The sequence below is a fragment of the Pseudomonas sp. TE24901 genome (assembly GCF_054058375.1).
In genome coordinates this window covers 1-112811 of record NZ_JBSSAF010000005.1, presented here as the reverse complement: position 1 = coordinate 112811, position 112811 = coordinate 1, and the positions used below count along the sequence as shown (strand labels likewise).

The following is a 112811-nucleotide window of genomic DNA, read 5'->3' as shown; positions in this document are numbered from 1 at the left end:
ACCGGAAGGTCACCGCAGACCCGAATCCGGAAAGCAATGCCGTTTGATCAATCGATGTCTCGCTCTCCTCAAGCAGCTCACGCGCTCGATCAATACGAGCGGTGAGAAGCCACTGTAAAGGTGTCGTACCGGTCTGTTCTTGAAATCGCCGAGCAAAGGTACGCGAGCTCATGTTGGCGCGAGCGGCAAGGCTATCGACCGTATGCGGACGGTTCAAATTGTCCCGTATCCATTCGATCAAGGACATTAAGCTGGTTGGAGAACCTGGAAGCTCCTGACGAATAAATTGGGCCTGACCGCCATCACGATACAGTGGCGCGACCACCAGACGGGCAGTGTTTGCCGCAACAGCCTGACCAAAGTCGCGTCGCACGATATGCAAACCCATATCTAATCCCGCTGACGCGCCGGCCGACGTCACGATGCTGCCTTCATCCACAAATAGGACATTAGGTTCTACTTTTATCTCTGGATAAAGCCTGGCCAAGTCCTCGGCGAAACGCCAGTGCGTCGTGACGCGTTTGCCACCAAGAAGACCGCTCGCGGCCAGGATAAAAGCCCCCGTGCAGATGGACGCTAACCGTGCACCCCGCGTATGTGCCTCGCGAAGAGCAATGCTTACCGCTTCTGGAACGACTCCAAACGGGTCTTCACACCCTGGAATGACAACAGTGTGGGCTAGTTCAAGACGGTCGAGGCCATACCGCACCTGCATATCAAAGCCAGCGGCCCGAATTGTCCGCTCGGGTGCGCACACCTCCACCTCGTAAGCGTTGCTCCCATCGACCTGAAAAGCCAACGCAAAAACCTGATAGGCGATACCCAAGTCCAAGGGCACCACATCATTCATTACCAGCACCGCAATCTTGTGCACGCCGTGGACCTCTGCTCTCAAAATCAAAATGGCTGGCAGAAAACGATCGCTTGATGTCGTTTAAGCCACTCACGTACAGCGTCCAGCAGGAATACGCTTTAGTCAATTACGACGAGAGGAGACGGTAATGTCTGATGAGCTGAGCGATAAGCGTGAAGAGCGCCAACTGCAGATTGGCATGGTGATTTTTCCTGGTTTCACTCTGCAGGATTTGGCAGGTCCACAGACGGCGTTCGGCCTTCATGCCAAAACTCACATAATCTGGAAGACCCTGGAGCCCGTTCCTACGGATATGGGTGTCACCCTGAACCCTACGATCACGTTTGATGACGTTCCAGATAACCTGGACGTGCTGTTTGTCGCTGGGGGTGGAGGAACGCCTGAAATCATGAAGGACCAGGAGCTGCTCGATTTCATTGCTCGCGCAGGCAAGACGGCCACCTATGTAACCGCTGTATGCACAGGCTCTGTACTTCTTGCCATGGCGGGATTATTGGAGGGCTACCGCGCAGCGACTTATTGGCCTTTCTACGAACCCCTTATCGCACTGGGTATCGAACCGAGCTACGAACGAGTATGCGTCGACAGGAACCGAATCACAGGTGGCGGTGTAACGGCAGGTATCGATTTTGCGCTGCTGGTCATCGCGCAACTCAAAGGTCGGGACGCGGCTGAATTTACGCAACTCGTGCTTGAGTACGACCCGCAGCCGACAATGACCTCGGGGAATCCACGAACCGCGCGCCCCGAAATCGTTGCGCAGATAAAGGGGCTGTGGGGGCGAACCGACGAAGCGGTAAGCGTCGCGAATGAACATATGGCGCGCCGAGCACGGTTATCAACACGGGCTCCCACCTAATTGTAGTTCCGTAGCGTTGTGCTCTCGGCGGTCGATTCCTGAGTAACGTCATCGGCAAACAAATAAAGCCCCGTATTCCTACATGCGAGGGCTTTGCTGTCCATCACTCACCGTCGAGCGATCTCCCCTCTGCGCTCAGCCGGTTCTCGCGGCGGACATGTTGCGGTGAATATCCATGCAGCCGAACAAACGCCCTGCGCATCCGTTCGGGGTCAGTAAAGCCCACCGCCTGGGCAACTTGCTCGATCGGCTCACTGCCTTCTTGCAAACGTAAACACGCCGCTTCGACGCGTAAGCGCTCTACTGCTTTAGCTGGCGTTTCTCCCGTCTCTCGACGGAATGCTCGTCCAAATTGCCTCAAGCTCAATCTCGCCGCATCGGCGAGTCGCTCAATGGGTAATGCCTCAGACAAGTGCTCTCTGGCGAATTTCAGCGCAATACGGATGCGATCTGACTCTGGTTCCATTTGCGACATCGCGGAAATTTGCGACTGGCGACCAGGTCGGCGGTAGGGAACGACCAGCAACCTGGAGACATCGCGCGCTACATTCGCCCCCCTGTCTTTCTCAATCATAGCGAGCGCCAGATCGATCCCGGAAGCAATGCCCGCTGAGGTCCAGACGTGTCCGTCCTCTATAAAAATAATGTCCCCTTCAACGTTGATGCGGGGGTAACGCGATTGCAGTTGTGCAGTGTGGTGCCAGTGCGTCGTAGCCCGCCGATCGTTCAACAGGCCGGTCTCTGCCAGCAAGAACGCACCCGTGCACACGCTTGCGACTCGCGATGCGTTAACGATTAGTTGCCTTGCTGCAGCGACATTTTCTGATGTCAGCATGGGTTCGACTTCACCCCCCACAAAAATCACGGTGTCAAACATATCCTTACCGACCGGAGTGGTATCGACCGGAAGGCCGGAATTGCCAATAACCAGCCCTCCGAAACGCGATACGACGCGAAGCTCATACGGCTTATAACCTTCAGCCGTCGCCACTTGGTTGAATGCAGATAATGGCCCTGCAAGATCGAGGGCATCGTGGCCAGTGCAGACAAAAAATCCAATTCGGTACATCGCAATTCATCTCCAGCGTTCAGCCCCCGGTTGCCGGGAACCCTAGTGTAACGCCACGAAGCCTGGCGTTCTTGATGGTGCTTGGGAGTTAGATTTCTTGGCCTAAAGTGAGGGAAAAACGTCGTTTTCGTTTACCAGACTCCTACGTAAAGTTGCTGGCACGAACACCATCGGCGACGGTTGTAATGCTCGCCGTGACACGTTCGCCGTCGGCAAAGTAGAACACTACGAATCACCCATGGTTTGGTCCAATCACCCAGGGGCGAGCACTCGCTATAACAACCATTGTGGTGATCGCCGTCTGTGGCTCTGCGAGGCCAATAAATTTGCACATTTCGCTAAGTAGCTTTCGAGGGTTACACATGACTTCGTATATAAAACCAGTCGCCACCACCGAGTACGATGATGTGATTCAGGCAGCACAAGCTTATATAGACGGCTATCGCTCCGGTGATATCGCTGGAATTGAGAAGGCCTTCCACAACGATGCGATCATGTGGGGCTACAGCGGCGATGAGTTGCTTCAAGGTCCCGCTGTTCCGGTATTCGCAAGCTTCTTCAATTCACTGGGTGCCTCACCCAACGCTCGCAGTCGTCTGGATATTTTGGCTATCGCCCCCACAGCCGCAGTCGTGCGCGTGGATATGGAGAATGACGTTTTGGGTGCGAGCTTCCACGACTTTCTTTCACTGCTCAAAATAGAGGGTCAGTGGAAAATCATCTCGAAAATTTTCCAACGGTACGCCTAAGTCAGCGGCAGATTGCATCAGCTAAAATTTACGCCAGAAGCGGACGTCACTCGCGTCAGGCGTGAGCTGCCCGAGTGACTGTCAGCCTGGCTGGGTTACAGCTTGAATGCTGAGCAGCGCTATCAGGTTGCGTGCTTCTATCCTTGTTCAGCCTCTTCCTGTGTTACCAGATACTCAACAAAATCCAGGTAAGACGCCCAGCTATCGGGCTCTCTCAGCAATGGTTCCTTGCCAAGACGACACACGTCAGTTGCATCACACCAGAGCACGCGTCCCGATGTGGAGTCACAGTCCATCACAATCAGGCTCTCAGTGGGCTCCCCGAGCACAAGGTAACTGGATGCAAGCTCGCCATATTTTCTCAGACGCTGGGTTTCACTGAGGACATTCGTTGGCGACTGATACCCGATTTGATGCAACGGCAGGACGTAAATACCACTGCCATCAAAAAAATTTGCGACAGATTTAAAGGTGTGGGGAAGCGTCAAGCCCAGTTCATGTTCAAGATTGTCGATGAAACTCCGTTCGACTGCGCGAACGCCAATCAACAACTCGAATTTGCGCCTGACCATTTCTAGATTGGGCATAAGGCCCTCCCTATCGGGCGCCATCGTTGCGTTTCATTGATACCCTTCAACGCCCGCGTCCCCCCCCAGGCTACGTCTTGCCAAAAAACCACATCACAAATGCAACCGCGCTGACCCATCCCAGTGTCAGCAAAAACGAAAGACCTGCAAGCCGCTTATCCATAGTGCCCCGTCGCCGGTTTTATTGATCGAGATACGATCGCCTGGGTGCAGCGTAGTTCAGGTGCTTCAGTCTTTCTCTACAAAACGCTTGGATTCCTCGCCGATCAGGGCCAGGTGAATCACGCCCGGTTGGCTGGGAAAGTTGGGGGAATCCCCCGAAGCGTTTTCCATCACGGGGATGTCGATGAGCGCTCGCTTGTGCGCCGGGTCCTTCACCCACTTGGCGTCCAGTGTTTCGACGGCGCGCCAGCCATCGCCGCCGATGTGCATCACGTCCACCAGCGTGTAGTGCTCCTGGTCGTCTTCCGTTACGGCGGGTGTAAAGGCGGCAAGGTATTGACGGTAGGTGTTGCCCTTGTCGAAGCCTTCGACGGTGAAGACGGCCAGGGTGAGTTGGTCGGCCGTGCCCACGTTCAAGTCCTGCACCTGGGTGGCCTCGGGGTAACCGCTGGCAAAACCGTCCTTGAGCAATTCGACCAAGCGCCCAACCTGCTCTGCCACCGGTTGTGGAACCGGGTTCTCGGCAGCGTGGGTGAGCGTGCAGGCGAACAGCAGGCAGGCTGGCAACAGGCGCAATGTCATGGGGCTGAATCCGCAAGAGAAGAGAGAGTTACCCGCTAGAGCGTCCACCGCGGGGGTGCATTTGCTCAAATGGGCTTACGGCCGTCAAGCCGACCTGTTCCCACCTTTCAGTTTTGCTTCATCCACGTATTAATAGATTTCAACAACACTTTTATCAATAGATGTTTCTAATCATGTATGTTGAATCTCACCTCGGGTGGTCCTCCATCACCCGACACATGGGTTGAGGTCATACGATGAAATTCACCAATGTCTTGAGCGGTAACGGTAAGGCCTTGCCTGCGTTGATCGATGCCGACGGCCAGCGCTATTGGCCACTGAATGAGCTGGCCGTGCCGTTTTCCGGCAGCCTGGAGCAATTGATCGGTCAGTGGGATCACCTGAAGGCAGGGCTCACCCCGCACGGCGACGGCCTGCCGCTGGAAGGCGCGACCCTCCTCGCACCGCTCTCCCCCACGCGAAATATCTTTTGCGTCGGCAAGAACTATCACGAGCACGCGGCGGAGTTCAGCCAATCGGGTTTCGACCACAGCGTCAAGGACGGGGAAATCGCCCCGCAGTTTCCGGTGATTTTCACCAAGACCCCAGAGTCGGTGATCGGCCATCACGCCACGATCCCCTTGCACGCCTCGGTCACGCGCCAGCTGGACTATGAAGCAGAGTTGGCCGTGATCATCGGCAAAGGCGGCAAAGGCATTTCCCGGGAAGACGCCTACGCTCACGTATGGGGTTACACCATCATCAACGACATGACCGCACGCGACCTGCAGAAGAACCACCGCCAGTGGTTCCTCGGCAAATCCCTCGACGGCTTGTGCCCCATGGGCCCTTGGGTCGTCACCGCCGACGCATTCAGCCCTCAGGACGCCACGATTGAATGCTGGGTCAACGGCACGCTTCGCCAGCAGGCCAATGTGCGGGACCTGATCTTCGATATCCCCGCGCTGATCGAATGCCTCTCTGCCGGCATCGAGCTCAAGCCGGGCGATGTAATCAGCACCGGTACGCCTGCGGGCGTCGGCATTGGTTTCACCCCGCCGCGTTTTCTGCAGGCCGGCGACACCGTGCGCATTGCCATTGAGGGCATCGGCACACTCGAAAACCGCATTGCGCAGCACTAGTCCACCCACTTCACCACACGAGAAACGGCAATGAGCTTGAAAGACAAGATTATCGGCACCCTGGGTTTTGGCACCGCGCCCCTGGGCAACATGTTTCGCTCAATCGACGAAGAGGAAGCCGCGGCAACCGTCGCCGCGGCCTGGGACCAGGGCATTCGCTTCTTTGATACGGCACCGCTCTACGGCGCCGGGTTGTCCGAGACCCGCTTGGGCCGGGCGTTGGCGCAACATCCACGCGATTCCTACACCCTGGCCACCAAAGTCGGCCGCCTGGTTTCTGACGAAGTGAACCCCAACCCGGGCTCCGGCCCGTTCAGCCAGGGCAACCCCAACAAGATGCTCAGCGACTACAGCGCCGACGCCACCCTGCGCTCCATCGAAAGCAGCCTGCAGCGCCTGGGCACCGACCGCCTCGACATCGTGTTCGTGCACGACGTGGCCCAGGACACCCATGGCGATGAATGGATCGAGCACTTCAACATCGCCCGCAAAGGCGCCTTCAAAGCCCTGACCCGGCTCAAAGAGGAAGGCGTTATCAAGGCTTGGGGGCTGGGTGTGAACCGCGTTGAGCCCTGCGAGTTGTTGCTGGACCTGGAGGACGTGCGTCCGGACGGTTTCCTGCTCGCGGGCCGTTACACGCTGCTCGACCATGAACAACCCCTGCAACGGCTCTTCGCCAAGGCCCAGGCCAAGGGCGCCGAATTTGTCGCGGGTGGGCCTTACAGTTCCGGCGTGCTGGTCGGCGGCAAACACTTCGAATACCAGCCGGCGTCCGCCGCGATGCTCGACAAAGTGGCGAAAATCCACGCCCTCGCCCAGCAGTACCACGTGGATATCAAGGCCGCCGCCTTGCAATTCCCACTGGCCAACCCGCTCGTGGCCGCCGTCATTCCGGGCGCCAGCCGCCCTTCGCGGATTATCGAAGACACCCAAGCGATCCATGCCGTGATCCCGCCTGCGTTCTGGCAGGCCATGAAAGAACAGGGTTTTATCCACCCCAACGCCCCCATCCCGGGCAGCCACTGACAGGAGCCTTCCCATGCACCCGCATAACACTGCGATTGTCTTGATCGAGTACCAGAACGACTTCACCAGTCCGGGCGGGGTCTTCCATGACGCTGTCAAAGGCGTGATGCAGTCCTCCAACATGCTCGCCAATACCGCGACTACCATCGAGCAGGCGCGCAAGCTTGGTGTGACGATCATCCACATGCCGATCCACTTTGCCAAAGGCTACCCGGAACTCACCACGCGCTCCTACGGGATCCTCAAAGGCGTGTCGGACGGCCATGCGTTTCTCGCCGGCACCTGGGGCGCCGAAATCACCGACGCCCTGCCCCGCGATCCCGTCGACATCGTGATCGAGGGCAAGCGTGGGCTGGACGCCTTTGCCACTACCGGCCTGGACCTGGTACTGCGCAACAACGGCATCCAGAACCTGGTGGTCGCAGGCTTCCTGACCAACTGCTGCGTCGAAGGCACCGTGCGTTCAGGTTATGAAAAGGGCTACGACGTCGTGACCCTGACCGACTGCACCGCCACCTTCAGTGACGAACAGCAGCACGCCGCCGAGCAGTTCACCTTGCCGATGTTTTCCCAGACCCTGCAGCACAGCGCGTTTCTGCAAGCGCTGAACGCCGGATAAAAAAAGGGGCGACGCCCACAGGCGTCGCCCCTTTTTACTGTGTTCAGATCACTCGGTGGGCGCGTATTGCATCTCGCCGTTGCCGAAGGACCAGTCTTCGCGCTTCACGTCCACCAGGCTGATCCACACGTCTTCCTTGCGCAGCCCGGTCTTGGCGTGGATGCCTTCGGCGATGAACTTGTAGAAGGCCTTTTTCACTTCGATGGTGCGCCCGGCGTTCCAGGTGACCTGGATAAACACGATTTTGGGCGTGTACGAGATACCCAGGTAGCCGGCCGCCGGGTACACCAGCTCATCCTTGGCATGGCGGTTGATGATCTGGAACTTATCGTGCTCCGGCACGTTGGCAACGCTCGTCATTGCGGCATACACCACATCACCGATGGCGGCTGCGGTTTCGGCGCTGGTGTCGGCAGCGAGGTCGATTCGAACTAAAGGCATGGGGAAATCCTTAACGGGTCAATGGCCAATCCACGTCGGTGGCCGGTGATACAACGCTAGTCTCGACGCCATGATTCATCAAGCGCATAATTTTCGAAAAGATAATGAGTAGTACGCATGCTATTCCAGGACCTGAAAGCCTTCGTCACGGTGATTGAAAGCGCTTCACTGACCAAAGCGGCGCAGAGCTTGTGCTTGACCCAGTCCGCCGTGTCCCGCCGCATCCAGCACCTGGAAGAGACCTTGGGCGAAGCGCTGCTTGATCGCACCACGCGCCCGCCCTTGCCCACGGCCATGGGGCACCGCGTCTACGGATTGGCCGTAGGCCTGTTGCGCGACGCCGAGCATTTGCTCAGCCTGCCGCAGGAAAGCGCGATGCCGAGTGGACGGTTTCGCGTGGGGTTGACGCAGATCGTCGCGGACGCCGTGGTGTTTGACGTGGTGACCCGCATGCGCGAGCAACTGCCGAGCCTTGAACTGCAGATCGTCACCGACTGGAGTTCCGAACTGGAGCAGCAGATGCTGGCCGGCGAACTGGACGCCGCCACCCTGATGTTGCCAGCGACCAGCCGCCCACCCGCGGCACTGGAAGGTCAACGGGTGACCACGCTCGATATCCTGGTGGTGCAGAGCCAATCAAAACCCTTGGTGAATGCCGCCACCCAGATCAAACACCTGGCCGCTCAAGAGTGGGTGCTGAACCCCAAGGGCTGCGGCTATCGAGCGGCCCTGGAGGCGGCCATGGGCGGGCGCGGGCACACCCTCAAGCTCGCGGTGGACACCCACGGCGCCGCCATGCAAATGCGCATGGTCGCGGCCGGCCTGGGCCTGGGGCTGATCCCGGCGACGCTGCTGCCCGGCAACGCGTACGCACACGCGTTGTCGGTGGTGAGCATCGAGGACTTCCAGCTCAAGATGGGCATTTGGGTCACGCACTCGCCACGCCCGGGCAACTTGCGGCTGGCCAATCAGTTGCTGATCCAGGCCATCACCGACGGCCTGGGTTAGGCACCCTCACGGCGCAACCGGCGTTCCAGGGCATACCCCTCGCTCAGTTCGCCCACCAGTTCGCCCCGACGCAGTGGCTCACCGCAATGCTCACACAATGGGCCCAAGCCTGCAGGCTGGCCGCAGGGCACGTGGATGTAATTCACCGCCCTGTCCTCGCCCGGGGACTTGCACCAGGTTTCGCCCCAGGCGCGCAACGCCAGTACCACCGAGTAGAACCCCTCGCCTTTTGGCGTGAGGAAATATTCGTAGCGCAAAGGCCGCTCGCTGTAAGGCCGGCGCTCCACCATCCCATCGGCTTCCAGGCCTTTGAGGCGCGCAGCGATCATTTGCGGCGTGCCGCCGCTTTGTACCTGGATTTCGTCGAACCGATGGTTGCCCATGAACAATTCGCGCAGCACCAGCACCGTCCAACTGCTGCCCACAATCTCCTCCGCGCGGGAGACCGGGCACAGGGTTTCAGGCGCAATTTTCTTCTTCAACGACATACGGACGTTGCCTCTGAAAAGTAACTATGATTATCATAGCATAATGCAGACGGGCACCCCGAACTGCTTATGCGCCTCTGAATGCCTTGGAGAACGGATCATGACGACCCCCGCCTACCCCCTCGATCGTACCGCTTACCTGCTGGTCGACCCCTACAATGACTTTCTCTCCGAAGGCGGCAAGGTCTACCCCTTGATCAAGCCCACTGCCGACCAGGTCAACCTGCTCGACAACCTGCGCACCCTCGACAAAACCGTACGCAGCCTGGGCGTGCAGGTGGCGATTGTACCGCACCGTCGCTGGGAGAAAGGCGACTACGACAGCTGGAATCACCCAAGCCCCACCCAATCCAAAATCCAACACATGCACCACTTTGCCCGAGGCGAATGGGGCGGTGACTGGCACCCGGATTTCGCCCCGCAGCCGGGCGACATCGTGGCTCGAGAGCATTGGGGGTCCAGCGGTTTTGCCAACACCGACCTCGACTTTCGCCTCAAGCAGCAAGGCATCACCCACGTGATCATCGTCGGTTTGCTGGCCAATACATGTATTGAAGCGACTGCGCGCTACGCCGTGGAACTGGGCTACCACGTCACCCTGGTGCGCGACGCTACGGCGGCCTTCGGCCCCGAATTCATGCACGCCGCCCATGAGCTCAACGGGCCGACCTTTGCTCATTCGATTGTGACCACGGCCGAACTGGCTTCGCGCCTGCTGCACAACGCCTCGCAAAGCCACTGAGGCTTCAGTTTTTCAACAGTCTCACGTTCATACTATCCGTTAGTGCGGTGAAAGCGCCGTTGCTAGGCTCGGCGCTCGCATTCACCCAAAGGCTGGAGAAAAACATGATGCTTGGCAAAACCCTGATTCGCGCCCTGACGTGCCTGGTGCCGCTGGCACTGACGCTGCCCGCCTACGCCGCCGTTCCCCTGCAAGGCACCTGGACCCTCACCGCTTCGGACAACATCAATCCCGACGGCACCCGCATTCACCTGTACGGCGATGACCCGCAAGGCACGCTGAATTTCGACGCCACCGGTCATTACTCGCTGCAGATCATGAGCAAAGTGCGCCCCAGGTTCGCCGCCAATGACAAGAGCAAAGGCACCCCCGAAGAGTACCGCGCGACAGTCGTGGGCACCCAATGCCACTTCGGCACCTACACCGTCAACGAGAAGGACCACACCATTACCCTGCACGTGGAGCACGCCACCTACGCCAACTGGGAAGGCGCCAACCTGACTTGGCCCTACACCGTCGATGCCGAGCACGCCACGTTCACCGTCCCGCACCCTACGATTGGTGGCCCAGGCGTGTACGGCGAAATCGCCTACGTGCGCACCCACTGAACCAATGCCAAACGCCGCCAGGGATTCGGCGGTTCCACCCACCCACTCACAGGCAGGAACCCCATGCCCATCGATCTGGACCTGGACGTGCTACGCACCTTGATCGCCGCCCAGCAACTGGGGGCCATGAACCGTGCGGCCGATAAGGTCGGGCGCTCCCAGTCGGCCGTCAGCCAGCAGATTCAGAAGCTGGAGCACCGCATCGGCCAACCGCTGTTTCGCAAGCAAGGTCGCGGACGTGTACTCACTGAAGCCGGGGAAATTTTGCTGGCCTACGCCCGACGCATGATTGACCTGAATGACGAAGCCGTCACCGTGATCAGCGGCATCAAAGTCAAAGGCGTGGTGCGTTTCGGTTTTTCCGGAGACTTGGTCCACACCTGGCTGCCCCTCGCGTTGCAGCAATTCAAATGCTGCTACCCGAACATCCGCATCGAAGCCACGGTAGACCGCAACGCCGCGCTGACCGAGCGCCTGGAAAAGGGCCAGCTCGATCTGAGCGTGTTGCTCAGTGGCAAGGTCAGCGTGGAAGCCCAGGTGTTGTCCACCGTGCCGATGGCGTGGATCGGCCGCCCCGGCGACCAGTTGAGGGCCGGCGAGCCGGTGCAACTGGCGGTGCTGGAAGCGCCGTGTTTCTTCCGCACGGCGGCGATCAATGCGCTGGATGAAGCGGGTATTCCTTGGGAAATCGCCTTTACCACCGCCAACGTGTCCGGCTTATGGGCGGCGGTCAATGCCGGCCTGGGCATCACCCTGCGCACGCAGATGAGTGCACCCCAGGGCCTGGAGGCCATCCGTGCCAGCCAAGCCCTGCCAGCGCTGCCTCCCGTGCATGTGTTCCTCAGCTCAGCCGGGCGCGCCTTGACCCCAGCCGCGACGTGCCTGAAAGACGTGCTGATGCAGACGCTTCACTCACTCTCCAGCACAAACTCGTAATACGCGCGCTTGAACGGTAACGGCATCCCGACCTGGGCGGACAGTGCATCCTGCTCCTCACGGTCTTCATAGACCACTTGCAACGACGGCTTGACCCCAAACACCGCATCCGAGCCCAGGTACGGGTCACCCTCGGTGAACAGGTGCGTCACCAGACGCGTGTAACCCGGGCGTTCCAGCACGAAATGCACATGCCCCGGCCGCCAGGCCAGGCGCTGGGCGGCGTCGAGCATACGCCCCACCGGCCCGTCGGTCGGCACCGGGTAGCACACGGGCAAAATGGTACGAATCGCGAAATCGCCGTTGGCGTCGGTACGGTAGCGGCCGCGCAGGTTGCCAGTGGGTTGGTCGACATCCTGCCCGGAATACATGCCATTGCTGGCGGTCTGCCAAACATCCAGCACCACATCGGCCACGGGTTGGCCGTGAGTATCCAGCACACGCCCGTGGATCAACGTGGCGTCGCCCGGCGTGAGCGCCATGTTTTCACCAAAGGCCCGGTCCGGCATGCCGTCGATATAGAACGGCCCGAACACCGTGGTTTCGGTGCCGTTGGCGACTTGGCGGTGGTTGATCTCATCCACCAGCATCGACAGCCCCAGGGTGTCCGACAGCAGGATGAATTCCTGGCGGACAAACCCGTCGCACATATGGCCGGTATCGGTCAGGAAGCGAATGCCCTCCCACCATTCCTCCTCGGTCAGTTCCACCTCGTCGGCAAACGCGTGCAGGTGGCGCACCAGGCTTTGCATGACCTGTTTGAAACGCGGGTCGGGCGCGTTTTCGAAGCTCTTGAGGGCTTGTTGGGTGATCGATGACATGGTGTGCACGCTCCGAGGCGATGACGGTTACTGATGGAACGCCTCGGTGCGCGCCTTTATTCCATGAAACCTGCTACAGCATCGGCGTACTGCTCACCACCCGCAGCGCCAGGCCCTCATAGGCATCCAGGGTGATGGTGAAATCCCCTTCGGCAGTCAGGTCGCCCTCGACCCGTTCATTGATGATGTCCACCACCGGCCCAGGCGCAATGTCGGGCAGGTGCAAGGTTTCGGTGATGGGTGTCGCGCCAAAGTTGAGCGCGGTGATTTGCGTGCCCTTCCCGGCCGGCAGTTCGTGGACCATCACCAGCAAGCCGGGGTGCTCCACATCAGGTACCAGGATCTGGCGGCTGGCGGCGATGTCATAGGCCCGGCGCACCGCCAGGATTTTCTGCAGCTGCGACGCGAAGGATTCAGGGTCCTGCAACTGGCTGTTCAAGCTGCCATACAAGGTTTTCGAACGCGGCATTTGCCCTGCGGAGAGCACCGCCTCGGGGTTCAGGTCCACCAGGTCATAGGCACCGCGATGAATCCAGCGCGTATCGCCATCGGTCATCAGGTGCGCCACCTCATCCGCCGCCAACGGCAATGCGCCCACCAGGTCCCAACCGGACAAGGCAAACACCCCGGGCTGCATCGCGTTGTACATCACCAACAGCAAATGGATCTGGCGGATTTGCACGATATCGGTGGGCGTGATGGCTTCCAGGTCGCGAATGCCCAGCGCGGCGGTGATGATACTGGCGGTGGTGCAGGACACGCCGTTGGTCACGAACTTGAGGTTGTAAGGGGCGTGTTCACCGGCCAGACGCTCGTACATCTGCTCGCGGATATGCTCGCGAAGGCTGTTTCCGGGGAACGTCTGGCCTTGGTAGGGGTAACTGTCGTGGGCGTGCAAAGTCCAGAAGTGCACCAGTTCCAGGGTTAATTCGTCGTGGTTTTGCAGCGCATGGATCAGCGAGCCGGGGTCGATACCCTGGCTGTGCATCTCGCGCAGCATCAGGCGCAGGAACTCGGTGTCGCCCATCAACAGCGCATGTTGGTAGGCCGGGCGAGTGATGAAGTCATAGGACAAATCGGCGCCGCCGTGAGACATGGCGGCGATATCGTCGACCGTGAGGTTCAGCTCCTGAAAACTGAAGCCCCCGGCCTTGCGGATCGCACCGCCGAGCAACTGGTTGCCGGTGATCGACAACGGGTGGCTTTCCGACCACGCGGTGCCGTCCAGCTTGCGCTCCACGCCGAGAAAGCCATTGGCATCCAGGCGCAGGATCTTCGCGCCCATCACATCAATGGCGTGCAGGGCATCGCCAATGATCATCTGCTGCGCTGCAAACGAAGGGTCCAGCCAGTTCAGCGACGGCTGGCCCTCCTTGAAATAGTGCAGGTACACCCAGCGACGTGGCTTGCCGTCCACGCCCACCACCACGGGCGTGGCGCTCCAATCGGTTTCCTTCACCCCGGGTTCGAAGAAGATCACGCGCTGGAGCTGGCCGACGATGTAATGCTTGTCGCGCAGCGCATCGACCTGCTGCGGGCTGAGGTTCTGCGCATCGCGCCCCGCCGTGACGTCAGGCAGGAGCGCCCAGTCTTCTTCGCGAATCTCCACCATGTGGTACAGGCCGGGATAGTCTTCATAGGCCATTTCGGCGAGACGGAAGTCGGCGCCCTTGCCGGTGTGGGACGGAATCACGTCGTCGATGATCACCGCGTTGTGCGCAGCGGCCATGCGCGTCAGGGCCTGCAACTGCGCCTCGGTGCCCAATTGCGGGTCGATCTCGAAGCTGATGCGGTCGAAATTGCCGTCGATGGTCGGCGTGTGTTCGGTGCCCGACAGGCCACCGGACTTTTTCAACGGCCCGTTATGAATGCCCTGGATACCAATCTTCGACAACGCCTGCCACAGCGCCTCATCGCCCAGCGCTTCAAGCACCGTGCCGTTCTCGCGAGTGACGATGGACGCCGGGTACGCGGTGAACCACACCGACGACAACGCTGACGCATCCCGTGGCCGCGTCTGCGCATAGGGTTGCTGCCACAACCGGCCCTGCCCCGAATACAGCCGGGCCCGCTGTCGCGCCGCGTGCAGCATCGATTGCTCCACCAGCCAGTTCACATGGTCCTTGTCCGCCGCCGTCATAAGCCTGATACCTGCCGTCGTGAAGGGTTGCTCGTAAGCATAGGAGCGGCAACGGGCGGCATTCGTTGCATTGGATATCCCGGGCAGTCAGGCCAGTTGCCGATACTGCCTTGGCGTAAACCCGGTCAACGCCTTGAACTGGCGGGTGAACGCGCTGTGATCGGTGTAGCCACATTGCAGCGCCACCTCGGTGATCGGCAGCTCGGTATGCAACAGCCGGTGCGCGTGTTCCAGGCGGACTTTCTGGATCATCTGGCGCGGTGTCAGGTGGAACACGCGCTTGCAGTAGCGCTCCAGCTGCGCCACGGAAATCCCGGCGATGCGGGTCAGTTCACCCAGGGTGACGCGGCGGTTGAAGTGCTGGCGGATGTGTTCATCCACCGCCGCCAGACGCTGGTAGGCCGGGTGGGTTTCGCTGGCCGATTGCAGGTCCACCGAAATACCGGCTAAGCCGATGATCTGACCGGCGTGGTTGTACAGCGGCCACTTGTGGGTCAAACACCAGCCAGGTTCGCGGCTGCCGTACAGGTGCAGTTCCAACTGATCTTCGAGCACCAATCCTTCTTCAAGTACACGTCGGTCCTGCTCAGTGTAGCCCGGGCCCAGTTGTGCGGGGAACACGTCGGCGCTGGTCTTGCCCAGCAACGGTTGCAACTGCCGCAGGCCGCAGCGTTGCACCAGGGTACGGTTGGCGAGCACGTAGCGCGCGTCGACATCCTTGATAAAGATCGCCGCGTTGGGGATCACATCCAGCATCGGCAACAGCTGCGCCACCCCGGCCAACAGCTGCTCGATGCTCTGGGGACGATTGGCTCCATCCCCCTGGCAAAGGCTTGCAAACGCGCTCTGCAGCATGACTTTCACTTCCCGATTCTGGCACCGACGCCGAGCAGATTGCCCCATGCCCAGGGCGCTGTCGAGCGCCGGCAATTGTGCCGAATTCGTCATTCCCGCTTGCGTAAAACATCAATCGCCGCCGAGCTGATCGGTTCACGATGTCGCCACTGCATGCCTATCCAATAACTCACAAGAAGGCGCCAACATGTCAGGTCAAGGCAAGTTCAAGAAACAACTTTCACTGATGGACCTCACCTTTATCGGGCTGGGTGCCATCTTCGGTTCGGGCTGGTTATTCGCGGCCAGCCACGTGTCGGCCATCGCAGGCCCGGCAGGGATTTTTTCCTGGTTACTCGGCGGTTTTGCCGTGCTGTTGCTCGGCATTGTCTACTGCGAACTGGGTGCCGCATTGCCCCGAGCCGGTGGTGTGGTGCGCTACCCGGTCTACTCCCACGGCCCGTTGCTGGGCTACCTGATGGGCTTTATCACACTGATCGCGTTTTCAAGCCTGGTGGCGATTGAAGTGGTCGCCTCGCGCCAATACGCAGCGGCGTGGTTCCCCGAGCTGACCAAGGCCGGTTCCAGTGACCCGACCACCCTCGGCTGGCTGGTGCAGTTCGCTCTGCTCTGCCTGTTCTTCGTCCTCAACTACCGTAGCGTGAAGACCTTCGCCATCGCCAACAACCTGGTGAGCGTGTTCAAGTTCATCGTGCCGCTGCTGGTGATTGGCGTGCTGTTCACCTTCTTCAAGCCGGCGAACTTCCAGGTCCACGGTTTTGCGCCGTTCGGTCTGTCGGGGATTGAAATGGCGGTCTCGGCCGGGGGCGTAATCTTCGCCTACCTGGGGCTGACGCCGATCATCTCGGTGGCCAGCGAAGTGAAGAACCCGCAGCGCACCATTCCCATCGCCCTGATCCTGTCGGTACTGCTGTCCACCGCCATCTACGTGCTGCTGCAAACCGCGTTCCTCGGCGGCGTGCCCACCGAAATGCTCGCCAACGGCTGGGCCGGGATCAGCAAGGAACTGGCCCTGCCTTACCGCGACATTGCCCTGGCCCTGGGCGTGGGTTGGTTGGCCTACCTGGTGGTGGCGGATGCGGTGATCTCTCCCAGCGGCTGCGGCAACATCTACATGAACGCCACGCCGCGTGTGGTGTATGGCTGGGCGCAGACCGGCACGTTCTTCAAGATCTTCACGCGTATCGATGAGAAGTCCGGCATCCCGCGCCCGGCGCTGTGGCTGACCTTTGGCCTGTCGGTGTTCTGGACCCTGCCGTTCCCGTCCTGGGAAGCGCTGATCAACGTGGTGTCAGCCGCGCTGATCCTGAGCTACGCCGTGGCCCCGGTCACCGTCGCCGCTCTGCGCCGCAACGCCCCGGGCATGGCGCGGCCGTTCCGGGTCAAGGGCCTGGGTGTGCTCGGGCCGCTGTCGTTCATCATCGCGGCGCTGATCGTGTACTGGTCGGGCTGGAGCACCGTGTCCTGGCTGCTCGGCCTGCAGATCCTGATGTTCGTGGTGTACCTGCTGTGCGCGCGCTGGGTGCCCACTGCCCACCTGAACCTCAAGCAACAAGTGCGCTCGTCGGCCTGGCTGATCGGCTTCTACGCGGTGACCATCCTGCTGTCCAAGCTCGGCAGCTTTGGCGGCATCGGCGTGATCAGCCACCCGTTTGACACGGTGGTCGTCGCGGTCTGCGCCCTGGGCATCTATTACTGGGGCGCCGCCACCGGCGTGCCAGCGCACCTGGTCCTTCTGGAAACCGAAGACGACGAAAGCGAGGCCGTCAGCGAAGCCCCCTACCGCGCACCGCTGTCCCCGGCCACCCATTGATGGAGCGTTTTATGAAACGGTTGCACGTTATCGACTCCCACACCGGCGGCGAACCCACGCGCCTGGTGATGAACGGGTTCCCCGAACTCACCGGCGCGACGATCGCCGACCAACTAGACAACCTGCGCACCCAGCACGATCAATGGCGCCGTGCCTGCCTGCTGGAACCGCGCGGCAATGATGTACTGGTGGGGGCGCTGTACTGCGAACCCGTCACGCCCGGCGCAACCTGCGGGGTGATCTTTTTCAACAACGCCGGTTACCTGGGCATGTGCGGCCACGGCACCCTTGGCCTGGTTGCCTCGTTGCACCACTTGGGGCGCATCACGCCGGGGGATCACACGATTGACACGCCAGTGGGCCCGGTGACTGCCACCCTGCACGCCGACGGCGCCGTGACCCTGCGCAACGTGCCAGCCTACCGCTTTCGCCAGCAGGTGGCGGTCCAGGTTCCGGGCTACGGCGAAGTACTCGGGGATATTGCCTGGGGCGGCAACTGGTTTTTCCTGGTGTCGGAGCACGGCCAGGATTTGGAAATGGGCAACGTCGATGTCCTCACCGACTACACCTGGGCGATGCTCAAGGCCCTGGAAGACCAGGGCATCCACGGGGCGGACGGCGCACTGATCGACCACATCGAACTGTTCGCCGACGACGCCCACGCCAACAGCCGCAACTTCGTGATGTGCCCCGGCAAAGCCTATGACCGCTCACCCTGCGGCACCGGTACCAGCGCCAAACTCGCGTGCCTGGCCGCCGACGGAAAACTGCAGCCGGGTGAGGTGTGGGTACAAGCCAGCATCACCGGCAGCCAATTCGAAGGCCGTTATGAATGGGACGGCGAACACGTGCGCCCCTTCATCACCGGCCGCGCCTACATGACCGCCGACAGCACCCTGCTGATCGACGAGCAAGACCCTTTCGCCTGGGGCATTTGAGCCCCGCCGTCTTTATCTGAACACTGTAAGGAGCAAGAACAATGAGCGACAACATCTTCACCGGCTGCATCCCCGCGCTGATGACCCCGTGCACCGCCGACCGCCAGCCAGACTTCGACGCGTTGGTCGCCAAGGGCCGTGAACTGATCGACATCGGCATGAGCGCCGTGGTGTATTGCGGCTCCATGGGTGACTGGCCATTGCTCACCGAAGCCCAGCGCCAGGAAGGCGTGGCGCGCCTGGTCGCGGCCGGCGTACCGACCATTGTCGGCACCGGTGCGGTCAACAGCCGTGAAGCGGTGGCCCACGCCGCCCATGCCGCCAAGGTCGGTGCCCACGGCTTGATGGTGATTCCTCGCGTGCTGTCCCGAGGTGCTTCGGCGACCGCGCAAAAGGCCCACTTTGCCGCGATCCTCAATGCGGCGCCAAACCTGCCGGCGGTGATCTACAACAGCCCGTACTACGGCTTCGCCACCCGCGCCGACCTGTTCTTCGAACTGCGCCGCGAACACCCCAACCTGATTGGCTTCAAGGAGTTCGGCGGCGGTGCCGACCTGCGTTACGCCGCAGAGAACATCACCTCCCAGGACGATGACGTGACCCTGATGGTCGGTGTCGATACCCAAGTGGTCCACGGTTTCGTCAACTGCAACGCCACCGGTGCCATCACCGGCATCGGCAACGCCCTGCCACGGGAAGTGCTGCACCTGGTGGCGCTGAGCAAAAAAGCCGCCAAGGGCGACGCCAAGGCCCGTCGCCTGGCCCGTGAACTGGAAGCGGCGCTGGCGGTGCTGTCGTCGTTCGACGAAGGCTGCGACCTGGTGCTGTATTACAAGCACTTGATGGTGCTCAACGGCGACCAGGGCTACGCCCTGCATTTCAACGAGACCGACGTACTCAGCGATGCCCAGCGCCGCTATGCCGAGCAGCAATACGCGCTGTTCCGCCAGTGGTACGCCAACTGGTCGGCCGAACAGAACCTAGCCTGACCCTGCGCGCCGCTGTGGTTCTCACAGCGGCCCACCCCTTTTCTTCCAGGACGACCCCATGACTCTGACGGGCAAGATGCTGATCGGTCAGCACTCACTCTCTGGCCATCGCGAAGCGATCCGGGCCATCAACCCCGCCACCGACACACCGCTGGAACCGGCCTACGCCGGTGGCAACGGCGAGCATGTCGCTCAAGCCTGCGCCTTGGCCTGGGCCGCTTTTGACACTTACCGCGAAACCTCCCTGGCGGCACGCGCCACGTTTCTTGAAACCATCGCCGACCGCATCGAGGCCCTGGGCGACGAGTTGATCGAACGCGCCGTGGCCGAAACCGGCCTGCCGCGCCCGCGCATCCTCGGTGAGCGCGGCCGTACCTGCGGCCAACTGCGCACCTTTGCCCGTACCGTGCGCGCCGGTGAATGGCTGGACGTGCGCGTCGACACCGCACAACCCGAGCGCCAGCCCCTGCCCCGTGCAGACCTGCGCCAACGCCATGTACCGCTGGGCCCGGTGGCGGTGTTTGGCGCCAGCAACTTCCCGCTGGCCTTTTCCGTGGCCGGCGGCGATACAGCGTCGGCACTCGCCGCGGGTTGCCCGGTGATCGTCAAGGCCCATGGTGCACACCCGGGTACCAGTGAACTGGTGGGGCGCGCGGTTGCCCAGGCGGTCAATCAGTGCGGGCTGCCAGAGGGTGTGTTTTCGCTGCTGTACGGCTCAGGCCGTGAGGTCGGGATAGCGCTGGTGACTGACCCGCGTATCAAGGCGGTCGGGTTTACCGGTTCGCGCAGCGGCGGCGTTGCCTTGACCCAGGCGGCACAGGCACGGCCGGAGCCGATTCCGGTGTATGCCGAAATGAGTTCGATCAACCCGGTGTACCTGTTTGCTGCGGCACTTGAAGCGCGAGCTGAAAGTTTGGCCCAGGGGTTTGTCGCATCGTTGACCCAAGGCGCCGGGCAGTTTTGCACCAACCCCGGTCTGGTGATTGCCATCGCTGGAAGCGGACTGGATCGCTTCATCGGCGCGGCCGGCGAACAACTCGCACAGTGCACCGCCCAGACCATGCTCACGCCCGGTATCTTCAGCGCTTACCAAGCGGGCGTCGGCAGCTTGGCAGCCCATGCCAACGTTGTCGCCAAGGGCCTTCAAGCCCAGGGGCCGAACCAGGGCCAGGCGCATTTGTTCGTGACCCAGGCCAAGGCGTTTTTGACCAACACACACCTGCAAGCTGAAGTATTCGGCGCGGCTTCGCTGGTGGTGATCTGTGCCGATGAACGTGAAGTGCGCGAGGTTTCCGAGCATTTAGAGGGGCAACTCACGGCCACCTTGCACCTGGATGAGGGTGACCTGCCTTACGCCAAGGCATTGCTCCCGGTGTTGGAGCACAAAGCCGGGCGCTTGCTGGTCAACGGTTGGCCGACGGGGGTGGAAGTGTGTGACGCCATGGTCCACGGCGGACCGTTCCCGGCCACCTCCGACTCGCGCAGTACCTCGGTCGGTACGGCGGCGATCCTGCGGTTCCTGCGCCCGGTGTGCTACCAGGACTTCCCCGACACCCTGCTGCCCGACGCCCTGCAACACGGCAACCCGTTGCTGTTGCGGCGGTTGCTCAACGGCCAGAGAGAGGCCTAGGCCATGCCCGATTCCAACCGCCCAGACATCGCCGTCGTCGGCGCCGGTATCATCGGCGTCGCCTCTGCCCTGCAATTGGCGCGTCAGGGCCTGCGGGTCGTGGTGATAGACCCGCAGGAACCGGGCATGGGCGCGTCCTACGGCAACGCCGGGCACCTGGCGACCGAGCAGGTGTTTCCCATCGCCGACGCGTCGATCCTCAAGCGCCTGCCCGCCATGCTGCTGGACCCCATGGGCCCACTGCGCCTGGACTGGAAGTACCTGCCCCGCGCCCTGCCCTGGTTTGTGCGCCTGCTGCTCAACCTGCGCCCGGCCAGCTACCGGCGTACCGTGGCGGGTATCCGCGCGCTGAACGAAGGCAGCCTGGGTGCCTGGCAACGTGTGCTGGGGTCTATCGGGCGCCCGCAGTTGTTGCGCGAAGACGGCTCGCTGCTGGTGTATGAACGCGCCGACTCCCGTGCCGCCCTTGATGCGGTGCAGGTGCGCATGCAGCAGCAAAACGTGCCGGTGGCCTACTGGTCTGGCGATGCTATCCGTGAAATCGCGCCGCCATTGAGCGAGGGTATTCAAGGCGGGCTGTTCTTCCCCGCCACCGGGCATTTTCTCGACCCGTACCAGGTGGTGTGCGAGCTGGTCAGCGCCGCCAAGGCCGAGGGCGTGCAGTTTCTCAAGCAACGCGTGATGGATGGCCGAGTACACGCCGATGGCGTTTCGTTGGTCTGTGATCAAGGCACCTTCGCGGCCCGCCAGGTGCTGATCGCCTGCGGAGCGCATTCGGCCAAACTCACCGCTGCGTTGACGGGCAAGCACGTACCGCTGGACACCGAACGCGGTTACCACCTGATGCTGCCCCATGAGCATCAACGCCTACCCTTCGCCGTTACGTCGCTTGAGCGCAAGTTCATCATGACGCCCATGGCCGGCGGCTTGCGCCTGGCTGGCACGGTGGAATTCGCCGGGCTGGAACGCCCGGCCAACCTGCAACGCGCCTGGCAACTGCACCGCTTGAGCCAGGGCTTGTTCCGCGACGACCTGAGTACCCACGACGCCACCCCCTGGATGGGCTTTCGGCCCTCCCTGCCGGACTCGCTGCCAATCATCGATCGGGTGTGCGACGGCAAGGTGCTGCTTGCGTTCGGTCATCAGCACCTGGGGTTGACCCAGGCGGCGGTAACGGCGGAAATGATTGGGCAACTCGCTTCAACGGCCCCGACATTCTCAGGCTTGCCTGCACTTGCGCCCTATCAACTGGACAGGTTTTGAGAAGCCCTCAATAGCGCGTCGGCCATCTCCTGGATCTCATCGCGCATGTGCAAGGTATCCAGCCAATGCGTCGGGATACCCGCTACGCCGTAAAAAGCGCCAGCCAGTTGCCCCACAATGGCGGCCGTGGTGTCGGCATCGTTGCCCAGGTTGGCCGCCGCCAACACGGCGTCAGCAAAGCTGTGGGTGTGATGAAAACACCAGAACGCTGCTTCGAGTGCCGCCACCGAATACCCCGAGCCGATGATGTCCTCACGGGGTTTGTCGCGGTACTCACCGCGCGCGATGGCCTCGACTTTTGGCGCGCTCAGTAGGGTTTGAGAGAGGTTTAAAACCTGTTCCTTGGGTAGACCGTCCAAGGCATTTGATAGCGCCTCGGCCAGCAGCCAACAACATTCTATGGCCTCTTGGGCGGCGTGGGTCGTTCGAGAACTTTCCCCACTGTAGAAGCGCACCTTCTCTCGGTCCGGGAAATAGAGCAGCACCACCGGTGCCAAGCGCATCAGCGAACCATTGCCCGCAGAAAACGGGTCGGTAGAGCCCGCAAACGGGTCACCGTCCTCCTGATATTTTGCCAACGCGGTACGCACCGTCAGGCCGATATCAAAACACTCGCCCGTCGAGCTCAAATAGCCCCATGTCCACCAGTTCAGGTAACGCCCCATCTGGTCCGCAGCATCGAAGCCGCCCTTGCGTATCAGGCTCTCGGCGAGGCACAGCGCCATCGACGTATCGTCGGTCCATTGGCCACACTTCAGGTTGAACGGGCCACCGCCCACCATATCCACCAGGGGTTCAAACGAACCCCGGGGCATGAATTCAACGGTGGTGCCCACCGCATCACCGCACGCCAAACCCAGCAAACTCCCGCGATAGCGGTCTACACACGTAACAGACATCAGCATTCCTTGATAAAAAGCCCATCCCGACAAACAGGGGCCATGCTACTTGACCAACCGTTTCTCCTTGGAGGGGCGATATCCGAAATACGCGCTGTAACACTTGCTGAAATGACTCGGCGACACAAACCCGCACGCCACCAGCACGTCCACCTGTGACAGCTCGGTGTGCTGCAACAGCCGCCGCGCCTCGGTCACCCGCAATTCCATGTAATAGCGTTGCGGGGTGGTGCCCAGTTGCTCCTTGAACAGCCGCTCCAACTGACGGCGCGAGCGACCGGCGTAGACCGCCAACTGGTCCAGCTCCAACGGTTCTTCAAGGTTGGAATCCATCAGCTTGACCACTTCACGCAGGGGCGCGCTGACGCAGACGTTTTCGGTGGGTTTGATGCGCCGGTAGCGTGACTCTTCGAAGGACAGAATGTCTTCTATGCCTTCGACCAATGCCTTGCCGTGCAGGCTTTTGATCCAGTCGAGCGCCATATGGAAGGCACCCGAGGGGCTGGAGGCCGTGAGGCGGTCGCGGTCGATCACATAGGGTTCGCTGGTGACCTGGGCCGCCTTGGCTACTTCCGCCAAGGCCGGCCGGTGTTCGGGGTGGATGGCGCAGCGGTAGCCTTGCAGTAACCCGGCGCGGCCAAGGAACCACGAGCCATTCCACAACCCGGCGAGGTTCACGCCGTGTTCGGCGGCGCTGCCCAGCAACTGGTTGAACTCATCACTGGCCTTGAGCTCGGTGCGGAAACCGCCGCAGATCACCAGCAGGTCAAGGTCTTGCAGCACCGCCGGCACAAGGCGCGCATCCGGGCGGATCACCAGGCCCAGGTCGCTGATGACTTCGCCATCGTCCCAGCCGAAGGTGCGTGTGGCGAACAGTTGCGGGCGCAACAGGTTGGCGGTCACCAGGGTGTCGAGGGTCTGGGTGAAGGCCGGCAGGGAGAAATGTTCGAGCAACAAGAAGCCGACGCGGGTGGCCGGCGTCGGCTGTTGCGGGTTTTCGTTCAGGTAGCGCAGGTTCTTGCCTTTCATGCCACCGCTGAATTGGCGTCTTTCCATCGAGGGTTGGCCCACTCTTATTGTTGATGCAGTGGGCGCTATCTTAGAGGATTGGCGAGCCAAAGCGGCTAAATCGTGGCATCCAGTTATCGAGGATCTTCGCGGAGGCCAGGATATGGTGCGCATGCCCGATCAGCAGGCGGCGCGGCACAAAGCCGATGTAGCGTGAATCGGCGCTGTTGTCGCGGTTATCGCCGAGCATGAAGTAGCTGTCGGCCGGCACCACCACCGGGCCGAAGTCCCGTGCAGCACGCACCGCCGGCATGAACTGCACCGTACGCCGGCTACTGCTGGCCAGTTCAGTGAGCTTGATGCCCGGGATGGTTTGCCCCGGCCCCATGGGCTCGCTGATCGCCTGTTCATCCTGATAGGTGGCTGGCACACCGTTGACCCACAGCACCTCGTCCTTCATTTGCAGGGTGTCGCCGGGGATGCCGACGATGCGTTTGATCAGGCGCTCGCCGTCCTTGGGCGAGGAAAACGTCACCACATCGCCGCGTTGCGGGTTGCCCAACTCGGCCAGGGAGATGTCCGTGAGTGGCAGCTTGAGGTCATAGGCCACGCGGTTGACCAACACCACATCGCCTTCCACCAGGGTCGGGCGCATGGAGCCGGAGGGGATCGGGTTCCAGTCGGCCAACGAGGTACGGAAGATGCCGAAGCACAGCCAAAAAATGATCGCGTAACGGTACTTGCTCAGCCAACGTCGCATACATCCTCGCTCTGCATCAATCGGCGTAGAGCAGTGTCTACGCCAGCCACGGTCACTTTTGGCAACAATCATTGCCCGACATGAAGATTACATTAAGGCACAAGGCCTGGCGTGCAATGCACGGTATAAACGGCTGATCTTCATAAAGCCGGTGCTCTGCAAAGCCCTGTGCTGAGCACTCACAGCTCCATCTGATACGGTTTTTTCTTTTGCATCTGCGTCTGTATCGAAATCTGCCCCGGGCGGACAATGGCGTCACTCCCGACACCCGTGTCGAGCGCGGCAGGAATCTCCCCGCCGTCCCCTTCCCTTCGGAGGCCTTATGACCAAGATGGCACTTTTCCTGTTCGGCTTTCTGGTGCTGACCATCGGCATCGGCCTGCTGGCGACCATCTCGCCGGTTTAAGCAGTACTCAGCGGAACGTCACCATTTCGAAATCCGCCGAGGTGCCCGCGGCCTGCGCCGCCAGGTCGCTGATCGCAATTGTGCGCACCTGGACGCCCTCATTCCACGGGTTGGTGTAACTGAGCTGGCCACTCGCCGGGTCGATATGGATGATCGCGAAGGCATGCCCGTCACCTTTGGACCAATCGCCATTCCGCGCCGGTTTGCCGCCGAACACGATAGCCGCCCGGCTGCCGACCCCACTCGCATGGCTCAACAGAAACTGGGTGATGTCCTGGGGCGAACTGTGGGCGTCGGCCAGGCGCTGGTGATCACCGTACTGACCCGCCAGCAGCTCCATGACCTTGTTGGTCGGCAGCGAGCCCTTGGCCGGGTCGAGGTGGAAGTACTGGAACATCGCCCCCACCACCGCCGCCGCGGGCGCGTCGCCCTTGCCATATTGGTCGAGGTCGGCAGCTTGCAGGTGGAACACCGTTGAAGGCGCGCCCGGCAGGCTCACATTGAAGCTGCCGTCCGCATTGAGCGTGACACCGCGTTGCAGGATCTGCGCGCCCATCTGGGTGTTGGAGAACGCCTTGACCACCGAAATGCCCACACAGTCGCCTTCGCTGGTCTGGTTCAGGTGGGTGCCGATCGGCTGGGTGATGGGGTTGCCGGCCAGGGCGGGCTTCCAGGGGCCGGCGTCGATCACGCTGCCCTTGGCATCGCGCTGCAAGGCGCGAATGCTGCCGTCGGCGCTGTAGCTGCCGTCGCTCAGGGAGGCGACGATGTTTTTCACGTCGGTGTTGAGGTTGTCACGCGCTCCGCCATCACGCTGCATCGTCGCCTGGAACGCCTGGGCTGCTGTCGTGATGCGCTGGCGGGTGTCGGCATCAGGCCGGCCGCCGCGGCTGCGGTCAAGCTCGGTGATCAATTGGTGGTACGTGGTTTCAATGGCGCGGATGCCGACGAGGTTATCGGCATGGGCGGCGACGGACGCCGCCATGAGCACAGCAAGGACGAGGGGACGCTTCACGCTCGGGTTTCTCATAGAAGGATTCTGAAGCGATACTTCGAACCCGACGCCCGTTCAATCGCTTCGTGCCGCAACATCCCGTAGCAGGCCTGACATGCAGCGCCGAGCATGCAGTAGCCCGTCAAACCCCGTCAATGGCGGCACGCGGCTATATCAGCTGGCAACCAGCATCGGGTACAACGACACCACCAACAGCGCGGCCATCGACCAGTTGAACAGTCGCAGCCAGCGGGGTTCGCGCAACACGTTGCGCAGCCCGCTGCCACACACCACCCACACACAGACACTGGGCAAGTTGACCACGGCAAACACCAGGGCAATCACCAGCACATTGGTCACGTAGCCCTCAGCCGGCGTGTAGGTGGTGATCGCCCCCAGCGCCATGATCCAGGCCTTGGGGTTGACCCACTGAAAGGCTGCGGCGCCCAGGAACGTCATCGGCGTGCCCTGTGCATCACTGCCCTCGGACATGCCCCCGGCGTTGGCGATTTTCCACGCCAGGTACAGCAAGTAGGCGGCGCCGGCATAGCGCAATACGGTATAGGCCCACGGGAACACCTTGAACACCTCGCCCAGCCCCAGCCCGACTGAAATCACCAGCAGCATGAACCCCACGCTGATCCCCAGCGCATGGGGCATGGAACGGCGAAAACCGAAGTTCACCCCCGACGCCAGCAACATCGTGTTGTTGGGCCCCGGCGTGATCGACGACACAAAGGCGAACAGCACAAAGGCCGACAACAGGCTGGTAGACATGAACATGGTGCGGCATCCAGGCGATGAGGTATGCCTGCGACAGTAGTGCTTTCTGGATCCAACCGCCCCGTACAGCTAGGGGCGGATCGAGGAATACACTTTGGCGCGCTCGAGAAACCGGCGACAGTGCGCTGCGGTTTGCTCGGTGCACTCGATCATCGGCAGGTGGCCGATGCCGTCGAGGATCTCCAGGTGCGCATGGGGAATGCCCGCCAGCCAGGTGTGCGCGCTGGCCACTGGCACCATGCGGTCTTCGCGGCCCCACAGGATCAGGCTGGGCACCCGCACCTGGGGCAGCCAGGGTTCCAGGCGCGGGCTGTCGGAGAAGTTAGCGAAGATCTCAGTCAAGGCCTCGCGCCGACGGATGTAGGTGTGTGCTTCGGCGGCCAGCAGCACTTCAGGAATGTAGGGTGGCGCGGCCATGGTCATGGCGAAAAAGCGGTCGAACTGTGCCCGTGAATGAATCAGGAACGGGTTGTCGCCGCGGTTGACCAGTTCTTCCACTTCGTTCGGTTGCGGCAAGTGCACACCCGCCGCACCGATCAGTCCCAGGGAAATCACGCGCTGCGGGTAATGGGTCGCCAACCAGGTGGCCACATAGGCGCCCATGGAACTGCCGATCACATGCACCTTGTCGATGTGACACGCGTCCAGCATCGCCACCATGCGCCGCGCCTGGGCCGCGATGCTGTAGTCGCCGCCTGCCACAAAGGCATTTTTACCGTGGCCGGCGAGGTCCGGGATCAGCAGCCGATAGTCGTCGACAAAGTGCCGGGCAAACCCCAGCCACACGCCTTTGTCGGCACTGAACCCATGCAGCAGCAACAGGGCTGGCGCGTGGCGCTCCCCACCCTGGTAAGTGGCCAGGGTCATGCCCGTGATCGGCACGGTGATCGCCTTGAGCCGCGAGCGCCGCGATTCGACACGGGCGATGACCTCGAACAGCACGTCCCCAACCCGTGGGTACGTCCACCACACGCACGCGGCAACGATGGCAAGCACAGCAACCACGACAAGCATCAAGGCATCTCCGACAGCGAGGTGAATAAACGGATGGCAGGCAATCGCGGGCGCACTGCAATTGGATTGCCTTCACTGATCGGTATACTTGCGCACTTCGCTTGAATCGGCGCTGAACACATCACGAAAGGAAGAAAGATGGGTAAACGGTTCCCGACCAACCTCCCGGGAACCGTTTATCAGGCCTGACAGCGCCCGTCACTCAGTTCTGCGGCCGTTGCTTGGTCGAATCCAGCTCGGCTTTCTTGGCGGTGCTGATTTCGGTGATCTGCGCCGACTTGGCGATCGCCAGGTCAAACGTGTCCTGCATCTTGGCGATGGCATCGGTCGAGGTGCCGTTCAGGCCGCCGTTGGCCGCCCAATCGAAGTTCCACACGCCGGACAGGTTATCGGCACCGGCCACGTCGTGGGTTTCGATGGCGGTGAATACGTCCGGATGACGCTCCATGTACTTGGCCGCGTCGGACACATTGGCGGGCACCTTGCCAGAGGCATTGTTAGCTAGCTGTGTCAGCTCTTGCTTGGTAATGGCCGACTTGCCGCTCTGGCGCATGTAGTCGGCGATCACCTTGCTGGACTTGGCGATGTTCAACTTGTCATCGAACGAGGACGGTGAAGACTTTGGCGTGCTCGGCCCGCCGGTCGCGGGCGTTACGGTAGTAGACATCGGCGCTGCTCCCTCAATGAAACGAATGAAATCGTCGTGCTGACGATACCCCGTCGCGGACGGTAGCATGGGCAATGGGCCATTAATCACCCGCTTCACAACAATTCACAAGAACCGGAATATTTCGCGGGCAGCGACCAACTGTTGGCCGCTGCCCTGCCCGCCTTTCTCAGGCAACCGCCGAGGTCGCCACAAAGTGACCGGGGCTGACTTCCCGATAACTCATGGCTTGCGCACGGTGATTCACATCGTAGATGCGGCTCGGCACCGCCTCCTCCATCAAGCTGAAGGGCGTCCTGGCCGCGTTGAGGTCTGCCGACGGCACGGCGCTCAGCAATTTTTGCGTGTAGGCGTGCTGCGGGTTTTCGAACACCGCACGGCGCGGGCCGATTTCAACAATGCGTCCGTGGTACATCACCCCCACCCGGTGGCTGACGCGCTCCACCACCGCCAGGTCGTGGGAGATAAACAGAAACGCAATACCCATGTCCCGTTGCAGGTCCTGCAGCAGGTTGATCACCTGGGCCTGGATCGACACGTCCAGCGCCGACACGGCCTCATCGGCGATGATCAGCTTGGGCGACAGGGTCAGCGCCCGTGCAATGCAAATCCGCTGGCGCTGCCCACCCGAGAACTCGTGGGGGTAACGCTGGGCATGCTCGGCCGACAGCCCGACCCGCTCCAGCAAATCGCGCACGATCTTGCGCGCCGCCTCGCCTTGGGCAATCCGGTGCACCTGCAGCGGTTCCAGCAGGCTGTCCTCGATGGTCAGACGCGGGTTCAACGACGCATAGGGGTCCTGGAACACCATCTGGATATCCCGGCGCAGGCGTTGCATGCCGCCCTTGCTCAGGCTGGCGAGGTTCTGGCCGCCGAACCGGATGTCCCCGCCCTGGATCGGCATCAGCCCGGCCACCGCGCGGGCGCTGGTGGACTTGCCACACCCGGACTCGCCCACCAGGGCCAGGGTTTCTCCCGGGTAGATATCGAAGTCGATCCCTTCGACCGCATGCACCCGGCGCTGGACCTTGCCCAGCAGCCCGCCCTTGAGGTCGTAGCGGATGGACAGCGCCTTCACGCTCAGGATCGGCGCACCGGCGTAGTCAGGCGCCAGCGGCGGCAATGCTTGGGTTGGCTCGGTGTTGTCCTCGATCAGTGCAAACTTGGCCGGCAGCGACGTGCCGCGCATCGAGCCGATCTTCGGCACCGCCGCCAGCAACGCCTGGGTATAACGCTGCGTGGGCGCCAGCAACACCTCGCGGGCCGCGCCGTGTTCGACGGTCTCGCCCTTCTTCATTACCATCACCTGGTCGGCCACTTCGGCCACCACGCCCATGTCATGGGTGATAAAGATCACGCCCATGGCCAGGTCCTCTTGCAGCTCCTTGATGATCCGCAGGATCTGCGCCTGCACCGTGACATCCAGCGCCGTGGTCGGTTCGTCGGCGATCAGCAGCGTCGGTTCACACACCAGCGACATGGCGATCATGATGCGCTGACGCATGCCGCCCGACAGCTCGTGGGGATAGCGGCCCATGACCTGCCGGGCATCGGGGATGCGCACCAGGTCGAGCATGCGCAAGGCCTGCGCCTCGGCTGCCGCGCGGTTGCAGCGTTTGTGCAGCACGATGGCCTCGGTGAGCTGGGCGCTGATCTTGAACACCGGGTTGAGCGAAGTCATCGGCTCCTGGAAGATCATCGACATGGCCGCCCCCCGCAGGCGGCGCAACACCGACTCAGGGGCGTTGACCAGATCGATGGTCTCGTTGTTGCGGGTGTGCAACTCCATCGAGCCGGACAACACGCGGCCACCGGCGCGTTTGACCAGCCCCATCATGGCCATCGATGTGACGGACTTGCCCGAGCCGGACTCGCCGACAATGGCCAGGGTCTGGCCACGCATGACCTCGAAGGACACATCGCGCACCACGGCGGACTCACTGCCCCGCGGCCCGAACCCGACACTCAGGTTGCGCACACGGGCTACCAGATTCTGTTCCATGCTCGCTCCTTTAATCGACGATGCGCGATACGGCGGCATCCAGGTCGGCACGCGAACGGGCGACGTGTTGCCGGTGCTGGGCGACCCATTCACGGTCCTGCTGCAGCTCGCTGCTGGCAACTGCCAGCAGGCGGCTGACTTCACCAGGGCCAACGCCACCGGTGGAGGTACGCGTTTCGACAAAACGCCGAGGGTTCAGGGCATCACGGACCTGCTCATCGGAATAACCCAGGGTGGAGCCGATGGTTTCCAGCGCCGCCTCATCCAGCGCCGCCCCCGTGACAGCGCCCGGCGCCACGCCTGCCACCAGGCAGTTGCGCACCAGCCGCGCCACCACGTGATGCACTTGGCGGAACGAGACACCCCGCTCACGCACAATCACGTCGGCCAGGTTGCTGGCCGTGCACCAACTGCCGGACAACAGCTCGGCCATGCGGTCTTCGTGCACCACCAGGGTTTCAATGATGCCGGTGAACAGGTCCAGCATGCCTTCGGTGGTGGCGAGGGCGTCGTGGATCAGCGGCAGGTCGCGCATGGCCTGGTCGCCGGTGCCTTCGGAGCGAAAGGTGGCCAGCGCGGTGCTGAGCCAGGTCACCGAACCGCCAGCGGCTTTTTTGATGGTCTCCAGGCCGCTGGGGTTTTTCTTCTGCGGGAAAATACTGCTGGTGCCGCAGTAACCGTCGTGGCTTTCCACCGTCGCAAACTCGACGCTGGACCAGATGTGCAGGTCGGTCGCCAGGTCATTCAGGTCGGCCATGACAAAGGACAGCGCGCCGATGGTTTCCGCCGCATACCAGGCTTCGCGGCCCAGCTTGGAGTTTTCCACCAGGCTGTCGAAACCCAGCAAGTGCGTGGTGCGCTCACGGTCCAGCGGCCAGGATGTACCCGCCAGGCCTACCGCGCCCAACGGGTTGCGGTTGACTCGGGTATAAGCGTGCATCAACCGGCTGAAGCTGTCGTGCAGGCGCGAGGTAAAGCTCAGCAGGTAGTGGCCGAACACCCAGGGCTGGGCGTGCTGCATGTGGGTGTAGCCGGGCATGATGGTGCCGGCGTGCTGCGCGGCTTTCTCGATCAAGGCCACCTGGAACTCATTGATACGCTCCAGCACTGCCAGGATGCGCGTGCGGTCATACAGCCGGCGCACCGTCGCGCCCTGGTCGATACGGCTGCGGCCGGTGTGCATCTGGCCGGCGGAGTCTTCACCGATCCTGGCGAACAGGTAGGACTCGACTTGCAGCAGGAAGCTGCCTTTCTTCACATCGAAGGGGAAATCCGTCGGGGACATGCCCCGTATGCGCCGCAACTCGGCGAGGATGGCCTGCCCGACCGGCCGCGACAGGATGCCCTGTTCGACCAGCATCACCGTGTGGGCCAGGTCGACTTCGATGAACTCGTGGAACTGGCGTTTCTCGGTCTCCAGGGCCGGGATGTCGTGGTACTTGACCATGCGCTCGGCGGGAGGCGCGCTCAAACGGGCGTCGGTCAACAAGGTTTCGCTGGCATGTGCATTAGACATTTTCAATCACCGCTCACTGAATTCTACATTCTTGAAATCGAGGGTCCCTTCGTAATCCACGTCGAGACCGTTCAAACCTTTGCGCAAACCCATCACTTGTTCCTGATCGAACAGCGGCAGGTTGTCAGGGTCCTGCTCCCACAAGATCTGCTGGATCTGGCCGTAATAAGCCATGCGTTTCTGCTGATCCAGCTCGCGTGCGGCCAGCTGGAGCAGCGTGTCCACCTCGGGGTTGCTGTAGCCGGTGAGGTTTTGCGGGTCACCGCTGGACAGCTTGCGGCGCAGGCGGATATCGGCGTCCGACAGCCCGGTGCCGAGCAACCACATGTTTGCGTCGTTGGAGCCTTTGCCGGTGCCTTTGCCGGGTTCCGGGCGGTACAGGTTCTTCTGGTAGGTGGCCCACTCCCACACCTTGAACTCGGTTTTCAGCCCCACGGCATTCAGGTAGCCCTGCACCACCTCGGCGACCTGGCGATCCTTGGTGTAGCGTCCGGCCGGGGTCCACAGCACCACCGTGCCGGGGTAACCGCCCGGGTACACCTCATTGATGATCTGCCTGGCTTTCTGCGGGTCGTACTGCACCGGGGCAAACGCACGGCGCGCCTGGGTGCCTTCGGGAAAGGGCCCGGTGGGCACTTTGCCGTAGCCGAGCAGCACCTTGTTGACCAGGGCCTGGCGGTCGATGGCCAGGCTGACCGCACGGCGAATGCGCGGGTCGTCAAAGGGCGGCTTGGTCAGGTTCATTTCAAAGAACACCTGGAAAGTGCTGGGCACGCGCAGCAATGTGGACGTGTTCAGCGCCTTCAGTTCCATTGCGGCTTCAGGTGACAGGTTGGCGGCGATGTCGGCGTTTTGGGTACGCAGTTCGATCACCCGCGAAGCGTCTTCCTTGACCGGGCGGAACACGATTCTCGACGGCTTGCCCGGCTCGCCGAAAAAGCCGTTGTTACGCTCGATCACCGCCTGGTCATTGGGAATCCAGCTGTCGAAGACGTAAGGCCCGGTGCCGACCGGGTGATGCCCGTAGGCCCTGCCGTATTTGGCCACCGCCGCCGGGCTGCTGATGGACGAAGATTGCTTGGCGAGCAACTCCAGCATGGTCGGTGACGGATGCTGCGTGGTGATCCGCAATTCGTAGGGCGCTACCGCGTCGACCGCCACGATGTCGGCATAGTAGGAACGGTGGGGCGAACCGAGCTTGGGGTCGCGAATCCGGTCGAGGTTGAACTTCACGGCCTGGGCGTTGAAGTCGGTGCCGTCATGAAACTTGACGCCCTGGCGCAGCACGAACGTCCATTGCTTGCCGTCGTCGGTCCTCGACCAGGACTGCGCCAGGTCAGGCATGAAACGTTCATGGTCGTGCCCTTCCCACGCGACCAGGCGGTTGAAGACATGATCGATCACGTTGTAGGACGGCACGCTGCGCGAGATGGCCGGGTCCAGGGTGTCGATGTCCGAGCCCTGCACGAAGGTGATCTGGCCTTGCTCTTTTGCCTGGGCAAAAGCGGCGTTGCCTGTCGACAGCGCCAGTACATTGAATGCAAGCAGGCTGCCGATCAGCGCTGCCAGGAGTTTTAAACGCCCCATCAGAGTTCTCGCTGAAAAATGGGTGAGTGTTCGGGTGCAAGCACCGCGCCGATCGCGGTCACGCATTGCGTGACTTGGGATCGATGTAATCGCGCAGTGCGTCGCCCACAATGTTGAAGCTCAAGATGGTCAGGACCAGGGCGCACCCCGGCGCCAACAGGATGTAGGGGTGGGTGGTCAGCAAGGGCCGCGACTCGGCAATCATCGAGCCCCACTCCGGTGTCGGTGGTGGTGGGCCCAGGCCGAGGAAGCTGAGCCCGGAGCCGATCAGGATGGCTTCGGCCAACGACACGGTGGCCTGGATGATCACCAGCGAGCCGATGTTGGGCAGGATGTGCACCCACAGCAGGCGCAGGTCGCTGACGCCAATCGACTTGGAGGCCAGCACGAACTCGCGGTTTCTCAAGGCTGCCACCGGCCCGGCAAAGAAGCGGACGTAGATGGGAATGCTGGAGATGGCAATGGCCAGCGTCAGGCTGAGGATGCTGTTGCCCGCCACTGTAATCACCAGAATGGCCACCAGCGTGCGGGGGAAGGCGATCATGGCGTCCATGACACGCATGACCAGGCTGGCCAGCGCACCGTTGTAGTAACCGCATGCCGCGCCCACCGCGACCCCAATCAACATGGCGATGGCCACGCTGGACAGCGCCACAGTCAAGGTAATGCGCGCGCCCCACAGCACACGGCCGAGCAAGTCACGGCCCATCTGGTCGGTGCCGAACAGGAAGTCGCTGCCGGGGCTGACCAGGGAGCGGGACAAGTTGATCTTGGTCACCGCATCCCAATCAAAGAACAACGGTGCGCACACCGCAGCGGCGGCCATGATCACAATCACGACCAATGCACTGAAGGCGAACCAGCGCTGATGGGAGACAAGGAAACGAACAAACCCTGGCCGACGCTTTTTTGAAGTAAGCATGCTGGCCTCAGTTGTAGGTGATGCGAGGGTCGAGGATGCCATAGACCAAGTCCACCATTAAGTTGATGATGACGACCAAGGCGGCAAATACCAGTACCGTGCCTTGAACCACATAAATATCCCGCGCCATGATTGCATCAATTAAAAACCGCCCCATGCCTGGCCAGGCAAATACGGTTTCGACAATAACCGCCCCGCCCAACAGCCGACCAAAGTCCATGCCAAATACCGTTACCAACGGAATAGCCGCATTGGAAAGTGCATGTTTTATAACTACCTTATAACTGGGCACACCTTTGGCGTAGGCCGTGCGTATATAGTCTTCCTGCAATACATCCATCATCGTGGAGCGGGATAACCTGGAGAATGTCGCCACATACGGCAGGCCCAATGTCAGCGCGGGCAGTATCAAGTGCTGCCATCCGCCGCGTCCCGTGGGCGGCAACCAGCCCAGGCTGGCGGAGAAGATCGACATCAGGATCAGCCCGAGGAAGAAACCGGGTACCGAAATGCCCAACACGGCGAAGGTGGTCAATGAGCTGTCCAGCAACCCTCGAGGCCTCAACGCGGCAATGATGCCCAGGGGCACGCCGATGACCACGGCCAGCAACATGCCTGCTGCCGTCAGTTCAAGGGTGGCCGGGAGCGTTCTTGCAATGCCTTCCAGTACCGGAGTAAACGTCTGGAAAGATTCGCCGAAATCGCCACTGACGACATTCTTTATATAGATGAAGTATTGATTGACGAGTGGTTTATCCAACCCGTAGTTGATGCGTATCTGCGCTATATCCTCTTCCGTCGCATCCGGGCCTGCCGCTAGTTGTGCGGGATCGCCCGGAATGAAATGCATGACCAGGAATATCACAACGGACACACCTAATAGCATGGGGAAAAGGAGTAATAACCGACGCAAGGTGTAGTTCAGCACGTGGCATCCTCTTTTTTTATTTTACGATCACGTCGCCCACGATTTAAGCTGGGTTGCGATCGATTAAAACGACGCAACTAAATGATCGCCCCGTTACATCCCGATAGCAAACCGGCACGCTGTTGGACGCACATAACAAAATGTTATACGCTCGAAAAAGTGCCTCTTTCCTATTTAGCGCCGAGCCGAACAATGAAACTCAACCCCCGCCAATTGGAAGCCTTCAGGACGGTGATGCTGACCGGCAGCATGACCATCGCCGCAGAAGCCCTGCAAGTCAGCCAGCCCGCCGTCAGCCGGTTGATACGTGACCTCGAGACGGCGTTGTCGATCCGGCTGTTCCGACGTGAAGGCAACCGGCTGATCCCAGGGGCCGAGGCCCAGGTGCTGTATGCCGAGGTCGACAAGTTCTATCAGGGCATCGAGCGCATCGAGCGTGTAGCGCAAGACCTGGTCACGTTGCGTACGGGCACCTTGCGCATCGGCGCCATGAGCACATTGGGCTTGAGTGTGGTGGCCGAGGGCGTTTGCCGCTTCGCCCGCCGGCATCCGGAAGTCAGAACCTCGCTGGATGTACGCAACTCCCTGGGCATTCTGGAATTGACCTCGGCCAACCAGCTGGACATCGGTTTTGTGCAGATCCCCTCGGGCGAGTACCCCGGTATTTTTGCCATTCCCTTGCCGCCGATCAGTGCGGTGTGCGTGATGCCGAAAGAGGATGTGCTGGCCAGCAAAAGCGTGGTGACCCTGGACGACCTGCACGGGCGGCGGCTGGTGACGATGAACGCGAACAACCCGTTGCAGCGCCGCATCCGCTCCGCGATGGAGGCACGCGGTGTGGTTGGGCATTCATCGGTGGAAACCACGGCGGCCCATTCGGCATGCGGGATGGTCGCGGGTGGGCTGGGCATTACGATCTGCGATCCCTTTACGGCGTCCTACACGAAATACCCGGGGATCACGTTCCGCAAACTCGACCAGGACATCCCGTTCGAAGTGTCCATCGTGTTTCCCGGCCACCAGCAGCGCTCACAGTTGGCGTCGGATTTCATGCGCGTGATGGAGACTATCTTCAAGTCGGAATTCGTTTCCTTGATTCCACGCGAAGCCTATTGACCCAATTCTTCTGGGAGCTGAACCATGTGGAATATTCGCTGCATCGCGCTGATTGCTTTACTGGGCGTCCCGACCTTGTCCTTCGCCGCTCCCGACATCCAGGTCGGCTTTTCACCGGAGGGCACCGCCCGCCAACTGGTGCTCGACACCCTCGGCAGCGCCCAACACAGCATACAAATGCTCGCCTACTCCTTTCAGGCCACAGACATCACCCAGGCACTGGTGGAGGCCAAACAGCGCGGCGTGAACGTGCGTGTGGTCATCGACAAAAAACGCAACCTGGGCAAGGCCAGCAAGAAAGCCATGGATTTTGTGAGCCGCAACGGTGTGGAACTGCGCACCAGCGATCATTTCCACCTGCAGCACGATAAAACCCTCATCGTCGACGGCACCACGGTAGAGACCGGCTCGTTCAACTACGCCGCCTCGGCCGAAACGCTGAACTCGGAGAACGTGGTGGTCATCCGTAATCAGCCGGAAGTGGCGCGCCAGTATGTGGAGCACTGGCAGTCGCGGTGGGCGCTGGGTGTGCCGTATTCGGCACGGTGATCGGCTGGCCCTCCAGACAAACAGGGTGTGCATCAAGCATCGTTGAGGCCTCGCTGCCTCACCAACCCTTCCAGCGTAAAGCGTGCCTGCATCAGCACCACGTCACGCACCTGCACCATTTCTGCCTGACTGATTTCGGTCCACTTCAAGGCCGCGAGCAACTTGGGCTTCTGCACTCGAAACGCCAGGCCCTGGGTAAACAGCGCCATGGAATGAATCACCGTACGATCGTCCTCGACCGCAAAACCGGCCAGGCGCGCGATGAGTTGGCGGATCACCCGGCCGATGCGCGCCTTGAAGCGTTCTTCAAACGCCATCGTTGCGCTTTCCGGGCACAGGCCGGCCTGGTGGCGATCAAGGAAAGCGCGCCATGCGCTGGTCTGGGGGCTGTCCTGGATCGTCGACACCACCGTGCCCAGGATGCCCAGTGACGCATCGATGAGGACCGCATCGTCGGTTCCGTCATCGGCCAACGCGTGCTCGGCAGCTTCCACGGAGGGCGCCATCTTGCGCCACAACAGCGCGATCAAGTGTTCGACACACTCCAGGTACACGCCTTCCTTGCCATCGAAGTAGTACTGGATCGCAGGCGCGTTGACCCCGGCCGCGCTGGCGATGTCGCGGGTGGACGCGCCTTCGTAGCCACGCTCGCCAAATACCGCGACCGCCGCCTCGACAATCCGCGCGCGGGTTTCTTCACCGCGCTGGTAACCACCTTCGGCGGCAGGTTTATGTCGTGCCATGTGCAGCTCCCTGTCAAGATCGGATCAAAATATACCAGTTGACAAAATTTCGCGAAAAAAGGAATTTATTCCACCTGTTATAAATCTGGAGTGACCTCGATGTCCGCTGCACCGCCCTCCCCTCAGGTCATTCCTGAAGACACCGTAAACGGCCAACGCGGCAAGGCCCGGCGCATCCTGTTGACACTGGCCACCGTGGCCCTGCTGATCGGCCTGGGCTGGGGCGCCTGGTGGTGGCTCACCGGGCGCTTCATCGAAACCACCGACGACGCCTACCTGCAGGCAGACAGCATCAGCATCGCGCCGAAGATCAATGGCTACGTCGCCGACGTGCTGGTGGCCGATAACCAGAACGTGAAGCGCGGCGACGTGCTGGTGCGCCTGGATGCACGCAAATACCAGGCGGTGAGCGACGAAGCCACGGCCACCATCGCCGCACGCAACGCCGACTACGCCAAGGCCCAGGCCGACCTGGTGCAGCAGGACTCGACCATCGCCGAAGCCCGCGCTCAGTTGCAAGGCGCCGAGGCCGATGCACGGCATGCCCAGACCGAAGTCGCCCGCTACGCCCCGCTTGCCCGCTCCGGCGCCGAACCGGAAGAGCGCCTGGCGCAGCTCAACAACCAATTGGCCCAGGCGCGCAGCACCGTCGCGGCCAAACAAGCGGCGTTGCGCTCCAGCCAAACCCGCTATGGCACGCTGGAGGCCCAACTCAAGCAGGCCCAGGCGCAACTTGGCGTGGCCAAGGCCAGCGAAGCCCAGAGCCAACTGGACGTGGATGACGCCGTCATTCGCAGCCCGCTGGACGGACGCGTGGCTGATCGCGGCGTGCGTGTGGGCCAGTACGTGCAACCTGGCACTCGCTTGTTGACTGTGGTGCCGATCAGCGCGATCTACCTGACCGCCAACTACAAGGAAACCCAGATCGGCGACATGCGCCCCGGGCAAAGCGTCACCGTGCACGTGGATGCGCTGCCGGGCCGCGATTTGCAAGGGCATATCGACAGCCTTTCACCGGGCACCGGCGCGCAGTTCGCGTTGTTGCCACCGTCCAACGCCACCGGCAACTTCACCAAGATCGTCCAGCGCGTACCGGTGCGCATCGCCCTGGATGTACCGGATGACGTGCGCGTCGCCCTGATGCCGGGCTTGTCGGCCACGGTGGAAGTGGACACCCGCACCCAAGGCGCGGACGCCCATCATGGCTGAAGCCGTGATGGCCACGGTGGCCGCCGAGAAACCGCGCAACGCCTCGCTGACCGACTGGATCGCCGTCGCCGCCGGCGCGCTCGGCGCGTTGCTGGCGACCCTGGACGTGTCGATCACCAACTCGGCACTGCCGCAGATCCAGGGGCAAATCGGCGCCACGGGCACCGAAGGCACCTGGATCGCCACCGGCTACCTGATGTCGGAAATCGTCATGATCCCCCTCGCCGCCTGGCTCACCCGGGTGTTCGGCCTGCGCCGCTTCCTGATCGGCACGGCGCTGATGTTCACCGCGTTCTCGATGTTCTGCGGCTTGTCTTCCAGCCTCGGCGCGATGATTGCCGGGCGGATCGGCCAGGGCTTTGCCGGGGGCGCGATGATCCCCACCGCACAAACCATCGTGCGCACGCGCCTGCCGCCGCACCAACTGGCGATTGGCACCACGATGTTCGGCATGACCGTCATCCTCGGCCCGTTGCTGGGCCCGGTGATCGGTGGCTGGCTGACCGAAAACATCAACTGGCGCTGGTGTTTCTTTCTCAACCTGCCCATCAGCATTGCCCTGATCACCCTGCTGATCACCGGCCTGCCGACCGAGCGCATGAACCTGCAACGCTTTATCAGCGCCGACTGGCTGGGCATTCTCGGCCTGGCCATGGGTTTGAGTTCGCTGACTGTGGTGCTGGAAGAAGGCCAGCGTGAACACTGGTTCGACTCAACACTGATCACCTGGCTGACCCTCACCACCGTCACCGGGCTGTTCCTGATCGCCGTCGGGCAATTCCGTTCGAGTACGCCGATCCTGCGCCTGCAACTGCTGCTCAACAGAAGCTTTGGCAGCGTGCTGCTGATCGGCACCACCGTCGGCGCCGGGCTGTATGGCACGGCCTATCTGGTGCCGCAGTTCCTCGGGATCCTGTCGGGCTACAACGCGCAACAGTCCGGTTCGATCATGTTGCTGTCGGGCATTCCGGCGTTCCTGCTGATGCCGATTTTGCCGCGAATGCTCGGCCGTTATGACCTGCGCTGGATGGTCGGCACTGGCCTGCTGTTGTACTGGGCCAGTTGCTTCGTCGACACCCAGCTCACTACCGACAGCGTCGGCCATGATTTTGTCTGGTCGCAATTGCTGCGCGGCTTCGGGCAGATCCTGGTGATGATGCCCCTCAGCCAACTGTCGATGCGCTCGGTCGAGACCAAGGACGCCGGCGACGCGGCCGGGCTCTACAATATGTCACGCAACCTCGGCGGCACCATCGGCCTGGCGTTGCTCGGCGTGCTGATGGACCGTCGCAGCCACTTCCACGACGACCGCCTGCGCGAAAGCATCCTGGCCAACAGCCAACTGGCCCAGGACCACATGGCGAGCAACACCGCCAGCTACCTGACCCAGAGTGGCGATGCCGCCGCCTCACAGTTGCAGGCATTCGCCCAACTGGCCAATGACATTGCGCGACAGGCCTCGGTGATGGCCTACAACGACTCGTTCTACCTACTGGGACTCGCAATGCTGGCGTGCCTGCCCCTGATCTTCATTCTGAAAAAGCGCACGGTATAACCATGATTGCTCGTTCCTTTCCCCTGCTGCTGACCGTTGGTTTGTTGTCGGCCTGTACCGTAGGCCCGGATTACCAGGGCGCGCCTGCCGTCGCGCCAAAAACCCTGGCGGCCGGGCGCTTGCCCCATGCCGATAACGCCGCGCCGAATGCGCCGGCAGTCGCCCAGTGGTGGCGAACCCTGGGTGATACGCAACTCGATGAGCTGGTGGAGCAGGCGTTGCATAACAGCCCTGACATCGCCACCGCGCAAGCACGTTTGCGCCAGTCCCGCGCGAGCCTCAGCGGCGCCCGCGCCAACGCGATGCCCAAGGTCACCGGCGACGCGGCGCTGCTCAAGCTGCGCTCCCCCGACACCTCCGCCCTGGGCGGCAACAGCGGTGGCGGACGCGGCCCGTTGAGCCTGTACCTCGCCGGTTTCGATGCCAGTTGGGAAGCCGATCTCTTCGGTGGTACCCGTCGCGCCGTCGAAGCCGCCGGTGCCGAAGCCGACGCCTCGCAGGCCCAACTCGCAGACGCCCAGGTGCAACTCGCCGCCGACGTCGTGCAGGCCTATACCGACCTGCGCGACCAGCAAGCGCGACTGGCCCTGGTAGACGCCAGCGTCGACATCGAAAACCAGGCCCTGGACCTCACCCAGCAACGGCGCGAGCGCGGCGTGGCCTCGCAACTGCAACTGGAACAAGTGCTCACCCAAGCCGAAAACACCCGGGCCCAGCGCCTGCCCCTGCAAGCCTCCATCGTCGCATCCCTCGACCAGTTGGGCCTGCTCTGCGGCCTGGAACCCGGTGAACTGGACAGCCGCCTCGCCACCGCCCGCGCCCTGCCCGCCATCCCCAACCAAGTGCCCGTGGCCGACCCCGCCGCCCTCCTCAAAGCCCGCCCCGACATCCGCGTGGCCGAGCGCAAGCTGGCCTCCAGCAACGCACAGATCGGCGAAAAAACCGCCGACTGGTTTCCCAAGCTCAGCCTGATGGGCGACCTGTCCTTCTCCGCCGGCGACCCGGGCCACCTCGCCCGCAAAGACAACGGCACCTGGCTGATCCTGCCGCGCCTCACCTGGAACGCCCTCGACTTCGGCCGCGTCGCCGCCAGCGTCAAAGGCGCCGAAGCCGGGCGTGACGAGGCACTCGCGAACTATAAGAGCGTGGTGCTCGGTGCCTTGCGCGATGCAGATGTGGCGTTGGCACGGTACGGGAACCAGCGGCAGAACGTGGTGCTGTTGCGCAATGTGGAATCCTCAGCGGTACGTGCGGCGGACCTGACGCGGCAACGCTACCGCGCGGGCACGGCGAGCACGCTGGATTGGCTGGATGCGGAGCGCACGCGGTATCAGGCGCAGGAGAGCCGGATTTCGGGGGATGCGGAGTTGTTGAAGGATTTCGCGTCGCTGCATAAGGCGTTGGGGTTGGGGTGGGTGTTATGACTATCGGCGGCGGTCCGCAATTGAACTAACATGAGCCTTCACTCATGCAGCTCGCCGAGTTACCGCCAATGAGAGATCTCCCCCCCACTGCCGCGTTGCGTGCTTTCGAAGTGGCCACACGGCATGCAACGTTTACGTCGGCCTCTGAAGAATTGCACGTCACCCAAAGCGCCGTCAGCCATCAGTTGAAGCACCTGGAAGACATCTGGGGCCTGCAGCTGTTCCAGCGTGGAAAATCTTTGCGGCTGACGCCCGAAGGCGCTGCACTTGCGCACATCGTGCGCGAGTTTTTCATGAAACTCGAGGCCACACTGTCGGACCTTCGGGAACAAAAAGGCAGGGTGCGCCTCAAGGTGAGTACCACCTACTCGTTCGCACTCAAGTGGCTGCTACCCCGATTGCCGAGCCTGTCGCAGCAGCATCCGGACATTCTGATCACACTGGAAACCAGTGACAAAGCCATCCACTTTTCAAGCGACGAATCGGACGTCGCGATCCGCCTGGGCAACGGCAATTACCCTGGCTTGCATTCAGAGTTCCTGCTCAGGGAACAGATCTTCCCCGTGGCCAGCCCTGCGCTGCTCGACCGGTTTGGCACCCCGCACGACCCCGCCGAATTATTGCGCTACCCACTGCTGACGCGCGACGGCGCCGACCTTGTGCCGAAATGGGAAGCATGGTTTCAACACGTGGGCGTGGGTATTTCTGCACTCAATGAAAGCGTTCGGTTTGCAGACACCAATATGACGATCGAAGCGGCGCTGTTGGGCCAGGGTGTTGCACTGGCCCGCAGCGGCCACGTCGAAGCGCAGATCAGTGATGGCCGCCTGGTGCGGCTGTTCAACGAACCGTTTGCCTCCCCGGTCGCCTACTACTTTGTCTGCCCGAAAGGCATTGAAGCCCAACCCCACGTCGTCAGCTTTCGCGAATGGCTCCTGGCTGAGTCCAGCCAAGCCCAGCAGCGCTACCTGTAAAGCATGAGGATTTACTCATAGCGCAATGAAAGGACTTCGCTTTAGTCGTGTGCACCGGTTGCCTAGGATGGCGCATGCCTTATCACATCGTATTACTCATCCTCTTTGCCGCACTGCTGCACGCTAGCTGGAACGCGCTGTTGCGCGGCGGCGCCGACCGGCTGTGGTCGATGACCATCATGTGCGTGGCGGTTGCCATCGCCAGCGCTGTCATCGCAGTATTTTTGGCGGCACCCGCCCCGGCCAGTGGGTTCTACGCCGTGCTGTCCGCCGTCCTGCATGTTGGCTACAACCTGTTCCTGGTGCGCAGCTATAAAGTGGGTGATCTCGGGCAAACCTACCCGATCTCCCGTGGCTCCTCGCCCATCCTGATTACCCTCGCCGCGTCGGTGTTTGCCGGGGAGACCGTGACGGCGAGCGCGCTGCTGGGCATTGCGCTGGTGTCAGGCGGGATCATTTCCCTGGCGCTTCATAAGCGCCGCTTTGCGGCTCCCAGCCTGCCCTACGCGCTGGGGACCGGCGTTTTCATTGCAGCCTACAGCGTCACCGACGGCATCGGCGCGCGACTGTCCGGCGCCCCGCTGGCCTACACGGTCTGGATGTGCGCCCTGTGGGGCGTGCTGATGCCATTGGTTTATATAGGCCTGCGTGGCGCGCGGGACTTGTTCAGCCTGCGACCGGGTTTCTCGACAGCGTTCTTGGGCGGGCTGGTCTCGTTGCTGGCATACGCAATCATTATTTACGCCATGTCCTATGCGCCCATGGGCGCGGTGTCTGCGTTGCGCGAAACCAGCGTCTTGTTTGCAGCATTGATCGGCTATTTTTTTCTCGGCGAGGCCCTCACCCCGCGCAAGTTTCTAGCGTGTGCGGTGATTGCGACGGGCACCTTCCTGATCGGTTGAGGCCACCTGTTTCTGTCATACCTAGAGGTTCGCGTCATGAATACACTCACTCAACCCCCCATCATCCTTATCACCGGTGGCAGTCGCGGTGTAGGCGCGGCCACTGCACGACTTGCGGCCTCACGCGGATACGATGTGGCGATCAGTTACGTCCGCGACGAATCCGCCGCACGCTCGGTGGTCACTGATGTGCAAGCGCTCGGACGCCGAGCACTGGCGATACGCGCCGACAATGCAGACCCGCAACAGATTGCTGATTTATTCGCCGCCATCGACCGCGAATTCGGGCGCCTCGATGTACTGGTCAATAACGCCGCCATGCTGGCGCCGCAGTCGCGCCTGGAAGACCTCGACTTCACGCGGATGCAGCGCCTGTTTACCGTCAACGCTATCGGGCCAATCCTGTGTGCGCAGCAGGCAATCAAGCGCATGGCCTATCGACACAACGGGCCTGGCGGCGTGGTGATCAACATTTCTTCAGCATCGGCCCGGCTGGGCAGCCCGAACGAATATGTGGACTACGCGGCGACTAAAGGCGCTATTGAAACCTTTACCATCGGCTTCGCCAAAGAGGTGGCGCGCGACGGTATCCGCGTCAACTGCATCCGCCCCGGCCACATCTACACCGACATGCACGCCAGCGGTGGCGAGCCTGGGCGTGTAGACCGGGTTAAAGACTCGATCCCCATGGGCCGCGGCGGCCAGCCTGAGGAAGTGGCGCGGGCTGTCTTGTGGCTGGCGAGTGCCGAGGCTTCATTTATTACTGGGACGTTTCTTGATGTGACTGGGGGGAAGTAAAAGGACGATTTAATCCGGGGCCTAGTAGGTGTGGAACATCTCCTGAATCTTCGCTGGATCGCTACTTACGGTCAGAGCGAGCATCAGAAGGATTCTGGCTTTTTGAGGATTCAAGCTATCACCGAGCAGGCCCGGATAGGCTTCATCTTCTGGAATGAAACCTGCGCCAGTGCGCGTGGAGCGAACAATCAAGACATTTTGTTCCATTGCCTTCTTGATAGCTGGCAAGATGAAGCGCGATTCGCTCCCGGCCCCTACGCCGGCAATGATAATACCCTTCGCGTGGTTCGCGACTGCAGCATCGAACATGTAGCCGTTATCGTTCTGGTAACCGTAAATAATGTCGACCTTCGGTAATGTGGTCAGCTTGGAGACATCGAATGGCGTCTCGACGGTATGCTTTTTGACTACGCGCGTTTCAAAAATAGGTTGCTGATTGACGAGGGTTCCGAGATAACCGCCACCCACGGGTTTGAATGTATCGACAGAGTTGGCATCCGTCTTGGTCGTATAACGTGCGGAGCCAATACGATCATTCATCACGATCATCACGCCTCGCCCGCGGGCCTCTGGTGCAGCTGCAACAGCCACCGCCTGAAGAATGTTGCTAGGGCCGTCGGCGCCAATTGCACTGGCCGGGCGCATCGAGCCGGTGACTACAACGGGCTTGTCGCTTTTGACGACCAAATTCAGGAAATAAGCGGTCTCTTCAAGCGTATCAGTGCCGTGCGTAACCACGACACCCGATACATCTGAGCTTTCGAGTACCTCGTTCACCCGCTTGGCGAGCTTCAGTAAGACTTCATTGTCGACATTGTCGCTACCTATGTTAACAATCTGCTCGCCGCTCACTTTGGCTATTTTGTCCAACGACGGGACAGATTTGAGCAGCGCCGCAGCAGTAAGCACACCAGGCTTGTAGCCCGTGGTCTGGGTCTCCTGATCCGCCGTGCCAGCAATGGTGCCGCCAGTCGCCAGCACGGCGACATGGGGAAGGTCTTTCGGTGGTTGGGGTTGAGCGTTGACAGTCGAAATCGACAACACCGTTAAGATTCCTGCGAACACGCTACTTTTCAAAACTTTCATTGTTTCACCCTCGAAAAAGTAATGACACACTCGTTAATTAGAGTGCATTCGTTAACGTTCATATATTTTTCTTTTAACGGAGCAACAGCGTACCCGCGCCAATCACTAACAACCTGATGGCGTGCGTAATTATCAACAGCGGCTTTTCAATAAACATTCAAAAAGGCGAAAACCCATGCTATTACCCACGGATATACACCTCGTGCAAAAGTGTGTGACAGCCTCATCAACTTGAACACAACAAACAATTGCAGGTGAGTTCAAGCGGCCACTTTAATGCGGCCGATTGATTACTTGAGTCAGTTTGCAAAGACCGGATATGACGCCTTATCGATGGCCGCCATCGCCTCTGCCCGAGACAGGATCCCGGACTCTTCCAGAATCGTCAGCAGTGAACGGCCTTGCGCCACCGACTGACGGGCGAGCTTACTGACTTGCGCATAACCGAGCGTCGGCACCAAGGCTGTGGCAACTGCCATCGACTCAGTCAGGTGCTGCTCGTTGCGTGCTACGTCGGCGGTGATCCCTGCGACGCATTTCTCACGGAAGCGCTGGATGCCATTGGTCAGCAGCGTAATGCTGTCAAATACCCGGGAGGCAACCACTGGCTCGAAATGGTTGATTTCCAGTTCGCCGTATTGCACGGCCTGGGCTACGGCCACATCGTTGCCGATCACCGCAAAACTCAATTGGATCATCGACATTGGCAACACCGGGTTGACCTTACCCGGCATGATCGACGAGCCCGCCTGGGCTTCTGGCAGCGTCAACTCGCCAATGCCGCCCACTGGACCCGATGACAATACCGTCAGGTCGGAGGCGACTTTCGCCAACGAAGCCGAGCATGTGCGCAGTTCTGCGGAAACCCGAGAGAACACGTCCATATTCTGCATTGCATCGAAGGGGTTTGACGGAGCCTGATACTCGATGCCGGTAATAGCCTCCAAGTGTGCGAAAGCAAATGCTCTGTAGGCCGGCGGTGCACCAAATCCGGTGCCGATGGCCGTGCCACCGAGCGGGAGAGTACGTAGCTTATCGCGTACGTTGAGCAGCTCTGCAGCGAGGCGATGGGTGAGTGAAGCGTAACCGGAGAACAACTGCCCCAAGCGCATAGGTTGGGCGTCTTGCAGGCAGGTACGGCCCAGGTGCAGGACATCCGCAAACTGCTCAGCCTTCTGGTCGAACTGTTTGGCGAGCTTCATGACCTCGGCGATCAGAGGTCCGAACATTGCGTAGGTCGCAATCTTCATCGCTGACGGATAAACATCGTTAGTCGACTGCGAGATATTGACGTGGTCGTTCGGGTGAATGATTTGGTAGGAGCCAGCCGGATGCCCCATGACCTGCTGGGCACGGTTGGCAATCACTTCATTGAAGTTCATGTTCGTGGAGGTACCACCTGAACCTTCCAACAGATCGACAATCAGGGAGTCATCGCATTGGCCATCAATCACATCCTTGCATGCCTGCACGATGGCACTGCATTGCTCACTCGCCAGTACACCGCTATCCAGGTTCGCGAGCGCTGCCGCCCACTTACACTGGGCGAACGCATTACGAAACGCGGCATAGTGAGCGACAGTCAGCGAAGAAACGGTGAGGTTATCGAAGCCACGCACCGAGTTCACGCCATAGAGTTTGTCAGCAGCGATCTGGACTTCACCTACGTAGTCGCGCTCCAGTCGGTATTCTTTGGATTCAAAAGTATTCAAGAGTACTGCCCTCGTTAGAATTTATTAACGTCTCAACCCCGCAGCCCATGGACTGCAGCCGTGGCAAAAATGAGTTGAGAACTACCTCACGCGCTGTTTCGCAGGCATCTGCAAAAAAAGCGCTGTATTCATCTCTTCGTGCGACCAAATAGAGCGACCTTTCCAGCCCCAGCTCAGGGGTCAGGTGTACCGTCACCTTGTCAACCCAGGCCGATGCTTGGAGAAAGCACATCGGGCTCGTTACCGCCCAGCCGATACCTTCTGCAACCATTGAGGTCAGGGCGTCAGCGTTGTCCAGTTCCAGTCGATTAGGCACTCGGACATTCAAGCTGCGAAGATGGCGCTCGATCTGCAGCCCAACCTGGGAACCACGGTTGAAGCGGACCACGGGCATGACGTTCGCCATCACCCGGATGTCTTCAATGGTCGCGATGTTCTTGTTCAAATCCTTGGGGGTAATGACAAAGTATTTTTCCGAAAATAATCGGTAGCGGATCAGGTCATTGGCATCCATGAGTGGATCGCTGGTGACGATCAAATCCAGGTCACGACGCAACAGTGCCTCCCCTTGCTGCGGACTCAAGCCGGTACGAATCGATAACTGTGCGACCTTCCCCAACAGTTTCTTGGTGAAAGCCGAGCCGCAGGTCGCGGCGAAGGAATCGACAAGACCAATTCGCAGGTCGGGCTTCACTCCGCGCCCGGCATCCAAAACTTGAGCCTTTAGATGGAAAAGTTCCTCACTCAACACTGAACCGCGATTGCGCAACGCTATCCCAAAAGTGGTCAAGACCAGAGGGCGAGAGGATCGATCCACCAGGATCACACCCAGCTCTTCCTCAAGCTGGCGGACCATCTGCGAAACACCCGACTGCGAAATCCCCATGCGTGCAGCTGCACCCGACATGCTGCCCTCCTCGGCCACTGCGATGAACACTTGAACCGCATACATGTCGATGAATTTGTTCGCTGCCATTAGGTCTGTTCTCGCTCTATCAGGTCAGGAGGACTTTAGTGCGACCATCGCTTACTCGCCCGTCACTTCCCTTCGGGGACTGCGGCCGGCGTGACGAAGGCTGTCGCTTGATCGCGTCCGTCAGGAGTTACGCCAGAGAGATCTTCCTTGCTGGTTTCCGGCGCAAACAGGTGGCAGAACACTCCACCGAATATCAACACGCCGACGCAAATGCCCAATGCCGTCTGAATGCCGAGGTTTTGCACGGCAATCGGTAGCAGGAACGTTGCAAACGCAGAGCCGAAACGACTGGACGCAACCGCAAGGCCGATACCGGACGCACGCAGATGGGTCGGGAAAAGCTCGGGGGGATATACGAATTCAAGGTTTACCGCGGCAGCTAGAATGCAGGCAAAAAGGCCAAAGGCCAGAATCGTACCGAAGGCGCCGAAACCGGCATACGCGAGCACGGTAAGGCTCAACGCGCTCAGGTAGAAGGTGCCGACGAGAAATGCGCGACGCGAGATCCGGTCGATACACAACAAGCCAAGGATTGCCCCCAGCATCAGCAGCACGTTGTAAACCAGGCCACCGACAAATTTGTCTCCGACGTTCAGTGCTTCCAAGACTCTTGGAGAAAAGGTGCCCAGGGCGAAGAACGGAATAACCTGGCAGGTGTAGAAGACGCACCCGACCACGGTGTTTTTGCGCCAGCGTTTGCTGAACAACTCAGCCCAGTTGCCACCTTTCTTCTTCGGTGTACTTACAGGCTCCGGCAGGCTGACATTGGGCCCAAACTTACTGCGCACAATATCCATGGCTTCCTCGGTACGCCCACGAGCCATCAACCAGATCGGCGACTCAGGCACGCCCATGCGCAACGGCAGGATGAGCAGTGCGGGAACGCCGCTCAATGCCAGCATGATGCGCCAAGCATCGGGGCCAATATCGCGAACGGCGAAGCCCACCAGATAAGCAGCGACATAGCCGCCTGCCCACGCCACGGCGAGTATGCTGAGCAGCCGCCCTCGGTATCTGCGCGGGGCGAATTCCGTGACTAACGACTTGCTGACGACATAATCGAAGCCCAGCACAAGGCCCAGCAGTAGACGCAACACCAGTAGTTGTTCGGGTGAGGAGACGAAAAACTGGGAGGCGGAAATGGTGGCGAACAACAGCATGTCCCAGGCAAAAATAGTCCTACGCCCGTACTTGTCGGCAAGTGGGCCTGCGATCAGGCTGCCCAAGAAAAGGCCGGCGAGCGACGCAGCACCCAGCAGCCCCATCCACAACGCGGTGAGTTGCAGCGGACCCGCCGCCATGCTCACAGCGATGCCGATAATTCCCAGCACAAAGCCATCACTGAATTGACCACCGGTACCACTGAACACCGTCCTGATATGGAAGCGGGTCAGCGGCAGGTCTTCGAACGATACTTGCTTACTCATTCGTGTCTCCGCTTACTTTTTATAGTTGTTGGATCCGGCGCGAGGTCCGGGTACGAAATGAGTCTATGAGTTCATCATCAGGATTTCAGCATGTGCATTCTCGGTATCATAATAGCTAATACTAAGGTGCGCTTTTCCTTATTCTCTTACCTATTAACTTCGTCACAGTGTGCGAATCCGACGGCGGCTGAATAAAAACCTTAACTTCTCTGACTCCGAAGTCCGCAAGCGCCAACGCGGGTAAGTGCGCAGATGAGCTTGAACGTCCTCGCCTACAACGTTAAGCGAGTCATAAGAATTCTCTGTACCGGCGGTTTATTGAAGGTGCTGTCGGCCTGAAGAGGTCGGAGGATGACCGTAGGCGGCTATGGATCATTCAGCTTCTACAATCCGGGTCAGTCACGGCACTGACCAGAGGCGTCATGCGAAGGACGACGCTCACACAAACCGCAGTGAAACGCTGCTTCCTAACTACCAATTCTTTTTTTGGGGACACCACGCAAGCAGCTTTACGCCTGCGCAGCGATACTGGCTTTGCTTTTGAACATGGCGGTGTCGGCCTTGAAAATCAGATCGTCCAGACCTTCGCCATCTTCCGGATACCACGCTACCCCTAGGCTGGCGCTGACCTTGAGCTGGCTGTTTTTCCATGGGATGGGCAGGTTGATGGCATCGCAGATTTCATGGGTGGTGCGCTGGATATCGCCTCTGTGATGCGCGCCGTCGAGCAGCACTACGAATTCGTCACCGCCCATGCGCGCGGCTATTTCGAACTCGCGAATATTGGATTTGATGGCCGTGGCTACATGGATCAGGATGGCATCGCCTGCCTGGTGGCCAAAACGATCATTGATCTGCTTGAAGTGATTTAAGTCGATATAGCACAGGGCCAGATGTTCTCCATGGCTCTTTGCATCCAATAGCTTCTGACTAGCAGAGGGAATAAAACTATTGCGATTGGGTAAGCCAGTCAGGCTGTCATAGAAGGCCAGCTTGTGTACTTCCTCTTCGGCCAGTTTGCGCAACTTGATCTCGTTGCGCAGATGACGCTGGGCATTCAACAGAACCAGAGCGAACATCAGGACAAGCACACCGCCGATACTGATCAGCACAATGGTCTTGCGCAGCCGCTCGACGAGTTGTGGCGGGTTTGGATCGTAAATGAAGTTTTCCAGACCGGCGATATTGTCGACCATTCCCAGTTCGAGAAAGGTTTCAGCCATTCGTTGCCAACGCCCTGGGTTCATATGACCGATCTCTATCAAGTCAGATACCACCAGCGGGCGCATGGCCTCAGCTTCGAATTGCAAGTGCGCGCGACTTTTCTTCACCGAATACTGATTGAGCAGCAGGTCTATGATTTGCTCGGGGTTATCCATCGCGTAACGCCAGCCGCGCAAGGTAGCGCGGCGGAAGGCCTCGACCCGCTGTGGATTTTCGTCAATCTCTGCCTGGCTGGTGAACAGGATGTCGCTGTAGAAGTCGATCCCATAGGTGACAGGCGAGATGATGTTGTAATCCACGCCCCGCTCTTGCAGGTAGAAGGGCTCGTTGGTCAGGTACGAGTTGAACGCCGCCACCTTACCGCTGGCTAGATCCCCAATTTGAAAGCTGCTGGGTAGAAGTTGCAGTTTTTCGAGGGGTATACCCTCGCTACGGAACATCGCCAGAAAATCAGCATCGGTCTGTGCATCCATCAACATCAACGGCTTGCTGATCAGGTCGTGCACAGTGCGAATACCTTGGTCTGTGCGAGCCACGAGCACGGAAGGCGAATGCTGAAAAATCACCGCCAGCGCGACCAAGGGCTTTCCATGCAGGCGTGCGTAGAGCAATTCACTATTGGCTTCGCCGTATTGGGCACGCCCAGAGAGCACTTCTTCAACTGGTGTGACATGGGGGCCACCCTCGTGCAAGCGCACGTCCAGTCCTTCTTCGCGGTAATAGCCCTTGGCGATTGCGGCATAGTAGCCCGCGAACTGGAACTGATGTTTCCAACGCAGCTGTACATCTATCACCTGTTTGGCGCCATTCTGGCGAGGGCCAGGATCAGCCCACGCAGATTGATCCCAAAGCAGCACTAAACACAGCAGCCGGCGCAGCTGAACCAGGAGAAGTCTCTTCGGTGGGCCTAGCGTGTTAGAACAGCAACAGAGGCTGGGCATGATGATAGTCCGGGAATCGCGCTAATCGTTGAGTGTACAAGGCGTGGCGCATCATTCTGACATCAGTCATGCAGGGCAGCAATCGCGCGCCACTTTACCCAAAGCGGCCGTTATCAGCGCTAGAGGCGTGGTTGGTGTTTGCTTCAGAGGTCAGTGATTCACGTGGTGCCCATTTGCGTGAAACGGGGACAGATTCATTAACCCCGTTTGTAACGCCCGCTTCTCGCCGTTAATTGCAAAAGCGATGACAAAACCGCAGACAATAAAAAACCCCGTAGACGTTAATCTACGGGGTTTCTAAGAGTGGAGGCCGAGGTCGGAATCGAACCGGCGTAGGCGGATTTGCAATCCGCTGCATAACCATTTTGCTACTCGGCCTCAAACGATCAATGCCCTGGTTGCTGGCACTCACCGCATAAAAACTTGAGTGGGCTGTAACAGCCTGCCTCTACTCTAACTCATTGAATACATTGAAGTTTTTAATGCTTCGTTGCGTTCGATGGGCGCCATTATGTACGTATTTGCCAATGCGTGCAACCCCTTGATTTCAAAAATATTTCGTAGGGACATCAAGGGGTTGCGCGGCCGCCCTACTCCTTGATGACCTGCTCCTGGTACTGCGGATCAGCCTTGATCTGAGCGTCAGTAAATGGCAGTGGGCGCAGCTTTTTCTCGGAAAAGGCCTGGGTTTGATCCTTCGCGTATTTCGATGCGGGATCGCTGGACAGTGAGAACGCCAGTAAGCCGAGGGCGTTCGGGCCCTTGTCGTCGAAGGTGACGATTTGCAGGTAGCTGCTACCGCTCACGACTTCACGTTTGCCGTCGGCGCGGGGCACGCTTTGCATGGCGTTGTAGATGCCAAGCTCTTGCGGGCCGCCATGGATCGGCGTTTGGCCGCTGACCTGCACGTCGCCCCAACGGCTGTTGGCGGTCAGGCCGTTTTTGGCCACCTCGGCGGTCGAGGCCAGCATGGCTTCACGCAAGGCGTTGGCCACAACTGGGCGGTCGATGGCAAGACCGCGTGGCGTGGTCAGCGGTTGGGCCGGGTCGAAGGCTACGCGCCAGGCATCGGGGATTTGCTGCAGATGCTGCACCAGGTTGATGAAGTGCACCAGGCCCAGGCCGCTGTCGAGGTTGGCGCGCTGGTCCCAGTCCTTGAGGCTGGTGCACAGCGGTTGCAGGGCCACAGCGTCGCTGCCCAAGTGTTTGGCGCAGAACGCGAGCAGGTCAGGCATGACCTGGCTGGCGAGGTACACCTCGTTGTCCATCACCATGTGCTGCAGCGCGGCCACGGTAATGGGCTGCGATTCCAGGGATTGCAGGCGTTGCACAGCGAAGCGTGCACGCGGGCCGAGGCCGATGTGGTCCTGGCTGATCACCGGCGAGAACCCGGTGAGCGGTGCCTTGGGGTTGGCCAGCCATGCCGAGTCGTTGGAGTGCTGCACGTAGTCGGTGCGCTCCAATTGCGGCAGTTGGTCAGCCGGGAAGATACCGGGCTGGGCTGCACGTGGGTCGATATCCCAAGCGCAGGCGCTGTGGGCGCCGTCGAGCAGGATCAGTTGCAGGCCAGCACGTGGATCACTGCATTGCGCCAACTTGGCGGCGCTGACGTTGGGTACCACCGACAGGTTCATGTACAGGCTCTGGCCCTGATCATCCGCCGCCAGGGTGTTGACCCAAGGAATGCCTTGCAGGGTGTGCACCGAGGTTTGCAATTCCTTGAGGCTGGTAGCGCGGTTCATCGCGTACCACTGCTGCAGCACGCGATCATTGCCGAGGTTGGCATCGCGCAGGCTGAACGCGTAGTGGCTGTCCCAATCCAGCTTGCCCGGCCATTGCACCACCGGGCCGAACTGCGAACTGTAGACCGTATGGGCTTGCGCCTTGAGGCTGCCGTCGGGCTGTTTGACCTGCACAGTGACCGGGGTTTTATCCAGCGGGATGGATTTGCCATCCAGCATATAGCGGGTGGAATCCTTGGGATCGAGGGTCAAGCGGTACAGGGTAAAATGCTTGGAGGTGTCGACCGTGTGGGTCCATGCCACGTGCTGATTGAAGCCGATATTGATCACCGGCAAGCCTGGCAATGCAGCGCCCATCACATCCAGCTGGCCCGGGATGGTCAGGTGCATTTCATAAAAACGCATGCCGCCCACCCAAGGGAAATGCGGGTTGGCCAGCAGCATGCCACGGCCATTGAAGGAACGGTCCCGGCCCACCGCCACTGCGTTGCTGCCACGGTCGAGGGTAAAACGCTGCTGGTTGGCAGCGGCCAGTGCAAAGGCTTTGCTGTCGACCAGCACGCCGGCAGTCGCCTGGGGTGGCGTCGCGCCCACCAGGGCCTCGGCGAATTGCCCGACACCGCCTTCCACCAGCAGCCGACGGGTCAGCTTCACCAAGTCTTCAACCGCCAGTGGCCGTACCCACGCCGCCTGGCACTGCACCGGCGCGCCCTGCTCTTTCAGGTACCGGTTGTAACCCGCGACGTAGCCTTGCATGCGCTGTTGCATCTGCGGGGTTTGCGCGTTCCAGAACGTGGCCACCGCCTGCGGGGTATTGAGCCAGGTGAAGAACACGTCGCTGGCGAGGTTGTTGCGCTCCTCCAGGGTTGCCTGATCGGGGCCGAAGTAACGGGCGCGCTCGCCGTTCACCGTGACCACTTCATTGGCCAGCAGGCACAGGTTGTCCTGGGCATACGCATAGCCGATGCCGTAGCCCAGGCCACGTTCATCATTGGCACGAATGTGCGGCACACCGAATGTGGTGCGACGGATATCCGCCGATGCCTGTGCCACCGGCTCAAGCGCCGATGCGGCGAAGCTCACCCCCAGCAACACCCCTGCCATGCACACCCTGGACAACCCATTGGAAATAATCACGCCGACTCCACCGTCAAATTGAACACCCTCACGAGGGGCAACTACCCCACCGTAAGGACGCAATGCACCGGGAATAATTTAGCGGACGGGCACGTTTATTCAGGGCAACCACAAAGTGACAAACCGGATACCGACAAAATTTCTACATCCGGGACTTCATGATTTCTGTCGCTCATACGTCTTACCTAATAAGAGCGCCATCATTTTCCTGATCAGGCTCTGATAAGGAGTTTTTTGCATGTACAACTCGCAACTGCCCACGGACGGACATTCACCGAGCGCCGACGCCAGTTTTGGCAACGGCACACACGCGTTCGGCAAAGCGCCCGAACAGCAAGGCAACCAGCGGATTCGCCATTTGCTCAAGTGTTTCGGTTTGCGCACCAGCCTGATTCGGCTGAAGGTCATCGACGCCCTGCTCACCGCTGCCGACAACCAGCGCACCCTGGGGGTGCGCGGCGTGCACAGCCATTTGCTGGAGCTGGGCATTCCGCTGTCGTTTCTCAGCGTGCGTGAAGTGCTCAAGCGCCTGTGCAGCGAGGGCGTGATCACCCTCAATGCCGATAAGAGCTACAGCCTCCATGAAGAGGCTGCCAAGGTGCTCGAAGGTCGCGCCTGAATCAGAAGTGCGGCTTGACCTTGCGGCGCATGATGCCGTTGATCACCACTACGATCACGGCCACGGCAATGGCGATGTACTGGAAGGTTTTCTCGCTGATCACGCCGGTGTTCTGCAGGTAGGACAGGCCAAACATGATCGCCAGTACCGACAGGGCAATCAGAATCGAATATTTCAAACGTTGCTTTTGAGTCATGACAGGGTCCTGAAGCTGAAGTATTGGGCCCTTGTGTATCGCCACACACGAAGCACAGAGGCCGGTGCTTATGTTACAGGGCAATGCCCCCTTTGGCTCGCCCCGATCAAAACACGCTTGCTTGTCCATCCTCCCAGTGCAGCAGACCCCGTCGAAATGTTTAGTGTTAAGTGTCTTACGGTATGCGGGAACGTTCTGCGCGTTACGCCCACAGAATTCGCGAGTCTGACGCGCAAAATTCGACAGCGCCGTCAGACCTTTTCCTAAGTTCGACAGAGAGGTTTAATGATGATACTCGCGGCCCCTGCATATTTGGCGGCATCACAACATCGACACACCTCGGGCCCTCCCCCGACATCACCTTACGACACGCCAAAAGACCTGGAGCCTGGCGTCGTGAATTATAAGAACCATGTGCTGCATACCAAAGGCGACGTCGAGATTAACCACGAAGTCGCCTGGCTTCCTGGCGATAAGCCGCAGATCTTGAACAACCGAATCATTGTAAAAACCGGTAATGACGATGACGTCATTCATGTCAGTAAAGGGCCTGGAAACCAGGTTCGGATCACCGTAAACGGCGATGTATTCAACGTTGATTTCGAGCAAAAAAAAGGCCCGCAACCGGGGCTGGCGATCGACTCCATGGGCGGCAACGACAAAATTACGATCGACCAGGATGTAATGCTTCGTGTCGATGTGTACGGGGATGACGGCGACGATGATATTCAAGCGGGAGGCGGAAGAACGCGACTGTACGGTCAAGCTGGCAACGATACGCTGCGCCTGGGCAGCGGTTTGGGCTATGCCGAAGGCAATGAAGGTGATGACACCCTCATCGGCGGCACCGGTAACAGCGTCATGTATGGCAACAATGGCAACGACCGTCTCTACGCGGGCGCGGGGGGAAAACAAAAGCAAAATTACCTGGACGGGGGCAACGGCAACGACCAACTCTTCGCAGGCAACGGGCATAGTGTCCTGCACGGTGGCAACGGTGATGATGAACTTGTCGGGCATGACAGCACGACGTTTTATACCGGTAAAGGCCGGGACAAGATACGAAACAACCACGCCCACGACCGCATTTACGCGAAGATCAACGATGAATTTGACCGCAACAGGGGTTCGTCCTTTACCCCCGTTGCAACCAGCAACGCGGGCGAGCGGGGTTTTACGGTAACCGGTGATGAAAACTTCAAGCAACGCGTGGCCGATGATCTGGAGTTCTTCCGTAGTTCGCCTAATGGTCAGAAGGTCCTCGCCGAGATGGATGAGCTCGCTGACACCAATGGCGCCAGTGTCAGCATCAATCCCATCGGGTTTGGCGCCTCCGGTTACGACTTTGGCAGTAAGGCCTTGGATGCTCTGAGAGCCGCGGGTAAAGGAAAGATTGATTTGTCGGCCGTTGGGCGAATCACCGATGGCGTAGCCGGTTCTCGCGCTGACCGCGGCGTCATTAACTTCGACGAGCGGTCGATCATCGAGGAACATAACGGAAATACGATTATTCCCGTGACAGTGCTCTACCATGAAATAGCCCACGCCTGGAATGGCGCAAAGGGCACCTTCCTGAGAGGGCGCAGCAAAGTCGACGATCCGTCCACCAAGGACGACTCAGACAGCAAAAATTTGACCAATAACTTAGAGTACCAGGCTATTGGTGTACCCAATAGCGCCACACCTTTTGATCTCGATGATGACCCCTCTACCCCGCCCACGACGGTCAACCCGAAGCACTTCACAGAAAACGCTCTGAATGAAGAAATGGGCAAGCCACTACGAAAATTCCACCAGCTTGTCCCTAGCCCGCAGGGTCGAGGCCTGTAACGCCAAAAGTCAGCGCTGCTGCGCTCAAAGAGCGACCCCCTCATCAGAATGAGGCGCCGGCAAACGGCGCCTCGACTTTCTTGTACGAACGTACCTAAAGCTCCTGACACCCAAGCCGATAGCCCTACGAAGCTCCAAGAAAGCCGCGTGAATAATAAACGCTTCGTAAGGACGACCCCATGCCCCCACTGCGCTCCATCCAAGCCCGCTATACCCTGTTTCTGGTGCTGTTCGTCCTGGTGTTATTCGTGTTGACCGTCGTGGGTATCGGCCAGTTGGTCGCGCCCACGCTGCGCCACACCGAAGAACAGGTGGTGCTCAACCGCATCGCCGAGGTGGCCGAACAGATCAAGGGCGAATTGAACAAGGTTCAAGCCCAGCAACGCAGCATCACCCAGACCATTCCCCTGCTCGACAGCGATGCCATCGACAAGGTCCTGCCGGGCCTGGTGGACCAGTATGGCGAGCTGAAAGTCTTCGGCGGCGGCATCTGGCCATTGCCGAACCAGCGCACCCCGGGGCGCAACAAGCACAGCACCTTCTGGCACCGCGATGCATCGGGCAAGCTGACAGTGAACACCTTCTGGAACAGCGACGCCGCGCCCAACTACTACGACCAGAGCTGGTACAAAGGCGGCCTCGCCTCGCCACGTGGCCAGTGTGCCTGGGCGGCGGCCTACAAGGATGACGCCAGCCAGGAGCCGCGCACCAACTGCGCCATGGCGATCCAGCGCGACGGCGCGGCCTACGGCGTTGCCACCATCGACGTGACCCTGGGCTTCTTCAACGAGCTGGTGGCCAGCAAGGAAAAAGACATCGGCGGCCAGATGCTCATCGTCGAGGGCGACGGCAAGATTATCAGCAATAGCTCGCGCATCAACGGCCCGGTGGTGTTGAAAAACATCAGCGAACTGGCCGGCAGTTCGGCGTTTGCCGCACAGGTCAGCGCAGCCCTGGCCCATCGCGACCAGGGCCTGCAACGCAGTGAGTTCGACAACGGCGGCGTGGCCAGCACCTTCTACCTGCGCCCGATCGAAGGCACGCCGTGGTTCCTCGCCACCGCCCTGCCCACCTCGTTGATCACCGCCCAGCGCGACGATGTACTCGGCACCCTGGCCCTGCTGCAAATCCCCATGGTGTTGCTGCTGGTACTGCTCGCGGCCTATGCCATCCGCCAGTTGGTGCAGCGCATGAAGTCGCTGAAGACCAACATCGACGCGCTGTCGGCGGGTGATGCGGACCTGACGCGGCGTATCACCATTCGCGCTGAAGACGAACTGGGCGCCATTGGCCATTCGGTCAACCGCTTTATCGTCTACCTGCAAAACATGATCGGCGAAGTGACCCAGGCCACCGGTGCCATGTCGTCGGGCCTGGAGCAGTTGCAACAGGCCTCGGCGCAGACCAACCGGATCCTGGTGCGCCACGCCTCGGAAACCGACCAGACCGTCACCGCCATCACCGAAATGAGTTCCACCGCCGAGACCGTGGCGCAAAATGCCGCCGAAACCGCGGCCTTCACCCAGCGCGCCAACGAGCACGCCGACCGTTCCCGCGTGGTAGTGGGTGAAGCCTCCACCAGCGTCAGCGCCTTGATCGGCGAAGTCTCCAGCGCCACCCACACCGTGGAAAACATGCGCCAGGACGCTGCGCGCATCACCGAAACCCTCGGCGTGATCGGCGCCATTGCCGGCCAGACCAACCTGTTGGCGCTCAACGCCGCCATCGAGGCGGCACGTGCCGGCGAGCAAGGCCGTGGGTTTGCGGTGGTGGCGGATGAAGTACGCGCCCTGGCGGCACGCACCCAGGCCAGCACGTCGCAGATCAACGAAATGCTGGCGCGCTTGACCACCGGCGTAAGTTCGTCGGTGGCCGCCATGGAAAACACCCAAGCCAGTTGCCAGTCGGCGGCGGATGCGACGGCGCGGGTGAACACCGGCCTGGATGAGATGGCCGGCTCGGTCAGCCACATCAACAACCTCAGCACCCAGATCGCCACGGCGGCCGAGCAGCAGAGCGCGGTAACCGAGGAGATCAACCGCAGCATGGTGCAGATCCGACAAATGGTCGAAGAGTTGGTGCACAGCGGCCATGCCACCGAAAGCAACACCCAGAGCCTGCTGGACGCCAATGGCCGGGTGATTGCCTTGATGAGCCGCTTCAAAGTCCGTTGATCAATTGCCTGGAGGCTCCCGTGCAAAGCGCGGGAGTAGGACTATTCTGACATTTCCTAGTCGTCACACAGGAGGTGTGCCATGCGCGCTGCCGAGCAATCGGTCCGCTTGGAGCGGATCAGTCAGGAACGCTTTATCCAGGCCCCCATCGATGCCGTTTATGACTATGTGACCCAGCCTGATCGCTGGCACGAGTGGCACCCCACGTCCCTGAGTGCCGACACCGGCACCACCGGCTCGCTGCCTGCGGGCACGCGGTTTACCGAAATCATCGACCTGTTGGGCGTACGCGTCCCTATGAGCTACCGCGTGCAGATCGCCCGGCGCCCCGGCGAGTTCAAGACCGTGTTCACCTCCCTGGCCGTGGACGGTTCCATCCATTATTTCCTGCAGCCCCATCGCGGAGGCACCCTGTTCAAGCGTGTGTTGACCTACGAGACCGAGCTGCAACTGGCCACCCTGCATGAGCGCATGATCGAGCTGTCGGGCATTGCCCTCGACCAGCTCAAGCACCGCTTGGAAAACGGCCCCTTGGTATAATTTAGAAACATTACTCTGCCTCCCGCTGACCTGTGGGAGCTGGCTTGCCTGCGATGACGTCGTCATGATCGCCCCCTTCATGACGACGTTTACCTGACCTACGAGCCCCACCATGAAAACCCCATTGCGCCTGGTCCTGCTTTCCTCCCTGCTGATCCCCTCCCTGGCCCAAGCCGCCGACCTCATTCCCATCGACGTCCACCGCGACGCCAACTGCGGCTGCTGCAAAAAGTGGATCAGCCACCTGGAAAACAACGGTTTCAAGGTCAACGACCACGTCGAAGCCGACATGAGCGCCGTCAAGCAACGCCTGGGCGTGGCCCCGCGCCTGGGCTCGTGCCACACCGCCGTGATCGACGGCAAGTTCGTCGAAGGCCACGTGCCGGCCGAACAAGTGCTAGCCCTGCGCAAGCGCCATGATCTGCTGGGCATCGCCGCACCGGGCATGCCCATGGGCTCGCCGGGCATGGAAGTGGAAGGCCGTCGCGAGGCTTACCAGATCATCGGCCTGACCCGCGAGGGCAACGACGTGGTGGTGGCTGACTACCCGGCGCAATGATCGCGGGTTACCTGGGGTTATTTTTCGCGGCGTTTGGCGCCGCGACATTATTGCCCCTGCAATCGGAAGCCGTGCTGGTGGGCCTGCTGCTCAGCGGGCATTACAGCCTGTGGCTGTTGCTGGGGGTTGCCACCCTGGGCAACGTACTGGGGTCGCTGGTGAACTGGTGGCTCGGGCGCTGGGTGGAACACTTCAAGGGCCGACGCTGGTTTCCGGTGAGCGACAAGCAATTGGCCAAGGCGCGCCACCATTACGAGCGCTGGGGGCATTGGACGTTGCTGCTCAGTTGGGTGCCGATCATCGGGGACCCACTGACCCTGGTGGCCGGGGTGATGCGTGAGCCACTGTGGCGCTTCTTGCTGCTGGTTACCCTCGCCAAAGGCGTACGTTACGGCGTGCTCGCCGCCCTGACCCTGCAGTGGGCGTTAATCCCCACTTAATCCCCTCCCAACAGCATCCGAGCACCTTCTCTAGGAGCCCAGCCGATGCCTCTGATCCGTGCTTTCTGCATTGCCGGCCTGCTGACCGCCAGTGCCGCCCCCGCCTTCGCCGCCACCTACGGCCCCGAGCTGCAAGGCTTCCAATACCCGTATCCGGTTGAGCACTTCCAGTTCCAGTCACAGGGTAAAACCCTGCAAATGGGTTATATGGACGTGCCCGCCAAGGGCAAAGCCAACGGCCGCAGCGTGGTGCTGATGCATGGCAAGAACTTCTGCGGCGCCACCTGGCAAGACTCGATCAAAGCCTTGAGCGATGCCGGCTACCGCGTGATCGCGCCGGACCAGATCGGCTTCTGCACCTCCAGCAAGCCCGAGCACTATCAATACAGCTTCCAACAACTGGCCACCAACACCCACCAACTGCTGGAGAAACTCGGCATTCAGAAAGCCACCCTCGTCGGCCACTCCACCGGCGGCATGCTCGCCACCCGCTATGCCCTGCTCTACCCAGCCCAGACCGAACAACTGGCGTTGGTGAACCCCATCGGCCTGGAAGATTGGAAAGCCCTTGGCGTGCCTTACCGCAGCGTCGACCAGTGGTACGAGCGCGAGCTCAAGCTGAGCGCCGAGGGCATCCGCCAGTACGAACTCAACACCTACTACGTAGGCCGCTGGAAGCCCGAATATGACCGCTGGGTGGACATGCTCGCCGGCCTGAATAAAGGCCCGGGGCATACGCTGGTCGCATGGAACTCGGCCTTGATTTACGACATGATCTTCACCCAGCCGGTGTACTACGAGTTCAAGGACTTGCAGATGCCCACCCTGCTGCTGATCGGTACGTCCGACACCACCGCCATCGGCAGTGATATCGCGCCGCCAGCGGTCAAGGCCAGGCTCGGTCACTACGACGTGCTGGGCAAGCAAGCTGCACAGTTGATCCCCCACGCCACCCTGGTGGAGTTCCCAGGCCTGGGGCATGCGCCGCAGATGGAAGAACCGGCCCAGTTTCATAAAGCGCTATTGCAGGGTTTGAACGCCCTTTAATTCAACCTTTTTCGAGGCACTCGTGAATGTCGGTACAGATCGCAGTCATTGATGATTGGCAGAATGTGGCCAGTGGCGTGGTGGATTGGTCGGTGCTTGATACCGTCGGCCAGGTGCATTTCCTGCACGACTACCCCGCCGATACCGCCACGATGATCGACCGTTTGCAGGGGTTCGAGGTGATTTGCGTGATGCGCGAACGCTCCCCCTTCGACAAGGCCCTGTTGCAAGGCCTGCCGAAGTTGAAGTTGCTGGTGACCGGTGGCATGCGCAACGCGGCCATCGACATCGCCGCCGCCAAGGCCCTGGGGATCCAGGTGTGTGGCACTGACAGCTATAAACAGGCCGCACCGGAATTGACCTGGGCGCTGATTATGGCCTCCACCCGCAACCTGCTGGCCGAAGCCAACTCCCTGCGTGCCGGCCAGTGGCAAGTTGGCCTGGGCGGCGACCTGTACGGCAAAACCCTGGGCATCCTGGGGTTGGGCAGCATCGGCCAGAAGGTCGCGCAGTTTGCCCAGGTGTTCGGCATGCGTGTGATTGCCTGGAGCGAAAACCTCACGCCCGAGCGCGCCGCCGAATCGGGCGTGACCTGGGTCAGCAAGAGAGAACTGTTCGAACAGGCCGACATTCTCACCGTGCACTTGGTGCTCAGCGACCGTAGCCGTGGGCTGGTGGATGCCCAGGCCTTGAGCTGGATGAAACCCACCGCCCGCCTAGTGAACACCGCCCGCGGGCCCATCGTGGATGAACAGGCGCTGGTGCAGGCACTGGAAAGTGGCGGGCTGGCTGGGGCTGCACTGGATGTGTACGCCGAGGAGCCACTGCCGGTGGATCACCCGTTCCGCCGCCTGCCCAATGTGCTGGCCACCCCCCACGTCGGCTACGTCAGCGAGCAAAACTACCGCCAGTTCTACCAACAGATGATCGAAGACATCCAGGCCTGGGCCAACGGCGCGCCCATTCGCATGCTCGGCTAGCGCACCATTGCGGGGCGCATGCTTCCTCGTGGCGAGGGAGCTTGCTCCCGTTGGGGCGCGAAGCGGCCCTTTCTTTATTTCAAATACGGGTCTGCTGCGCAGCCCAACGGGAGCATGCTCCCTCGCCACAAAACGCCGCCGTTCAAACCGTGTTTTCAAAGCTGCATATGGTTACAAGTTTTTTGTCCTACAAAATCTTCTCACAAACCCTACACGCTCTAGGATCTGTCCTAGACTGATGACCGATGGGTCCGTTCGAAAACAAAAACCCCGCAAAAAATCGAAACTTTCCAAACCTGCCGTAGGTCCAGTTTTAAGGTAAGGCGAGCACGCGCGTTTGATCGCAGATGCCCGTCCATCCAATCTTTTTCAGCTGAGTGTGCAACTGGCATACGCCTTGCCAGTTTGTACAGTGCTTGTGCGCCTGACCGCAGGATGCGGTCATCGGAGCTAATGGCAGCGGGCCATTAGCCGACAGACATGTGGGAGAGAACTATGATCAGTGCCGCTGTAGATATTCAGGGAGAGCGTGTCAGTCAGCCGGTAGGGGGACCTTCGCTGGTCGACCTGCCCACCACTGTGCGGCCGATCGTGAGTCAGAACCCTAATCGCAAGAAAGTCCTGTTTGTAACCTCCGAGTTTGCCGACCTGGTCAAGACCGGTGGCTTGGGCGACGTGTCCGCCGCCCTGCCCCGCGCCATGGCCCATCTGCACGATGTGCGAGTGCTGATCCCGGGTTACCCGCAGGTGATGGAAAGCGACAACCCGATCCACATTGTCGGCGAACTGGGCGGCCACGCAGCCCTGCCGCCCTGCAAGATCGGGCGCATGGACCTCAAGGACGGCCTGGTCATCTACGTGCTGATCTGCCCCGAACTCTATGAGCGCGAAGGCACCCCCTACGGCGCCAACAACGGCCGCGACTGGCCGGACAACCACATTCGCTTTGCCCGCCTGGGCCTGGCCGCCGCCGACATGGCCGCCAACCTGGCGCAGATTCACTGGTGCCCCGACCTGGTGCACGCCCACGACTGGCCCGCAGGCCTCGCCCCGGCGTATATGCACTGGCGTGGGTCACGCACCCCAACCCTGTTCACCATCCATAACCTGGCCTACCAGGGCGTGGTCAGCCTGGCCTCGACGCCGGAGCTGGGCATTCCGCCCCATGCCCTGCAACAAGAAGGCATGGAGTTCTACGGCAAGATGTCGTTCCTCAAGGCCGGCATGGCGTACTCCAGCCACATCACCACGGTGAGCGCCACCTACGCCCAGGAAATCACCACCCCTGAATTCGGTTGCGGCCTCGATGGTTTCCTCGCCAGCAAGACCCAACAAGGTTTGCTCAGTGGTATCCCCAACGGCATCGATGAAAGCTGGGAAACCTCCACCGACACGCACCTGACCCACAATTTCAATATTGGGGATTGGGAAGGCAAGGCCGTCAACGCCGCCCACGTGCGCGAACTGTTCGAACTGGATGACTCTACCGGCCCGCTGTTCGCCGTGGTCTCGCGCCTGGTGTACCAGAAAGGCCTGGACCTCACCGAAGCCGTTGCCAGCTTTATCGTCGAACAGGGCGGCCAGATCGCGATTATCGGCCGTGGCGAACCGGAAGAAGAACAAGCCATGCGTGAACTGGCCCTGCGCTTCCCGGGCCAGGTGGGCGTGCGCATCGGCTTCAACGAAACCGACGCCCGCCGCATGTTCGCCGGCAGCGACTTCCTGCTGATGCCTTCGCGCTACGAGCCCTGCGGCCTGAGCCAGATGTATGCCCAGCGCTTCGGCTCACTGCCGGTGGCCCGCAATACCGGCGGGCTGGCCGACACCATCGAAAACGGCGTCACCGGGTTCCTGTTCAATGAATCCACGGTAGAGAGCTACGAAGAAGCCCTGAGCCGAGCGTTCAAGGTGTTCGCCAATACCGGGCTGCTCAACGCCATGCGCTGCCGCGCCATGACCCAACCCTTCAACTGGTGCCAGGCGGTCGAACCCTACGCCGAACTGTACGAACAACTGGTGGCCAAGGCCTTGGGGAAATCCGCTAAATAATCAAGGGAGGGCTTCATAGATGCCGTCACGGACTCTGGAAACCTGGCCCCACGGCGCAATCATGCTGGACGCGCAACACACGCGTTTTGCCTTGTGGGCGCCAGACGCATTTTATGTCAGCGTTGAATTGGAAGACGGCAAGTCCATCGCCATGCTGCCCCAGGCAGAGGGCTGGTTCGAAACAGAAATACGCTGCGCGGCGGGCACGCGCTACCGCTACAACATCGACGGCGAAACCGATGTACCCGACCCGGCGTCCAGGGCCCAGGCCACGGACGTTCACGGGTGGAGCCAAGTCGTCGACCCGCTCGCCTATCCATGGCGGCACAGCCAATGGCAAGGCCGCCCGTGGCACGAGGCGGTGATTTACGAACTGCACGTTGGCGCGCTCGGCGGCTATGCTGGCGTGGAAAAACACCTGCCACGCCTGGCCGAGCTGGGCGTCACCGCCATCGAGTTGATGCCGTTGGCGCAGTTCCCCGGCGAACGCAACTGGGGCTACGACGGGGTGCTGCCCTACGCACCCCACTCTGCCTACGGCACGCCTGAGCAACTCAAGCACCTGATCGACAGCGCCCACGAACACGGCCTGGCCGTGATCCTCGACGTGGTCTACAACCACTTCGGCCCGGACGGCAATTACCTCGGCCAATACGCCAAGGGCTTCTTTCAGGAAGACGTGCACACCCCCTGGGGCGCAGGCATCGACTTTGACCGCCGCGAAGTGCGCGACTTCTTCCTCGACAACGCGCTGATGTGGTTGCTCGAATACCGCTTCGACGGCCTGCGCCTGGATGCAGTGCACGCCATCGACAACCCGGGGTTTCTCAAGGAGCTGGCGCAACGGGTGCGCCAACAAGCCGATATCGGCCGCCATGTGTGGCTGGTGCTGGAAAACGAATTCAACCAGGCGAGCCTGCTGGAGCATGAATTCGATGCCCAGTGGAACGACGACGGCCACAACGCCTTGCACGTGCTGCTGACCGGCGAAACCGACGCCTATTACAGCGACTTTGCTTCGGACACCACCGCCAAGCTCGCACGCTGCCTGGGCGAAGGCTTTATCTACCAGGGGCAAGCGACCCGCCACGGCCACACGCGCGGCGAACCCAGCGGGCACCTGCCGCCCAGCGCCTTCGTGCTGTTTCTGCAGAACCACGACCAGATCGGCAATCGCGCCCTCGGCGAACGGCTGCACCAACTCTGTTCGCCCGAGGCACTCAAAGCCGCCACTACGCTACTGCTGCTGTCGCCGATGATCCCGATGATGTTCATGGGCGATGAAACCAACGCCAGCGAGCCGTTCCTGTTTTTCACCGATCACCATGGCGAACTGGCCGAGGCCGTGCGCGAAGGCCGGCGTAATGAATTCGCCGACTTCGCCGCCTTCCACGACCCCGAACGGCGCAAACGCATTCCCGATCCCAACGCCGCGTCGACCTTTGAGCATTCCGCCCCCAGCTTCACCGACAACGACCACACCGCGCTCTATCGCCACCTGCTGCACCTGCGCCACCAGCACATCGTGCCGCATTTGCCCGGCAGCGTTGCATTGGGCGCACAGGTGCTGGCCGACGGCGCCGTCACTGCGCGCTGGCGCCTGGGCAACGGCAGCCTGTTGCAAATCGACCTCAATCTGAGCGAAGCGCCCGTGACTCACCCTGCGCCGTCCCACCTGTTATTCGAAACGCGCGCCCATGACCCGGCCCTGCTGGCGCCGTTCAGTGCGCGCGTAGCCCTTTTCCCTGTTGGAGAGCACCCTTGAGCGAAGCGAACCTGGAAATCCTCGCCAGCCGCGCGGGCCTGGCCGTCGATTGGATCGACGCAAACGGCCGCCCGCAACACGTGAAGCCCGACGCCCTGCGTGCGGTCCTCAAAGGCCTGGGCCACCCAGCCGATACCGATGCCGAGATCGACGCCAGCCTGCTCGAACTGGAACAGGTGCAACAGAACAAACACCTGCCGCCCTTGATGACCATCGACAGTGGCGAAGGCTTGGACCTGGCGCGCTACTTCGAACCCGACACCCTGTGCCGGGTCAATCTCGAAGACGGCGAAACCCTAGAGCTGCGCCTGGATGGCAACGCCGTGTTGCCGGGCGTCATTGCTCTCGGGTACCACCAAGTACACATCAGCGACCAGGTCTTCACCTTGGCCGTGGCCCCCACCCATTGCTACAGCGTGGCTGAAGCGGTGGACAGCCGCCCCGCCCGGGCCTGGGGCCTGAGCGCCCAGTTGTATTCGTTGCGTCGCCTCGGCGATGGCGGCTTCGGCGACACCCTGGCCCTGGAGCACCTGGCGCGCTCGGCCGCCGAGCGCGGTGCCGATGCCCTGGCGATCAGCCCGATGCACGCGATGTTCAGTGCCGACCCGAACCGCTACAGCCCTTACTCACCGTCCAGCCGCCTGTTCCTCAACAGTCTTTACGCGTCACCGGGCTGCATCCTGGGCGAGCGCGAGGTGCGCAACGCCATCGATACCGCCGGTCTCGCCGATGAGCTGCACACCCTGGAACAGCACACCCTGATCGACTGGCCTGCCGCCGCGAAGGCCAAGCAACGCTTGCTGCGCACGCTGTATGAAGACTTCCGTCACGGCGAGCATCCGCAACATGCCGACTTCCTGAGCTTTCGCCAAGCCGGTGGCGAGGCCCTGGAAAATCACTGTCGCTTCGAGGCTGTGCAAGCTCAGCGTGCGGCCGCCGGTGAAGATCTGGACTGGCGCCACTGGCCAGACGCCTGGCGTAATCCGCAGAGCGCGGCACTGACTCAATTCGCCGAAGACAACCGCGATGAAATCGGCTATTTCGCCTTCAGCCAATGGCTGATCGCCCGTAGCCTGGAACGTGCGCAGCAAGCCGCCCGCGGCAGCGGCATGGGCGTGGGCCTGATCGCCGACCTGGCCGTGGGTGCCGACGGCGGTGGCAGCCAAGCCTGGAGCCGCCAGGATGAGCTGCTGGCCGACCTGACCGTGGGCGCGCCGCCGGACATTCTCAACCGATCGGGCCAAGGCTGGGGCATCTCCGCGTTTTCCCCGGAGGGCCTCAAACGCAACGGCTTCCGCGCCTTTATCGAAATGCTGCGGGCCAACTTCGCCCACGCGGGCGGCCTGCGCATCGACCATGTGATGGGCCTGCAACGCCTCTGGGTGATTCCCATGGGCGCATCGCCCCGGGAAGGCGCGTACCTGTATTACCCGGTGGATGACCTGCTGCGCCTACTGGCCCTGGAATCCCACCGTCACCAGGCCATCGTCCTTGGCGAAGACCTGGGCACCGTGCCCGATGGCCTGCGCGAAAAACTCAGCGGCCGCTCGATCCTCGGCATGCGCGTGCTGCTGTTCGAACAGAACCATGACGGCCAGTTCAAGCCGATCCTCGACTGGCCGGACAACGCCCTGGCCACCACCAGCACCCACGACTTGCCCACCCTCAACGGCTGGTGGCACAGCCGCGATATCGAGTGGAACATCCAGCTGGGTTTGATCGACGCGCCCACGGTGGAGCAATGGAGCGAACACCGCCTGCGCGAACGCCAGGCGCTGCGCCAGGCCTTGAGCCAGGACCCACAGAACTTCGTCGATGAGATCCGCAACGACACCGACCACATGATCGACGCCAGCGTGCGCTACCTGGGCCACACTCGTGCGCCGTTGGTATTGCTGCCACTGGAAGACGCGCTCGGCATCGAGGAACAGGCCAACCTGCCCGGCACCCTCGACACCCACCCCAACTGGCGCCGCCGCCTGCCGGGTGAAGCCGCCAGCCTGCTCGACAACGACAGCGCCGCGCGTCGCCTGGAACTGCTGGCGGTGGCGCGCAACCAGGCCCACGAGCGTGACCGATGAAGGCCCTGCCGCTGCGCGCCACCCAACGCCTGCAATTTCATAAAGGCTTTACCCTGGACGACGCGGTGCCGCTGGTGCCGTACTTTGCCAGGCTCGGCATCAGCCACCTGTACGCCTCGCCGTTGCTCAGTGCCCGTGCGGGCTCCATGCACGGCTACGACGTAGTCGACCCCACCACCGTCAACCCGGAGCTGGGCGGCGAACCGGCCTTGCGCCGCCTGGTCGCGGCGCTGCGTGAACACGAGATGGGGCTGATCCTCGACATCGTGTCCAACCACATGGCCGTGGGCGGCGCCGACAACCCATGGTGGCTTGACCTGCTGGAGTGGGGGCGCCTGAGCCCCTATTGCGAGTTCTTCGATATCCAGTGGCACTCGCCCGACCCACTGCTCAAAGGCCAGTTGCTGATGCCATTCCTCGGCAGCGACTACGGCGAAGCCCTGCAAACCGGCACCCTGGCCCTGGCCTTCGATGCCGCCCAGGGTAGTTTCTACGCGGCACACTACGAACACCGCTTCCCCATCTGCCCTCGGGACTACGCGATGATTCTGGGCAGCGACCCGTTGCTCACCCCCCTGGCCGAACGCTTCGCCGCCCTCGCCTACCAAGATGACGCTTACCACGAGGCGGCATGGCTCAAGCAAGCGCTGGCGGAGCGCGCCACCGAAAGCGACGTGCTGCGCGCCATCGAGCAGCAGCTGGGCACGTTCGACTTCGACCGCCTGCATGCATTGCTCGAACAACAAACCTATCGCCTCGCCAGCTGGCGCACGGCGGCGGACGACATCAACTGGCGGCGCTTCTTCGACGTCAATGAACTGGGCGGCCTGCGGGTCGAGCGCAGCGCGGTGTTCGAAGCCACCCACGGCAAAATCTTCGAGCTGATCGGCGAAGGCCTGGTGGACGGCCTGCGCATCGACCATATCGACGGCCTCGCCGACCCTCGGGGTTACTGCCGCAAATTGCGCCGTCGTGTCGACACGCTTTCACCTGAACGGCACCTGCCGATCTTCGTGGAAAAAATTCTTGGTGAAGGCGAAACCCTGCGCACTGATTGGCAGGTGGACGGCACCACCGGCTACGAATTCATGGATCAGCTGTCATTGCTGCAACACGACCCGCAAGGCGTTGAGCCGCTGGCCGAGTTATGGACACGCCACAGCGAACGCCCTTCGGCCTTTATCGAAGAAGCGCGGTTGGCCCGCCAGCAAATCCTCAAAGGTTCCCTCGGCGGCGACTTTGAAAGCGTGGCCCAGGCCCTGCTGCAAGTGGCCCGTGACGATGTCATGACCCGCGACCTGACCCTGGGCGCGATCCGCCGTGCGTTGCAGGAACTGATCGTGCACTTCCCCGTTTACCGCACTTACATCAGTGCCCGGGGGCGCAGCGCCGATGACGACACGGTGTTCCAACAAGCCCTCGAAGGCGCACGCAGCACACTGAACGAAGGCGACTGGCCGGTGCTCGCCCACCTGGAGCAGTGGCTCGGCGGCCAGCCCTGGCGCAACCGGCCGGTGGGTCGCGAACGCAAGATCCTCAAGCATGCTTGCGTGCGCTTCCAGCAACTGACTTCACCCGCTGCGGCCAAGGCCGTAGAAGACACCGCGTTCTATCGCTCGGCGGTGCTGCTGTCGCGCAATGACGTGGGCTTCAGCACCGAGCAGTTCAGCGCGCCGCTGGATGACTTTCACGCTATCAACGCACAACGTCTGCAGACCTTCCCCGACAACCTGCTGGCCACTGCCACCCATGACCACAAGCGGGGCGAGGACAGCCGCGCGCGCCTGGCCGTGATCAGCGAATGCGCGCCGTGGTACGTCGAGCAGGTGGAGCAGTGGCGCGCCCTGGCAGCGCCGTTGCGCGAATCTGCCGACAGCCCTTCGGCGGGTGACGAGCTGATCCTCTATCAAGTGCTGCTGGGCAGTTGGCCTCTGGAATCAAGCCCGGACCTCAAGGCTTATCATCAGCGCCTGTGGCAATGGCAACAGAAAGCCCTGCGCGAAGCCAAATTGCAGAGCAGTTGGAGCGCCCCCAACGAGGCCTACGAAAAAGGCGTCGAAACATTCCTCACGCGCCTGCTGCTGGGTGACGAAGGCCAGGCCCTGCGCGCCGCCATCGCCGCCGCTGCCCAAACCATCGCCCCGGCCGGCGCGCTCAACGGGCTGGCGCAAACCTTGCTTCGCCTCACAGTGCCAGGGGTGCCGGACCTGTACCAGGGCGCCGAGTTCTGGGACTTCAGCCTAGTCGACCCCGACAACCGTCGCCCAGTGGATTTCGACGCACGGCAACGTGCGCTCAACAGCCCACCGGACATCGGCGAACAGTTGTCGAACTGGCAGGACGGGCGTATCAAACAGGCGTTGATCGCCGGGGGATTGGCCGTGCGCAAGGCCCACCCTGAACTGTTTCGCAACGGGCGCTACCTGCCACTGGAGGTGGTGGGCAAACACGCCGATCACGTGGTCGCGTTTAGCCGTGAGCATCAAGGCAAACAGCTGCTGGTGGTGGTGCCGCGCTGGCCTCATCGCTTGCTTGAAAACGGTGTGCAGCCCCACATCCATGCGCAGGTTTGGGGCGATACACGGGTGAAATTACCGTTCGCCACCACAACCCAAAACTGGAAGGGACTTTTTCATACGGCCGCAGTCACACCAGACAAGGAGCTGCTGATCAGCACTGCCCTGGGGGATTTCCCGGTCAATGTCTTTATCAATCCTGATGATCAAGAAAGCTGAACATTTTCTGTGAGGAGCATTGTGATGAGTACTGAAGACAAACGCATACGCGAGTTGGCGCATCAGATCTGGGAATCGGAAGGCAAGCCCCACGGACAAGACACGCGCCACTGGGAGATGGCGCGCAAGCTGGCAGAAGCCGAAGCGCTGACGCCGAGCAAACCCAAACCTGCGGCTAAACCCAAGACTGCACCCAAGCCGCCGCCTAAGGCCAAGCCTGCGGCTGCCAAACCGGCCGCGCCGAAAAAGCCCAAGGCGCCGCCCAAGCCAGCTGGCTAAACACCTATCCCCTGTGGGAGCGGGCTTGCTCGCGAAAGCGTCGGCACACACAACCCTGTTGTCGCCTGACACAACGCATTCGCGAGCAAGCCCGCTCCCACAGGTGAACGCACTCTGACCTGAATATTTGTCTGGCGCACGGTCGTCAAGGCAGCGTTCGGCCTGAAAAAACACACCTTGCAGGAGCAACTCAACCATGAGCAAACCCGATAACAGCCAACCGACGCCGGACCACGAGCCGTCGCGGATTCGTGAAGGTTTGCCCTTCCCCCTCGGCGCGACCTGGGATGGCCTGGGCGTCAACTTCGCCCTGTTCTCGGCCAACGCCACCAAGGTGGAGCTGTGCCTGTTCGATGATGCCGGCGAAGTGGAACTGGAGCGCATCGAACTCCCCGAATACACCGACGAGACCTTCCACGGCTACCTGCCCGACGCCCACCCCGGGCTGATTTACGGCTACCGCGTGTACGGTCCCTATGACCCGGCCAACGGTCATCGCTTCAACCACCACAAATTGCTGATCGACCCCTATGCCAAACAACTGGTGGGGGCGCTCAAATGGTCCGAAGCCCTGTTCGGCTACACCATCGGCCACCCCGACGATGACCTGAGCTTCGATGAACGCGACAGCGCGCCCTTCGTGCCCAAGTGCAAGGTCATCGACCCGGCGCACACCTGGGGCAACGACCAGCCGGTGCGCGTGCCGTGGGACCGCACGATCATCTACGAAACCCACTTGCGCGGCATCAGCATGCGCCACCCTTCGGTGGGCGAATCGGTGCGCGGCACTTGCGCCGGCTTGATGGAAGACGACGTGCTCAAGCACATCCGCCAGCTGGGTGTGTCATCCGTTGAATTGCTGCCGGTGCATGCGTTTGTCAACGACCAGCACCTGCTGCAAAAAGGCATGACCAACTACTGGGGCTACAACAGCATCGCCTTCTTCGCCCCCGACCCGCGCTACCTCGCCAGCGGCAAGATCGCCGAATTCAAGGAGATGGTCGCGCACCTGCACGAGCAGAAGCTGGAGGTGATTCTCGACGTGGTCTACAACCACACCGCCGAAGGCAACGAGCGCGGCCCTACGCTGTCCATGCGCGGCATCGACAACGCCTCCTACTACCGGCTGATGCCCGACGACAAGCGCTTCTACATCAACGATTCCGGCACCGGCAACACCCTGGACTTGAGCCACCCGTGCGTGCTGCAAATGGTCACCGACTCGCTGCGCTATTGGGCCAACGAGATGCACGTCGATGGCTTCCGCTTCGACCTGGCGACGATCCTGGGGCGCTACCGCGAGGGCTTCGATGAGCGCCACAGCTTCCTCGTGGCCTGCCGCCAGGACCCGGTGTTGCGTCAGCTCAAACTCATCGCCGAGCCCTGGGACTGCGGCCCCGGTGGCTACCAGGTGGGCAACTTCCCACCGGGCTGGGTGGAATGGAACGACCGCTTCCGCGACACCGTGCGGGCCTTCTGGAAAGGCGACGACGGCCAACTGGCCGATTTTGCCGGGCGCATGACCGCCTCCGGCGAGATGTTCAACCACCGGGGGCGCAGGCCTTACAGCTCGGTGAATTTCATCACCGCCCACGACGGTTTCACCTTGCACGACCTGGTGTCGTACAACGACAAGCACAACGAAGCCAACGACGAGAACAACCAGGATGGCAGCAACAACAACCTGTCTTGGAACCACGGCGTCGAAGGCCCGACCGAAGATCCCGAGATCAACGCGCTGCGCCTGCGCCAGATGCGCAACTTCTTCGCCACGCTGCTGCTGGCCCAGGGCACGCCGATGATCGTGGCCGGGGATGAGTTCGCGCGCACCCAGCACGGCAACAACAATGCCTATTGCCAGGACAGCGAGATCGGTTGGGTCAACTGGGACCTGGACAATGATGGCAAGGCCCTGCTCAAGTTCGTCAAGCGCCTGATCAAGTTGCGCCTGGCCTACCCGATCCTGCGTCGTGGGCGCTTCCTGGTGGGCGACTACAACGAAGACATCGGGGTCAAGGACGTGACCTGGCTGGCGCCCAGTGGCGATGAAATGACCACTGAACAATGGCAGGACAGTCATGGCCGCTGCCTGGGCATGCTGATGGATGGCCGTGCCCAGGAAACCGGCATTCGTCGCCCGGGCGCCGACGCCACGCTGTTGCTGGTGGTGAACGCGCACCACGACATGGTCAATTTCCGCCTGCCACCGGTGCCCGAGGGCGGCTTCTGGACGTGCATGGTGGACACCAACCAGACCTCGGTGCGCGGCCAGGAACGCTTCGAGTTCGATCATGAGTACGCCGTCACCGGCCGCTCGCTGCTGCTGTTCGAACTGCAATATGAACAGGAGGATTGACATGGCGCTGCATGGATTCCTTCAGGGCTTTCGGGGCTATGCGGATACACACGCCCTGGGGAACGCGCTGAGGGCACTTCAGGAAGAAGGCCTGGATCGCCTGCCGTTGCCTGGCAGTGGCCAGACATTGGAGCGCTTCAGCCGCCTGGCCCAGGTGGCCGGGCACGACCTGCGCCTGTGCAAGTTGTTTGAAGGGCACACCGACGCCTTGGCGATCATTGCCGAACTACAGGGCTCGCTGCCCCCCGAAGGCAGCCTCTGGGGCATGTGGGCCGCCGAACCGCCGACGGCCAAGGTACGCGTGCGGCAGGACGGGCATCGTTTGATCGTCGACGGGCGCAAGGCCTGGTGTTCCGGCGCAGCGGTGGTCAGCCATGGGCTATTGACTGCCTGGGACGAAGAGGACCGCCAGCAGTTGGTCGCGGTGGAGATGGGCCAGCCCGGCATCACCGTCACCGACGAGGGCTGGGAGGCCGTGGGCATGGCGGCCACCGGCAGTGTCGAAATCCTCTTTGCTGGCGCCCGAGGCATTGCCATCGGCGGCCCGGGTGATTACCTGGCACGCCCCGGGTTCTGGCAGGGTGGCATCGGCATCGCCGCGTGTTGGTACGGCGCGGCGCAACGCCTGGGCGAAGCCTTGCGCGCGCAGTGCAGCAAACGTCCCGAACCCCACGCCCTCGCCCACCTGGGCGCCGTCGACAGCGCGTTGAATGCTGCTGCCTGTGTGCTACGTGCCAGCGCCGAACAGGTCGACCGCGAGCCCAAGGCCGATGCCCGGCAACTGGCACAACAAACCCGCGCGTGCATCGAGGACACGGTGGAACAAGTGATACATCACGTCGGACGTGCAGTGGGCGCGGGGCCGTATTGCAAAGACCCGCACTTCGCCCAGTTGATGGCGGACCTGCCGGTGTATGTGCGGCAAAGTCATGCCGAGCGCGATCTGGCCGCCCTTGGCGAACTGGTCGCTGGTGAACCCACAGGGAGGTGGCAACTGTGAAACCCAATCCGATCGTGGGGCAAGGCACGCCGTTGCATCACTGGCAGGCCTCGACCCAGTTGGCCGAACTTCCAGTGGTGAGCGTCGCGCAGTTGGTGCCCGAGGGCCGACGCGCGGTGATCATCGCCCCGCACCCGGACGATGAAGTGCTCGGCTGCGGTGGCCTGCTGCAAGGGTTGGCCGCATTGGGCCGGCCGATCCTGCTGATTTCCGTGACGGATGGCAGCGCCAGCCACCCCGGCTCCAGGCGCTGGCCGGTAGAGCGCCTGAGCGTGGTGCGGCCGCAGGAGTCCGCCCAGGCCCTGCACCGGCTGGGCTTGCCGCTGCACAGCCTGAAATGGCTGCGTGCCGGCTTTACCGACAGCAAAGTGGCCGACCATGAAGACCGGCTTGTGGGGTTTATCCAGCGTTACCTCAAACCCGGTGATGTGGTGTTCAGTACCTGGCGCGAAGACGGTCACAGCGACCATGAAGCGGTCGGCCGGGCCAGCGCTAAAGCCTCGTCGGCGGTCGGTGCGACCTTGTATGAGTTGCCCGTCTGGACCTGGCATTGGGCAACCCCTGAAGACAGCCAAGTGCCCTGGCACCGTGCGCGTAAAATCCCGCTGACGTGCGAAGCCGTGGCGCGCAAGCGCCATGCGATTCACGCGTTTGCCAGCCAATTGGAGGGCGATCCACAGATCGGCCTGCCACCGGTGCTCGCCCCCTATGTGGTGGAACGCTTGCTGCAGCCTTTTGAAGTGGTGTTTGTATGAGTGAGGCAACACGGCATTTCGATCAACTGTTCGCGGACAACAACGATCCCTGGGCGTATCGTCACAGCTGGTATGAGCGACGCAAGCGCGCAATGACCCTGGCAGTGTTGACGCGCCCGCGTTATGCATCGGTATTCGAACCCGGCTGCGCCAATGGCGAGTTGAGTGCCGATCTGGCCTCGCGCTGTGATCGACTGCTCTGCTGTGACGCGGCAGGCGCGGCCGTCAACCTGGCGAAAGCCCGCTTGCTGGGGTTTCCCCATGCGCGGGTCGAGCACAGCCGGCTGCCCGAACAATGGCCGGCCGGGCCCTTCGACCTGATCGTGCTGAGTGAGCTGTGCTACTACCTCAGTACTGATGACCTGCACCGCCTAATTGACCGCGCCCTCGCCTCCCTGACCCCTGACGGTCAACTGCTCGCTTGCCATTGGCGCCCTCAGACTGACGATTGCCTGCAAACGGCGCAGCAGGTACATGACCTGCTCCAACAACGGCTGGGCATGCATCACGTGGTACAGCATCACGAAAGTGACTTCCTGCTTGACCTGTGGAGCCGTGACGGCACCTCGGTGGCGCGCCATGAGGGCCTGCGATGATCGGCATTCTGATTCCCGTGCATAACGAACAAACGTTGTTGGCCGAGTGCTTGAAGGCCGCGCTGACCGCCGCCAGCCATCCGGGACTATTGGATGAAGCCGTACAGGTTCTGGCGGTGCTCGACAGTTGCAGCGACGCCAGCGCGCTCATTGCAGCAGGTTTCCCGGTGCATTGCCTTGAAGTGCAGGCGCGCAACGTGGGCCACGCGCGCGGCGCCGGCGCGCGGCATTTGTTGAACCTGGGGGCACGGTGGATTGCCTGCACCGATGCCGACAGCCGCGTGGCACCCGATTGGCTGGTGGCGCAATTGGCACTGGGTACCGATGCCGTGTGCGGCACAGTGACCGTGGATGCCTGGAGCGAAGGCTTCGACCCCGCCGCACAGATCCGTTATCACCAGGCGTATACCGCGCGCGACGGCCATCGCCACATCCACGGCGCCAACCTGGGGGTGAGTGCCGGGGCCTATGTGCAAGCCGGCGGGTTCGAACCGTTGGCCTGCCATGAAGATGTGCAACTGGTGCGCAACCTGGAACGCAGCGGCGCGTCGATCGCCTGGAGCCACACGCCCCAGGTGATAACCAGCGCCCGCCTGGACTGCCGCGCACAGGGTGGGTTCGGCGACTATTTGAAGAGCCTGATGCAGGCCACGTAAAAAATCGATATATCCAGATGTAAAAGCCGCCGATCCTTGTCTATGCTCAAAACGCCTTGCTGGCACTCCAGGGTTGGAATGCCGCGCGATCATTGCAGCGGAGTCTGCGGTGAATAAAGAGAGTCGTCCCATTGACAGGGCGCGGCCGAGCATCAATCGACAAGGATGTGACACCCATGAAGCCTGCCTCGTTAAGCGAGGGCCGTCGTGGTCCCGCTCAAATCTGGAACAGCGCGCCGCAGTTGGCGCAAATCCCCACGCTTTCCCCTGCTTCGCTGGTGCCACCGGGTGCACGGGTGGTGATCATCGCCCCCCATCCCGGTGATGAAGTCCTGGCCTGTGGCGGGTTGCTGCAATTGCTCAGCACCCGCGACCACCCGCTGCAATTGATCTCCATCACCGATGGCAGCGCCAGCCACCCCGGCTCCCATGTGTGGCCAGCCAGCCGCCTGAGCGTGGTCAGGCCCCAGGAAAGCGCCGAGGCGTTGCGCCGCCTGGGCATGCCACTGCACAGCCTGAAATGGATACGTGGCGGTTTTTGCGACAACGCCCTTGCCGCTCGCGAGCAACCGCTGAGCCAATTCATTGCGCGCTACCTGCAGCCGGGTGACGTGGTGTTCAGCACCTGGCGCAACGATGGCAACGACGATCACGACGCCGTCGGCCGCGCGAGCGCCAAAGCCTGCAGCCTGATGGGCGCGCGCCTGTATGAACTGCCGATCTGGGCCTGGCACTGGCCGGCGCGCGAGGGCTCGGTGATTCCCTGGCAACGCGCGCGCAAGGTGCGCCTGGACACTTGGAGCGTTGCGCGCAAGCTGCATGCAGCCCATGCGTATGCCAGCCAGTTGGCAGGCGACCCGCAAATCGGCCTGCCGCCGATGCTGGCCCAGGTGTTGCTGGAGCGCATGCGTGAGCCTTATGAGATCGTGTTGGGCTAGGCGCCCGCTCGTCTATGTCTGTTGCTTTTCACAGTAGCGCCGCAAGCCTGGGCCACGATCAATGGCTCGGTGGGCAGGGGCGATGCTGTTCTAGGTTTGTATCGCAGTGTGTACAGAGGCCGCTGTGATACACCGCCTTTAAGTCAGCGGCTTTTCTGAAACAGGCCAGATACAGCGCAGCGTTCAACTGAGCACCAGGCACACATCAAGCCGCAGGAGGCTCGCCATGCACACTCAGTTGACCCCTCGCTCCAAACGCCCACTCTTTCTGGCCTTTGCGCTGTTGCAGTTCGGGGCCCTGGGCGTAGCCCGTGCCGAGATGCCCGAAATCAACATTCCGGCGCCCGTCAGCCAATCGGCCTTCAGCACGCTTAAACACGTCAAGGCCGGCCAGTTGGATGTGGCCTATGCCGAAATCGGCCCGGCCACAGGCCCGGTGGTCATCCTGTTGCACGGCTGGCCCTACGACATCGACAGCTACGCCAACGTGGCTCCACTGCTGGCCGCCAAGGGTTACCGCGTGCTGGTGCCCTATGCCCGGGGCTATGGCGACACGCGCTTCCTGTCGGATAAGACCCTGCGCAACGGAGAGCCCGCCGCGCTGGCGCAGGACGTGATCGATTTCATGGATGCGTTGAAGATCAAGCAAGCGGTGCTGGGTGGTTATGACTGGGGTGCGCGCTCGGCGGATATCGTTTCGGCGCTGTGGCCGGAGCGGGTCAAGGCGCTGGTATCGGTCAGCGGCTACTTGATCGGCAACCAGGCTGCCGGCAAGAACCCATTGCCGCCAAAAGCCGAATTGCAATGGTGGTACCAGTTCTACTTCGCCACCGAGCGCGGCGCAGCGGGTTACCAGAAAAACACCCATGACTTTGCCAAGCTGATCTGGCAGACCGCCTCGCCCCAGTGGAAATTCGACGACGCCACCTTCGACCGCAGTGCCAAAGGCCTGCAAAATCCGGATCACGTGGCCATTACCGTCTTCAACTACCGCTGGCGCCTGGGCTTGGTCCAGGGCGAAAGCCAATACGAAGCGCTTGAGCAGAAACTGGCGCAGTCACCGTCCATTGGTGTGCCCACCATCACGTTGGAAGGCGATGCCAACGGCGCACCTCACCCGGCACCGGAAGACTACGCCAAGCGCTTCACCGGCAAGTACCAGTTCCGCCTGATCAACGGCGGCATCGGCCACAACCTGCCTCAGGAAGCGCCCGAGGCGTTTGCCAAGGCGGTGATTGACGCGGATCACCTGTGATGAAGCGCCTCTGCCTAGCCTTCATCGCCCTGGCCGGCGCGACCAGCCCTTGGGTGTTCGCCGACGACAACGCCTCGCCGATCTACGGCGTGACCATTCCCGACGGCTACCGCCAATGGGAACTGGTGGCGCCCGCCCAGGAAGCCGACCCGTTGAACGAACTGCGCGTGGTATTGGGCAACAGCGCCGCACTCAAGGCCTACCGGGAAGGCAAACTGCCCTTCCCCGACGGCACGGTGTTGGCCAAGCTGGCGTGGAAACACGAACAGTCACCGGACTTCAAGACCGCGTCCATTCCGGGCGCGGCCACCACGGTACAGTTCATGATCAAGGACTCGAAGAAGTACGCTGCCACCGGCGGCTGGGGTTTCGGGCGGTTCATCAATGGCAAGCCGGCGGACCAGGCCCAGCACGAGACGTGCTTTGCCTGCCACCAGGCATTGGTGAAAGACCGGGACTACGTGTTCACCAAACTGGCGCCCTGAGCGCGGAGGTCCGGGTGTCACCGGACCGCCACGTTTTTCATCAGGCCGGTACGCCCAGGATGATGTGCGACGCTTTGATCACGGCCGTTGCACTGACGCCCGGTGCCAGGCCGAGTTCGGCAACCGCATCACGGGTAACGATGGAGTACACCTTCGAACCACCGGCCAACTCAATCACCACTTCAGCGTTGACCGCACCATCGTTGACGCTCAGCACCTTGCCTTCCAGGCAGTTGCGCGCCGACAGGCGAATGTCGCTGGACTCGGTCATCAGCATCACCCACGGTGCCTTGATCAGCGCCACGGCTTCTTTACCGACGGCGATGCCCAGGTTGCGCACGCTTTCCATGGTCACGACGGCCACCAGTTGCTCACCACCGGGCAGGGTCAGGACAACTTCGGCGTTGACCGCACCATCCTGTACCTGGCTGACCTGGCCTTTGAATACATTGCGTGCACTGACTTTCATGGGGAGCGTCCTTTTCTTGACTTGTAGGTTAGGAATTGCCGCGCATGATTAAACGTAGCGTTGTGTAAAAACAACTATAGCGCCCTGCCCTCCGTTACCCGGGCGTTGAACCGATTGCGAACCTGCGACAGCTGGTAGGCAATCCCCAGCCAGATAAACCATGCGGGCATCACGCACAATGCCAGTCGCGTGTCCGGGCGCAAGGCCAGCAGGCACAGCACAAACGCCAGGAACCCCAGGGAGAACCAGGCCATTGGCACGCCACCGGGCATTTTGTAGAGGGATTTGGCGTGCAGGTCCGGGCGTTTTTTACGGTAGGCAATGTAGGAGGCGAGAATAGTCGACCAGGTAAAAATCACCAGGATCGCCGAGACCGTCGACACGATCGTAAACGCGGTCATCACCTCCGGCACCACAAACAGCAACACCAGGCCCAACAGCATCAACAGCGTGGTAAACGCCAGGCTGATAAACGGCACGCTGCGGGTGGACAGCCGTCGGAAGATCCCCGGCGCATCCCCAAGGTCTGCCAGGCCGAACAGCATGCGGCTGGCGGAAAACACGCCACTGTTGGCCGACGACGCCGCCGAGGTCAGCACCACGAAGTTGACGATACCCGCCGCCGCCGGAAACCCCGCCACCAAGAACAACTCCACGAACGGGCTCTTGCTGGGCGACACCTGCTGCCACGAAGTGACTGCAATGATGCACGCCAGGGCCAGCACATAGAACAGGATGATGCGCAGCGGGATCGAGTTGATCGCCTTGGGCAAGGTCTTCTCCGGTGCGCGGGTTTCAGCCGCTGCGGTGCCGATCAGCTCGGTGCCGGCGAAGGAAAAGATCGCCATCTGGAAGCCGGCAAAAAAGCCGAACAACCCATTGGGGAAGGCCGCCTGCCGATCCAGCAAATGCCCCAGCGAGGCGGTGACGCCGGTGGGTGAGACAAAGGACGAGGCAATCAGCACCGCACTCACGGCTATCAGCGTGACCACGGCGATGATCTTGATGATCGCGAACCAGAACTCCACCTCGCCAAACAGTTTGACCGTGAGCACATTCAGCGCGAACAGCGTCAGCAACATGCCCACGGCGGGCATCCAGGCCGGTACATGCGGGAACCAATACTGGAAGAACCCGCCGACCACCACCGCATCCCCCACCACCGCCACGCTCCAGCTCAACCAGTACGACCAGCCCAGGAAAAACGCCGCGCGCGGCCCCAGGTACGCCCCGGCAAAGTCGGCAAAACTCTTGAAGTTGAGGTTGGACAGCAGCAACTCGCCCATGGCGCGCATCACGAAATACACGAACAGCCCGATGATCATGTAGATCAGCAGGATCGAGGTGCCGGACAGCGCAATGATCTTGCCCGAGCCCATGAACAGGCCGGTGCCGATCGCACCGCCCATGGCCATCAGCTGGATGTGGCGGTTACTCAAGGTGCGTTGCAACGCAGGCTTTTCGGCAAGCCCGGGCGTGGTTGTTTTCATCACAAAACCTCTTGTTATGTTTTTGAGTTTTGGCAGAAAAAAGGATTGAACGGTGGCGCTCAGGCGCTCTTGTTTTCGAAGCCATGCAGCACATTGACGGCGTTGATGCCGATCTCATCGACCATGTAGCCGCCCTCCATCACGAACAGCGTGGGCACGCCGACCCCGGCGATGAGTTCGCCCATGCCAATGAAGTCCGGGCTGTCGAGCAGGAAGTGGCTGATGGGGTCGTCCTTGAAGGTGTCGACGCCCAGGGAAATCACCAGCACCTCGGGGGCGAAGTTTTTCAATTGCCGACAGGCGTCGAGCAAGGCGATTTGGTAGCCGGCCCAGTCGGTGTTTTTCGGCAACGGGTAATTGAGGTTGAAGCCCTCTCCCGCCCCGGCACCGCGCTCGTGGGCATGCCCGGAAAAGTACGGATAGGACACGCTCGGCTCACCGTGCAGCGAGATGAACATCACATCGGGGCGGTCATAGAAAATGTTCTGCGTGCCGTTGCCATGGTGGAAGTCCACATCCAGCACCGCCACACGCCGGGCGCCTTGGGTGATGGCCTGCTGCGCGGCAATCGCAGCGTTGTTGAGGTAGCAATAACCGCCCATGTATTCGCGCGCCGCATGGTGACCCGGTGGACGGCACAGGGCAAAGGCGCTGTGCTGGCCTTCATCGATCAGCGCCAGGCCGGTCAGTGCGATGTCCGCGCTGGTCTTGACCGCGTTCCAGGTGGTGCGGGTGATCGGCGAGCCGGCGTCCATGGCGAAGAAGCCCAGCTTGCCATCGATGAACTCCGGCACCTGCTGGTTGGCCAGGTCACGCACCGGCCACACCAACGGCAGCGCGTCGTGGCTGCGGCCAATGGCGGTCCATTCGGCCCAGGCAGTTTCGAGGAAAGTCACATAGCGTTCGCTGTGGGCATTGACATAGCAGGCACGGTCGAAGGTGCGCGGCACGATGATCTCGCCCAGCCCTACCCGTTGCACCCGGTCACGCACCGTGTCCGCACGGCTCGGTTGTTCGAACGAGGGTTTGAGCACGCCATCTTTCAATTCGGTGCCATGGTGCAAACGGTGGTCATCACTAAAAACAGTCAACATTGCTGAGGTTCCGCCAGTAAAAGACAGGGTCTATTTTGTTCTGGCAGCGCGGGGCTTTCTTTGCTTTTAATTCCACCGCTGTTAGCTTATTCGGATCTTTTTACCCTGACGGTGTCATAAAATGAAAAATAAAACCAAACAGGTCGCTCTTGACGACACCGATCTCGCCATCCTCGCCCTGCTGCAGAAAGACGCCAGCATTTCCAATGCCCAGCTCAGCGAGCGCCTGTCACTGAGCCTCACGCCGTGCTGGCGTCGCCGCAAGCGCCTGGAAGAAGAAGGCGTGATCAAGGACTACCAGGCCAACCTCGATCGCAAGCTGCTCGGGCTGAACATCCTGGCCTTCGTACACGTGCGCTTCGCCATCCACGCCGACCAGGCGCCGGACGCGTTCGAGGCCGTGATGCGCGAGCTGCCCCAGGTGCTGGCGTGCCACAAGATCACCGGCGATGCGGATTACCTGCTGCAGGTGCTGGCCGAGGACCTGGACAGCTACAGCGAATTTGTCGAGAACGTGCTGCGCCGACAGCTGGGGATTGCGTCGATCCAGTCGAGCCTGGCGTTGAAGGAAGTGAAGGCGACGAGTCGGGTGGCGATTGCGGGGCGGTGAGGCTCAGAACGGCTCCAGGCCCGTTTAAAGTCCTGCCCGACCAGGCCGATAACTGACTGGCAGTATTGAATCCGAACACTCGCTCCGCGCACGCCAGATCCTCTTTCGATTACATGGAGTAAGCCTGCATGCCTGTCCGTACGCGTTTTCTCGAGCATTACCGCAAGGCCGACCGCATCATGCTGGCGTTGATCTGGCTGATGTTTGTGTTCTCCGTGGGCCTGGCGTTCTGGCACGACACCTTGCTGCAAGCGGTGGTCATCGGCGGCGGCACCGCTGTCGTGCTGACCGCGCTTTACCGTGCCCTTTCCAGGCACCCGCGTGATGCGCTGCGCACTGGGCGCAGGCCTGATGGTCATGGCCGCCCTGCACATCAACCAGGCCCAGGGCGTGATCGAATCCCACTTCGGCATCTTCGCCTTGCTCGCCGTGCTCACGTTTTACCGCGACTGGTTGCCGATCCTGGTGGCCGCCCTCACCATCGCGGTGCACCACGTGGTGTTCCATGCCTTGCAGCATCAGGGTTTTCCGGTGTTTGTGATGGATCATCACGGCGGCTGGGGCATGGTATTCGTGCATGCGTTCTACGTGGTGATGGAAACCGTCGCCCTGCTCTACCTCGCCGTGCATAGCCAGGCCGAAGCGGTCGAGAGCCAGGAAATGCTCGAAAAAATGCTGGCCGTCACCTCTCAATTCACCTCGCAGGCCAGCCAGGGCGAAGGCAAGGTGCATGTGTCTTTGGCCAAGCGCTTTGATCACTTCCTGCAGCAGATCACCCACCTGATCGATGGCGTCACCCGCGACTCCCACGGCCTCGGCCAGCTGGGCCAGGAACTCGCCAGCGCCAGCGGCACCCTGGAAAAAGGTGCGCGGCACCAACTGGCGGAAATCACCCAGATGACCGGCTCGATGCAGCGCATGGAAGACGCCATGGGCCACATCGCCGTGCACGTCGAACAAGCCGTCGAACACGCGGGCAAGGCCAGCCAGCAAATCGTGCGCGGCCAGCAAAGTGTCGGCCGCGCGCAGCACGAAATCACCCAATTGGCATCGCGCCTCAACGGCACCCACCAAACCGTGCAAGGCCTGGCGGTTCAAGCCGAACAGATCGGCACCGTGCTCGAAGTGATCAGCAGCATCGCCAACCAGACCAACCTCCTCGCCCTCAACGCCGCCATCGAAGCTGCCCGCGCTGGCGAACAAGGCCGCGGCTTCGCCGTGGTCGCCGACGAAGTGCGCAGCCTGGCGCAACGCACCGCCGTCTCCACCCAGGAAATCAAGACCATCATCGAAGGCTTGCAACACGGCAGCCGCCAAGCCGTGGAAGCCATGCACGACAGCCGCCAAGGGGTGGAACGGTGCGTGGAAGACAGCCAGGTCGCGGTGGATATGCTGCAGGCCGTGGGCAATGACATCGCGCATATCGATCAGTTGAACGGGCGGATTGTGAGTACGACGCGGGAGCAGACGTCAGCCAACATGGAAATTGTTGGGCGGTTGCAGGCGGTGCAGGGGATTGCGCAGAGCACGGCGGACGATGTGGAAATGCTGGCGAGGAGCAGTGAGCAGTTGCCGGTGATTGCGGTGCGGCTGGATGCGTTGGGGCGGAGGTTTCATCAGTGAACAGTTCCGAAGCATTTTCTTCAATACTGATCTCATTTCCATAAGCATTGCTCCCTAGCGGGTAGCAGGCCCCCACCACAGCCAAATCTGCAGGTATGGCGAGGATGCAACAAGCACTAAATGAAAACCTACGGCAAACAACTATGAGGCACCGCCTAAGTGGGCGGTGCCTCATAGGTGCAAGCCACGAAAGCTAGAACATATTTAGTTGCTGTTTCGTAGTCGCATAGACATCCAGGTCGGAAGCTTCCGCGATCAGCTTGTTCTGCCGATACACTACGTCCCGATCAATACTATTAAACTGAAAAACACTGTCAGCATTGTCCGACTTAAAAAGGCGCAGATTCACTTTTGGCGCAAGGGGCATAACCGCCTTAAAGGAGCTTACATCTTCTTTTTCTTCTCGATCCTCCACATTCCCCCACACCGGATTGCTGCTGGTCACAAGATCCAGATCACTTGCATTGTGATCCAGCGAAAGCGTAAAACCAGTTCTAATTAAATTATTTGCGAGCCTAATCGACTCAACAAAAAGAATAACCTTGGTCACAGTTTCTACCTGAACAGGCGTGAGATTTTCCGTCCCATTCACGCTTTCCAGATACATATCTTTCGTTAGATCTATAACTGCCTTTCGGGCGCGTCGCGTACGAAAATATTGACTCGCTATCAACTTTAACAAGTTGTCGTGATGTCTTTCAGCATCTTCTTCAACTGCGACATTCATATTTTCAGGCCTAGCACTCATTGCGGCAACGGTATATGCAAACTCACTTTCCAATGCGGAATACATATCCTCGAGAAAGTTTGTTTCCAGAGGTGCCAACTTCTCGTGCCTTTCAAGCCCGGAAACTCTATAAGCATTCACCAAACGCAACTGGTTTATTTTGTGTAACATCTCAGCCACAAACGGCTCACCTTGCAAAGGAGCGAAGTAGTAACTCAACATCCCCCAGACAACTTCATCAATCTCAACCCGATAAAACCTATTCTGCTGGGCAACCTTCTTTAAGTTAGCTGTTTTATAAGTGTTTTTATCTTTTTTGTTGTGGACCCAGATCCATGAATCACCATTCGAATCTTGGGTAGCCCAGCTATCGAGATAAAATCTGCTGACATAGTGTTGACGAATTTTTTCTTCCATGAGTACTAACGTATCCTAGGCCAAGTAATGGCCCAATGATGCCACTGCTACTGGAGAAACACCATTAACGTGCCACAGAGCACTCAGGCCGGGCATATCCGATAAGCACACCGCCTCGCCCCTAGTTGAATGTGTTCCACCCGCTCCACTTTGGCTTGCAACACCTGCTCGAACACCTGCAACTCCGCCCGGCAAAAGCCCTGGCATGCCGTGGCCGCTGCACAGATCGGGCAGTGGTTTTCCACCAGGATCAAGGCGCCATCGGGTTGTTCGCTCCATTCGGCCATATAGCCTTCACGGGTTCGCAGCGTGGCCAGCCGTTCGACCCGTGCCTTCAGGTCCGTCAACCCTTCCATCTCTTGCTCGTACAGGGCCTGGGCCTGACGCTCGCGCACGTCGATCAGGCGATCGATGGCAGCCTCGCCAAAGGTTTCTCGCACGGTCTGCAGCAGTTGCAGGGTCAGGTCCGAATGGGTGTCCGGAAAGCGTGCATGCCCCTGGGCCGTGAGTTGCCACACTTGGGTCGGGCGTCCTACCCCTCGCACTTCGGAGGTGGCTTGCACCAGGCCGCTGGCCGCCAGTTTCACCAGTTGCTGGCGCGCAGCCTCCCCGCTGGTGCCTAGAAATACGCCCGCATCGGCGGCCAGCTGCGGGCCACGGGTCTTGAGCAGGTGCAATACACGGTCTGCCGCAGACGCCGATGAATTTTCCAAGTCATTTCTTGACAAAATATTTAGCCCCGCCGCAATATTCAAAGCAATTGCTTGGCAAATTAACCCAAGCCTGTCGCTCATGCAAACCATTGGGGCTTTTCAGCGCCCGTATGACAAGGAATTGTGGATGGACACCCAAAACAGCAGTTGGGGCGAATTGCTCCTCGGCAGGAACGCGGCCCGTTCCCTCGCCCTCTCCGGCGGCATTGCCCTCTACGCCACCAATACCTATATCGCCACCACCATTTTGCCCTCGGTGGTGGCCGAAATCGGCGGGCTGGAGCTGTATGCCTGGAGCACCACGCTGTATGTGGTGGCCTCGATCCTGGGCTCGGCCCTCACCTCCAAGCTGCTGCTACGCACCGGGCCACGCCTGGCCTATGCGGTGGCGACCCTGGTGTTCATGGCGGGCGTGATGATCTGCGCCCTGGCACCGAGCATGCCGGTGATGCTGGTCGGGCGGTCGATCCAGGGCCTGGGCGGCGGGGTCTTGCTCGCCTTGTGCTACTCGATGATTCAACTGGTGTTCGAAGAACGCTTGTGGCCTCGGGCAATGGCATTGGTATCCGGCATGTGGGGCGTGGCGACATTGGTGGGCCCGGCCGTGGGCGGCGTGTTTGCCGAACTGGACGCCTGGCGCTACGCCTTTGGTGCGATGGTGCCGGTGAGTCTGGCGTATATCCTGCTCACCAGCCGTGCGCTGCCTCCACGGGACACTGCGGCAACCACCGCCGCACGCCTGCCGGTGCCGCAGTTGATACTGCTGGCCGCGGCCGTGCTGGCGGTGTGTGCGGGCAGCGTTTCGCCGCTGCCGAGCTGGAACCTGCTGGGCATCGCAACTTGCGCGGTGCTGGTGCTGTTGTTGATTCGCCAGGAGTCCCGCGCCGCTGTGCGACTGCTGCCCAGGGATGCGCTGAAGTTCAGCACCCCGCTCTGCGCGCTCTACGCCACCACCTGCCTGCTGGTGATCGGCATGAGCAGCGAGATTTTCATGCCGTATTTCCTGCAGCACCTGCACGGCCAATCACCGCTGGTGGCCGGCTACATGGCGGCGTTGATGGCGGCAGGCTGGACGGTGTCGGAGATCCTCAGCTCCGGCTGGACCGGGCGCGGCGCCCATCGCGCCATCCTTGCAGGGCCGCTGCTGATCGTGGCCGGGTTGGTGATACTGGCCATCACCACGCCGGTGACCAGTGCAGGTGAGTGGACGCTGCTGGCGCCCATTTGCATTGGGCTGTTCCTGGTGGGGTTCGGTATCGGCCTGGGCTGGCCGCACTTGCTGACACGCATCCTGCAAGTCGCGTCGGCCCAGGACCAGGACCAGGACACCGCCGCGTCGTCGATCACCACGCTGCAACTGTTCGCCATGGCACTGGGCGCGGCATTGGCGGGTGTGATATCCAATATGGCGGGCATCAACGACGCAGCCGGCGATGCGGGTGTCGCCAATGCGGCGCGCTGGTTGTTCGCGGTGTTTACCCTGGCGCCGATGCTGGCGCTGGTGATGGCGGTGCGGGCAACGCGGGCCAAGGAAGATAGCGCTGAGTTGGCGGTTTCTCAGCACTGACCCGTGGGTTTCCAGCAGAATGCCGTCAAACGAAAGAGACCTGTCGATGAACATTCAAGCCCTGGAAGAAAGCAATATCCTGTCGATGTCGATTGACCAAGCCCATCGTTTCTTTGAAATGACCGTCAGCTTGCAGGACGGTGCTTGTTGCAAGTTGAGGGCCTGGAACGACGATGGACTTAAGCTGGCTATCCGGCTTGGCGCATTGAACTTGCACGCCCGCGCTGACCTTGGAGAGTTGGAGGGCATCAGCCTTGCAGACAACGTACTGATCCTGGAAGGTGATTTCGGCGATATCGAAATTGAAGCCACGAACGTGGTGGTGGAAAAATTGAAGTAAGTTTTCCGTGACCTTAACCTTCAAAATGATCACCTGAGTATCCAGATGCTATCCGCACAACAAGCCAGCGCTATCGTACTTGACCTTCATGAAGGCTCCTTCAGAGAGGGTCGCCCGGAGCGATTTGCCATTGCGTTCTGCGAACTCTCTGCCGACCGCGACTACTGGGTGGTGCGCTGCAATACCGAAGAATGCGTGCTGCACGGCAAAACCGAGTACTGCTACGTCGGCGTCAACGCGCACCTAGTGGACGTACACACCGGGGCGCTGGAGACGGTAGCCAGTTGCTTTACGGTGGACCAATACCTGTATGACAAGAGGCATCTGCAGGCTGCCGCCGGCAATAGCTATGTGCTGTGCCCGACGTTCTCTCGTGTGGACAAAGCTTTGGTGATCAAGTTGCGGCAAACGCTGTCGTGCTCTTACACCGAGAGCTTCGCTCTCCTTTCGGTTACGGGTCGCCAGTGGTTGACGGGCATACACCGACACCTGGAAGAGGCCAAGTGCTTGCTGGCTGAGGAAGGGATAGCAACGGACATTGAACTGGTTTCAGAACCGAAAGGCGCCACGGCCATCGGACCTGAAACCTGGCACATCGCTGCGGTACTGAAGGCCATTCAAAAGACGCTTCAACGTGGGTGATTCATTCGGTTAATCACTCGCCCCTGGGTAACCCCCTGCATCAACGAACAGCGTGCGAAGCTTCTTTTGCGCCGCCGCTGAAAGACGCGGTGAGTAGCGCTGAAACTCTTGTTCAGCAGCATCGGGCTTGCCGTTCCTGGCCAGCACAAAAGCGTAGGCAAGCGGGTGTTGCGTGTAGTTGTAAAAGCCCAAGCCGCCTGTCGACAGATGCTGCCTGACCCGCTCAAAAGCACTGGGCAGGTCGGCTATCGAACGCGCCGAGTTCCAGAAGGATTCTGCGGTTGGAATAACTGCCCTGAGGATATCGGGTGCGCACTTGGCGATGGTTTCGGGCCCGTAGCTATAGGAAATATCAAGCGCCCGATCACGCACATCAAACGTCAGGTCAGGTCGCGCCGACTTCACAGTCCTGTGCCACTTGAAGTCATTGCCGGACAGGTGCGGGACAAAATCCAGGGACACCCCCCATGAAGGCGCGAGCGCACCGCCCTTCCACTGCGCCAGGCGAAAGATCTGTCGGATGGGGGCGTCAGCACTGCGCACCCAGGACAATGGGCCTTGAACTTCGAAACCCAACGGCAGCAGAAGTGCGTCTACGGTAGGCGAAACTATTTCGTGGATCTGGTCGATTCGCACGATTTGAAACGCTGTTCCTTGCATTGTCGCCTCCTCAAATTGTGCGGTGGAGTTTTCTCGATTGACACATGGGATTCAAGGCCCTGAGTTTTTTTGCTCCCCCCCTCACCGATCAAAGGCAGGCTCTCAGCGAATTTCGTACTTGATCTTTATATATGGATATCCGTATATTCGTTTATCCACATGTTACGAGTACGCCATGATCACACCTCCCGAAGTCTTCAAGAGCCTGTCCGACGAGACCCGCGTGCGGGCCACGCTGCTGATTGCCGATCAAGGTGAGCTGTGCGTCTGCGAGTTGATGTGTGCGCTCGACGACAGCCAGCCGAAAATCAGCCGCCACCTCGCCCAGCTGCGTAGCAGCGGGTTATTGCTGGATCGCCGCCAGGGCCAGTGGGTCTATTACCGCCTCAATCCGGACCTGCCCGAGTGGGTTCGCGAGGTTCTGCACGTGACGTCCAAGGCCAACGCTGGCTGGCTCAAGGGCAACGCTTCACGCCTGCAAAACATGAATGGGCGCCCCGTGCGCGAAGCGGCCTGCTGCTGACCCCTGATCGAGTGAGTATTCAATGTTTGTCGCCGTGGCTGTTTTTGTCTTCACCCTCGTGCTCGTCATCTGGCAACCCAAGGGCCTCGGCGTTGGCTGGAGCGCCACGGTCGGTGCGCTGATCGCGCTGGCCGTGGGCGCGGTGTCGCTGCAGGATATCCCGACGGTATGGGCCATCGTCTGGAATGCGACTGCCACTTTTATCGCGGTGATCATCATCAGTCTGTTGCTGGATGAGGCCGGTTTCTTCGAATGGGCCGCGCTGCATGTGGCGCGCTGGGCGAAAGGCAGCGGCTATCGGTTGTTCGCCTTCTGCGTCCTGCTGGGCGCTGCCGTGTCCGCCGTGTTTGCCAACGATGGCGCGGCGCTGATCCTCACGCCCATCGTGATGTCGATGCTGCTGGCGTTGCGCTTTTCCCCCGCCGCGACCCTGGCGTTCGTCATGGCCGCCGGGTTCATCGCCGACACCGCCAGCCTGCCGCTGGTGGTGTCCAACCTGGTGAACATCGTCTCCGCCGACTACTTCGGGCTGGGTTTCACCGAGTACGCCTCGGTGATGGTGCCGGTAAGCCTGGTCAGCGTCGCCGCGACCTTGCTGGTGCTGTTTGTGTATTTCCGTCGCGACGTGCCGCCTCGTTATGCGCTGAGCGCGTTACAAGAACCAAAAGCCGCCATTCGTGACCGCGCAACCTTCATCGTCGGTGGCTGGACGTTGTTGATGCTGCTGGTCGGCCTGTTCGCACTCGAACCGCTGGGCATTCCCGTCAGCGCCGTCGCGGCAGCTTGCGCGGCCTTGCTGTTCGCGGTCGCCGCCAAGGGCCACAAGATCTCGACGCGGCGGGTGCTGCGCGAAGCCCCGTGGCAGATCGTGGTGTTCTCGCTGGGCATGTACCTGGTGGTGTACGGCCTGAAGAACGCCGGCCTGACCGATTGGCTCGCCCGGCTGCTGGATCACCTGGCCGGGCAAGGCCTGTGGGCCGCCACCCTTGGCACCGGCCTGCTGTCGGCGTTGCTGTCGTCGGTGATGAACAACATGCCAAGCGTGTTGATCGGCGCGCTGTCGATTGAGGCCAGCGGCGCGGAGGGCATTGTTCGCGAGGCCATGATCTACGCCAACATCATCGGCTGCGACCTTGGCCCAAAAATCACCCCCATCGGCAGCCTGGCCACACTGCTTTGGCTGCACGTGCTGGCGCGCAAAGGCATGCGCATCACCTGGGGTTATTACTTCAAGGTCGGCGCCGTGCTGACCCTTCCGGTTCTGTTGATCACCCTCTCGGCCCTGGCCCTGCGCCTGAGCCTTTGATAGCCGCCCCAAGCGAAAGGAGCACCCCATGCGAGTCCTGTTCATGTGCACGGCCAACAGCTGCCGCAGCATCCTGTCCGAAGCCGTGTTCAACCACCTGGCCCCCGCTGGCTTTGAAGCGGTGAGCGCCGGCAGTTTCCCCAAGGGCCAGGTATTGCCCCGCAGCCTGTCGACCTTGCAGCAGGCCGGCATCTCGATCGACGGCTTGCACAGCAAAGGCAATGAAGCCTTTGAAGGCAACCCGCCAGACATCGTCGTCACCGTTTGCGACAAGGCGGCCGGCGAAGCTTGCCCGGTGTATTTCGGCCCGGCGTTGAAATCCCATTGGGGGCTGGAAGACCCGTCCGACGTGCACGGCGATGACGCGCAGATCGAAGCCGCGTTCCGCTCGACACTGGCGACCATCGAACAACGCTGCAAAGCCTTCCTCGAACTGCCCTTTGCCCAGCTCAACCGCGACCAGCTCAAGTCTGAGCTCGATCGAATCGGCACACTCTAAAGGAGGCCTCATGTCAGAACACCTGCCCAACCTCGACCCTGGCCTGTTCCCAGACCTGCCAGCATCAGGCCACAAACCACGCATCCTGTTGTTGTACGGATCGACCCGCGAGCGCTCCTTCAGCCGCCTTCTGGTTGAAGAAGCCGCGCGCCTGCTGGAGCACTTTGGCGCCGAGGTGCGTATTTTCAACCCCAGCGGTTTGCCCCTGCCAGACGATGCCCCGGTGGAACACCCCAGGGTGCAAGCGTTGCGCGAACTGGTGCTGTGGTCCGAAGGCCAGGTCTGGTGCTCGCCGGAACGCCACGGCGCAATGTCGGCCGTGTTCAAGGCGCAAATCGACTGGATTCCCCTGGAGCTGGGCGCCGTTCGCCCAACCCAAGGCAAGACCCTGGCGGTGATGCAAGTGTGTGGCGGCTCCCAGTCCTTCAACGTGGTCAATCAACTGCGCGTGCTGGGGCGCTGGATGCGCATGTTCACCATCCCCAACCAATCCTCGGTGCCCAAGGCCTACATGGAGTTCGATGAGGCAGGACGGATGAAACCGTCGCCGTTCTACGACCGCGTCGTTGACGTGATGGAGGAGTTGGTGAAATTCACTCTACTGTTGCGTGGTCAACAGGCGTTTCTGGTGGACCGTTATTCGGAGCGCAAGGAAACGGCGGAGCAACTGATGGCACGGGTCAATCAGCGTTCGATTTGAGGCCGCCCCTATTGATAGGTATTTTTCGGTTGCGCGCAGGCATTAGACGCAGTAATGGCCTATAGATATTATCGCCAAGGCTACCAGGCCATCTGGTAAGCCCATCTTAGTCAGGGAGTGATTAAATGCGTGTAACGCTCGCCGCCATCGTTTTTGCCTTCATATTGTCCGGCTGCCAAACCTCAGCGCAGTTGGAGCCGGCCTCAGCCATCAAGCCAAACGTTGCCAGTAAGGGCACACTGGCGAATGAAAAACTGGTCTCTGATGCAACAGCTGGCCTGCAAAACATACTGGGTAAAGCTGCGTTTACCTCGGAAACAAAAATAGTGAAATCCGTCGTTCGGCAGCCTGAGGGCACCCCCGGTGCTCAAGCATGGCAAGAAATGTGGATTGTTGACTCCAAGGGCACTCGCACACCGTTTTTGATGACGTTCAGCGAAACCGGCTTGGGTAGCGCGAACTTTATGATTGAAAAGATGCGACAACCCAGTGCTGCCGCCTCTGCAAACTGCCCTAAAAAGATTGGCGACTATAAGGCAGGCGAGGCAACGTCTGAGCAAATTAAAGGCTGCCTGGGAGCACCCGTTGATGAAAACCACAACCCGGACGGTCGATACGTTTACCTTTACGAAGTTGAAAACAATATCACCGTCGGTTTTTTGTTTGACTCATCAGGGAAGTTGATGCGCACCAGTGGTTACAAGCGAAACTGATCATCAAATAACATAGGAGCGGCTTAGGCCGCTCTTTTGCTGACTGCAGCCCTGGAGACAATAATGGCTTTGCGCCACACCTTTTCCTTCACGAGAACCGCGCAGGACCTGCACAACGCACGTTTGCTGAAAGGTAAGCGACTCAGTGGGCTCGTGTATGACCAGTATTATTTTGCCGATGAAAAAACCTTAGGAGATATTGACCCTATTGAGTGGCGTTTCGGCGAGCAAGAAATACTATCCATGTACCTCTTGAGTGACGGTGAACGTGTAGGCGCTGACTTATATCCCACCGACACACCCGCTGCTTTTGAGATAGAGCCTGATGTGACCTGTGCCTGGAAAAGAGAAGACCTCCTGGCAACGCTATCGATACCTTGCCTCGAAGGCGAGATGATCAGTGAGGTAGAGGGAATACTCGACTCATTTTGCGGGAAGGCACCCAGGCTAGTCGGATTTAAAGTCCAGTTTGAATCCGGGGACTTCCTGGTTTTTCTCAACTGTGGTGACAACGCCGTCATGCTGGTCAAAGCTCTCCCGCCCCCCCCTGTCGGCGTTGATTCCTGCTTCGTGACCTCTATTCAATGAAACATTGTGACGGTTTGATATTGGGCCCCCTCAGTGACACAGGAGGCGCCCAATGCAATATCTAATCCTGTATTTCACCCACACCATCAGGGACATCAGCCCTTGGTGCACATTTATCGAGAACCTGCAGCCCCAGCTCGCCAGCAGTGGCGTCGGCCGATTTGATAGCGACGACATGGCAATCGACGGCGGCGACTGCGAGGCAGTCTTTCAAGGTGCCGATGCCAAGGCGCTATTCGCCTTTATCCTTGCGCATATTCAAGGGTTGGCTTTTCTACAAAAGCCAACGACCAGGGTGGAACTCGTCTTCGGGGCACTTGATGGTACTGCGAAGCTGCACACGTTCAACTTGTGGGATGAGCTACCTGCAAGTTGAACTCAGCGCACTTTAAGCACGTTAGGCCCCTCGATATTGATACCCTCAACCGTTCTAGCGGACTGGCTCTGGATAGAAGTTTATGTTAACTGGCTTGAATCATCTTACGTTGGCCGTTGTGAACCTCCCTCGCAGTATCGAGTTTTATGTGGCTTTACCCGGTTTCAGGCTGGCTGCGCGCTGGGACACGGGGGCTTATCTGTCCCTTGGTGATCTATGGCTTTGCCTATCGTTAGACGAGAGCCGTGCGGCGCAAAAGCCACCTGATTACACCCACTATGCGTTTTCAGTGGGGCAAGATGATTTTGAAGCAGTCACCGCTGACTTGCGGCTTCGTAACGTGATTGAGTGGAAATCCAATTCGAGCGAGGGCAACTCGTTCTATTTTTTGGACCCCGATGGGCATCGCCTGGAACTGCACGTAGGCAGCTTGGCTTCAAGGCTTGAGCAATGCCGACGCCAGCCGTATGCAGGTATGGAATTTTTTGACTGACTGTATCGATTTTGATGCGTCGACTAAGGGAAAAGGAATGGACCTGTCCAAACTCGACAATGCAACGCTAATTGAAAAAATTGGCTACATCTATGAGAACGATCACCCGCTATGGACGCCATTGTGCGTCATTCTGAATTCAAGCGGTCTTGGGTTTGTTGACCGCTACCTGTCTAAAAAGGCAATGGACTTTGAGCTGCGACAACTCCGCCAGCTCATTGCCGAGCTTGAAAAACGCGTGCCACTTTCCACACCTTCGGATTCGCCAGACCTCATCCCTGCACTGCGCATCTCTCTCAACGCTATCAATGAATCACTGAGTGAAGAGAAAATCCGAGTTTTTGCATCCATCCTGGGCAATCTCTGGAACCAGAAAACAAGTCACTGGGATGCGACCTCTCAAACCCTTCGCCTCGTACGTGATCTGGAAGATATTCATTTCCTGGTGCTTTCAGAAGCACAAAAACTTCACGGCGCAGGAACTGGCAACGGTATGTTTTCTGTGGGCAGGAAGCTCTCACTCGCCACGCGTTCAATTGAAGACCTGCTGCCCAGCGATCTGGACCCTATGTTGATTGAGTCTTGCGTATCAGATCTTATTGCCAAAGGGCTTCTGAACGACTCGTTCATCAGCAACAACTCACCAGAAATAGATATTCAATTCTCCCCCACGAAAGCGCCTGTGACGTACTCCATATCTGACCTTGGCCTTTGGCTGGTCAAACAGATAACCCCGGCAACTAAAGATGAGGCATCCCCAAACTGAATCTCCACGGCTGAGCGCGTTGGTGTTCCAACGCGCATTGTCCATCCGCCCCACTCCCCTTATCCTCAACGCTCCCCGTCCCCCGCGAACACGGAGCCGCCATGGACCTCGCCACCCTCTCCCTTTTCCTCCCCGCCTGCTTCGCCCTGAACATGGCGCCCGGCCCGAACAACCTGTTGTCGGTGAGCAACTCCACCCGCTACGGCTACCGCACTTCGTGCCTGGCGGGAATCGGGCGCCTGCTGGCCTTCGCCGGGATGATCGCGCTGGCTTCTGCGGGTTTGGCGGTGGTGCTGCAAACCTCGGAGCTGTTGTTCTACGGGATCAAGATTCTGGGGGCGGCGTATCTGTTTTACCTGGCCTTCCAGTTGTGGCGGGCCAATCCCCAGGCAGAGGCGGAATCGGCTACGGCCAAGGTGGGATTGTGGGCGTTGGCGCGTCAGGAGTTTCTGGTGGCGGCGGGCAACCCGAAGGCCATCCTGATCTTCACCGCGTTCCTTCCCCAGTTCGTGGTGCCGGGCCAACCGATCACACCGCAATTCGCCCTGTTGGGTGCGATGTTCCTGGCACTGGAATGGATTGCCATCAGTGCCTACGCCTACATGGGCCTGCACATGCGTCGCTGGTTTGCCGAGCCCCGTGGCAAGCGGATTTTCAACCGTTGCTGCGCGGGGCTGTTGTCGGCGGCGGCGACGGTGCTGCTGATGGCACGCCGGGCTTGAACCCGAAGGCACTCAAGCGCTTGATGCCACACGCGTGGTGATTGCTGCGAGCCATTGCGGCTGTTGCTGAATGAGCGGCATCAGCCCGTTATGGCCCGCGTCGGGAATGACCAGCAACGCCTTGTCTTGGGCGTGGGTCGCTGCATCCAACAGCCGCTCGGGGATTTCCAGCGGAATGACGTCGTCCTGCTCCCCGGCGATCACCAGCAGCCGGCCCTTGAATCGGCTGAGAATATCCCACGCATCGCTATCGGCCCAGCTGCGGTGCTGGCGGATGATCGCCGAAAACAAAGGGCCAAACGGCACCTTGTAAGCCTCTGGGGTGTAGATGCCCGGCACCACCAGAACCAACGTCTGGGCTTCCAGGGTTTCACTCAACCGCACCGCGTTATAGGCCCCCATGCTGATGCCGATCAAGGCGCTGGGCCGCACCCCGCTGTGCCGAATCACGGATAGCGCCTGCTGCTCGCGCCGGTGAAGGGAAGAGTCGGCGAACACACCACCAGTTTGCCCATGACCGATGCAGTCCAGGGCCGTGGAGCCAATGCCCTGTCCATGCAGAGTGTGTCGCACGTCGGCGAATACCGAGCGGCAGCGCGCACCGCCGCCGTGAAAGCAAAACAGATGAGGGTTGCGTTCGCCTGTCAGGGTATCAGCGTGCAGCGTGTGGTTTTCGAAGGGGACGGTGAATTCGAGCGGTTGCATGGGGTGCAGGATTCCCAGTGGGCAGGCAGCCAGCGATTATGCCCGATCGACTGTCGACAAACCCCCAACATTGGCAGCGATATTCCGATACTGACCTTTGAAATACAGCAACGGCTGCGCTCCAGGCTTTTGAAGGTTCAACGCTTTAACTTCACCAATCACGATCAGGTGATCACCCGCCGCGTGCTCGGCGTGAATTTCACAATCCAGCCAGTGCAGGCTGCCGGCAATGATCGGGTTGCCCAACGGCGACGTATGCCAGTCCACGTTGTGCCATTTGTCCGTGCCTCGCCGAGCGAACTGATTGGAAATACCCACCTGTTCGCCTGACAGGATGTTGACTGCGAAACGACCGGCCTGGCGGATCCTGGGATAGCTCGCCGAACTGGACATGACGCTGAATGACACCAGCGGCGGGCTCATGGACACGCTGTAGAACGACTGGCAGGTAAAGCCTATCGGCTCGTCATCAAGGTGGGAGGTAATCACCGTGATACCGGAGGCGTAGTGCCCAAGCGCTTCGCGAAAGTGCAGTGGCTCGATAGCGGTAGGGAGACGTGACATAGAAAGCCTTGAATAGTCGGTGGCGTTCGAAAGGGCAAAGTGAGCACGGAAGAAGGCCGGCGAGGGTTAACTCCACCGCCCTCCTCCGGCGTTCGCTCAGCCTCTGTTCAACAGCTCTCTGCGAACGATGTCTGCACCGGCGCTCAGGGCGTTCAGCTTGCCTCTTGCCACATGACGAGGCAGAGGCGCCATGCCGCAGTTCGTGCACGGGTAAAGTTTGTCGGCATCCACAAACTGCAAGGCTTTGCGCAAGGTATTGGCAACTTCCTCGGGTGTTTCGATGGCATGGTTGGCCACGTCAATCGCGCCGACCATCACTTTCTTGCCGCGAATCAGCTCAATCAACTCCATGGGCACATGGGAGTTGTGGCATTCGAGCGAAATGATATCAATGCTGGATTTTTGCAGCTTGGGGAACGCCTCTTCATATTGGCGCCATTCCGAGCCCAGGGTCTTTTTCCAATCGGTGTTGGCCTTGATGCCGTAGCCGTAGCAGATATGCACGGCGGTTTCGCATTTAAGGCCTTCGATTGCACGCTCCAACGTGGCAACGCCCCAGTCGTTTACCTCATCAAAGAACACGTTAAACGCGGGCTCATCAAACTGGATGATGTCGACACCGGCCGCTTCCAGCTCCAGGGCTTCCTGGTTGAGGATCTTGGCAAATTCCCACGCCAGTTTTTCACGGCTCTTGTAGTGGTTGTCGTACAGCGTATCGATCATGGTCATCGGGCCAGGCAGTGCCCATTTGATCGGCTGGTCTGTTTGCTGGCGCAAGAACTTGGCATCGTCAACAAACACCGGCTTTTGACGCGCAACGGCGCCCACCACGGTCGGAACGCTCGCGTCGTAACGATCACGAATCCTGACGACCTCGCGCTTCTCGAAATCCACGCCACTGAGGTGTTCAATAAACGTCGTCACAAAGTGCTGGCGTGTTTGCTCGCCGTCACTGACGATATCAATGCCCGCCTGCTGTTGCTCTTGCAGCGCCAAACGCAGGGCGTCTTGTTTGCCTTCAACCAACTCATCATCTTGCAACTTCCAAGGCGACCAGAGTTTTTCAGGTTCTGCCAGCCAGGACGGTTTAGGCAAGCTGCCAGCGGTTGAAGTGGGTAACAACTTTTTCATCATGAACAACCTTGTACGTTTAATTAATCAAAGCGCGCAATGAGCGGACCAGTGTTCAAGCAAAGCCTGGTAAGGTTTGATGAAGTTCTCTTCAACAAACTTCCCCTGCTCGATGGCCAGGCGACTGCGTTCTTCTCGGTCATAGACAATCAGTGTCAGCGAGTAATCCTGGTGACTTAAACTGGGCTGGTAGGATTTACCGGCGGCCGAATTCGCGTTGTAGATCTCAGGACGGTAAATCTTCTGGAAGGTGTCCATTGTGCTGATGGTGCTGATCAGTTCGAGGTTCGTGTAATCCCCCAGCAAGTCACCCGAGAAATAGAACGCCAGCGGCGCAACACTGTTGGGCGGCATGAAATAGCGAACCTTCAAGCCCATTTTCTGGAAGTACTCGTCTGTCAGCGAGTATTCGTCCTGCTGGTATTCCCCCCCCAGCACAGGGTGCTGGTTTTCTGTCCGGTGGTAGGTCTTGCTGCTGGAAACACTCAGGCAGATCACCGGCAGCTTGTTGAAGTTGGCCTTGTAGGCGCTTGAGTTCACGAAATGCTTGAACAGCTTGGCGTGCAGGTCGCCGAAATTGTCGGGGGTGCTGAAGCCTGCGCGGTCCTTGTTATGCCCCAGCAACAGCACGCTGAAGTCATAATCGCGCACATAGGAGGAGAAGTTGTTTCCTACAATCCCTTCAATACGCTCGTCCGTTTTGCGATCGATAATATTGGTTTTCAATAGTTCAATCAGCGGAATGGGTTTACCGGTGCTGTCGGTATTGACGTCCATTTCGACGGAGATGATTTCGAGTTCAACCGAATAACGATCGCCTTTTGGGTTATCCCAATGCGCCAGGGCATTGAAGCGGTTATCAATCATCCGCAAGGTGTTGCGCAGGTTTTCCTGGCGGCTCTTCCCGCGCGCCAAGTTGGCGAAATTGGTGGTAATGCGCGTGTTTTCGGAGGGGTGATAATGTTCGTCAAATTGAATGCGCTTGATAGCAAATGTAAAGTCTGTACTCATTTTAATTTCACACCCGTACACCCGAAACAACACCTGAACTTATCGACTGATAGCTTCTGGTCTTGCTCAGCAATATTAATAGTCTCAATCATTAAGGCTATTTTAGGTCGAGCCTTTGCTTGATAGATAATGAATTGATTTCACTGAATCTTTAGCGCTCCTCATGGTGTGTACGATTGCGCTCAAACCTTCAACTGTCATGATTTGCGCCCATGCTTGAAGGGCAACAGCACGGACTCACAGCAGCCAGGCAAGGAGCATTTCAATGATTCGCAAGGCACTAGTCTCTGATGCAAACGCCATTGCCCAGGTGCATATCCGCAGCTGGCAAGAGGCCTACCGTGACCTGATGCCGGCCGACTACTTGAGCGCGCTGGATACCACCCTGGCTCGGCGTGAATCGCTCTGGGTTCGCTCGATTGAATCGGGCGAATCCGGCGTTTGGGTGGCGGAGCGGGACCAGCAGGTGGTTGGCTGGGTATCTGTGGGAGACAGCCGCGATGATGACGCCGAGGTCAATACGGGTGAAGTCATGGCCATCTATGTCTTGGCCGGGTACTGGCAAACGGGTGTCGGGCGGGCGCTATGGAACGTCGGCGTGCAGCATTTACGGCAGCAAGGTTTTACGCGAGTGACGCTGTGGGTGTTGGCGCTGAATGAACGGGCGATTCAGTTCTATCGCAACGTAGGATGCGTCGAGGAACCTGGCAGCGAGCGCAATCTGATAAGGGGCGGTGTTAGCCTTGCGGAAGTGAGGTATGGGTTGCTCTTGCCCACGTAAACTGGCCTTGTTCGCGCTCCGACACATAGACACCCGGTTTCGCAGGAGGATCCTCCTTGTAGTGAGCGAGCTTGCTCGCGCCAGCCAACACAGATACCGCGATTCTTCAGGCAGATTGGCACCGCTCAATTTTGGATTGCGGCGCGCCCGGCGCAGGGCAAGTCTGCTCACTACAGTTATACGAGTCGGATGATCGGAAATCCGTCTTCCACGCCTGGCGCGCCGTTGAGGTGCAGCGCTGTAAATACCTCCTGCGTACACTGGCCCCACAGCGCGAACTTTGTCGCCGACATGCCATCCTCCTCCCGCACGTAGGTCGCATCGGCGCCAGCACGAAGCAACAACAATGCTATTTCACTGCCCTTCTTTTTCCCCCGGGAGCACGCAACCAACAACGGGGTAAGCGCTAAGTCTCCAGGCTTATCCAAGGGCGCCCCCAGTTCAATCAAGAACTTCACCATCGGAATCCGCAGATGGTCCACGGCGGCATACATCGCATCATCGAGGGTGGCTCCGGCCTGGATCAGCAGTTTCAATTCATTGATCTGGCCATTACGGGCTGCCGATTGTATGGCGGTGTCACCGTACCGGCCGATAGCGTTGACCTGCGCGCCACGTTCCAACAGCAGCTTGACCAATGAAAGCCGTCCGCAGCCGCATGCGCTGATCAGGGGGAAACCATGCTCATCGCCTGTTGCAGCATTCGCCCCGAGGTCCAGTGCTTGACGAACCAACACCTCGTTCCCGTAATGGGCCGCCCTGATGACGATACGGTCTACGTCTTCTGCAAAGTCATAGTCAGGGCCCAGAATCGGAAGAATGTCTTCCAGGGTACCGTGCCGGGTGACGTCGCCGATAAGCTGATCGCGTTGATAACTCATCCTTGTCTCCAAAGTGCTTTCCGTGCCTTGGGTTGTAGCGCGAGTTCCAAGAAACAGCAAGTCAGTCACCCTGAGTTGATCAGTCGGGTGTTTCAGGCAGTACGAGCCTAATGCTTCAACACTGCGACTATATAAAAAGTGTCCCTGGCCTAGGCGCTTCGATTGGTAGAACCGACGCCGACTGCCGATTCTTGGCCGTAGGAGATATGAACGCCGCGCCTCGCTTTGGATAGGGCTGTCACATGATTTCCTTCAACGTGACTGAGGCTTGGGGTTAGCACACATCGCAAACCAATGGTTCTACGAAATGCGTCAAAAGTGGATCTTTTACTGATCCATTTATCCTCTATAGTCGCCCAGCGCCCTAAACATTTAACAGTGTTCGTTAGTTCATTGACGGAAAGTTGATATGAAGTATAAAAAGTATTCCATGGGTCTCGGCGCGTCTGCCCTTTTAGTGTTGTCAGCGCTGCGCCTGTCCACTCACCAACCCCCTACCCGGGAAGATTTTGTAAAATACCCCTCTCTACGACAGCACTGGTTCACGGTATACGACTCCCGCAGCAACCTTGCAGACGATAATGAGGAAGGATGCAAGCATTTACACGAATGGCAGGCAGCCAATGAGTTACCGGTACTGGACAATTTGATGAATCAAAACCTGGGTAAATAGCTAACAGCGGTAGTTCGTAGCATCCCATGCTTCACGTCTAGCGTGATTAAACCGATTGCTAGTTATACGACTCCACAGCATCCACCACTTGCGCCGCCATTCCTTCAACAGCGCCCTCCCCGTCAATCCGCAGAACAGGCACCGTCTGCTCCGTAATCCACGCTTCGTGCCGCGCTCTATTGCGCCCGGAAAAGTGGGGATCGTCATACTGCGAAGCCCATTCGCGAAAGGCTACGTGTATCTCGTGCATGTCGCCACCGGGAGCAATGCGATCACCAAAACGTGCCTGCTCACGTGCTGCCAGCCGCTTGAGGCGCACCGGCGTTGGTGTGTCCACAAATACGATCAGGTCGGCCTCGGCGATCAACACATCACCCCACACGTTGCACGAGCCCGTCAGTACCCAGTCATCGTCCCCGCATGTTTGCTGAATCAAGCTCACGCGATCTTCAGGCGCACGCTTGGTGGTGTACGGCGGGTCCGTGGGCATCCAGTAAAAGTCATCGACATCGACTTGTCGCAAGCCGAGCAACGTTGCGAGGGCGCGCCCCAGCGTCGTCACGCCCGAGCAGGAAGCGCCGGTGATGTAGATCCGCATGTGCTCTCCATGAATGTAAAACGGCGTTGGATGCTACAAGAAAACTCGGCCGCACACCTTACAGGCCAACAATGACCGTTTGTGTTCGCCATCGCCCATGCCATCGTGCGCCAACCTCGTTACACTGCCCCTCCACCTCACGAACGGATTCGACTGTGCGCCGCTACTCAACTGCCCTCGGGGTTCTGGTTCTTGGCCTGCTGGCCTACCTGGTCATCACCTTCTCTATCACCCTATGGCGTAACCCGCACAGCCTCACTCTGTTGATCGGCGGCTTCTATGACGAAGGCGTGATATTTCCTAAAGACCCGGTCAAAGCGGCAACCTGGTACTTGCGCGCAGCCGAAAATGGCGAGGCGCTCGCCGAGTACAAGACCGGTATCTTTTTCTTTGAGGGCAAAGGTGTGCCGGCTGATAACGCCAAGGGCTTTGAGTGGATGACCAAATCCGCCCAGCAGGGATTCCCGAGCGCCGAGTTTTACCTGGGATTTGCCAATCTGAATGGCCTGGACACACCGGCTGATCCGGCTCAAGCCGCAAAGTGGTTTCGCAAAGCCGCCAAACAAGGCCATGCCAAGGCCCAATACCATCTCGCAAAACTGTATGCGTCAGGTAGGGGTGTAAAGACCAACGACCAGCGCGCTTTTTTCTGGGCGAGCAAGGCGAGTGCCGCCGGTATCGTCGACGCTCATTTGCTGCTGGCAAGCCTTTATTTATTGGGACGGGGTACGCCGGTCGACCTTCAGCAGTACGTGAGTCTACTCACGCTGGCAGCCAACGCTGGCAACACCGACGCCTACGAAATGCTCGGAACCTCCAGCCTCGACGGAACCGGCATGCCTGTTGATGCACTCGCCGCCGTGCAGTGGTTCACGCGCTCTGCCGAGCAGGGCCGGGCCAATGCACAGTACATCCTCGGCAGACTCTATAGCGACAGCGGTAAATTGCCGGTCGACTATCCGCTGGCAAACCGTTGGTTTTTGAAAGCGGCCGCACAAGGCCACGCCTTCTCAACCGCGACCCTCGCGATGAATATGGACACCGGCCGCGGTTTTCAGCGCAGCAAGGTCAAGGCGTGCGCGCTCCTGCGCGTTGCGCTGAAACAGCGTCCGCCGAGCCAGGAAGAAGACATGCGCAGTCAACTGGAACACGAGGAAAAGAGCTTGTCGCCGCAACAATTTGAGCAAGTTGCGGCGCTGGAAACCCTCTATTCAACGCCCGAGGGACTTGGGCAATTGTCTGGTGAAATATCCGGCGAACAATAAGCAGACAGATCGCAGGCTTACCTCCATGTAGAACTGACGTTGCTCGCCATCCTGGACGAACGCTTTTAAACCACAGAGGAGCGCCCCATGACCCGCGATCAACTCGCCGCCCTTTACCAAGGCTACATCGATTGCCTCAACCGCCAGGACTGGGCGCACCTGGGGGACTTCGTGCACCCGCAGGTGACCTACAACGGCATCACCGTCGGCCTTGACGGCTACCGCGCCATGCTCGAACGGGACTTTCGCGAGATCCCCGACCTGGAGTTTCGCATTCAGTTGCTGGTGGCCGACCCACCCACGGTGGCTAGTCGGTTGAATTTCAAGGTCAGCCCCAGGGGTGAATTTTTCGACCTGCCGATCAACGGCAAGACCGTGACCTTCGATGAAAACGTATTCTACGAAGTCATCGATGGGAAATTCGCGCACGTCTGGTCAGTCATCGATAAGGCGGCGATAGCACAACAGCTTTGATGGAGGGCGCCAGCCATGGAGAACCCGCTGTTCACCTTTACCACCCAACCCTACCCGCCACGCCAACGCTTCGACGTGTGGCGGGAGGAAGTGAACGCGATCTTCGATATCACCATCAACGAGCCGGACGCCGCCGCCTTCAATTACCGCCTGGCCACCGGTTACCTGGGCGCGCTGCTGATGGGCTGCGGCTCCTGGGATGGCACCGGCGCCCCGGTGCCTTACCGGGTCAAGCGCTCGGCCCAGATGATCCGCCGTGACCACCTCGACCATTACTACCTGTGCCTGGGCCTGTCCCATTCGATCAACGGCACCGCAGGCCGCGCCACTTTGACGGCCGGCAATTCACAGATCTACATCCTCGACCTGGCCCGTGAACTGGATTGCCTGATCACCGCCGGCGACACGGTGATCCTCACCATCCCCCGCGACCTGCTGGCGCCGAGCCTGGGCCACAAAGACCTGCACGGGCACGTGCTGCAAGGCGGCTTGAGCGAGTTGCTGGCCGACCACATGCGCGCCTTGCAACATCGCTTGCCACGGCTGCTGCCCGGGGAAATCCCCCACGCGCAACAGGCCACCCTGGGCATGGTCTCGGCCGCCATCGCGCCGTCGCTGGCGAACCTGCACATGGCCGCGCAGGAGATCGACCACACCCTGCTCAACCGTGCCCGTCGCCTGATTGAACAGCACCTGCGCAGCCCCGAGTTGTCCCCCACTTTCCTGTGCAAGCAGTTAGGCATTTCGCGGGCGCACCTGTACCGGTTGTTCAGCCAGGAAACCGGCGTGGCAGCGTATATCCAGAAGCGCCGGTTGAACCGGGCACGGGTGATGATCCAAAGCGACAGCGGCACACGGCATCGGGTCTCCGGCCTAGCGTTCCAGTTCGGGTTCAAGAGCGATGCGCACTTCAGTCGTGCGTTCAAGCAGGCTTTCGGCTATTCCCCCCGAGAGGCCCGGGACGTGGCGGGCGTACACGCCAAACAGGGCCAGGTGAACCGGCATGATGGCTTTTCGCTGCGATCCATCCTGGGCCAAATGACACTCGCGTGAGACAGCCAGGCAAGTAATTGAGACGCTGGGACAGGAAGATTTTTTCCGCGTTTTTTTCGCCGTTTTATGATTGGCCTCAGTTTCAGAGCCCTGAATCAACGGAGGAAATCATGGCCCGTCGTGCACTTATTCGTAACGCCATCACCCCACTGGTCGCTGCTGTTTTGCTGTCGGGCTGCGCCGGTGGCAACAACGGTCTCAGCAGCCTCAACGGCCTGTCCATACCCGGTATCCAGGGCAAGTCAGGACCCGATATTTCGTTGTTCGACACCACCTACGTGCGCACCCATATCGTCTCCGGCAAGACCACTGCCCAACAGCTCAAGGCGATGTACGGCGAGCCGCAGAACCAGTCGATTGCATCCGACGGCACCGAAACCTGGGACTACTCCCCTTCCACCACCGCCAACGCCTCCATGCGGCACTTGCTCGGGCTGGTGTCCAACCATATCCCCGGCAACACCTACGACAACGCCATCGACACGCGGCGCACCGCCATTGACAACATCGCACCCGAACAACAGAACCGCCGCCTCAACATCCACCTCAACAATGGCGTGGTCAGGGACTACACCATCATGTAGCGCTCGCAGGCACAGCCATTGTCTAGACTCCATGGACCCATCCCCCATGGAGCCAGACGATGAACCACAAAAATACCCTGTGCCTCTGGTACAACGGCACCGCCCTGGACGCCGCCACCTTCTACGCCAAGACCTTCCCGGACAGCGCGGTGCACGCCGTGCACCATGCCCCCGGTGACTTTCCGTCGGGCAAACAGGGCGACGTGCTGACCGTCGAATTCAGCGTGATGGGCATTCCCTGCCTGGGCCTCAACGGCGGTCCGGCGTTCTCCCATAGCGAGGCTTTTTCGTTCCAGGTGGCCACCGATGATCAAGCCGAGACCGACCGCCTGTGGAATGCCATCATCGACAACGGCGGCCAGGCAAGCGCTTGCGGCTGGTGCAAGGACAAGTGGGGCCTGTCTTGGCAGATCAGTCCGCGCGCATTAGTCGCTGCGGTCACTCACGCCGACCCGGCGATCGCCAAGCGTGCCTTCGACGCGATGATGACCATGACCAAGATCGACATTGCCGCGATTGAAGCGGCTGTGGCCGGCCGTTAGGGTTTGGCGCCCAGCGTTTGGAACATCGCCTGGGCCGCCAGGGCGTGCACCTTGCGCGTGGGATGCCATTCATCCCAGTAGTAATGCGCATCGGGGTCGGCACAGGCCGGTTTCACCTGCGGGTAAGTGGCCTGGCAGGGCGTATCCAGGTCCTTGAAGCCGTTGGCTGCAGGGTTGGCGCGCAGCGCATTGCTGAACGCCACATGATCAAAGTAAGTGACCTTTGCCTCTAACGCAGCCAGGGCTACAGGCAGCTTTTGCTCGAGCAACTGCTGGTATCGTTTCGCGTGCTCGACCTGATTGCCCTGCACCACCGCAGGGACATGGCTCAGATCCGTGGTGCCCACCACCATCACATGCCCGGCGCCGGCAGCAATCAATTGCTCGGTGGCCTTGCGGATATTGGCCAGGCTGGTCTCGCTCAGCGCCTCGACCGACTCGGGATGGGTGAAGTCGGCCCATTCGAAAAAGTCGTTGGCCGAGATGAAAATGAAATACAGCGCCTTGGGGTCGGCCTTGTGGTCCGGCGCAGTCTTCAGGTAATCGGCGACTTGTCCCAGCACGCCGGTGTCACGCGCCGGCATCATCCAGGCGTAGTAGTTGCCATGGCCGCTCTTGGCGCCGCCGACGGCATAGTCGGTCAGTGGTACTTTCAAGGCCGTTGCCAAGCCTTCCACCGCTGTCGGGCCATTGCTCCAGCGGCCCTGCCAATACAACTCGCCCGGTAGTGCCTGGGCGTCCTTGACCTTCTGCTGCACCAAGTGCGCCGTGAAGGCAGCGCCCGCGCCGTTGTCCGAATAACTGTCGCCAAAAGCATAGAGGTGGTCGTAGGTCGACGCGCCAAAGGCGCTCGATGCACAAAAAGCCAGGGCCGTTGCCAAACACGCGCGTCGAATCATCGAGGTTCTCCCAGAGTGTCTGCAAAGACTACCCGCTCGGCAAACGCACGCCGCCGCCATTGCGACTCGGGCATAGCTGGTTGCGGCTTCGAACCGGCTATACAGATAAACCCGTGGCCGTTAGGCTTGCCGCCTAAAGATTACGGGCTGCCTGCCGTCATCCTTACATCCCTGAATGGACTCAAAGAGGCTTCTGTGCGCGTTATTTCTTCCCTGTTGTTGCTCGGTGGCATTGCCACACTGGCCGGTTGTGCCACCCAAAAATCCACGGTTGACCGTATGTTCGCCAGCACGCTGACCCAGCCCCTGGTGGAAAACAGCATTGTGCGCGAAGGCGACAACCTCAGCTTTGAATTGCTGATGCCGGAGTCCACGGCCGGTGTACGCCGCACCATGCAGTTCGAGGCAGCGTGTTCCTCACCGCAGTTGTACTTGCTGTACCTCGATGGAGCCCAACGCGTCTACCCGACCGCCGCCGGCCGCTACAGCGGTGCACGCAAGCTGTCTGCCGACCTGCGCGCTACCCTGGAGACCAACCCGACGTTCGTGCGCGCCTGTGCCGACACGCCGAAACCCGACTGGCGCCTGGTGCAGACCAACGAACGCGAGAACTGGGTGTTGATCGACGCCAACAGCATCAAGAACGTCAATGGCGAAACCCGTTTCTGGGCTGCCTTCGACAACCCGTCCGTGCTGAACGACTTGCCCTACAACGCGCCTTACGCGCAAAAACGCGAGCACTTCGCCGTGTCGTGCGCCGCCGGCACCTATAAGGAACTGGCCGGCTACGACATGGATGCCGACAACCGCGTCAGCGATGGCCGTGTCGACAGTTTCCCCACGCCCCAGAAGATCGCCGGCAGCAACGCCGACTATGAATTGCTGTTCAATAACGTCTGTACCCGCCCGGAAAAAATCGCGGCGTTGCCGGCCTTCAAGCCGCGATTGAAAGCCCCAGTGACCATCGCCCTCACGTCGGTACAACCGCAGGTACTGGCGGCGATCACCCAGTTGAACCTGGACAAGCCCACCCGCAGTTTCAAATACGTGCACATGGTCGGCACCTCGACCTACAAAGGCACCACCAGTGAGTTGTCGAGCCAATACTTCATCAGCCAGGACGGGCCCAGCGGTCAACTGAGCGTGGCCAACCGCGGCAAGGGCTATGAGTCGCAATCGGTGAGCTGGCGCAACCTGATTGAGCTGGTGACCAAATCCAGCTACGGCGGCGGCAGCATGGCCGAAAGCTCGACGGTGACCCAACTGAGCTTCACCGGTAACTGGAAAACCCTGCCGGTGGGCGAAACCGTGATTTACCAGTTCACCCGCGCCACCCTCAACAATATCGTCGGCAGCTACGGCAAGCCCAACCTCACCCGCTGCGTGGTGGAACGCGAGCTGCAAGCCAGCGAGCTCAACCCGAAGCTGCTGGGCACGGCCAAGGCCTTGTCATGCACCTACGACAAAGACGAGTACAAGCGCGTCAGCCATTGGTACTTCCTAACCGACTACGCCTACTTCTTTGAGTCGAGCACCGACAAGAACCCGTTCTACTACTCCGATTCGCGTATCGACACCTTCGAGTAAGTGACCATGAATGACGGCGTCAAGATCGACCCACGGACGGTACCCGTCCCACACTCGATCAGCCCCGAGGCCCAGGCGCTGCTCAAGCGCCTGGTGGGTGCGGACGGGGTGCCGCTGAACGCGCTGCACGCCATGCCCTCATCCCACGACCACGACGGCTGGCGCCGCCTGCAAGGTGCCGTGGCCCAGCATTACGCCGCCGCCAACGCAGGCCAGGAAGCATCGCTACGGGCCAGCCTGGCGACGATCACCCTGGGCGACGCCACCGTCCACGTCGCGACACCGGCCAGCGGCGTGGCTGACTTTGCCTACATCGATCTGCATGGCGGTGCACTGGTGTTCGGCGGCGGTGAAAACTGCCGCCTGGCCGCCGCCCGGCAGGCCGACCTGCACGACCTGGTCTGCTACGGCGTGGACTATCGCATGCCACCCGATCATCCCTACCCGGCCGCGCTGGATGATTGCCTGGCCACCTATCGCCATGTGCTCACCCGGCACGCGCCGCAGCACATCGTGATGGGTGGCCGCTCCGCCGGCGGCAACCTCGCGGCAGCGATGGTACTGCGGGCCCGGGACGAAGGCTTGCCCCTGCCGGCCGCGCTGGTGCTGTTGTCGCCGGAGGTGGACCTGACCGAGTCGGGTGACAGTTTCCAGGTCAACCGCACCGTCGATGTGGTGCTGCCCAACCCATTGATGAGTGCCAATCTGCTGTACGCCAATGGCGCGGATTTGACCCACCCGTACCTGTCCCCGCTGTTTGGTGACTTTACGAAAGGCTTCCCGCCCACCTTCCTGCAAAGCGGCACACGGGACCTGTTCCTGTCCAACACCGTGCGCATGCACCGCACCCTGCTCAAGGCCCAGGTGCCTGCGCAATTGCATGTGTTCGAAGCGATGCCCCATGGTGGTTTCATGGGTGCGCCGGAGGACTTGGAGCTGGCCACACAGGTCGCGCAATTTGTGCGAGAACAGCTGCGGCGGGCTTGACACATTCGCCAGGCTCCCCTGAAGATGGGGGCCTTACTCAGGGTGTGACAATTTATGTCTGCTACGTCGTTCGCTAACCTTTCTGCTATTGGCTTGATTGCCAAGGCGCAAGGTTGCGTAGCGCACGCCCTCAAATCGAAGAAACAGTCGCTCATGTGACCGGGGCGCGCTGTCCCGTCAGATGAGCTGACAGGACATTGAGCGCGACGGACTCCCTCCCCTTTGCACAATTCCCTCTGCCCTTCTGACGGTGACTCAAGCGGTCAATCATCAGGAGAAAGTGCATGTCAGCGTTTCAAGGTATCTGGGTTCCCGTGGTCACGCCGTTCCATGACGGTGCCATCGACTTTATCGGCCTGCGCCGGCTGGTCAGCCACCTTCTGGAAAAACACGTGGCCGGGATCATGGTCTGCACCACCACCGGCGAAGCGGCTGCGCTGAGCCGCCAGGAACAACTGGCCGTGCTCGATGCCGTGCTGCAACTGGTGCCGGCACACCGCGTGGTCATGGGCCTGGCGGGCTACAACCAGATTGAACTGCTGCAGTTCCAGGCACAGATCCTCAAACGCCCGGTGGCCGGTTTGCTGGTGCCGGCGCCCAGCTACATCCGCCCGTCCCAGGCGGGCCTGGAAACGTTCTTTCGCACCGTGGCCGATGCGTCCAGCGTGCCAATCATCCTGTATGACATCCCCTACCGTACCGGCGCGACCTTCGAGCAGGCGACACTGCTGAACATCGTCGCCCATCAACGCATCGTCGCGATCAAGGATTGTGGCGGCAACCTGGGCAACACCCTGGCGCTGTTGGCCAGTGGCGAGGTGGATGTGCTGTGCGGGGAGGACATCCAGATCTTTAACGCCCTGTGTCTGGGCGCCAGCGGCGCGATTGCCGCCTCGGCCCATGTGCACACCGAGCAGTTTGTGGCGCTGTGGCAGCAGGTCCGGGACAACCAACTGGCCGAAGCCCGGGCGACGTTTTTTCAGTTGTTGCCGTTGATAAACACAATGTTCATGGAGCCCAACCCCGCACCGGTCAAGGCCGCGCTGGCCATGGAAGGGTTGATCAACTGCGAGCTACGCGCCCCGATGCAGCCCGCCAGCGACGCCGTGAAAGCCCGGTTGCACACGGTCCTCAACCCAAACACATAACCTGTAGGAGCTGGCTTGCCGGCGATGGCGGCGGCACAGTCAACAGTGATGTCGCCTGAACCGCCGCCTTCGCAGCCTCGCTGAAGCTCGACAGCTCCCACAGGGATTTGTGCAACGACGAAGATCCACTGTGGGAGCTGGCTTGCCTGCGATAGCGGCGGCACAGCTAATAGAGATGTCACCTGACCCGCCGCCTTCGCAGCCTCGCTAAAGCTCGACAGCTCCCACAGGGAT

At 60.5% G+C, this 112811-nt stretch carries 110 protein-coding genes and 1 tRNA gene (1 of these 111 running past the window's edge); 68 read left to right on the top strand and 43 right to left on the bottom strand.

Translation table 11 applies throughout. From position 1 onward, the window contains the following. Nucleotides 1-874, bottom strand: partial view of a helix-turn-helix domain-containing protein gene (locus tag ACVWVP_RS11585; protein ID WP_457405949.1) — the 5' portion only. 74 nt of this gene lie to the left of the window's left edge; only the first 874 of its 948 coding nucleotides appear in the window; its start codon is at nucleotides 872-874; its stop codon lies off the left edge, out of view. 127 nt (nucleotides 875-1001) lie between these two features. Here ACVWVP_RS11585 and ACVWVP_RS11580 point away from each other — a divergent pair, with 127 nt between their 5' ends. Then, nucleotides 1002-1733 carry a DJ-1/PfpI family protein gene (locus tag ACVWVP_RS11580; protein WP_259171463.1) on the top strand — a complete coding sequence of 244 codons (732 nt, stop codon included), beginning with the start codon at nucleotides 1002-1004 and terminating at the stop codon, nucleotides 1731-1733. A 103-nt stretch (nucleotides 1734-1836) separates the two neighbouring features. On the opposite strand, the gene ACVWVP_RS11575 is transcribed toward ACVWVP_RS11580, so the two are convergent. Beyond that, nucleotides 1837-2802 carry a GlxA family transcriptional regulator gene (locus tag ACVWVP_RS11575; protein WP_178920690.1) on the bottom strand — a complete coding sequence of 322 codons (966 nt, stop codon included), beginning with the start codon at nucleotides 2800-2802 and terminating at the stop codon, nucleotides 1837-1839. 362 nt (nucleotides 2803-3164) lie between these two features. Between ACVWVP_RS11575 and ACVWVP_RS11570 the strand changes: the two genes are divergently transcribed. Beyond that, entirely contained in the window at nucleotides 3165-3551 is a 387-nt protein-coding gene (locus tag ACVWVP_RS11570) for a nuclear transport factor 2 family protein (RefSeq protein WP_259171464.1), read from the top strand. A 137-nt stretch (nucleotides 3552-3688) separates the two neighbouring features. Here the strand turns inward: ACVWVP_RS11570 and ACVWVP_RS11565 are convergent, their stop codons facing one another. Then, a complete protein-coding gene (locus ACVWVP_RS11565) occupies nucleotides 3689-4138 on the bottom strand; it encodes a hypothetical protein (protein WP_457405945.1) in 450 nt (149 codons plus the stop codon). A gap of 228 nt (nucleotides 4139-4366) precedes the next feature. Beyond that, a complete protein-coding gene (locus ACVWVP_RS11560) occupies nucleotides 4367-4882 on the bottom strand; it encodes a hypothetical protein (RefSeq protein ID WP_457405943.1) in 516 nt (171 codons plus the stop codon). A gap of 236 nt (nucleotides 4883-5118) precedes the next feature. On the opposite strand from ACVWVP_RS11560, the gene ACVWVP_RS11555 reads away from it, so the two are divergent. The 3 genes from ACVWVP_RS11555 to ACVWVP_RS11545 are packed head-to-tail and all read left to right on the top strand — an operon-like array spanning nucleotide 5119 to nucleotide 7648. After that, on the top strand, nucleotides 5119-6003 hold the full coding sequence (locus ACVWVP_RS11555) for a fumarylacetoacetate hydrolase family protein (protein ID WP_457405941.1): 885 nt from the start codon (nucleotides 5119-5121) through the stop codon (nucleotides 6001-6003). A 30-nt stretch (nucleotides 6004-6033) separates the two neighbouring features. Then, the gene (locus ACVWVP_RS11550) at nucleotides 6034-7029 is read left to right on the top strand and encodes an aldo/keto reductase (protein ID WP_259171468.1); all 996 of its coding nucleotides are present in this window, start codon (nucleotides 6034-6036) and stop codon (nucleotides 7027-7029) included. A 13-nt stretch (nucleotides 7030-7042) separates the two neighbouring features. Continuing rightward, on the top strand, nucleotides 7043-7648 hold the full coding sequence (locus ACVWVP_RS11545) for a cysteine hydrolase family protein (RefSeq protein ID WP_259171469.1): 606 nt from the start codon (nucleotides 7043-7045) through the stop codon (nucleotides 7646-7648). A 48-nt stretch (nucleotides 7649-7696) separates the two neighbouring features. Here the strand turns inward: ACVWVP_RS11545 and ACVWVP_RS11540 are convergent, their stop codons facing one another. Then, nucleotides 7697-8089, bottom strand: a complete 393-nt coding sequence (locus ACVWVP_RS11540; protein ID WP_176995982.1) for a tautomerase family protein — start codon at nucleotides 8087-8089, stop codon at nucleotides 7697-7699. 117 nt (nucleotides 8090-8206) lie between these two features. On the opposite strand from ACVWVP_RS11540, the gene ACVWVP_RS11535 reads away from it, so the two are divergent. Continuing rightward, on the top strand, nucleotides 8207-9097 hold the full coding sequence (locus tag ACVWVP_RS11535; RefSeq protein WP_457405938.1) for a LysR family transcriptional regulator: 891 nt from the start codon (nucleotides 8207-8209) through the stop codon (nucleotides 9095-9097). Here the strand turns inward: ACVWVP_RS11535 and ACVWVP_RS11530 are convergent. After that, nucleotides 9094-9585, bottom strand: a complete 492-nt coding sequence (locus ACVWVP_RS11530) for a winged helix-turn-helix transcriptional regulator (protein ID WP_457405936.1) — start codon at nucleotides 9583-9585, stop codon at nucleotides 9094-9096. The two genes, ACVWVP_RS11535 and ACVWVP_RS11530, sit on opposite strands and share 4 nt — an antisense overlap. Before the next feature lie 100 nt (nucleotides 9586-9685). On the opposite strand from ACVWVP_RS11530, the gene ACVWVP_RS11525 reads away from it, so the two are divergent. The 3 genes from ACVWVP_RS11525 to ACVWVP_RS11515 all read left to right on the top strand — a co-directional run bounded on the left by ACVWVP_RS11525 (nucleotide 9686) and on the right by ACVWVP_RS11515 (nucleotide 11871). Then, a complete protein-coding gene (locus tag ACVWVP_RS11525; RefSeq protein WP_457405934.1) occupies nucleotides 9686-10327 on the top strand; it encodes an isochorismatase family cysteine hydrolase in 642 nt (213 codons plus the stop codon). A gap of 104 nt (nucleotides 10328-10431) precedes the next feature. Then, entirely contained in the window at nucleotides 10432-10935 is a 504-nt protein-coding gene (locus ACVWVP_RS11520; RefSeq protein WP_457405931.1) for a lipocalin-like domain-containing protein, read from the top strand. Nucleotides 10936-10998: 63 nt separating this feature from the next. Next, the gene (locus tag ACVWVP_RS11515) at nucleotides 10999-11871 is read left to right on the top strand and encodes a LysR substrate-binding domain-containing protein (protein WP_457405929.1); all 873 of its coding nucleotides are present in this window, start codon (nucleotides 10999-11001) and stop codon (nucleotides 11869-11871) included. Here ACVWVP_RS11515 and ACVWVP_RS11510 read toward each other — a convergent pair. The 3 genes from ACVWVP_RS11510 to ACVWVP_RS11500 all read right to left on the bottom strand — a co-directional run bounded on the left by ACVWVP_RS11510 (nucleotide 11844) and on the right by ACVWVP_RS11500 (nucleotide 15687). Beyond that, nucleotides 11844-12692, bottom strand: coding sequence for a dioxygenase family protein (locus tag ACVWVP_RS11510; protein WP_457405926.1), 849 nt, complete (start codon nucleotides 12690-12692; stop codon nucleotides 11844-11846). The genes ACVWVP_RS11515 and ACVWVP_RS11510 overlap by 28 nt on opposite strands. A 73-nt stretch (nucleotides 12693-12765) precedes the next feature. After that, complete coding sequence (gene treS / locus ACVWVP_RS11505; RefSeq protein WP_457405924.1) at nucleotides 12766-14832, bottom strand: maltose alpha-D-glucosyltransferase; 2067 nt, start codon at nucleotides 14830-14832, stop codon at nucleotides 12766-12768. An 87-nt stretch (nucleotides 14833-14919) separates the two neighbouring features. Beyond that, nucleotides 14920-15687 (bottom strand): AraC family transcriptional regulator, encoded by a 768-nt coding sequence (locus ACVWVP_RS11500; RefSeq protein ID WP_178920811.1) that lies wholly within the window; start codon nucleotides 15685-15687, stop codon nucleotides 14920-14922. Nucleotides 15688-15874: 187 nt separating this feature from the next. Between ACVWVP_RS11500 and ACVWVP_RS11495 the strand changes: the two genes are divergently transcribed. The 5 genes from ACVWVP_RS11495 to ACVWVP_RS11475 are packed head-to-tail and all read left to right on the top strand — an operon-like array spanning nucleotide 15875 to nucleotide 22320. Further along, nucleotides 15875-17500: an APC family permease gene (locus ACVWVP_RS11495; protein WP_457405922.1), complete on the top strand. Its 1626-nt coding sequence runs from the start codon at nucleotides 15875-15877 to the stop codon at nucleotides 17498-17500. An 11-nt stretch (nucleotides 17501-17511) separates the two neighbouring features. After that, the gene (locus tag ACVWVP_RS11490) at nucleotides 17512-18438 is read left to right on the top strand and encodes a 4-hydroxyproline epimerase (RefSeq protein ID WP_457405919.1); all 927 of its coding nucleotides are present in this window, start codon (nucleotides 17512-17514) and stop codon (nucleotides 18436-18438) included. A 41-nt stretch (nucleotides 18439-18479) separates the two neighbouring features. Next, nucleotides 18480-19427: a dihydrodipicolinate synthase family protein gene (locus ACVWVP_RS11485; protein WP_178920666.1), complete on the top strand. Its 948-nt coding sequence runs from the start codon at nucleotides 18480-18482 to the stop codon at nucleotides 19425-19427. A 58-nt stretch (nucleotides 19428-19485) separates the two neighbouring features. Then, on the top strand, nucleotides 19486-21057 hold the full coding sequence (locus tag ACVWVP_RS11480) for an aldehyde dehydrogenase (NADP(+)) (protein WP_457405915.1): 1572 nt from the start codon (nucleotides 19486-19488) through the stop codon (nucleotides 21055-21057). Between the two features lie 3 nt (nucleotides 21058-21060). Then, a complete protein-coding gene (locus tag ACVWVP_RS11475; protein ID WP_457405913.1) occupies nucleotides 21061-22320 on the top strand; it encodes an NAD(P)/FAD-dependent oxidoreductase in 1260 nt (419 codons plus the stop codon). Here the strand turns inward: ACVWVP_RS11475 and ACVWVP_RS11470 are convergent. From ACVWVP_RS11470 to ACVWVP_RS11415, 12 genes are all read right to left on the bottom strand, one after another. After that, nucleotides 22302-23219 carry an ADP-ribosylglycohydrolase family protein gene (locus tag ACVWVP_RS11470; RefSeq protein ID WP_457405910.1) on the bottom strand — a complete coding sequence of 306 codons (918 nt, stop codon included), beginning with the start codon at nucleotides 23217-23219 and terminating at the stop codon, nucleotides 22302-22304. The genes ACVWVP_RS11475 and ACVWVP_RS11470 overlap by 19 nt on opposite strands. A 45-nt stretch (nucleotides 23220-23264) precedes the next feature. Further along, nucleotides 23265-24248 (bottom strand): GlxA family transcriptional regulator, encoded by a 984-nt coding sequence (locus ACVWVP_RS11465; protein ID WP_178920809.1) that lies wholly within the window; start codon nucleotides 24246-24248, stop codon nucleotides 23265-23267. Nucleotides 24249-24318: 70 nt separating this feature from the next. Further along, the gene (gene lepB, locus ACVWVP_RS11460; protein WP_178920658.1) at nucleotides 24319-24987 is read right to left on the bottom strand and encodes a signal peptidase I; all 669 of its coding nucleotides are present in this window, start codon (nucleotides 24985-24987) and stop codon (nucleotides 24319-24321) included. Between the two features lie 413 nt (nucleotides 24988-25400). After that, a complete protein-coding gene (locus ACVWVP_RS11455; protein WP_259171484.1) occupies nucleotides 25401-26408 on the bottom strand; it encodes a hypothetical protein in 1008 nt (335 codons plus the stop codon). 153 nt (nucleotides 26409-26561) lie between these two features. Beyond that, nucleotides 26562-27170, bottom strand: a complete 609-nt coding sequence (locus ACVWVP_RS11450; protein ID WP_457405907.1) for a LysE family translocator — start codon at nucleotides 27168-27170, stop codon at nucleotides 26562-26564. Nucleotides 27171-27239: 69 nt separating this feature from the next. Beyond that, the gene (locus ACVWVP_RS11445; protein ID WP_457405905.1) at nucleotides 27240-28184 is read right to left on the bottom strand and encodes an alpha/beta fold hydrolase; all 945 of its coding nucleotides are present in this window, start codon (nucleotides 28182-28184) and stop codon (nucleotides 27240-27242) included. A 202-nt stretch (nucleotides 28185-28386) separates the two neighbouring features. After that, a complete protein-coding gene (locus tag ACVWVP_RS11440; RefSeq protein WP_176995965.1) occupies nucleotides 28387-28851 on the bottom strand; it encodes a hypothetical protein in 465 nt (154 codons plus the stop codon). Nucleotides 28852-29020: 169 nt separating this feature from the next. Beyond that, complete coding sequence (locus ACVWVP_RS11435; protein ID WP_457405901.1) at nucleotides 29021-30853, bottom strand: ABC transporter ATP-binding protein; 1833 nt, start codon at nucleotides 30851-30853, stop codon at nucleotides 29021-29023. A gap of 10 nt (nucleotides 30854-30863) precedes the next feature. Next, on the bottom strand, nucleotides 30864-32369 hold the full coding sequence (argH, locus tag ACVWVP_RS11430) for an argininosuccinate lyase (protein ID WP_457405898.1): 1506 nt from the start codon (nucleotides 32367-32369) through the stop codon (nucleotides 30864-30866). 6 nt (nucleotides 32370-32375) lie between these two features. After that, the gene (locus ACVWVP_RS11425; protein ID WP_178920638.1) at nucleotides 32376-33956 is read right to left on the bottom strand and encodes an ABC transporter substrate-binding protein; all 1581 of its coding nucleotides are present in this window, start codon (nucleotides 33954-33956) and stop codon (nucleotides 32376-32378) included. Nucleotides 33957-34014: 58 nt separating this feature from the next. After that, the gene (locus tag ACVWVP_RS11420; RefSeq protein WP_178920636.1) at nucleotides 34015-34878 is read right to left on the bottom strand and encodes an ABC transporter permease; all 864 of its coding nucleotides are present in this window, start codon (nucleotides 34876-34878) and stop codon (nucleotides 34015-34017) included. Nucleotides 34879-34885: 7 nt separating this feature from the next. After that, nucleotides 34886-35806: an ABC transporter permease gene (locus ACVWVP_RS11415; RefSeq protein WP_178920634.1), complete on the bottom strand. Its 921-nt coding sequence runs from the start codon at nucleotides 35804-35806 to the stop codon at nucleotides 34886-34888. Nucleotides 35807-35998: 192 nt separating this feature from the next. Here ACVWVP_RS11415 and ACVWVP_RS11410 point away from each other — a divergent pair, with 192 nt between their 5' ends. Both ACVWVP_RS11410 and ACVWVP_RS11405 read left to right on the top strand, forming a co-directional pair. Next, a complete protein-coding gene (locus tag ACVWVP_RS11410; RefSeq protein WP_178920632.1) occupies nucleotides 35999-36922 on the top strand; it encodes a LysR substrate-binding domain-containing protein in 924 nt (307 codons plus the stop codon). Between the two features lie 24 nt (nucleotides 36923-36946). After that, entirely contained in the window at nucleotides 36947-37471 is a 525-nt protein-coding gene (locus ACVWVP_RS11405; RefSeq protein ID WP_259171489.1) for a phospholipase D family nuclease, read from the top strand. 32 nt (nucleotides 37472-37503) lie between these two features. Here the strand turns inward: ACVWVP_RS11405 and ACVWVP_RS11400 are convergent, their stop codons facing one another. Beyond that, complete coding sequence (locus tag ACVWVP_RS11400) at nucleotides 37504-38214, bottom strand: CerR family C-terminal domain-containing protein (RefSeq protein WP_178920628.1); 711 nt, start codon at nucleotides 38212-38214, stop codon at nucleotides 37504-37506. A 99-nt stretch (nucleotides 38215-38313) separates the two neighbouring features. On the opposite strand from ACVWVP_RS11400, the gene ACVWVP_RS11395 reads away from it, so the two are divergent. The 6 genes from ACVWVP_RS11395 to ACVWVP_RS11370 all read left to right on the top strand — a co-directional run bounded on the left by ACVWVP_RS11395 (nucleotide 38314) and on the right by ACVWVP_RS11370 (nucleotide 45076). After that, a complete protein-coding gene (locus ACVWVP_RS11395) occupies nucleotides 38314-39423 on the top strand; it encodes an HlyD family secretion protein (protein WP_259171490.1) in 1110 nt (369 codons plus the stop codon). Continuing rightward, nucleotides 39416-40978, top strand: a complete 1563-nt coding sequence (locus ACVWVP_RS11390; protein ID WP_457405891.1) for an MDR family MFS transporter — start codon at nucleotides 39416-39418, stop codon at nucleotides 40976-40978. Before ACVWVP_RS11395 ends, ACVWVP_RS11390 begins: the two co-directional genes overlap by 8 nt. A 2-nt stretch (nucleotides 40979-40980) precedes the next feature. Continuing rightward, nucleotides 40981-42402, top strand: coding sequence for an efflux transporter outer membrane subunit (locus tag ACVWVP_RS11385; RefSeq protein ID WP_457405889.1), 1422 nt, complete (start codon nucleotides 40981-40983; stop codon nucleotides 42400-42402). Between the two features lie 68 nt (nucleotides 42403-42470). Continuing rightward, nucleotides 42471-43376 carry a transcriptional regulator GcvA gene (gcvA, locus tag ACVWVP_RS11380; RefSeq protein ID WP_457406346.1) on the top strand — a complete coding sequence of 302 codons (906 nt, stop codon included), beginning with the start codon at nucleotides 42471-42473 and terminating at the stop codon, nucleotides 43374-43376. A 74-nt stretch (nucleotides 43377-43450) separates the two neighbouring features. After that, complete coding sequence (locus ACVWVP_RS11375; protein WP_178920620.1) at nucleotides 43451-44278, top strand: DMT family transporter; 828 nt, start codon at nucleotides 43451-43453, stop codon at nucleotides 44276-44278. 36 nt (nucleotides 44279-44314) lie between these two features. Beyond that, complete coding sequence (locus ACVWVP_RS11370) at nucleotides 44315-45076, top strand: SDR family oxidoreductase (RefSeq protein WP_178920619.1); 762 nt, start codon at nucleotides 44315-44317, stop codon at nucleotides 45074-45076. A gap of 21 nt (nucleotides 45077-45097) precedes the next feature. Here the strand turns inward: ACVWVP_RS11370 and ACVWVP_RS11365 are convergent, their stop codons facing one another. The 7 genes from ACVWVP_RS11365 to pvdQ form a co-directional block, all read right to left on the bottom strand. Next, nucleotides 45098-46162, bottom strand: coding sequence for a type II asparaginase (locus ACVWVP_RS11365; protein WP_457405885.1), 1065 nt, complete (start codon nucleotides 46160-46162; stop codon nucleotides 45098-45100). 299 nt (nucleotides 46163-46461) lie between these two features. Next, complete coding sequence (locus ACVWVP_RS11360) at nucleotides 46462-47874, bottom strand: aspartate ammonia-lyase (protein WP_457405883.1); 1413 nt, start codon at nucleotides 47872-47874, stop codon at nucleotides 46462-46464. Continuing rightward, on the bottom strand, nucleotides 47861-48850 hold the full coding sequence (locus tag ACVWVP_RS11355; RefSeq protein WP_178920613.1) for a LysR family transcriptional regulator: 990 nt from the start codon (nucleotides 48848-48850) through the stop codon (nucleotides 47861-47863). Before ACVWVP_RS11355 ends, ACVWVP_RS11360 begins: the two co-directional genes overlap by 14 nt. A gap of 62 nt (nucleotides 48851-48912) precedes the next feature. Continuing rightward, a complete protein-coding gene (locus ACVWVP_RS11350; RefSeq protein ID WP_457405880.1) occupies nucleotides 48913-50277 on the bottom strand; it encodes an MFS transporter in 1365 nt (454 codons plus the stop codon). A 509-nt stretch (nucleotides 50278-50786) separates the two neighbouring features. Further along, nucleotides 50787-52442: a GGDEF domain-containing protein gene (locus tag ACVWVP_RS11345; protein ID WP_259171496.1), complete on the bottom strand. Its 1656-nt coding sequence runs from the start codon at nucleotides 52440-52442 to the stop codon at nucleotides 50787-50789. A 304-nt stretch (nucleotides 52443-52746) separates the two neighbouring features. After that, nucleotides 52747-52820, bottom strand: a tRNA-Cys gene (locus ACVWVP_RS11340). Between the two features lie 212 nt (nucleotides 52821-53032). Then, nucleotides 53033-55321: a bifunctional acylase PvdQ gene (gene pvdQ / locus ACVWVP_RS11335; protein WP_457405878.1), complete on the bottom strand. Its 2289-nt coding sequence runs from the start codon at nucleotides 55319-55321 to the stop codon at nucleotides 53033-53035. Between the two features lie 238 nt (nucleotides 55322-55559). Here pvdQ and ACVWVP_RS11330 point away from each other — a divergent pair, with 238 nt between their 5' ends. After that, nucleotides 55560-55940 carry a fe2+ zn2+ uptake regulation protein gene (locus tag ACVWVP_RS11330; RefSeq protein WP_178920607.1) on the top strand — a complete coding sequence of 127 codons (381 nt, stop codon included), beginning with the start codon at nucleotides 55560-55562 and terminating at the stop codon, nucleotides 55938-55940. Nucleotide 55941: 1 nt separating this feature from the next. On the opposite strand, the gene ACVWVP_RS11325 is transcribed toward ACVWVP_RS11330, so the two are convergent. Continuing rightward, nucleotides 55942-56136, bottom strand: coding sequence for a hypothetical protein (locus tag ACVWVP_RS11325; protein WP_176995952.1), 195 nt, complete (start codon nucleotides 56134-56136; stop codon nucleotides 55942-55944). A gap of 396 nt (nucleotides 56137-56532) precedes the next feature. On the opposite strand from ACVWVP_RS11325, the gene ACVWVP_RS11320 reads away from it, so the two are divergent. From ACVWVP_RS11320 to ACVWVP_RS11225, 20 genes are all read left to right on the top strand, one after another. Further along, nucleotides 56533-57966 (top strand): M91 family zinc metallopeptidase, encoded by a 1434-nt coding sequence (locus tag ACVWVP_RS11320; protein WP_457405874.1) that lies wholly within the window; start codon nucleotides 56533-56535, stop codon nucleotides 57964-57966. Nucleotides 57967-58145: 179 nt separating this feature from the next. Continuing rightward, nucleotides 58146-60140 (top strand): methyl-accepting chemotaxis protein, encoded by a 1995-nt coding sequence (locus ACVWVP_RS11315; RefSeq protein WP_178920604.1) that lies wholly within the window; start codon nucleotides 58146-58148, stop codon nucleotides 60138-60140. A gap of 81 nt (nucleotides 60141-60221) precedes the next feature. Next, a complete protein-coding gene (locus tag ACVWVP_RS11310; protein ID WP_457405871.1) occupies nucleotides 60222-60680 on the top strand; it encodes an SRPBCC family protein in 459 nt (152 codons plus the stop codon). Between the two features lie 112 nt (nucleotides 60681-60792). Continuing rightward, entirely contained in the window at nucleotides 60793-61239 is a 447-nt protein-coding gene (locus ACVWVP_RS11305; protein WP_259171500.1) for a DUF411 domain-containing protein, read from the top strand. After that, a complete protein-coding gene (locus ACVWVP_RS11300; RefSeq protein ID WP_457405869.1) occupies nucleotides 61236-61679 on the top strand; it encodes a YqaA family protein in 444 nt (147 codons plus the stop codon). Before ACVWVP_RS11305 ends, ACVWVP_RS11300 begins: the two co-directional genes overlap by 4 nt. Before the next feature lie 45 nt (nucleotides 61680-61724). Beyond that, nucleotides 61725-62726 carry an alpha/beta fold hydrolase gene (locus tag ACVWVP_RS11295; protein ID WP_178920596.1) on the top strand — a complete coding sequence of 334 codons (1002 nt, stop codon included), beginning with the start codon at nucleotides 61725-61727 and terminating at the stop codon, nucleotides 62724-62726. A gap of 26 nt (nucleotides 62727-62752) precedes the next feature. Continuing rightward, nucleotides 62753-63706, top strand: a complete 954-nt coding sequence (locus tag ACVWVP_RS11290) for a D-2-hydroxyacid dehydrogenase family protein (RefSeq protein ID WP_457405867.1) — start codon at nucleotides 62753-62755, stop codon at nucleotides 63704-63706. 495 nt (nucleotides 63707-64201) lie between these two features. Beyond that, nucleotides 64202-65755, top strand: coding sequence for a glycogen synthase GlgA (gene glgA / locus ACVWVP_RS11285; RefSeq protein ID WP_178920592.1), 1554 nt, complete (start codon nucleotides 64202-64204; stop codon nucleotides 65753-65755). 19 nt (nucleotides 65756-65774) lie between these two features. Next, nucleotides 65775-67520 carry a malto-oligosyltrehalose trehalohydrolase gene (gene treZ / locus ACVWVP_RS11280; RefSeq protein ID WP_457405865.1) on the top strand — a complete coding sequence of 582 codons (1746 nt, stop codon included), beginning with the start codon at nucleotides 65775-65777 and terminating at the stop codon, nucleotides 67518-67520. Next, nucleotides 67517-69601, top strand: coding sequence for a 4-alpha-glucanotransferase (malQ, locus tag ACVWVP_RS11275; RefSeq protein WP_178920588.1), 2085 nt, complete (start codon nucleotides 67517-67519; stop codon nucleotides 69599-69601). Before treZ ends, malQ begins: the two co-directional genes overlap by 4 nt. Further along, complete coding sequence (locus ACVWVP_RS11270) at nucleotides 69598-72336, top strand: malto-oligosyltrehalose synthase (protein WP_457405862.1); 2739 nt, start codon at nucleotides 69598-69600, stop codon at nucleotides 72334-72336. Before malQ ends, ACVWVP_RS11270 begins: the two co-directional genes overlap by 4 nt. A 24-nt stretch (nucleotides 72337-72360) precedes the next feature. After that, nucleotides 72361-72615, top strand: a complete 255-nt coding sequence (locus ACVWVP_RS11265; protein WP_178920585.1) for a DUF2934 domain-containing protein — start codon at nucleotides 72361-72363, stop codon at nucleotides 72613-72615. Nucleotides 72616-72811: 196 nt separating this feature from the next. Continuing rightward, on the top strand, nucleotides 72812-74971 hold the full coding sequence (glgX, locus tag ACVWVP_RS11260; RefSeq protein WP_457405860.1) for a glycogen debranching protein GlgX: 2160 nt from the start codon (nucleotides 72812-72814) through the stop codon (nucleotides 74969-74971). Nucleotide 74972: 1 nt separating this feature from the next. Next, nucleotides 74973-75971 (top strand): acyl-CoA dehydrogenase, encoded by a 999-nt coding sequence (locus ACVWVP_RS11255; protein ID WP_457405858.1) that lies wholly within the window; start codon nucleotides 74973-74975, stop codon nucleotides 75969-75971. Then, nucleotides 75968-76726: a PIG-L deacetylase family protein gene (locus ACVWVP_RS11250; protein WP_178920580.1), complete on the top strand. Its 759-nt coding sequence runs from the start codon at nucleotides 75968-75970 to the stop codon at nucleotides 76724-76726. The genes ACVWVP_RS11255 and ACVWVP_RS11250 overlap by 4 nt, the downstream gene beginning before the upstream one ends. After that, complete coding sequence (locus ACVWVP_RS11245) at nucleotides 76723-77322, top strand: SAM-dependent methyltransferase (RefSeq protein WP_457405856.1); 600 nt, start codon at nucleotides 76723-76725, stop codon at nucleotides 77320-77322. Before ACVWVP_RS11250 ends, ACVWVP_RS11245 begins: the two co-directional genes overlap by 4 nt. Further along, nucleotides 77319-77978 (top strand): glycosyltransferase, encoded by a 660-nt coding sequence (locus ACVWVP_RS11240; protein ID WP_178920575.1) that lies wholly within the window; start codon nucleotides 77319-77321, stop codon nucleotides 77976-77978. Before ACVWVP_RS11245 ends, ACVWVP_RS11240 begins: the two co-directional genes overlap by 4 nt. A 176-nt stretch (nucleotides 77979-78154) precedes the next feature. Continuing rightward, nucleotides 78155-78916, top strand: a complete 762-nt coding sequence (locus tag ACVWVP_RS11235) for a PIG-L deacetylase family protein (protein ID WP_457405852.1) — start codon at nucleotides 78155-78157, stop codon at nucleotides 78914-78916. 226 nt (nucleotides 78917-79142) lie between these two features. Further along, nucleotides 79143-80171: an alpha/beta fold hydrolase gene (locus ACVWVP_RS11230; protein ID WP_178920570.1), complete on the top strand. Its 1029-nt coding sequence runs from the start codon at nucleotides 79143-79145 to the stop codon at nucleotides 80169-80171. Continuing rightward, nucleotides 80171-80656, top strand: coding sequence for a cytochrome P460 family protein (locus ACVWVP_RS11225; RefSeq protein WP_457405849.1), 486 nt, complete (start codon nucleotides 80171-80173; stop codon nucleotides 80654-80656). The genes ACVWVP_RS11230 and ACVWVP_RS11225 overlap by 1 nt, the downstream gene beginning before the upstream one ends. A 40-nt stretch (nucleotides 80657-80696) precedes the next feature. Here ACVWVP_RS11225 and ACVWVP_RS11220 read toward each other — a convergent pair whose 3' ends face one another. The 3 genes from ACVWVP_RS11220 to ACVWVP_RS11210 form a co-directional block, all read right to left on the bottom strand. Further along, nucleotides 80697-81125 (bottom strand): TOBE domain-containing protein, encoded by a 429-nt coding sequence (locus ACVWVP_RS11220; RefSeq protein ID WP_155585186.1) that lies wholly within the window; start codon nucleotides 81123-81125, stop codon nucleotides 80697-80699. Nucleotides 81126-81199: 74 nt separating this feature from the next. Next, on the bottom strand, nucleotides 81200-82615 hold the full coding sequence (locus ACVWVP_RS11215) for an amino acid permease (RefSeq protein WP_259171520.1): 1416 nt from the start codon (nucleotides 82613-82615) through the stop codon (nucleotides 81200-81202). A 59-nt stretch (nucleotides 82616-82674) separates the two neighbouring features. Continuing rightward, the gene (locus ACVWVP_RS11210) at nucleotides 82675-83709 is read right to left on the bottom strand and encodes a histone deacetylase family protein (RefSeq protein ID WP_259171521.1); all 1035 of its coding nucleotides are present in this window, start codon (nucleotides 83707-83709) and stop codon (nucleotides 82675-82677) included. 121 nt (nucleotides 83710-83830) lie between these two features. Here ACVWVP_RS11210 and ACVWVP_RS11205 point away from each other — a divergent pair, with 121 nt between their 5' ends. Together ACVWVP_RS11205 and ACVWVP_RS11200 are read left to right on the top strand one after the other, a co-directional pair. After that, a complete protein-coding gene (locus tag ACVWVP_RS11205; RefSeq protein ID WP_457405845.1) occupies nucleotides 83831-84319 on the top strand; it encodes an Lrp/AsnC family transcriptional regulator in 489 nt (162 codons plus the stop codon). 324 nt (nucleotides 84320-84643) lie between these two features. Next, nucleotides 84644-85942, top strand: coding sequence for a methyl-accepting chemotaxis protein (locus ACVWVP_RS11200; RefSeq protein WP_457405843.1), 1299 nt, complete (start codon nucleotides 84644-84646; stop codon nucleotides 85940-85942). 193 nt (nucleotides 85943-86135) lie between these two features. Here the strand turns inward: ACVWVP_RS11200 and ACVWVP_RS11195 are convergent, their stop codons facing one another. Both ACVWVP_RS11195 and ACVWVP_RS11190 read right to left on the bottom strand, forming a co-directional pair. Beyond that, nucleotides 86136-87086 (bottom strand): DUF4238 domain-containing protein, encoded by a 951-nt coding sequence (locus ACVWVP_RS11195; RefSeq protein WP_457405841.1) that lies wholly within the window; start codon nucleotides 87084-87086, stop codon nucleotides 86136-86138. Between the two features lie 83 nt (nucleotides 87087-87169). Next, nucleotides 87170-87799 (bottom strand): helix-turn-helix transcriptional regulator, encoded by a 630-nt coding sequence (locus ACVWVP_RS11190; RefSeq protein ID WP_457405840.1) that lies wholly within the window; start codon nucleotides 87797-87799, stop codon nucleotides 87170-87172. 127 nt (nucleotides 87800-87926) lie between these two features. Between ACVWVP_RS11190 and ACVWVP_RS11185 the strand changes: the two genes are divergently transcribed. Genes ACVWVP_RS11185 through ACVWVP_RS11175 form a run of 3 tightly spaced genes read left to right on the top strand, consistent with a single transcriptional unit; the run spans nucleotide 87927 to nucleotide 90348 of the window. After that, nucleotides 87927-89366: an MFS transporter gene (locus ACVWVP_RS11185; RefSeq protein ID WP_457405838.1), complete on the top strand. Its 1440-nt coding sequence runs from the start codon at nucleotides 87927-87929 to the stop codon at nucleotides 89364-89366. A 46-nt stretch (nucleotides 89367-89412) separates the two neighbouring features. Then, complete coding sequence (locus ACVWVP_RS11180; protein ID WP_259171525.1) at nucleotides 89413-89706, top strand: hypothetical protein; 294 nt, start codon at nucleotides 89413-89415, stop codon at nucleotides 89704-89706. A gap of 45 nt (nucleotides 89707-89751) precedes the next feature. Beyond that, nucleotides 89752-90348, top strand: coding sequence for a hypothetical protein (locus ACVWVP_RS11175; protein WP_178920550.1), 597 nt, complete (start codon nucleotides 89752-89754; stop codon nucleotides 90346-90348). Nucleotides 90349-90357: 9 nt separating this feature from the next. Here ACVWVP_RS11175 and ACVWVP_RS11170 read toward each other — a convergent pair whose 3' ends face one another. After that, entirely contained in the window at nucleotides 90358-91008 is a 651-nt protein-coding gene (locus tag ACVWVP_RS11170) for a hypothetical protein (RefSeq protein ID WP_457405835.1), read from the bottom strand. 175 nt (nucleotides 91009-91183) lie between these two features. Here ACVWVP_RS11170 and ACVWVP_RS11165 point away from each other — a divergent pair, with 175 nt between their 5' ends. The 10 genes from ACVWVP_RS11165 to ACVWVP_RS11120 all read left to right on the top strand — a co-directional run bounded on the left by ACVWVP_RS11165 (nucleotide 91184) and on the right by ACVWVP_RS11120 (nucleotide 97694). Continuing rightward, entirely contained in the window at nucleotides 91184-91531 is a 348-nt protein-coding gene (locus tag ACVWVP_RS11165) for a metalloregulator ArsR/SmtB family transcription factor (RefSeq protein ID WP_457405833.1), read from the top strand. Nucleotides 91532-91553: 22 nt separating this feature from the next. After that, nucleotides 91554-92837 carry an arsenic transporter gene (locus ACVWVP_RS11160; RefSeq protein ID WP_457405830.1) on the top strand — a complete coding sequence of 428 codons (1284 nt, stop codon included), beginning with the start codon at nucleotides 91554-91556 and terminating at the stop codon, nucleotides 92835-92837. A gap of 28 nt (nucleotides 92838-92865) precedes the next feature. Further along, nucleotides 92866-93336, top strand: coding sequence for an arsenate reductase ArsC (locus ACVWVP_RS11155; RefSeq protein WP_457405829.1), 471 nt, complete (start codon nucleotides 92866-92868; stop codon nucleotides 93334-93336). Between the two features lie 10 nt (nucleotides 93337-93346). Further along, a complete protein-coding gene (arsH, locus tag ACVWVP_RS11150) occupies nucleotides 93347-94036 on the top strand; it encodes an arsenical resistance protein ArsH (RefSeq protein WP_178920540.1) in 690 nt (229 codons plus the stop codon). A 125-nt stretch (nucleotides 94037-94161) separates the two neighbouring features. Further along, nucleotides 94162-94749, top strand: a complete 588-nt coding sequence (locus ACVWVP_RS11145) for a hypothetical protein (protein ID WP_457405825.1) — start codon at nucleotides 94162-94164, stop codon at nucleotides 94747-94749. A gap of 63 nt (nucleotides 94750-94812) precedes the next feature. Beyond that, nucleotides 94813-95337 carry a hypothetical protein gene (locus tag ACVWVP_RS11140; protein ID WP_457405823.1) on the top strand — a complete coding sequence of 175 codons (525 nt, stop codon included), beginning with the start codon at nucleotides 94813-94815 and terminating at the stop codon, nucleotides 95335-95337. Between the two features lie 52 nt (nucleotides 95338-95389). Next, the gene (locus ACVWVP_RS11135; protein ID WP_457405821.1) at nucleotides 95390-95713 is read left to right on the top strand and encodes a hypothetical protein; all 324 of its coding nucleotides are present in this window, start codon (nucleotides 95390-95392) and stop codon (nucleotides 95711-95713) included. 82 nt (nucleotides 95714-95795) lie between these two features. After that, entirely contained in the window at nucleotides 95796-96206 is a 411-nt protein-coding gene (fos, locus tag ACVWVP_RS11130; protein ID WP_259171532.1) for a fosfomycin resistance glutathione transferase, read from the top strand. 37 nt (nucleotides 96207-96243) lie between these two features. Further along, complete coding sequence (locus ACVWVP_RS11125) at nucleotides 96244-96972, top strand: hypothetical protein (RefSeq protein ID WP_457405819.1); 729 nt, start codon at nucleotides 96244-96246, stop codon at nucleotides 96970-96972. A 101-nt stretch (nucleotides 96973-97073) separates the two neighbouring features. Then, on the top strand, nucleotides 97074-97694 hold the full coding sequence (locus ACVWVP_RS11120; RefSeq protein WP_178920529.1) for a LysE family translocator: 621 nt from the start codon (nucleotides 97074-97076) through the stop codon (nucleotides 97692-97694). A 12-nt stretch (nucleotides 97695-97706) separates the two neighbouring features. On the opposite strand, the gene ACVWVP_RS11115 is transcribed toward ACVWVP_RS11120, so the two are convergent. From ACVWVP_RS11115 to ACVWVP_RS11100, 4 genes are all read right to left on the bottom strand, one after another. After that, nucleotides 97707-98399, bottom strand: coding sequence for an alpha/beta fold hydrolase (locus ACVWVP_RS11115; RefSeq protein ID WP_457405816.1), 693 nt, complete (start codon nucleotides 98397-98399; stop codon nucleotides 97707-97709). Between the two features lie 36 nt (nucleotides 98400-98435). Continuing rightward, on the bottom strand, nucleotides 98436-98963 hold the full coding sequence (locus ACVWVP_RS11110; RefSeq protein WP_457405814.1) for a flavin reductase family protein: 528 nt from the start codon (nucleotides 98961-98963) through the stop codon (nucleotides 98436-98438). Between the two features lie 96 nt (nucleotides 98964-99059). Continuing rightward, nucleotides 99060-100094, bottom strand: coding sequence for a methionine synthase (locus ACVWVP_RS11105; RefSeq protein ID WP_178920510.1), 1035 nt, complete (start codon nucleotides 100092-100094; stop codon nucleotides 99060-99062). Between the two features lie 27 nt (nucleotides 100095-100121). After that, nucleotides 100122-101105 (bottom strand): DUF1852 domain-containing protein, encoded by a 984-nt coding sequence (locus ACVWVP_RS11100; RefSeq protein WP_457405812.1) that lies wholly within the window; start codon nucleotides 101103-101105, stop codon nucleotides 100122-100124. Between the two features lie 265 nt (nucleotides 101106-101370). Between ACVWVP_RS11100 and ACVWVP_RS11095 the strand changes: the two genes are divergently transcribed. Continuing rightward, a complete protein-coding gene (locus ACVWVP_RS11095) occupies nucleotides 101371-101886 on the top strand; it encodes an N-acetyltransferase family protein (RefSeq protein ID WP_457405810.1) in 516 nt (171 codons plus the stop codon). Nucleotides 101887-102062: 176 nt separating this feature from the next. On the opposite strand, the gene ACVWVP_RS11090 is transcribed toward ACVWVP_RS11095, so the two are convergent. Next, the gene (locus ACVWVP_RS11090) at nucleotides 102063-102767 is read right to left on the bottom strand and encodes an ankyrin repeat domain-containing protein (RefSeq protein WP_457405808.1); all 705 of its coding nucleotides are present in this window, start codon (nucleotides 102765-102767) and stop codon (nucleotides 102063-102065) included. Nucleotides 102768-103176: 409 nt separating this feature from the next. On the opposite strand from ACVWVP_RS11090, the gene ACVWVP_RS11085 reads away from it, so the two are divergent. Further along, entirely contained in the window at nucleotides 103177-103440 is a 264-nt protein-coding gene (locus ACVWVP_RS11085) for a hypothetical protein (protein ID WP_457405805.1), read from the top strand. A 58-nt stretch (nucleotides 103441-103498) separates the two neighbouring features. Here the strand turns inward: ACVWVP_RS11085 and ACVWVP_RS11080 are convergent, their stop codons facing one another. Next, nucleotides 103499-104038 carry an ATP-binding protein gene (locus tag ACVWVP_RS11080; RefSeq protein ID WP_457405803.1) on the bottom strand — a complete coding sequence of 180 codons (540 nt, stop codon included), beginning with the start codon at nucleotides 104036-104038 and terminating at the stop codon, nucleotides 103499-103501. A gap of 155 nt (nucleotides 104039-104193) precedes the next feature. Between ACVWVP_RS11080 and ACVWVP_RS11075 the strand changes: the two genes are divergently transcribed. From ACVWVP_RS11075 to ACVWVP_RS11055, 5 genes are all read left to right on the top strand, one after another. Continuing rightward, complete coding sequence (locus ACVWVP_RS11075) at nucleotides 104194-105303, top strand: tetratricopeptide repeat protein (protein ID WP_457405800.1); 1110 nt, start codon at nucleotides 104194-104196, stop codon at nucleotides 105301-105303. A gap of 87 nt (nucleotides 105304-105390) precedes the next feature. Further along, on the top strand, nucleotides 105391-105777 hold the full coding sequence (locus tag ACVWVP_RS11070) for an ester cyclase (protein WP_457405797.1): 387 nt from the start codon (nucleotides 105391-105393) through the stop codon (nucleotides 105775-105777). Nucleotides 105778-105792: 15 nt separating this feature from the next. Then, nucleotides 105793-106830, top strand: a complete 1038-nt coding sequence (locus ACVWVP_RS11065; protein WP_457405795.1) for a helix-turn-helix domain-containing protein — start codon at nucleotides 105793-105795, stop codon at nucleotides 106828-106830. 110 nt (nucleotides 106831-106940) lie between these two features. Next, nucleotides 106941-107414 (top strand): hypothetical protein, encoded by a 474-nt coding sequence (locus tag ACVWVP_RS11060; protein WP_176995906.1) that lies wholly within the window; start codon nucleotides 106941-106943, stop codon nucleotides 107412-107414. A gap of 59 nt (nucleotides 107415-107473) precedes the next feature. Beyond that, nucleotides 107474-107956 (top strand): VOC family protein, encoded by a 483-nt coding sequence (locus tag ACVWVP_RS11055; RefSeq protein ID WP_259171543.1) that lies wholly within the window; start codon nucleotides 107474-107476, stop codon nucleotides 107954-107956. Here the strand turns inward: ACVWVP_RS11055 and ACVWVP_RS11050 are convergent. Then, nucleotides 107953-108855, bottom strand: a complete 903-nt coding sequence (locus tag ACVWVP_RS11050) for an SGNH/GDSL hydrolase family protein (RefSeq protein WP_457405792.1) — start codon at nucleotides 108853-108855, stop codon at nucleotides 107953-107955. The genes ACVWVP_RS11055 and ACVWVP_RS11050 overlap by 4 nt on opposite strands. Nucleotides 108856-109050: 195 nt before the next feature. Between ACVWVP_RS11050 and ACVWVP_RS11045 the strand changes: the two genes are divergently transcribed. The 3 genes from ACVWVP_RS11045 to dapA all read left to right on the top strand — a co-directional run bounded on the left by ACVWVP_RS11045 (nucleotide 109051) and on the right by dapA (nucleotide 112577). Next, nucleotides 109051-110442, top strand: coding sequence for a hypothetical protein (locus ACVWVP_RS11045; protein ID WP_457405789.1), 1392 nt, complete (start codon nucleotides 109051-109053; stop codon nucleotides 110440-110442). Between the two features lie 6 nt (nucleotides 110443-110448). Beyond that, entirely contained in the window at nucleotides 110449-111429 is a 981-nt protein-coding gene (locus tag ACVWVP_RS11040) for an alpha/beta hydrolase (protein ID WP_457405787.1), read from the top strand. A 284-nt stretch (nucleotides 111430-111713) separates the two neighbouring features. Next, nucleotides 111714-112577: a 4-hydroxy-tetrahydrodipicolinate synthase gene (gene dapA, locus ACVWVP_RS11035; RefSeq protein ID WP_457405785.1), complete on the top strand. Its 864-nt coding sequence runs from the start codon at nucleotides 111714-111716 to the stop codon at nucleotides 112575-112577. Nucleotides 112578-112811 lie beyond the last annotated feature (234 nt).

Excerpts from the sequence above, each read along its gene's own strand:
- ACVWVP_RS11535 (WP_457405938.1), top strand. The coding sequence starts at position 8,207 with ATGCTATTCCAGGACCTGAAAGCCTTCGTCACGGTGATTGAAAGCGCT.
- arsH (WP_178920540.1), top strand. The coding sequence starts at position 93,347 with ATGTCAGAACACCTGCCCAACCTCGACCCTGGCCTGTTCCCAGACCTG.
- ACVWVP_RS11580 (WP_259171463.1), top strand. The coding sequence starts at position 1,002 with ATGTCTGATGAGCTGAGCGATAAGCGTGAAGAGCGCCAACTGCAGATT.
- ACVWVP_RS11235 (WP_457405852.1), top strand. The coding sequence starts at position 78,155 with ATGAAGCCTGCCTCGTTAAGCGAGGGCCGTCGTGGTCCCGCTCAAATC.
- ACVWVP_RS11245 (WP_457405856.1), top strand. The coding sequence starts at position 76,723 with ATGAGTGAGGCAACACGGCATTTCGATCAACTGTTCGCGGACAACAAC.
- ACVWVP_RS11085 (WP_457405805.1), top strand. The coding sequence starts at position 103,177 with ATGAAGTATAAAAAGTATTCCATGGGTCTCGGCGCGTCTGCCCTTTTA.
- ACVWVP_RS11100 (WP_457405812.1), bottom strand. The coding sequence starts at position 101,105 with ATGAGTACAGACTTTACATTTGCTATCAAGCGCATTCAATTTGACGAA.
- ACVWVP_RS11550 (WP_259171468.1), top strand. The coding sequence starts at position 6,034 with ATGAGCTTGAAAGACAAGATTATCGGCACCCTGGGTTTTGGCACCGCG.
- ACVWVP_RS11485 (WP_178920666.1), top strand. The coding sequence starts at position 18,480 with ATGAGCGACAACATCTTCACCGGCTGCATCCCCGCGCTGATGACCCCG.
- ACVWVP_RS11055 (WP_259171543.1), top strand. The coding sequence starts at position 107,474 with ATGAACCACAAAAATACCCTGTGCCTCTGGTACAACGGCACCGCCCTG.
- ACVWVP_RS11105 (WP_178920510.1), bottom strand. The coding sequence starts at position 100,094 with ATGAAAAAGTTGTTACCCACTTCAACCGCTGGCAGCTTGCCTAAACCG.
- ACVWVP_RS11140 (WP_457405823.1), top strand. The coding sequence starts at position 94,813 with ATGGCTTTGCGCCACACCTTTTCCTTCACGAGAACCGCGCAGGACCTG.
- ACVWVP_RS11400 (WP_178920628.1), bottom strand. The coding sequence starts at position 38,214 with ATGGCACGACATAAACCTGCCGCCGAAGGTGGTTACCAGCGCGGTGAA.
- ACVWVP_RS11310 (WP_457405871.1), top strand. The coding sequence starts at position 60,222 with ATGCGCGCTGCCGAGCAATCGGTCCGCTTGGAGCGGATCAGTCAGGAA.
- ACVWVP_RS11570 (WP_259171464.1), top strand. The coding sequence starts at position 3,165 with ATGACTTCGTATATAAAACCAGTCGCCACCACCGAGTACGATGATGTG.
- ACVWVP_RS11145 (WP_457405825.1), top strand. The coding sequence starts at position 94,162 with ATGCGTGTAACGCTCGCCGCCATCGTTTTTGCCTTCATATTGTCCGGC.
- ACVWVP_RS11525 (WP_457405934.1), top strand. The coding sequence starts at position 9,686 with ATGACGACCCCCGCCTACCCCCTCGATCGTACCGCTTACCTGCTGGTC.
- ACVWVP_RS11440 (WP_176995965.1), bottom strand. The coding sequence starts at position 28,851 with ATGTCTACTACCGTAACGCCCGCGACCGGCGGGCCGAGCACGCCAAAG.
- treZ (WP_457405865.1), top strand. The coding sequence starts at position 65,775 with ATGCCGTCACGGACTCTGGAAACCTGGCCCCACGGCGCAATCATGCTG.
- ACVWVP_RS11305 (WP_259171500.1), top strand. The coding sequence starts at position 60,793 with ATGAAAACCCCATTGCGCCTGGTCCTGCTTTCCTCCCTGCTGATCCCC.
- ACVWVP_RS11480 (WP_457405915.1), top strand. The coding sequence starts at position 19,486 with ATGACTCTGACGGGCAAGATGCTGATCGGTCAGCACTCACTCTCTGGC.
- ACVWVP_RS11195 (WP_457405841.1), bottom strand. The coding sequence starts at position 87,086 with ATGGAAGAAAAAATTCGTCAACACTATGTCAGCAGATTTTATCTCGAT.
- lepB (WP_178920658.1), bottom strand. The coding sequence starts at position 24,987 with ATGCGACGTTGGCTGAGCAAGTACCGTTACGCGATCATTTTTTGGCTG.
- ACVWVP_RS11330 (WP_178920607.1), top strand. The coding sequence starts at position 55,560 with ATGTACAACTCGCAACTGCCCACGGACGGACATTCACCGAGCGCCGAC.
- argH (WP_457405898.1), bottom strand. The coding sequence starts at position 32,369 with ATGTCTAATGCACATGCCAGCGAAACCTTGTTGACCGACGCCCGTTTG.
- ACVWVP_RS11040 (WP_457405787.1), top strand. The coding sequence starts at position 110,449 with ATGAATGACGGCGTCAAGATCGACCCACGGACGGTACCCGTCCCACAC.
- ACVWVP_RS11410 (WP_178920632.1), top strand. The coding sequence starts at position 35,999 with ATGAAACTCAACCCCCGCCAATTGGAAGCCTTCAGGACGGTGATGCTG.
- ACVWVP_RS11095 (WP_457405810.1), top strand. The coding sequence starts at position 101,371 with ATGATTCGCAAGGCACTAGTCTCTGATGCAAACGCCATTGCCCAGGTG.
- ACVWVP_RS11475 (WP_457405913.1), top strand. The coding sequence starts at position 21,061 with ATGCCCGATTCCAACCGCCCAGACATCGCCGTCGTCGGCGCCGGTATC.
- ACVWVP_RS11405 (WP_259171489.1), top strand. The coding sequence starts at position 36,947 with ATGTGGAATATTCGCTGCATCGCGCTGATTGCTTTACTGGGCGTCCCG.
- ACVWVP_RS11365 (WP_457405885.1), bottom strand. The coding sequence starts at position 46,162 with ATGAAAGTTTTGAAAAGTAGCGTGTTCGCAGGAATCTTAACGGTGTTG.
- ACVWVP_RS11575 (WP_178920690.1), bottom strand. The coding sequence starts at position 2,802 with ATGTACCGAATTGGATTTTTTGTCTGCACTGGCCACGATGCCCTCGAT.
- ACVWVP_RS11060 (WP_176995906.1), top strand. The coding sequence starts at position 106,941 with ATGGCCCGTCGTGCACTTATTCGTAACGCCATCACCCCACTGGTCGCT.
- ACVWVP_RS11355 (WP_178920613.1), bottom strand. The coding sequence starts at position 48,850 with ATGGCAGCGAACAAATTCATCGACATGTATGCGGTTCAAGTGTTCATC.
- ACVWVP_RS11510 (WP_457405926.1), bottom strand. The coding sequence starts at position 12,692 with ATGTCATCGATCACCCAACAAGCCCTCAAGAGCTTCGAAAACGCGCCC.
- treS (WP_457405924.1), bottom strand. The coding sequence starts at position 14,832 with ATGACGGCGGCGGACAAGGACCATGTGAACTGGCTGGTGGAGCAATCG.
- ACVWVP_RS11210 (WP_259171521.1), bottom strand. The coding sequence starts at position 83,709 with ATGTTGACTGTTTTTAGTGATGACCACCGTTTGCACCATGGCACCGAA.
- glgA (WP_178920592.1), top strand. The coding sequence starts at position 64,202 with ATGATCAGTGCCGCTGTAGATATTCAGGGAGAGCGTGTCAGTCAGCCG.
- ACVWVP_RS11070 (WP_457405797.1), top strand. The coding sequence starts at position 105,391 with ATGACCCGCGATCAACTCGCCGCCCTTTACCAAGGCTACATCGATTGC.
- ACVWVP_RS11115 (WP_457405816.1), bottom strand. The coding sequence starts at position 98,399 with ATGCAACCGCTCGAATTCACCGTCCCCTTCGAAAACCACACGCTGCAC.
- ACVWVP_RS11265 (WP_178920585.1), top strand. The coding sequence starts at position 72,361 with ATGAGTACTGAAGACAAACGCATACGCGAGTTGGCGCATCAGATCTGG.
- ACVWVP_RS11135 (WP_457405821.1), top strand. The coding sequence starts at position 95,390 with ATGCAATATCTAATCCTGTATTTCACCCACACCATCAGGGACATCAGC.
- ACVWVP_RS11345 (WP_259171496.1), bottom strand. The coding sequence starts at position 52,442 with ATGCCCAGCCTCTGTTGCTGTTCTAACACGCTAGGCCCACCGAAGAGA.
- ACVWVP_RS11465 (WP_178920809.1), bottom strand. The coding sequence starts at position 24,248 with ATGAAAGGCAAGAACCTGCGCTACCTGAACGAAAACCCGCAACAGCCG.
- gcvA (WP_457406346.1), top strand. The coding sequence starts at position 42,471 with ATGAGAGATCTCCCCCCCACTGCCGCGTTGCGTGCTTTCGAAGTGGCC.
- ACVWVP_RS11325 (WP_176995952.1), bottom strand. The coding sequence starts at position 56,136 with ATGACTCAAAAGCAACGTTTGAAATATTCGATTCTGATTGCCCTGTCG.
- ACVWVP_RS11500 (WP_178920811.1), bottom strand. The coding sequence starts at position 15,687 with ATGCTGCAGAGCGCGTTTGCAAGCCTTTGCCAGGGGGATGGAGCCAAT.
- ACVWVP_RS11445 (WP_457405905.1), bottom strand. The coding sequence starts at position 28,184 with ATGCTTGTCGTGGTTGCTGTGCTTGCCATCGTTGCCGCGTGCGTGTGG.
- ACVWVP_RS11270 (WP_457405862.1), top strand. The coding sequence starts at position 69,598 with ATGAAGGCCCTGCCGCTGCGCGCCACCCAACGCCTGCAATTTCATAAA.
- ACVWVP_RS11470 (WP_457405910.1), bottom strand. The coding sequence starts at position 23,219 with ATGTCTGTTACGTGTGTAGACCGCTATCGCGGGAGTTTGCTGGGTTTG.
- ACVWVP_RS11295 (WP_178920596.1), top strand. The coding sequence starts at position 61,725 with ATGCCTCTGATCCGTGCTTTCTGCATTGCCGGCCTGCTGACCGCCAGT.
- ACVWVP_RS11565 (WP_457405945.1), bottom strand. The coding sequence starts at position 4,138 with ATGCCCAATCTAGAAATGGTCAGGCGCAAATTCGAGTTGTTGATTGGC.
- ACVWVP_RS11450 (WP_457405907.1), bottom strand. The coding sequence starts at position 27,170 with ATGTTCATGTCTACCAGCCTGTTGTCGGCCTTTGTGCTGTTCGCCTTT.
- ACVWVP_RS11230 (WP_178920570.1), top strand. The coding sequence starts at position 79,143 with ATGCACACTCAGTTGACCCCTCGCTCCAAACGCCCACTCTTTCTGGCC.
- ACVWVP_RS11155 (WP_457405829.1), top strand. The coding sequence starts at position 92,866 with ATGCGAGTCCTGTTCATGTGCACGGCCAACAGCTGCCGCAGCATCCTG.
- ACVWVP_RS11160 (WP_457405830.1), top strand. The coding sequence starts at position 91,554 with ATGTTTGTCGCCGTGGCTGTTTTTGTCTTCACCCTCGTGCTCGTCATC.
- ACVWVP_RS11515 (WP_457405929.1), top strand. The coding sequence starts at position 10,999 with ATGCCCATCGATCTGGACCTGGACGTGCTACGCACCTTGATCGCCGCC.
- ACVWVP_RS11370 (WP_178920619.1), top strand. The coding sequence starts at position 44,315 with ATGAATACACTCACTCAACCCCCCATCATCCTTATCACCGGTGGCAGT.
- ACVWVP_RS11180 (WP_259171525.1), top strand. The coding sequence starts at position 89,413 with ATGAACATTCAAGCCCTGGAAGAAAGCAATATCCTGTCGATGTCGATT.
- ACVWVP_RS11225 (WP_457405849.1), top strand. The coding sequence starts at position 80,171 with ATGAAGCGCCTCTGCCTAGCCTTCATCGCCCTGGCCGGCGCGACCAGC.
- ACVWVP_RS11490 (WP_457405919.1), top strand. The coding sequence starts at position 17,512 with ATGAAACGGTTGCACGTTATCGACTCCCACACCGGCGGCGAACCCACG.
- ACVWVP_RS11175 (WP_178920550.1), top strand. The coding sequence starts at position 89,752 with ATGCTATCCGCACAACAAGCCAGCGCTATCGTACTTGACCTTCATGAA.
- ACVWVP_RS11375 (WP_178920620.1), top strand. The coding sequence starts at position 43,451 with ATGCCTTATCACATCGTATTACTCATCCTCTTTGCCGCACTGCTGCAC.
- ACVWVP_RS11545 (WP_259171469.1), top strand. The coding sequence starts at position 7,043 with ATGCACCCGCATAACACTGCGATTGTCTTGATCGAGTACCAGAACGAC.
- ACVWVP_RS11050 (WP_457405792.1), bottom strand. The coding sequence starts at position 108,855 with ATGATTCGACGCGCGTGTTTGGCAACGGCCCTGGCTTTTTGTGCATCG.
- ACVWVP_RS11555 (WP_457405941.1), top strand. The coding sequence starts at position 5,119 with ATGAAATTCACCAATGTCTTGAGCGGTAACGGTAAGGCCTTGCCTGCG.
- ACVWVP_RS11185 (WP_457405838.1), top strand. The coding sequence starts at position 87,927 with ATGGACACCCAAAACAGCAGTTGGGGCGAATTGCTCCTCGGCAGGAAC.
- ACVWVP_RS11390 (WP_457405891.1), top strand. The coding sequence starts at position 39,416 with ATGGCTGAAGCCGTGATGGCCACGGTGGCCGCCGAGAAACCGCGCAAC.
- ACVWVP_RS11090 (WP_457405808.1), bottom strand. The coding sequence starts at position 102,767 with ATGAGTTATCAACGCGATCAGCTTATCGGCGACGTCACCCGGCACGGT.
- ACVWVP_RS11165 (WP_457405833.1), top strand. The coding sequence starts at position 91,184 with ATGATCACACCTCCCGAAGTCTTCAAGAGCCTGTCCGACGAGACCCGC.
- ACVWVP_RS11120 (WP_178920529.1), top strand. The coding sequence starts at position 97,074 with ATGGACCTCGCCACCCTCTCCCTTTTCCTCCCCGCCTGCTTCGCCCTG.
- ACVWVP_RS11205 (WP_457405845.1), top strand. The coding sequence starts at position 83,831 with ATGAAAAATAAAACCAAACAGGTCGCTCTTGACGACACCGATCTCGCC.
- ACVWVP_RS11255 (WP_457405858.1), top strand. The coding sequence starts at position 74,973 with ATGGCGCTGCATGGATTCCTTCAGGGCTTTCGGGGCTATGCGGATACA.
- ACVWVP_RS11350 (WP_457405880.1), bottom strand. The coding sequence starts at position 50,277 with ATGAGTAAGCAAGTATCGTTCGAAGACCTGCCGCTGACCCGCTTCCAT.
- ACVWVP_RS11435 (WP_457405901.1), bottom strand. The coding sequence starts at position 30,853 with ATGGAACAGAATCTGGTAGCCCGTGTGCGCAACCTGAGTGTCGGGTTC.
- ACVWVP_RS11420 (WP_178920636.1), bottom strand. The coding sequence starts at position 34,878 with ATGCTTACTTCAAAAAAGCGTCGGCCAGGGTTTGTTCGTTTCCTTGTC.
- glgX (WP_457405860.1), top strand. The coding sequence starts at position 72,812 with ATGAGCAAACCCGATAACAGCCAACCGACGCCGGACCACGAGCCGTCG.
- ACVWVP_RS11065 (WP_457405795.1), top strand. The coding sequence starts at position 105,793 with ATGGAGAACCCGCTGTTCACCTTTACCACCCAACCCTACCCGCCACGC.
- ACVWVP_RS11560 (WP_457405943.1), bottom strand. The coding sequence starts at position 4,882 with ATGACATTGCGCCTGTTGCCAGCCTGCCTGCTGTTCGCCTGCACGCTC.
- ACVWVP_RS11395 (WP_259171490.1), top strand. The coding sequence starts at position 38,314 with ATGTCCGCTGCACCGCCCTCCCCTCAGGTCATTCCTGAAGACACCGTA.
- ACVWVP_RS11530 (WP_457405936.1), bottom strand. The coding sequence starts at position 9,585 with ATGTCGTTGAAGAAGAAAATTGCGCCTGAAACCCTGTGCCCGGTCTCC.
- ACVWVP_RS11080 (WP_457405803.1), bottom strand. The coding sequence starts at position 104,038 with ATGCGGATCTACATCACCGGCGCTTCCTGCTCGGGCGTGACGACGCTG.
- ACVWVP_RS11520 (WP_457405931.1), top strand. The coding sequence starts at position 10,432 with ATGATGCTTGGCAAAACCCTGATTCGCGCCCTGACGTGCCTGGTGCCG.
- ACVWVP_RS11170 (WP_457405835.1), bottom strand. The coding sequence starts at position 91,008 with ATGCAAGGAACAGCGTTTCAAATCGTGCGAATCGACCAGATCCACGAA.
- ACVWVP_RS11200 (WP_457405843.1), top strand. The coding sequence starts at position 84,644 with ATGCGCTGCGCACTGGGCGCAGGCCTGATGGTCATGGCCGCCCTGCAC.
- ACVWVP_RS11300 (WP_457405869.1), top strand. The coding sequence starts at position 61,236 with ATGATCGCGGGTTACCTGGGGTTATTTTTCGCGGCGTTTGGCGCCGCG.
- ACVWVP_RS11110 (WP_457405814.1), bottom strand. The coding sequence starts at position 98,963 with ATGTCACGTCTCCCTACCGCTATCGAGCCACTGCACTTTCGCGAAGCG.
- ACVWVP_RS11425 (WP_178920638.1), bottom strand. The coding sequence starts at position 33,956 with ATGGGGCGTTTAAAACTCCTGGCAGCGCTGATCGGCAGCCTGCTTGCA.
- ACVWVP_RS11125 (WP_457405819.1), top strand. The coding sequence starts at position 96,244 with ATGGACCTGTCCAAACTCGACAATGCAACGCTAATTGAAAAAATTGGC.
- ACVWVP_RS11315 (WP_178920604.1), top strand. The coding sequence starts at position 58,146 with ATGCCCCCACTGCGCTCCATCCAAGCCCGCTATACCCTGTTTCTGGTG.
- dapA (WP_457405785.1), top strand. The coding sequence starts at position 111,714 with ATGTCAGCGTTTCAAGGTATCTGGGTTCCCGTGGTCACGCCGTTCCAT.
- ACVWVP_RS11385 (WP_457405889.1), top strand. The coding sequence starts at position 40,981 with ATGATTGCTCGTTCCTTTCCCCTGCTGCTGACCGTTGGTTTGTTGTCG.
- ACVWVP_RS11290 (WP_457405867.1), top strand. The coding sequence starts at position 62,753 with ATGTCGGTACAGATCGCAGTCATTGATGATTGGCAGAATGTGGCCAGT.
- ACVWVP_RS11215 (WP_259171520.1), bottom strand. The coding sequence starts at position 82,615 with ATGAAAACAACCACGCCCGGGCTTGCCGAAAAGCCTGCGTTGCAACGC.
- ACVWVP_RS11495 (WP_457405922.1), top strand. The coding sequence starts at position 15,875 with ATGTCAGGTCAAGGCAAGTTCAAGAAACAACTTTCACTGATGGACCTC.
- ACVWVP_RS11540 (WP_176995982.1), bottom strand. The coding sequence starts at position 8,089 with ATGCCTTTAGTTCGAATCGACCTCGCTGCCGACACCAGCGCCGAAACC.
- ACVWVP_RS11240 (WP_178920575.1), top strand. The coding sequence starts at position 77,319 with ATGATCGGCATTCTGATTCCCGTGCATAACGAACAAACGTTGTTGGCC.
- ACVWVP_RS11220 (WP_155585186.1), bottom strand. The coding sequence starts at position 81,125 with ATGAAAGTCAGTGCACGCAATGTATTCAAAGGCCAGGTCAGCCAGGTA.
- fos (WP_259171532.1), top strand. The coding sequence starts at position 95,796 with ATGTTAACTGGCTTGAATCATCTTACGTTGGCCGTTGTGAACCTCCCT.